Annotated in this window: 84 protein-coding genes, 3 tRNA genes, 1 pseudogene and 1 riboswitch; of the genes and pseudogenes, 40 read left to right on the top strand and 48 right to left on the bottom strand. The window is 37.1% G+C overall.

Features of this window, described 5'->3' with window-relative positions; translation table 11 throughout:
• Positions 1-250: 250 nt before the first annotated feature.
• Entirely contained in the window at positions 251-559 is a 309-nt protein-coding gene (locus HX129_RS00005) for a hypothetical protein (protein WP_130072973.1), read from the bottom strand.
• 12 nt (positions 560-571) lie between these two features.
• The gene (gene pnuC / locus HX129_RS00010) at positions 572-1,150 is read right to left on the bottom strand and encodes a nicotinamide riboside transporter PnuC (protein WP_130072974.1); all 579 of its coding nucleotides are present in this window, start codon (positions 1,148-1,150) and stop codon (positions 572-574) included.
• Between the two features lie 287 nt (positions 1,151-1,437).
• Between pnuC and HX129_RS00015 the strand changes: the two genes are divergently transcribed.
• On the top strand, positions 1,438-2,223 hold the full coding sequence (locus tag HX129_RS00015) for a crotonase/enoyl-CoA hydratase family protein (protein WP_372404172.1): 786 nt from the start codon (positions 1,438-1,440) through the stop codon (positions 2,221-2,223).
• Positions 2,224-2,355: 132 nt separating this feature from the next.
• On the opposite strand, the gene rnk is transcribed toward HX129_RS00015, so the two are convergent.
• The 3 genes from rnk to HX129_RS00030 form a co-directional block, all read right to left on the bottom strand.
• The gene (rnk, locus tag HX129_RS00020) at positions 2,356-2,760 is read right to left on the bottom strand and encodes a nucleoside diphosphate kinase regulator (RefSeq protein WP_130072976.1); all 405 of its coding nucleotides are present in this window, start codon (positions 2,758-2,760) and stop codon (positions 2,356-2,358) included.
• A 160-nt stretch (positions 2,761-2,920) separates the two neighbouring features.
• Positions 2,921-4,174: a serine hydroxymethyltransferase gene (gene glyA, locus HX129_RS00025; protein WP_130072977.1), complete on the bottom strand. Its 1,254-nt coding sequence runs from the start codon at positions 4,172-4,174 to the stop codon at positions 2,921-2,923.
• A 258-nt stretch (positions 4,175-4,432) separates the two neighbouring features.
• Positions 4,433-5,326 carry a DMT family transporter gene (locus tag HX129_RS00030; RefSeq protein WP_286435831.1) on the bottom strand — a complete coding sequence of 298 codons (894 nt, stop codon included), beginning with the start codon at positions 5,324-5,326 and terminating at the stop codon, positions 4,433-4,435.
• A 193-nt stretch (positions 5,327-5,519) separates the two neighbouring features.
• Here HX129_RS00030 and HX129_RS00035 point away from each other — a divergent pair, with 193 nt between their 5' ends.
• The 3 genes from HX129_RS00035 (at position 5,520) to argG (ending at position 8,376) form a co-directional block, all read left to right on the top strand.
• Positions 5,520-6,371 carry a LysR family transcriptional regulator gene (locus tag HX129_RS00035; protein ID WP_130072979.1) on the top strand — a complete coding sequence of 284 codons (852 nt, stop codon included), beginning with the start codon at positions 5,520-5,522 and terminating at the stop codon, positions 6,369-6,371.
• 13 nt (positions 6,372-6,384) lie between these two features.
• Positions 6,385-6,843, top strand: coding sequence for a hypothetical protein (locus tag HX129_RS00040; RefSeq protein WP_286433099.1), 459 nt, complete (start codon positions 6,385-6,387; stop codon positions 6,841-6,843).
• A gap of 189 nt (positions 6,844-7,032) precedes the next feature.
• On the top strand, positions 7,033-8,376 hold the full coding sequence (gene argG, locus HX129_RS00045) for an argininosuccinate synthase (protein ID WP_286433100.1): 1,344 nt from the start codon (positions 7,033-7,035) through the stop codon (positions 8,374-8,376).
• Positions 8,377-8,439: 63 nt separating this feature from the next.
• On the opposite strand, the gene HX129_RS00050 is transcribed toward argG, so the two are convergent.
• On the bottom strand, positions 8,440-8,682 hold the full coding sequence (locus HX129_RS00050) for a hypothetical protein (protein ID WP_286435833.1): 243 nt from the start codon (positions 8,680-8,682) through the stop codon (positions 8,440-8,442).
• 212 nt (positions 8,683-8,894) lie between these two features.
• Between HX129_RS00050 and HX129_RS00055 the strand changes: the two genes are divergently transcribed.
• From HX129_RS00055 to HX129_RS00065, 3 genes are read left to right on the top strand one after another with little or no spacing between them, the layout of a single operon-like run.
• The gene (locus HX129_RS00055; RefSeq protein ID WP_286433101.1) at positions 8,895-9,143 is read left to right on the top strand and encodes a hypothetical protein; all 249 of its coding nucleotides are present in this window, start codon (positions 8,895-8,897) and stop codon (positions 9,141-9,143) included.
• 5 nt (positions 9,144-9,148) lie between these two features.
• The gene (locus tag HX129_RS00060) at positions 9,149-9,439 is read left to right on the top strand and encodes a hypothetical protein (RefSeq protein WP_174493093.1); all 291 of its coding nucleotides are present in this window, start codon (positions 9,149-9,151) and stop codon (positions 9,437-9,439) included.
• Between the two features lies 1 nt (position 9,440).
• Positions 9,441-11,057 carry a PepSY-associated TM helix domain-containing protein gene (locus HX129_RS00065; protein WP_286435835.1) on the top strand — a complete coding sequence of 539 codons (1,617 nt, stop codon included), beginning with the start codon at positions 9,441-9,443 and terminating at the stop codon, positions 11,055-11,057.
• A gap of 75 nt (positions 11,058-11,132) precedes the next feature.
• Here HX129_RS00065 and sbmA read toward each other — a convergent pair whose 3' ends face one another.
• Positions 11,133-12,332 (bottom strand): peptide antibiotic transporter SbmA, encoded by a 1,200-nt coding sequence (gene sbmA / locus HX129_RS00070; protein ID WP_286435837.1) that lies wholly within the window; start codon positions 12,330-12,332, stop codon positions 11,133-11,135.
• Between the two features lie 251 nt (positions 12,333-12,583).
• Between sbmA and HX129_RS00075 the strand changes: the two genes are divergently transcribed.
• From HX129_RS00075 to HX129_RS00085, 4 genes are all read left to right on the top strand, one after another.
• The gene (locus tag HX129_RS00075; RefSeq protein WP_130072986.1) at positions 12,584-13,162 is read left to right on the top strand and encodes a DJ-1/PfpI family protein; all 579 of its coding nucleotides are present in this window, start codon (positions 12,584-12,586) and stop codon (positions 13,160-13,162) included.
• Positions 13,163-13,286: 124 nt separating this feature from the next.
• Positions 13,287-13,454 (top strand): hypothetical protein, encoded by a 168-nt coding sequence (locus HX129_RS17760; protein ID WP_165353036.1) that lies wholly within the window; start codon positions 13,287-13,289, stop codon positions 13,452-13,454.
• On the top strand, positions 13,396-13,554 hold the full coding sequence (locus HX129_RS00080) for a hypothetical protein (protein WP_194088751.1): 159 nt from the start codon (positions 13,396-13,398) through the stop codon (positions 13,552-13,554). Before HX129_RS17760 ends, HX129_RS00080 begins: the two co-directional genes overlap by 59 nt.
• Before the next feature lie 60 nt (positions 13,555-13,614).
• The gene (locus tag HX129_RS00085) at positions 13,615-15,165 is read left to right on the top strand and encodes a hypothetical protein (protein ID WP_286435839.1); all 1,551 of its coding nucleotides are present in this window, start codon (positions 13,615-13,617) and stop codon (positions 15,163-15,165) included.
• A 57-nt stretch (positions 15,166-15,222) separates the two neighbouring features.
• On the opposite strand, the gene HX129_RS00090 is transcribed toward HX129_RS00085, so the two are convergent.
• Positions 15,223-16,845: an inorganic phosphate transporter gene (locus tag HX129_RS00090; RefSeq protein WP_130072988.1), complete on the bottom strand. Its 1,623-nt coding sequence runs from the start codon at positions 16,843-16,845 to the stop codon at positions 15,223-15,225.
• A 446-nt stretch (positions 16,846-17,291) separates the two neighbouring features.
• On the opposite strand from HX129_RS00090, the gene metH reads away from it, so the two are divergent.
• Positions 17,292-20,981, top strand: a complete 3,690-nt coding sequence (metH, locus tag HX129_RS00095; RefSeq protein WP_286435841.1) for a methionine synthase — start codon at positions 17,292-17,294, stop codon at positions 20,979-20,981.
• A gap of 405 nt (positions 20,982-21,386) precedes the next feature.
• Here metH and HX129_RS00100 read toward each other — a convergent pair whose 3' ends face one another.
• A complete protein-coding gene (locus HX129_RS00100; protein ID WP_286435843.1) occupies positions 21,387-22,430 on the bottom strand; it encodes a molecular chaperone DnaJ in 1,044 nt (347 codons plus the stop codon).
• 303 nt (positions 22,431-22,733) lie between these two features.
• Positions 22,734-23,468 (bottom strand): carbonic anhydrase, encoded by a 735-nt coding sequence (locus HX129_RS00105; protein WP_502872665.1) that lies wholly within the window; start codon positions 23,466-23,468, stop codon positions 22,734-22,736.
• Positions 23,469-23,801: 333 nt separating this feature from the next.
• A riboswitch (FMN riboswitch) is annotated at positions 23,802-23,962 on the top strand.
• Positions 23,963-24,066: 104 nt separating this feature from the next.
• Here HX129_RS00105 and ribB point away from each other — a divergent pair.
• Positions 24,067-24,726: a 3,4-dihydroxy-2-butanone-4-phosphate synthase gene (gene ribB / locus HX129_RS00110; protein ID WP_130072991.1), complete on the top strand. Its 660-nt coding sequence runs from the start codon at positions 24,067-24,069 to the stop codon at positions 24,724-24,726.
• Positions 24,727-24,954: 228 nt separating this feature from the next.
• A complete protein-coding gene (locus HX129_RS00115) occupies positions 24,955-25,590 on the top strand; it encodes a Bax inhibitor-1/YccA family protein (protein WP_286435845.1) in 636 nt (211 codons plus the stop codon).
• A gap of 26 nt (positions 25,591-25,616) precedes the next feature.
• On the opposite strand, the pseudogene HX129_RS00120 reads toward HX129_RS00115, so the two are convergent.
• Positions 25,617-26,180 (bottom strand): annotated as a pseudogene (locus HX129_RS00120) (LysE family translocator).
• 79 nt (positions 26,181-26,259) lie between these two features.
• Positions 26,260-26,763: a DUF1289 domain-containing protein gene (locus tag HX129_RS00125; protein WP_174493102.1), complete on the bottom strand. Its 504-nt coding sequence runs from the start codon at positions 26,761-26,763 to the stop codon at positions 26,260-26,262.
• Between the two features lie 115 nt (positions 26,764-26,878).
• Here HX129_RS00125 and trhO point away from each other — a divergent pair, with 115 nt between their 5' ends.
• From trhO to HX129_RS00140, 3 genes are all read left to right on the top strand, one after another.
• Positions 26,879-27,811, top strand: a complete 933-nt coding sequence (gene trhO / locus HX129_RS00130; RefSeq protein WP_130072995.1) for an oxygen-dependent tRNA uridine(34) hydroxylase TrhO — start codon at positions 26,879-26,881, stop codon at positions 27,809-27,811.
• 612 nt (positions 27,812-28,423) lie between these two features.
• Positions 28,424-29,044: a DedA family protein gene (locus HX129_RS00135; protein ID WP_227554774.1), complete on the top strand. Its 621-nt coding sequence runs from the start codon at positions 28,424-28,426 to the stop codon at positions 29,042-29,044.
• A 59-nt stretch (positions 29,045-29,103) separates the two neighbouring features.
• Entirely contained in the window at positions 29,104-29,517 is a 414-nt protein-coding gene (locus tag HX129_RS00140; protein ID WP_174493104.1) for an ABZJ_00895 family protein, read from the top strand.
• Between the two features lie 132 nt (positions 29,518-29,649).
• Here the strand turns inward: HX129_RS00140 and HX129_RS00145 are convergent, their stop codons facing one another.
• A complete protein-coding gene (locus HX129_RS00145; RefSeq protein WP_130072997.1) occupies positions 29,650-30,174 on the bottom strand; it encodes a YecA/YgfB family protein in 525 nt (174 codons plus the stop codon).
• A gap of 66 nt (positions 30,175-30,240) precedes the next feature.
• A complete protein-coding gene (locus HX129_RS00150) occupies positions 30,241-30,450 on the bottom strand; it encodes a PA3496 family putative envelope integrity protein (protein ID WP_130072998.1) in 210 nt (69 codons plus the stop codon).
• A 339-nt stretch (positions 30,451-30,789) separates the two neighbouring features.
• Here HX129_RS00150 and rpoD point away from each other — a divergent pair, with 339 nt between their 5' ends.
• The 6 genes from rpoD (at position 30,790) to HX129_RS00180 (ending at position 37,632) form a co-directional block, all read left to right on the top strand.
• Entirely contained in the window at positions 30,790-32,727 is a 1,938-nt protein-coding gene (gene rpoD, locus HX129_RS00155; RefSeq protein WP_257222238.1) for an RNA polymerase sigma factor RpoD, read from the top strand.
• Between the two features lie 116 nt (positions 32,728-32,843).
• Positions 32,844-33,131, top strand: a complete 288-nt coding sequence (locus tag HX129_RS00160; protein ID WP_130073053.1) for a YbeD family protein — start codon at positions 32,844-32,846, stop codon at positions 33,129-33,131.
• A 388-nt stretch (positions 33,132-33,519) separates the two neighbouring features.
• A complete protein-coding gene (gene lipB / locus HX129_RS00165) occupies positions 33,520-34,179 on the top strand; it encodes a lipoyl(octanoyl) transferase LipB (RefSeq protein ID WP_174493105.1) in 660 nt (219 codons plus the stop codon).
• 79 nt (positions 34,180-34,258) lie between these two features.
• Positions 34,259-34,792: a hypothetical protein gene (locus HX129_RS00170; RefSeq protein WP_130073001.1), complete on the top strand. Its 534-nt coding sequence runs from the start codon at positions 34,259-34,261 to the stop codon at positions 34,790-34,792.
• A gap of 3 nt (positions 34,793-34,795) precedes the next feature.
• Entirely contained in the window at positions 34,796-35,983 is a 1,188-nt protein-coding gene (locus HX129_RS00175; protein ID WP_130073002.1) for an iron-containing alcohol dehydrogenase, read from the top strand.
• Positions 35,984-36,246: 263 nt separating this feature from the next.
• A complete protein-coding gene (locus tag HX129_RS00180) occupies positions 36,247-37,632 on the top strand; it encodes an APC family permease (protein WP_180046001.1) in 1,386 nt (461 codons plus the stop codon).
• A gap of 71 nt (positions 37,633-37,703) precedes the next feature.
• On the opposite strand, the gene HX129_RS00185 is transcribed toward HX129_RS00180, so the two are convergent.
• Positions 37,704-38,258, bottom strand: a complete 555-nt coding sequence (locus HX129_RS00185; protein WP_130073004.1) for a flavodoxin family protein — start codon at positions 38,256-38,258, stop codon at positions 37,704-37,706.
• 225 nt (positions 38,259-38,483) lie between these two features.
• Here HX129_RS00185 and HX129_RS00190 point away from each other — a divergent pair, with 225 nt between their 5' ends.
• The gene (locus HX129_RS00190; protein ID WP_130073005.1) at positions 38,484-38,858 is read left to right on the top strand and encodes a winged helix-turn-helix transcriptional regulator; all 375 of its coding nucleotides are present in this window, start codon (positions 38,484-38,486) and stop codon (positions 38,856-38,858) included.
• Positions 38,859-39,013: 155 nt separating this feature from the next.
• Here HX129_RS00190 and HX129_RS00195 read toward each other — a convergent pair whose 3' ends face one another.
• Positions 39,014-40,189 (bottom strand): S1C family serine protease, encoded by a 1,176-nt coding sequence (locus tag HX129_RS00195; protein ID WP_130073006.1) that lies wholly within the window; start codon positions 40,187-40,189, stop codon positions 39,014-39,016.
• A gap of 294 nt (positions 40,190-40,483) precedes the next feature.
• Here HX129_RS00195 and HX129_RS00200 point away from each other — a divergent pair, with 294 nt between their 5' ends.
• The gene (locus HX129_RS00200; protein WP_180046005.1) at positions 40,484-41,242 is read left to right on the top strand and encodes a Nif3-like dinuclear metal center hexameric protein; all 759 of its coding nucleotides are present in this window, start codon (positions 40,484-40,486) and stop codon (positions 41,240-41,242) included.
• Between the two features lie 216 nt (positions 41,243-41,458).
• Positions 41,459-42,085 carry a superoxide dismutase SodB gene (sodB, locus tag HX129_RS00205; protein ID WP_107007056.1) on the top strand — a complete coding sequence of 209 codons (627 nt, stop codon included), beginning with the start codon at positions 41,459-41,461 and terminating at the stop codon, positions 42,083-42,085.
• A 117-nt stretch (positions 42,086-42,202) separates the two neighbouring features.
• Here the strand turns inward: sodB and HX129_RS00210 are convergent, their stop codons facing one another.
• The 4 genes from HX129_RS00210 to def form a co-directional block, all read right to left on the bottom strand.
• On the bottom strand, positions 42,203-43,099 hold the full coding sequence (locus HX129_RS00210) for a metal-dependent hydrolase (protein WP_286435849.1): 897 nt from the start codon (positions 43,097-43,099) through the stop codon (positions 42,203-42,205).
• A 541-nt stretch (positions 43,100-43,640) separates the two neighbouring features.
• A complete protein-coding gene (locus HX129_RS00215; RefSeq protein WP_286435851.1) occupies positions 43,641-45,755 on the bottom strand; it encodes a 3'-5' exonuclease in 2,115 nt (704 codons plus the stop codon).
• A gap of 258 nt (positions 45,756-46,013) precedes the next feature.
• Entirely contained in the window at positions 46,014-46,307 is a 294-nt protein-coding gene (locus tag HX129_RS00220; protein ID WP_286435853.1) for a cold shock domain-containing protein, read from the bottom strand.
• Between the two features lie 116 nt (positions 46,308-46,423).
• Complete coding sequence (def, locus tag HX129_RS00225; protein ID WP_286435856.1) at positions 46,424-46,903, bottom strand: peptide deformylase; 480 nt, start codon at positions 46,901-46,903, stop codon at positions 46,424-46,426.
• A 117-nt stretch (positions 46,904-47,020) separates the two neighbouring features.
• Between def and HX129_RS00230 the strand changes: the two genes are divergently transcribed.
• Positions 47,021-47,224: a hypothetical protein gene (locus HX129_RS00230; RefSeq protein ID WP_130073012.1), complete on the top strand. Its 204-nt coding sequence runs from the start codon at positions 47,021-47,023 to the stop codon at positions 47,222-47,224.
• 254 nt (positions 47,225-47,478) lie between these two features.
• Here the strand turns inward: HX129_RS00230 and HX129_RS00235 are convergent, their stop codons facing one another.
• Together HX129_RS00235 and prpF are read right to left on the bottom strand one after the other, a co-directional pair.
• Complete coding sequence (locus HX129_RS00235) at positions 47,479-48,420, bottom strand: GGDEF domain-containing protein (protein WP_165353037.1); 942 nt, start codon at positions 48,418-48,420, stop codon at positions 47,479-47,481.
• 310 nt (positions 48,421-48,730) lie between these two features.
• The gene (gene prpF, locus HX129_RS00240; RefSeq protein WP_130073014.1) at positions 48,731-49,918 is read right to left on the bottom strand and encodes a 2-methylaconitate cis-trans isomerase PrpF; all 1,188 of its coding nucleotides are present in this window, start codon (positions 49,916-49,918) and stop codon (positions 48,731-48,733) included.
• Positions 49,919-50,251: 333 nt separating this feature from the next.
• Between prpF and HX129_RS00245 the strand changes: the two genes are divergently transcribed.
• Both HX129_RS00245 and HX129_RS00250 read left to right on the top strand, forming a co-directional pair.
• Positions 50,252-51,610: an amino acid permease gene (locus tag HX129_RS00245; RefSeq protein WP_130073015.1), complete on the top strand. Its 1,359-nt coding sequence runs from the start codon at positions 50,252-50,254 to the stop codon at positions 51,608-51,610.
• A 355-nt stretch (positions 51,611-51,965) separates the two neighbouring features.
• Positions 51,966-52,041 (top strand) — tRNA-Arg (locus tag HX129_RS00250).
• 29 nt (positions 52,042-52,070) lie between these two features.
• Here the strand turns inward: HX129_RS00250 and HX129_RS00255 are convergent.
• The gene (locus HX129_RS00255) at positions 52,071-52,463 is read right to left on the bottom strand and encodes a hypothetical protein (RefSeq protein ID WP_286435860.1); all 393 of its coding nucleotides are present in this window, start codon (positions 52,461-52,463) and stop codon (positions 52,071-52,073) included.
• A 634-nt stretch (positions 52,464-53,097) separates the two neighbouring features.
• Here HX129_RS00255 and HX129_RS00260 point away from each other — a divergent pair.
• A complete protein-coding gene (locus HX129_RS00260) occupies positions 53,098-54,474 on the top strand; it encodes a long-chain fatty acid transporter (RefSeq protein ID WP_502872667.1) in 1,377 nt (458 codons plus the stop codon).
• An 82-nt stretch (positions 54,475-54,556) separates the two neighbouring features.
• Here the strand turns inward: HX129_RS00260 and HX129_RS00265 are convergent, their stop codons facing one another.
• Positions 54,557-55,171, bottom strand: a complete 615-nt coding sequence (locus tag HX129_RS00265; protein ID WP_130073018.1) for a carbonic anhydrase — start codon at positions 55,169-55,171, stop codon at positions 54,557-54,559.
• 326 nt (positions 55,172-55,497) lie between these two features.
• Between HX129_RS00265 and HX129_RS00270 the strand changes: the two genes are divergently transcribed.
• Both HX129_RS00270 and HX129_RS00275 read left to right on the top strand, forming a co-directional pair.
• A complete protein-coding gene (locus HX129_RS00270; protein ID WP_286435864.1) occupies positions 55,498-56,529 on the top strand; it encodes an alpha/beta fold hydrolase in 1,032 nt (343 codons plus the stop codon).
• 13 nt (positions 56,530-56,542) lie between these two features.
• Positions 56,543-57,553 carry a hypothetical protein gene (locus HX129_RS00275; protein ID WP_286435866.1) on the top strand — a complete coding sequence of 337 codons (1,011 nt, stop codon included), beginning with the start codon at positions 56,543-56,545 and terminating at the stop codon, positions 57,551-57,553.
• A gap of 25 nt (positions 57,554-57,578) precedes the next feature.
• Here HX129_RS00275 and HX129_RS00280 read toward each other — a convergent pair whose 3' ends face one another.
• Positions 57,579-59,651 carry a TonB-dependent receptor domain-containing protein gene (locus HX129_RS00280; RefSeq protein WP_286435868.1) on the bottom strand — a complete coding sequence of 691 codons (2,073 nt, stop codon included), beginning with the start codon at positions 59,649-59,651 and terminating at the stop codon, positions 57,579-57,581.
• A 287-nt stretch (positions 59,652-59,938) separates the two neighbouring features.
• Positions 59,939-60,577 carry a Fe-S biogenesis protein NfuA gene (gene nfuA, locus HX129_RS00285; RefSeq protein ID WP_130073022.1) on the bottom strand — a complete coding sequence of 213 codons (639 nt, stop codon included), beginning with the start codon at positions 60,575-60,577 and terminating at the stop codon, positions 59,939-59,941.
• Between the two features lie 163 nt (positions 60,578-60,740).
• On the opposite strand from nfuA, the gene HX129_RS00290 reads away from it, so the two are divergent.
• Positions 60,741-61,361 carry a rhomboid family intramembrane serine protease gene (locus HX129_RS00290; RefSeq protein ID WP_180046023.1) on the top strand — a complete coding sequence of 207 codons (621 nt, stop codon included), beginning with the start codon at positions 60,741-60,743 and terminating at the stop codon, positions 61,359-61,361.
• Between the two features lie 137 nt (positions 61,362-61,498).
• On the opposite strand, the gene HX129_RS00295 is transcribed toward HX129_RS00290, so the two are convergent.
• The 10 genes from HX129_RS00295 to HX129_RS00340 form a co-directional block, all read right to left on the bottom strand.
• Entirely contained in the window at positions 61,499-61,666 is a 168-nt protein-coding gene (locus HX129_RS00295; RefSeq protein WP_286435870.1) for a hypothetical protein, read from the bottom strand.
• Between the two features lie 54 nt (positions 61,667-61,720).
• Entirely contained in the window at positions 61,721-61,945 is a 225-nt protein-coding gene (locus HX129_RS00300; RefSeq protein ID WP_286435872.1) for a hypothetical protein, read from the bottom strand.
• Positions 61,946-62,012: 67 nt separating this feature from the next.
• Entirely contained in the window at positions 62,013-62,648 is a 636-nt protein-coding gene (locus HX129_RS00305) for a hypothetical protein (protein WP_286435874.1), read from the bottom strand.
• A gap of 262 nt (positions 62,649-62,910) precedes the next feature.
• Positions 62,911-64,035, bottom strand: a complete 1,125-nt coding sequence (locus HX129_RS00310) for an acyltransferase family protein (protein ID WP_286435876.1) — start codon at positions 64,033-64,035, stop codon at positions 62,911-62,913.
• A 97-nt stretch (positions 64,036-64,132) separates the two neighbouring features.
• A complete protein-coding gene (pgaD, locus tag HX129_RS00315; RefSeq protein WP_286433120.1) occupies positions 64,133-64,543 on the bottom strand; it encodes a poly-beta-1,6-N-acetyl-D-glucosamine biosynthesis protein PgaD in 411 nt (136 codons plus the stop codon).
• Between the two features lie 24 nt (positions 64,544-64,567).
• Entirely contained in the window at positions 64,568-65,830 is a 1,263-nt protein-coding gene (gene pgaC, locus HX129_RS00320) for a poly-beta-1,6-N-acetyl-D-glucosamine synthase (protein ID WP_130073028.1), read from the bottom strand.
• A 10-nt stretch (positions 65,831-65,840) separates the two neighbouring features.
• Positions 65,841-67,829: a poly-beta-1,6-N-acetyl-D-glucosamine N-deacetylase PgaB gene (gene pgaB / locus HX129_RS00325; RefSeq protein ID WP_286435879.1), complete on the bottom strand. Its 1,989-nt coding sequence runs from the start codon at positions 67,827-67,829 to the stop codon at positions 65,841-65,843.
• A 359-nt stretch (positions 67,830-68,188) separates the two neighbouring features.
• The gene (locus HX129_RS00330; protein WP_130073866.1) at positions 68,189-68,527 is read right to left on the bottom strand and encodes an FKBP-type peptidyl-prolyl cis-trans isomerase; all 339 of its coding nucleotides are present in this window, start codon (positions 68,525-68,527) and stop codon (positions 68,189-68,191) included.
• Between the two features lie 60 nt (positions 68,528-68,587).
• Entirely contained in the window at positions 68,588-69,118 is a 531-nt protein-coding gene (locus HX129_RS00335) for a YaeQ family protein (protein ID WP_130073867.1), read from the bottom strand.
• Positions 69,119-69,178: 60 nt separating this feature from the next.
• Complete coding sequence (locus tag HX129_RS00340; RefSeq protein ID WP_286435952.1) at positions 69,179-70,192, bottom strand: CobW family GTP-binding protein; 1,014 nt, start codon at positions 70,190-70,192, stop codon at positions 69,179-69,181.
• 541 nt (positions 70,193-70,733) lie between these two features.
• Between HX129_RS00340 and HX129_RS00345 the strand changes: the two genes are divergently transcribed.
• The 3 genes from HX129_RS00345 to HX129_RS00355 all read left to right on the top strand — a co-directional run bounded on the left by HX129_RS00345 (position 70,734) and on the right by HX129_RS00355 (position 74,010).
• Complete coding sequence (locus tag HX129_RS00345; protein WP_286435881.1) at positions 70,734-70,964, top strand: hypothetical protein; 231 nt, start codon at positions 70,734-70,736, stop codon at positions 70,962-70,964.
• A gap of 391 nt (positions 70,965-71,355) precedes the next feature.
• Positions 71,356-72,963 carry a bifunctional 3-(3-hydroxy-phenyl)propionate/3-hydroxycinnamic acid hydroxylase gene (locus HX129_RS00350; RefSeq protein WP_286435883.1) on the top strand — a complete coding sequence of 536 codons (1,608 nt, stop codon included), beginning with the start codon at positions 71,356-71,358 and terminating at the stop codon, positions 72,961-72,963.
• Positions 72,964-73,173: 210 nt separating this feature from the next.
• Entirely contained in the window at positions 73,174-74,010 is an 837-nt protein-coding gene (locus HX129_RS00355) for a hypothetical protein (protein ID WP_180046035.1), read from the top strand.
• A gap of 165 nt (positions 74,011-74,175) precedes the next feature.
• Here HX129_RS00355 and HX129_RS00360 read toward each other — a convergent pair whose 3' ends face one another.
• The 9 genes from HX129_RS00360 to HX129_RS00400 form a co-directional block, all read right to left on the bottom strand.
• Positions 74,176-75,069 (bottom strand): LysR substrate-binding domain-containing protein, encoded by an 894-nt coding sequence (locus HX129_RS00360; protein ID WP_180046037.1) that lies wholly within the window; start codon positions 75,067-75,069, stop codon positions 74,176-74,178.
• A gap of 12 nt (positions 75,070-75,081) precedes the next feature.
• On the bottom strand, positions 75,082-76,272 hold the full coding sequence (locus HX129_RS00365) for an MFS transporter (protein ID WP_416332287.1): 1,191 nt from the start codon (positions 76,270-76,272) through the stop codon (positions 75,082-75,084).
• Positions 76,273-76,277: 5 nt separating this feature from the next.
• Positions 76,278-76,856, bottom strand: coding sequence for a TetR/AcrR family transcriptional regulator (locus tag HX129_RS00370; protein WP_130073873.1), 579 nt, complete (start codon positions 76,854-76,856; stop codon positions 76,278-76,280).
• 225 nt (positions 76,857-77,081) lie between these two features.
• A complete protein-coding gene (locus tag HX129_RS00375) occupies positions 77,082-77,603 on the bottom strand; it encodes an acyl-CoA thioesterase (protein WP_130073874.1) in 522 nt (173 codons plus the stop codon).
• 140 nt (positions 77,604-77,743) lie between these two features.
• Entirely contained in the window at positions 77,744-77,938 is a 195-nt protein-coding gene (locus HX129_RS00380; RefSeq protein ID WP_130073875.1) for a hypothetical protein, read from the bottom strand.
• 169 nt (positions 77,939-78,107) lie between these two features.
• Positions 78,108-79,079: a patatin-like phospholipase family protein gene (locus HX129_RS00385; protein ID WP_130073876.1), complete on the bottom strand. Its 972-nt coding sequence runs from the start codon at positions 79,077-79,079 to the stop codon at positions 78,108-78,110.
• A 259-nt stretch (positions 79,080-79,338) separates the two neighbouring features.
• Positions 79,339-80,574, bottom strand: coding sequence for a sodium/glutamate symporter (gene gltS / locus HX129_RS00390; protein ID WP_130073877.1), 1,236 nt, complete (start codon positions 80,572-80,574; stop codon positions 79,339-79,341).
• Between the two features lie 592 nt (positions 80,575-81,166).
• Positions 81,167-82,417: a DcaP family trimeric outer membrane transporter gene (locus tag HX129_RS00395; protein WP_130073878.1), complete on the bottom strand. Its 1,251-nt coding sequence runs from the start codon at positions 82,415-82,417 to the stop codon at positions 81,167-81,169.
• Positions 82,418-82,911: 494 nt separating this feature from the next.
• Entirely contained in the window at positions 82,912-84,120 is a 1,209-nt protein-coding gene (locus tag HX129_RS00400) for a multidrug effflux MFS transporter (protein ID WP_286435953.1), read from the bottom strand.
• A 143-nt stretch (positions 84,121-84,263) separates the two neighbouring features.
• Here HX129_RS00400 and yccS point away from each other — a divergent pair, with 143 nt between their 5' ends.
• The 4 genes from yccS (at position 84,264) to HX129_RS00420 (ending at position 90,831) form a co-directional block, all read left to right on the top strand.
• Positions 84,264-86,438, top strand: a complete 2,175-nt coding sequence (yccS, locus tag HX129_RS00405) for a YccS family putative transporter (RefSeq protein ID WP_286435887.1) — start codon at positions 84,264-84,266, stop codon at positions 86,436-86,438.
• A 103-nt stretch (positions 86,439-86,541) separates the two neighbouring features.
• A complete protein-coding gene (locus HX129_RS00410) occupies positions 86,542-87,102 on the top strand; it encodes an SdpI family protein (RefSeq protein WP_130073880.1) in 561 nt (186 codons plus the stop codon).
• Positions 87,103-87,256: 154 nt separating this feature from the next.
• The gene (locus HX129_RS00415) at positions 87,257-89,878 is read left to right on the top strand and encodes a PepSY domain-containing protein (protein ID WP_286435889.1); all 2,622 of its coding nucleotides are present in this window, start codon (positions 87,257-87,259) and stop codon (positions 89,876-89,878) included.
• A gap of 164 nt (positions 89,879-90,042) precedes the next feature.
• Positions 90,043-90,831 (top strand): YdcF family protein, encoded by a 789-nt coding sequence (locus HX129_RS00420; protein ID WP_286435891.1) that lies wholly within the window; start codon positions 90,043-90,045, stop codon positions 90,829-90,831.
• 47 nt (positions 90,832-90,878) lie between these two features.
• Here HX129_RS00420 and HX129_RS00425 read toward each other — a convergent pair whose 3' ends face one another.
• From HX129_RS00425 to HX129_RS00435, 3 genes are all read right to left on the bottom strand, one after another.
• Positions 90,879-91,346: a DUF2750 domain-containing protein gene (locus HX129_RS00425; RefSeq protein WP_286435893.1), complete on the bottom strand. Its 468-nt coding sequence runs from the start codon at positions 91,344-91,346 to the stop codon at positions 90,879-90,881.
• An 84-nt stretch (positions 91,347-91,430) separates the two neighbouring features.
• Positions 91,431-91,506 (bottom strand) — tRNA-Val (locus tag HX129_RS00430).
• Between the two features lie 96 nt (positions 91,507-91,602).
• A tRNA-Asp gene (locus HX129_RS00435) sits at positions 91,603-91,679 on the bottom strand.

Below are 91,679 nucleotides of genomic sequence, written 5' to 3' on the forward strand. Positions count from 1 at the left end.
CCACTTACCCAAGTTACGCCTTAAATTTGGATCAATTAGGGGCGCTTTGCATTTCAAATCTTTGTGCAACAAAGCCTCACACATATAAAAAAATAATATGAATTATTTTGCATAATAAAATGATCACGATGATCAGTGTTTAAAGCATGCATCAATAATAAATAATATGTACTGTATTTCTGAATAAAAAGATAGACTTTATAAATAAAATCATAAATTTAATTATTCAACTCAGCAGCGCTTTTGTGATTTAGTCTTCCTTGGAATCACTCAAAATCTTCTCAAATCTGTTATTTTTGCCAGTATAAATCTTATATTGTGATGAATATTCAATGATTAAATATATATCCCGATATTCAATACGAATATCAAACTCATCAGCACCATCGTCTAAGCCCGTGACTGTCCATGTCGTCCCCTTTGGAAAATCATTTAGCCATGCTGCATGATAAAAATCTGCCAATGAGTCAAAATTTAAATAACATTCAGGTTGAGCCTTAATTTTGTCTGCAAGTTGTTGAAACTTTTGCTTTTGCATCGCAATCAAATCAATCAACATAGCCTGTGACCTTTAAGTACTCAGCTTGAGCTGTTGCTTTTGTTTGACCTGTGTCCATTGCCACCATCCAAAGGCTGCCATTGCCACAAATGCCGCATATAAACCTGCAGTGAGAAATAAATCTTTGTGAATAAACATACCCACATAAATAATATCAACGAAAACCCATAAAACCCAAGTTGCAATATGTTTACGGCTAGTCCAATAAGTCGCTAACAAACTAAATGCGGCCAACTGTGAGTCCAACCAAGGCAAAGCGGCATCTGTAAAATGATGTAATGACCAGCCAAAAACAAAACCACCCACAGCAGCTAAAATCATTTGCCCTACAACCAACTTTATAGCGATGGGCTCAATACGAATCTCATGATCTTGTTGTTTACCTTTAAGCCATTGATAAAAACCGTAAAAATTCACCATAATAAACAAAAACTGTAAAATGGTTTCACCATACAGTTTATATTCGTAGAATAAATAGGCATATAAAATAAAGGCAAGAAAGTTAAACAGCCAACACCACATACTTCGTTTTATGGTCAATGCCACCCCGATGACACTAATGATCACGGAAAATATTTCTAATGGGGACATACGTGGGCTACCCTAAGGAAGAAGTGCTTATTATGAAAAAATACACTGTGAATGCAAGTCTAATTCGCAGGATTATGCATATTTATGCCGTAATTTATCTCCACATCCTTTGATGTCTATACACTTTTCTCAATTACGCTCGCCAACACATCTCACGCTACTATTTTCAATAACATCAACAGGCACTATAAGCGTAATCGTCACATTTTTGAATTTGACAGTTTTCTCATAACCCATTAAAACTTAAATCACACACCACACTCAACACTATAAAAGAGAGAATAATAATGTCAGTACAAGGAAAAGTGAGCCGTGAAATCCGTGGTCATATTTTTTTAATTGGACTCGACCGTACCACTAAACGCAATGCTTTCGACAGTTACATGATTGAAGATTTATCATTAGCATTGACGGAATATGAAAATAATCCTGAACTACGCTGTGCTGTGATTTTCGCACATGGTGACCATTTCACTGCTGGCTTAGATTTAGTCGAGTTACAACCTAAACTTGCTGACGGTGTATTCAATTTTCATCATGATATTGTCAATCCTTGGGGTACAGTCGGTCGGCAACGCAGTAAACCGTTAGTCACAGCGGTACAAGGTTACTGCTATACTGCAGGTATTGAACTTATGTTGAACTCGGACATTGTGGTTGCCAATGAAAATACCCGATTTACTCAAATTGAAGTACAACGTGGCATTTTACCCTTTGGAGGTGCAACAGTGCGTTTTGTACAGGCTGCAGGTTGGGCAAAAGCCATGAAATATATCCTGACAGGTGATTTATTCTATGCACAAACCGCTTATGAAATGAACTTAGTCACAGAAGTAGTCGAAGGCAATAACCAATTAATCCGTGCGATTGAACTGGCTGAACGGATCGCTCAAGCTGCCCCACTTGCAGTACAAGCAACGCTCAAATCGGCGCATCAAGCATTTCTACAAAGTCCCGAAGCAGCTTTTGCCAATCTACAAGAATTGCTCAGCCCATTACTTGGTTCACAAGACGCACAAGAAGGTGTGATGGCAATGTTACAACGTCGTGCTCCACAATTTAAAGGCAGATAATGTAAAGCTTTCATCTATGGATTTAATTAATTGTGTTTAAAAATAAAAATGCTTTCAAGATAGTGAAGTGCCTACTGTTGTAGCAAATGATGATTCTCATAATAAAGCCATCATGATGATGGCTTTAAATACTTAAATAAATTTCCCTTCACGTTCAGGTTGATACAGAACTTTTTCAATTTTGACTTTCATGGTGTGACCATCGGGTTGTGGCCATTCAATTTCCTGACCTTCAGCTAAGCCAATAATCGCAGCACCAATTGGGGCAAGAATATTGACTTGACCTTTATCCCCTTTAAAGTCATGTGGATACACCAAAGTAATTTCTGTTGCTTCTGTTGCAGGCGCAATTGTAATCAACACTTTGGCATTCATCGTCACAATATTGGCAGGAATATCCTGTGGTGCAACCACATCTGCACGTGCCAACTCATCTTCTAAATGTTCCATTGTGGGTGTTAATTTAGTTTGATGTTCAAGCATCGTTTCTAAACGATGTAAATCTTGTTCTGTAATTACAATCTTCGGTTGAGCCATGTACTTCACTTCCTTTAATTTATATGATGAACGAGCAACAGCAATAAAAATTTAATGTCTAACTTCCACTTATAACAGAAATTATGACAATTGAATAATCCACTCACTTTTTTAAAGCTATAAAAAAAGCCCCCTTGAGGGGGCTTTCTCAAGTCAATGCTTATTTTGCATAAACAGGGAATTTAGCGCATACAGCTTCAACTTTCGCTTTCACTGCATTAATTACTGCTTCATCACCTTTCGCATCTAAAATATCTGCGATCCAACCTGCAAGGTCACGTACTTCAGCTTCACCGAAACCACGAGTTGTGACAGCAGGAGTACCAATACGAATACCTGAAGTCACAAATGGAGAACGTGGGTCATTTGGTACAGAGTTTTTGTTCACTGTAATGTGAGCAGCACCCAACCATGCATCAGCATCTTTACCTGTAATGTCTTGTTTAATTAAAGACAATAGGAACAAGTGGTTTTTAGTACCACCAGATACAACGTCATAACCACGCTCAATTAGCACTTCAGCCATTGCTTGTGCGTTTTTCACAACTTGTTGTTGGTAAGCTTTGTACTCAGGAGCCATTGCTTCTTTAAAACAAATTGCTTTCGCAGCAACTGCATGAACTAAAGGACCACCTTGGTTACCAGGGAATACAGCAGATTGAAGTTTTTTCTCAATTTCTTCATTTGCTTTAGCAAGGATTAAACCTGAACGTGGACCACGTAAAGTTTTATGTGTCGTCGTTGTTGTGACATCAGCAATTTGCACTGGGCTTGGGTAAACACCCGCAGCAACAAGACCTGCAACGTGAGCCATATCTACGAATAAGTAAGCGCCAACTTTGTCCGCGATTTCACGGAAACGTTGCCAATCTACGATTTGGCTATAAGCAGAGAAACCAGCCACGATCATACGTGGTTTATGTTCTACAGCTAAACGTTCAACTTCTTCATAATCGATTTCACCAGTTTCTGGATTTAAACCGTATTGAATCGCATTATATGTTTTACCTGAGAAACTTACTTTTGCACCGTGCGTCAAGTGACCACCGTGAGCAAGACTCATCCCAAGAACTGTATCGCCTGGGTTAAGAAGTGCAAGGTAAACTGCTGAGTTTGCTTGAGAACCTGCATGCGGTTGAACGTTTGCATAGTCAGCACCAAAAAGCTCTTTAGCACGATCAATCGCCAATTGTTCGATCACGTCTACATATTCACAACCGCCATAATAGCGTTTGCCTGGGTAGCCTTCTGCATATTTGTTAGTGAGTTTTGAGCCTTGTGCTTCCATTACTGCTGGTGAGCAATAGTTTTCAGAAGCGATTAACTCAATATGCGCTTCTTGGCGAGCATCTTCATTCGAGATTGCTTGCGCTAATTCAGGGTCAAATTCAGCAATAGAGATATTGGCAAACATTAGCGAGGTCCTATGAAATGTAGGGCTTTTAAGCCGTGCTAAGATTGGCGCATATTGTAGCATGAAGTTTTTAAAGATTGAGAATGAACTTTACTCAGTTTTTCATAAAAACTTCTTTATATTGCAACAAAACTGTTTTATGAGGTCAAATTAATGCTTTGGATTTAAAGCTAAGTGCTTTCAAAGTTAAAAAATAAATGGAACTTATCTGTTGAACATTTAATCTAAGCTTTGAATATCAATATTTAAAAATACGCATTACTTAGTAGTGAACAGAATTTTGGGTTTTAAAGCACTAAATAAAATCCCCACAGCAATCAAAATCGCCCCTGTCCAAATATAAAATGTTAATGGCTCGTGCCACAACACATAGCCGAAAAATAAACTGAGAATTGGGATACTCATTACGGAAATGGATGCCACAAAAGTATCAACTTGACTCACAATCCAATTCCACAATGCAAATGCAGCACCTGTACCAACCACGGCAATATAAAGCAAGAGTGAATCATTCAATGGATTCAGCCATACTTTCGGATCAACAGTTTCAAATGTTAGAGATCCGATAAGCAACACCACCCCACCGAGCAACATTTGCCAAATCGTCAATTTGATTTTGTCATAATTCGCAAAATTCTTTTTAATATAAACAGTCGTCATTGCCCAGAAAAAGCCTGATAGAATCAAACACACTTGACCAAGCAATGCCATATTCAAATGTAAATGTTGCAACTGTGGCCAAAGAATTGCTGTTAATCCTAAAAAGCCGAAAAGCAAGCCGAGCATTTTTTGTGAGTTCAACCGTTCTTTTAAAATAAAGTGTGCCAATATTCCGACAAAAATAGGCATCGTAAATACCAAGACTGCTGACAGACCCGAATCAACGAATTGCATGGCAAAAGTTTGAGTTGCATAAAAACCAAAACACATCAAAAAACTTGAAATAATAAGTTTTTTCCACTCATTACGTTTAGGTAAGATGGATTTCTGTATCAGTTTCTGCGCGAGCATTAAAGTCAATGCCGCCAAAAGCAAACGAACTGAAATAAATAAAAATGGCGGGAAGATTTGCAAAACATGTTTAACAACGCCCCATAATGAGCCCCAAATCAAGCACAATACAGCAATTGCACTCACAACTTTGATATTCATTTGTCGCACTCATTAGATGGAAATTAGATGCAGTTTAAATAATAAATGACATCATGAATAATGTTATGTTTTAATGTATACATCATTTTTTTTGATGTGTGGTTTTTCTACTGTGCGTTCATGCAATAATCAAACTTAAGTGAGAAAGCATTGTTTGATGAATCAAGCGAAAATAAATAATTGAGGTATTACAATGAATATTGACATGGGTGATATTAAGTCCTTTGTGACTGTTGCAGAACTGAAAAGCATTTCTGCAGCTGCCAATAAGCTCAATTATTTACAGTCAAATATGACCGCTAAAATTAAAAAAATTGAAAATCACTATAAACGTCAGCTATTTATACGTAAACCTAAAGGCGTAGAATTAACTGAATCAGGTATTGATTTGTATCAGCAATATAAAAAAATGATGTTCACTTGGGAAGAAACTGAAAATAAGATTTACCAACAAGAAAAAAAATTGCGTTTTGGTACCAATACGAGTTTGGGTGGTATGCGTTTCTACCCTTCTTTTAAGCAACTTTGTGAAACTTATTTAGACATTTCAATCACAATGAAAACAGGCTCAACGGGTTTCATTGAAGACGAAGTTTTGTATGGAAATATCGATATTGCCTATGTTTTGGGGCACCCAAATCATAAAAGTCTGCATTATATTCATAAAGCTGAAGATGAACTCGTAGTCATTGGTAAAGATTTACATCGCTATCAAAACATCAATGATGCCTTACATAAGAAGAATATTTTATATACTTCATTAGATTGTTGTTATTGGTCAATGCTCGATAAATTATTTCAAGATTTTCAAATCGAACGCGGCGAACAAACCCATATCAATGATTATGAATCTCTTGTTAATTTTACGCAATTGGGTCTAGGGATTGCGATGGTGACCAAAACAGTTGCAAAGAAATATCACATTGAGCATTATCTTGAAATTCCTAAACCATATCGTGACATAGGCTTATACCTCATTGCACGCAATGATCATGTATTTACACCCATTGAGAAACAGTTTATTGGTTTGAATGATCAATTGTAAATAAGGAAATATCATGCACATCACAGGTTATGACTATATTTTTTATTCACCAGTAAGCTACAAAAAGTTTTTCAAACGTTTTCGCAAAAAAATTAAACAGCACCTTTGGTCAACCAATCTAGAAAGTTTTGATTATGATAAAAAAGAAGACAACATCATTGCTTATTTTCAAAAAGATTCGCTCATGGATCAATTCAGTGATGAACATGGCTATGCACTTAATACTGAAGGAGAAGGTCCATTTGCCATTTTCACCTCTAAACATCGAACACATGAAGTCCAAAGTTTTGTACGTGATTTAAAATCCACAGTGGATGGAGAAGAATTTAATGATGAATCTCGTATAACAACTGTATATATCTGTAGCAAAATTTATCGTTATACCCTCGTGCTACCAGCCGATATTGATACAGATCCATTCTCAAAGCTGATCCATGCATGTGCTTTCACATCTCTCAAGAAAAATAAGTAAGCATTTAATCGCAAAGCTAAATCATCCCTAGTAAGCAAAACAAATTTTCCATTTAAAAAATGAATATATTTTTAAATTGCCGTTTTGATAAGGAAAACAAGTGCATTAAAAAGTGCTATCATATCGCCCATATAATTTTTTTCGGTACACCCATGCGTGTACCAATATTCGTAAAAGTTAGGAATAGCAATGACTGATAATGCAACGATCTTGCAGCATGTACCAGTAGGCAAAAAAGTAGGTATCGCTTTCTCTGGTGGTCTAGATACTTCAGCTGCTTTATTGTGGATGAAACAAAAAGGCGCTGAACCTTATGCATATACTGCAAACTTAGGTCAACCTGATGAAGATGACTATGATGCAATCCCACGTAAAGCAGAAGCTTACGGTGCGGTAAAAGCTCGCTTGGTCGATTGCCGTTTACAACTTGCATTGGAAGGTATTGCTGCAATTCAATGTGGCGCATTCCATATCAGCACTGGTGGCGTTCCTTACTTCAACACAACTCCGCTTGGTCGTGCAGTCACAGGTACAATGCTTGTCACTGCCATGAAAGAAGATGACGTGAACATCTGGGGTGATGGTTCAACTTATAAAGGTAACGATATTGAACGTTTCTATCGTTATGGTTTATTGACTAATCCAGCACTTAAAATTTACAAACCATGGTTAGACCAACAGTTCATCGATGAGCTTGGTGGTCGTGCAGAAATGTCACAATTCTTGATCGACAATGGTTTTGATTACAAAATGTCAAAAGAAAAAGCATATTCAACTGACTCGAATATGTTAGGTGCAACACACGAAGCAAAAGATCTTGAATACTTAAATGCGGGTATCAAAATCGTTGATCCAATCATGGGCGTTGCATTCTGGAAAGAAGACGTAAAAATTGATGCTGAAGAAGTATCCATTACTTTTGAAGAAGGCTTCCCTGTTGCTTTAAATGGCAAACGTATCGAAGATCCTGTTGAATTGATCCTTGAAGCAAATCGCATTGGTGGTCGTCATGGTCTAGGTATGTCGGATCAAATCGAAAACCGCATCATCGAAGCGAAATCTCGTGGTATTTATGAAGCTCCAGGTATGGCACTGCTTCACATCGCTTATGAACGCCTTGTAACTGGTATTCACAACGAAGACACCATCGAACAATACCGCATTAACGGTTTACGTTTAGGTCGTTTATTGTACCAAGGTCGTTGGTTCGATTCTCAAGCGTTGATGCTTCGTGAAACTGCACAACGTTGGGTGGCTAAAGCAATTACAGGTACTGTAACTTTAGAACTTCGTCGCGGTAATGACTATACCATCATGAACACTGAATCTGAAAACTTGACCTATGAAGCTGAACGCTTAACTATGGAAAAAGGCGATTCAATGTTCACGCCTATGGATCGTATTGGTCAATTAACGATGCGTAACCTTGACATCACAGATACACGTGCAAAATTGGGTATCTATACAGGTGCAGGTTTATTGGCTGTCGGTACAGGTTCTGCTGTTCCTCAATTAAAAGACAAAAACAAATAATTTTGAATTTGTTTCGTGTCAAAAAACCGCTCAATGTTGAGCGGTTTTTTTATCAATCTTTATTTAAGATTCACTGACAGTTTGTTTTGTGTCTATGACTTGCTGAATTTTTTGTTGCTGTTTTTGAAATTCAATTTTTTCAGCTTGCTGTTGGCGGATACGATCATATTCCTTTTGATTTTCAGCATCATTTTTTGCAGCAAAAAATACCAGAGCAATCAGTGTGACTAGAATCAGAATACCTAAACTGAGAATAAATAAAAGTTTTGTATGACTTTTTTTAGCTGTGGGCACAGTTGAATTCATGCGTTCTCATTCCTCAAGCAAAAATCAGCATCATTTTGGTGATGCACTATAACAAAAATACTGTTCAATAGCAGGTTAAATCCGTTTCTCTGATGATTTGACCTTCTGTATAAGCGACAAACAAAACATAAATAATTCTTTTTACTATTTAATAATGATTATCATTTATGTATACTATATTGTAAATATACATATCTCCGTGTTGATTCAACATGAAAATTTTAGGCATTTGCTTTGTCTTTTTAGGTGCTTTTAGCATCTATAGCAGCCACTACAATCAAAACCTATTCGCTAAACCGCTACCTCCATTATTCAAATGGCTAGGTATGAGTGCATTAATGATCAGCTTAGTCTTACTGATCATTAGCTTACCGAAACTTGTTGCCTGTCTAATTTGGGTCATGTTGTTAATTACTGTTTGGTCTTTTGCTCCATTTTTAAGCTTATTTAAACGGAAATGATTGCCATGAAAACAAAAATACAACGCCCTATGCAGCCCGATTGGTGGACAAAAACGCTTGTTGGCGCATTTTTGGGGCTGAGTCTATCGATTGCCTTGGCAAGTTTGGTGCTAGTGATCGGACTTCATTTTTTAGCACAAGCCACAATTGCACAAATTGCAATGTGGTGTATCGCATGGTTTTGGTTACCGTTATTTTTTCTGAGTTACTTATGTCGAACAGGCAAACAGGCTCTACTATTTTTCAGTATCGCCAATGTAATTGCCTTTAGTTTACTTTTTGGATTAAGGGCTTAGTATGAAAATTCGTTCAGACCTTATGAAAATTGCCAAAAACTTGCATACATGGGTTGGTGTCAGTGCTGGCATTTTGCTGTTCATCTGCTTTTTTGCAGGGGGGCTAAGTATGTTTCAGCATCAAATTAGCCAATGGGCAACGCCTGAAAAACAGCAGCTTCCACACATTCAAGTGCATCAATATGGGCAGCTTATTCAACAGGTACAAGAAAAATACCCTGCAACAGCAAACAGTTTTACCCTCAACTTTAATTCGAATGAATATCATTTTGCTCCATTGTCATGGAGTGAAAAAAGTCGAGGTGAGGGTTTTAATACCGCACAAAACACGTGGCTTGCGAGTTTAAGTGAACAAGGAGAATTGATCGTACAACAAGAAAATCTTGCCAAAGCAGGTTGGTTAATTGAACAGTTACATGAAACAGCCGGTATCCCTGGCATGCTTGGACATCATGCTTTTGGGGTCTATGTCATGGGTATTGTTGCTGTTTTATACTTTTTGGCACTCATGTCAGGGTTAATCATTTTATTACCGACATTAATCAAAGATTATTTTGTCATTCGTCCTGGTAAAAACAAAAAGCGTTTTTGGTTAGACACACATAATGTTGTAGGCATTACCAGTTTACCCTTTCATATTCTCATCAGTGCATCTGTGATTGTATTTGCATTTCATGATTTATTCTATGATGCTTTGGGCGCGTTGGCACTCAAAGGCAAACCTGTTTTTAGCCCACCAGCCAAAGAAGTGATCCATATCTCTCATCATAAAATTGATATTCAGCAGATTTTGAACAAGATTCATCAAACTGCACCTGAGTATCGAGTGGATTACATTCAATTTAGCAATTTAGATCAACCACAAAAAGCGGCTGCACGTATTGCATTATATAGCCCCGATCAAATGTTACGCGGTGCATCACAAGACTTTATGCGCATGAATCCCTATGCAGTAGAAAAATTGGATGCTAGCGGCATCAATACCCAAAACGGCACCAGTGAAAAACTCGTTAATGCCATGTTTAGTTTACATTTCGGTAGTTTTGGTGGCTTTACAGTGCGTTGGCTGTACTTAATCTTAGGTATTGGTGGTGCATTTTTGTTTTATTCAGGAAATATGTTGTGGGTCGAAACGCGTGCACGCAAACAAAAACGTGCGCAAGACCCTATTCCAACTCAGCGTAAAGATGTGGTATTTCTCGCAAATTTAACTATCGGAACATGCTTAGGCTGTATTTTAGCCATTGTTGCAACGCTGATGCTCAGTCGTATCATTTTCCAATATGTTGTGTTAAATAGCAGCAATCACTTTTTTATGTATGGTTATTATCTGATTTTTTTGGCTTGTATTGTATTTACATTTATCAAAGGGTATGCCAAAGCATTACCCATCTTGTTGATGACGATTGCAATGTGTTTAATGTTGATGCCATTGACCAGTTTAATCGGGACCTATATCCCGAGTAGTGGGATTTCTGTCTACGGCGGTACAACGTTTTGGATTGATTTTGTTGCATTGGTGGCAGCATGGGCATTTTTCAGATTTTATCAACAAGCAAAAGATCGCCAACAGAATACCGAACAAGGTTCTTTATGGGCTGTAACGAGTCAAAAGTGACATTATAATAATGTCATTGAAGGATAAATAAAAAAGAGAGCATGTTCCTATGCTCTCTTTTTTGTCATGGAACACTTATTTTTCCTCTAGAACAGATTCAAAAGCTTTTAAACGTTTATGAATCGACAATAGCTCAATGATGGTTTTCCATGAACTAATCAAATATTGAAATGATTCTCGTACCTTATCAAATACATTACCAATTTGATTTAATAAACCTAAAGTCATGGTTCCCGCTGCAATTGATGGAAATAACACCACCAAACTAAACAAAATATCAAGCTGCGCATACCACGTGCTCACCATATTAAAATAAGCATAATGAAAATATAAACGAAAATAGTTTTTACGCACGTTTTGGAACAATTCCTTTAAAGTCGCAGGTTGTGCACGGTCTGCATAGTCTTCACCATAGACCAATTCTTTACGATAGGCTGCCTCTACTTTTTGATTATTAAACTCTAAGCCAGGTAATTTCACCCCAACTACCATTAATAAAAATGTACCGAAAACTGCCCAACCGATTGCGGCCCAAACGAGCGAATATTTAATTTCACCAATCACAGGCAATACAGGAACATGTTTAGAAAGTTCAATTAATACAGGTAAAAATGCAATTAAAATCATAATTGCTTTAATAAAACTTACGCCTAACGACTCTAAAGTTGTGGCAAAACGCATGGTATCTTCTTGTACACGCTGTGATGCACCTTCTACATGACGCAACTTCTCCCAATGTGCTGTGTAATATTCATTCATTGCTGTACGCCAACGAAAAATATAATGACTGACAAAAAACGAATTCATCACAGCAACAGTAACAGCGACCATGGCAATCATTAAGAAGGTTAATGTCCCCATATATAAGTCTTGAATATTGCCCCCGCCACTACTGAGCATCTTTTGAATCAAATCCCAAAATGGGCCATACCAAGCATTGATCGCAACAGAAACTTGCACTCCAAACCAAACATTAAACAAGATAAACGCAGAACCCCATACTGACCACGCTTGCCATTGATTATTCGACTTCCATTTCCAAAACCCTGCAAATAGCGCAGTTGAAACAAAGAACCAAAGATAAAACCAAAGGAACTGTGCTGACCAAAAACGTGTCACACTAATGGGTAATTCTGTAGTCGCATACGCTTGCGGAAAACCAATCAACTCCCCCCAAGATTTACCACCGCTATACCACAACACTAAATTAATGATGAACCAAATGAGCAATGAATTAAAAAACCATTTGGGATTTGGAAAAAAAGATTTAAACATTGATACTTGATATCCTTAATATTTTTTCTAAGTGACCTGATATTAATCCTAAAAACTTAATTAAGAATAAGAAATCAAAATAATTTTTATGTATTTTAGTAACTTGCCATGTAGTTTAAAGATCAAAAAGATATTTTTAAAAAGACTTTCTCGTTGTGCAACACATTTTATCCATTGGTCTGATTAAAAGTGTCAGCTCAATCTGCTATGTTCAATGTATAACAATGATCGAGTGAAAAGAGGGAAATTACATGTCAAAACAAATTTTAATGTTGGTCGGTGACTATGTCGAAGATTATGAAACTATGGTGCCTTTCCAATTTTTGACTGGCTTAGGCTATACCGTGCATACTGTTTGTCCTGAAAAAAAATCAGGTGATACTGTCGCAACAGCCATTCATGATTTTGAAGGCGAACAAACCTATAGTGAAAAGCGTGGGCACAATTTTGCACTCAATTTTGATTTTTCAGCAGTCAATACTGCTCACTATGTCGGTTTAGTGATTCCGGGTGGTCGAGCACCTGAGTACTTACGCATGAATGCACGTATCCTTGAAATCGTTCGTGAGTTTGATACAGCACAAAAACCTATTGCTGCAGTTTGTCATGGCGCTCAGATCTTAGCTGCTGCGGATGTACTAAAAGGTCGTTTGTGCTCTGCTTATCCTGCCTGTGCAGCAGAAGTTAAACTTGCAGGTGGTCAATATGCGGAGATAGCTGTAACTGAAGCGGTGACTGATGGACATTTAATCACTGCACCTGCATGGCCTGCACATCCTGCATGGATGGCACAGTTTATTAAAGCATTGGGCGCAACTATACAACTTTAATATTACACCAATACTATATTTTGAGTCATCGCTAGACTTACAATTTCATGCCAAAAATCCGCTATTATTTTTTTAAATTTACGGTATTTATATAAGAATAAATAATAGCAAAAGGAAAAAATACATGAAGAAAATACTGAGCTTATGTACCGCTGCTTTTTTAATTTCATTAAGCGCATGCGCCGTACATACACCTGCAGGCAGCGTTGTTGTTGACCCAGATGGACATTATCATGACCGCGATCATGGCGATTTTTGCCCGCCTGGACAAGCAAAAAAAGGACGTTGCTAAATCTAAAGCCTCTATACATAGAGGCTTTTTTATTATATTTATGCAAATTATTTTATTGCCAACGGGGCGATTTTGGCAGAAATTGCCACCGTATATTTAAACTTGGCGTGGATAATGTATACATCTGTATATTAATGATGAAAAAATAGAGATTTTTTGCATGTCCACTTCACTTGACGGTTTACACTTCCCACTTGATCCTGAATCTCAAAAAGCCAGTACCTCTTCACTCGGAAAAGAAATTATTGCCGAAGCTTTGTCATTGATCGATCAAGAGAGTGCTCAAAAAGTTTTAAACGAAAAAAATTGGCGTAAAAATTATCCTCGCCATTTTAAAGCATTGGTGACACAAGGTATTGCTTCAATCAATGCACCGATTACCATTGCCAAACAAGGTTTAGCCAAAGCACATCATCGTTTTGAATTTTATCGTGATGGGCAGTCTTATGCACTCAAAGATTTCATGGCTGTGCCCAAAATCCAGCCTTTGCATACTGTGCGTTTACAAGGACAAAGTACTGCCGCACCTGAATGGTATGTGCCTTATCGTGGGAAAAAATTACAGGGACAAGCACTGCTTGAGCAAATTCAAACTTGGGAAAATAATGGTATTGTTGAACCAAGCCATGCCAAGGCTTTGCGTAATGTTATTGCTCATCCTGAATGGTTTGATTTATCTGATCGTACCATGGTGTTGTTTGGTGCTGCATCTGAAGCAGGACCACTCACTTGGTTGGCAAAATGGAAAACTAATATCATTGCAATTGATTTACCCAATGCTAAGGTTTGGCAAAAAATTCTCAACACCATCCAACAAGGGAATGCCACTTTATATGCACCAAGCACTGAGTCATTGGCTGAAAATTTATCCATAGATGAACTTAAAAATAAGCTCGGTGTAAACTTATTGACGCAAACACCTGAAATCGCGCAATGGTTAGCACAAAATCCCAATACTTTAGATTTGGCTGCTATCGCCTATCTTGATGGTGAAAAGCATGTCCGTGTTTCCATGGCAATGGACAGCATTATGAGCTATGTCAGTGCACAAAAACCTGACAGTTCATTGATGTATATGTGTACGCCTACAGATGTCTACGCTGTACCCAAAGAAGTGATTCAAGCAGCGACTGAAAAATATCAGTCACGCTCTTCAGCTGAAAAATGGCTGAGTAAAGGGATTGCCGCAGTATCCATGAAGCAATTATTTAAAGCGAATCATCAACAATTAATCAACTCTGACAATGGTCAATCTTATGGCGTCGCAGACTGTTTAGTGGTAGAACAAGGCCCAAACTATGCCTTGGCAAAACGTATTCAACAATGGCGAGCAACACTCGCACGTCATCACGGACAACGCGTTAGTATTAATATTGCCCCCTCAACCACAACAGCTTCAGTCACCAAGAATCCCTTGCTCAAAGCGGCATTTAACGGGGCAAGTTTATTTGATGTAGAAGCATTTTCACCCGAAACAACCAATGCCATCATGGCAGCATTGTGGATTCATGATTTAAAAAATCCTGAAGCAGTCGCAAATCCTGACACATTCATTGCTCACCCTTTAGAATTGATTATGGATGGTGCAAATCATGGTGGTTTATGGCGAGTTGCCTATTTAGCACGTACTGCCCTGCCATTTGCAGCGATTTATGGTTTTGCCCATGATAAGTTGCCGTTCAAAAAGCACTTTGGCAAGGAAAACAAATAATTCATAAGACACAAAAAACGCTGCAATTGCAGCGTTTTTTTATTTTTAATTTAAAGATCAAAAAACTTTTAATAACAACCAATACAATGCACCAGATAAACAAATCGTTGCAGGTAATGTAAAAATCCACGCTGACAAAATTGTTTTCACTGTATTAAAGTTCAAACCTGATTTATTTGCCACCATTGTACCTGCAACCGCAGAGTTCAAGACGTGTGTAGTTGATACAGGCATACCAAAACCATCTGCAGCAGCAATCGTTGACATTGCAACAAGTTCAGCAGACATCCCTTGACCATAGGTCATATGGTGTTTACCAATACGCTCACCTACAGTCACGACAATACGCTTCCAACCCACCATTGTGCCTAGACCTAAGGCAAGCGCAACAGCAACTTTCACCCAAGTTGGAATATATTGTAAGAACGAATCTAAGTTACTACGATATTCTTTAACAGTTTTTGCTTGGGCTGCATCCATTTTTGGCAATTGTTCAGCTTTATCCAAACGTTTAAATGCAGTTGTACTCAAGTACATGTCATTACGTAAAGATGAAACTTCAGCTTCAGGAATATCTTTTAAATCACCAAACTTGCCAACACGCTCACCTAAATGATCGGTCAAACTTGCCAAAGCAGGTACGACTTCAGGCGTAATTTCTTTGGTTTGAATATATTTGGTAATGGTATTACGCGCTTGCTCATCTGGAATATCTGAATGCTGTGCATAAATTGCAGTCGCAGTTTGTTCAGACAACTGTGAGAAAGATTGTAAATGTTGCTGATCTAAATTTTTATTCAAAGAATAAGCCAATGGCACCAAACCGATCAAAATCAACATGATCAAGCCCATACCTTTTTGCCCATCATTTGAACCATGTGCAAAACTCACACCTGTACAAGTGAAAATCAAAATCGCACGAATTAATGGTGGTGGTGGTTTATTACCTTCAGGTGGTTGAAATAACTCAAGTTGTTTCTTAAAAATCTTTTTAACGATCAAGAAAACAACTGCTGCAAAAGCAAAACCAATCAATGGAGAGAATAAAAGTGCTTTACCGACTTTCATGACTTGATCCATGTCTACACCGCTTGCACCACTAGAAGAATGCAAAATGTAGTTCATGATCCCCACACCGAGAATAGAACCAATCAAAGTGTGTGAACTTGATGCAGGAATGCCTAAGAACCATGTTCCTAAATTCCACATGATTGCAGCAATCAGCATCGCAAAGACCATGGCAAAACCTGCGCCACTGCCAACATTCATAATCAATTCAACAGGCAATAATGCAATGATCCCATAGGCTACGGCACCACTTGCTACCATTACCCCAAGGAAATTACAGAAACCCGCCCACATCACTGCCACAGGTGCAGGAAGTGCGTTGGTATAAATCACTGTTGCAACGGCATTGGCTGTGTCATGAAAACCATTGACAAACTCAAACCCCAATGCAATGAACAAAGCTGTTGCAAGCAGTACAACAGAATATAAGCTCAAAGGTGGCACATGTGCCAAATCAGCAGAAAGCTGAACACCGATATAAATAAGTGTTGAAATAATAAGCGTTAAAAACACCGGCATAAAAAACTTGGGTGTCGGAACATGAACATTCGTCGATTTACTTGAATGCGACGATTGTGATGAATCTGAAACGGGAGGTAAATTAGAATTCATGCAGACGTTTTAAGCGGATGATAGAATGCGCTTATTGTTCAATTAAATTGTGACAATTATATGACAAATAGCTGTCATATAAAGCAACATTTCTGCCTAATTATCAGATAATAAATGGGCTAAGAATATCTGTATTTGATACTTAATCATAAAAAATCAAACAATTACCATGCTTTAAACCTGCAATTTATATTCATTTAAATATTTCAACAATTTGAAATATTTGTAATATTTGCCATAAAAAATGTCATAATTTTATTTTTGCAAACTAAGCATAGCGACCTATCATGACATTTCGATGAAATTTCAAACAAAAAAGCGTCCCAATTCTCCACAAAATCAATAAAAAATATTTTCCATCGCCAAGTGGCATGAATAGCAATAAAACTGATGTGAATTCTGCTAACATATATGCCGATTTTATATTCCATCGGATTGGGTTATTTATGTCCACGCTTACCACCTTAAAAGAGCTACTTGCTCAACGGATTCTGATTATTGATGGTGCAATGGGTACCATGATTCAGCGTCATAAACTTGAAGAAGCCGACTATCGTGGTGAGCGTTTTGCCGACTGGGCATCGGATTTAAAAGGCAACAATGACCTTTTGGTCTTAACTCAACCACAAATCATTCAAGGCATTCATGAAGCCTATTTGGATGCTGGCGCAGACATCATTGAAACCAACAGTTTCAATGGCACACGTGTTTCGATGTCTGACTATCATATGGAAGATTTGGTTACAGAGATCAACCGTGAAGCAGCACGCATTGCAAAAGCCGCTTGTGAAAAATACTCAACCCCTGAAAAGCCGCGTTTTGTTGCAGGGGTGCTTGGGCCGACTTCACGCACTTGCTCTATTTCACCGAATGTAAACGACCCTGCGTTTCGTAATATTACCTTTGATGAATTAAAAATAAATTATATTGAAGCTGCACATGCCCTCATTGAAGGCGGTGCGGACATTCTGCTGATTGAGACTGTATTCGATACCTTAAACTGTAAAGCAGCAATTTTTGCAGTCAAAGAAGTCTTTAAACAAATCGGCTATGAATTGCCATTGATGATTTCAGGTACGATTACCGATGCCTCTGGCCGTACATTGACAGGTCAAACCGCTGAAGCATTCTGGAACTCTGTACGTCACGGCGACTTGTTATCTATTGGTTTCAACTGTGCCTTAGGTGCAGATGCCATGCGTCCACACGTCAAAACCATTGCAGATGTTGCCGATACCTTTGTTTCTGCACATCCAAACGCTGGCTTACCGAATGCCTTTGGTGGTTATGATGAAACGCCTGAACAAACCGCTGCCTTTATTAAAGAGTTTGCTGAAAGTGGTTTAATTAATATTACAGGCGGCTGTTGTGGCACCACGCCCGATCATATTCGTGCCATTGCCAATGCAGTCAAAGACATTGCACCACGCAGCGTGCCTGAAACTAAACCTGCTTGCCGTTTAAGTGGTTTAGAAGCTTTCAACATTACCGAAGATTCGCTGTTTGTGAATGTCGGTGAACGTACCAACGTCACAGGATCTAAAAAATTCTTACGCCTAATCCGTGAAGAAAACTTTGCCGAAGCTTTAGATGTTGCACAGCAACAAGTTGAAGCTGGCGCGCAGATTATCGACATCAACATGGATGAAGGGATGCTCGACTCGCAAGGTGCGATGGTACATTTCTTAAATCTAGTAGCGTCTGAGCCTGAAATTTCACGTGTGCCAATCATGATCGACTCATCTAAATGGGACATCATTGAAGCAGGTTTGAAATGCGTACAAGGTAAAGCGGTTGTTAACTCGATCTCACTCAAAGAGGGTTATGACGAGTTTGTGCATAAAGCACGCCTATGCCGTCAGTATGGCGCTGCCGTGATTGTCATGGCCTTTGATGAACAAGGTCAGGCAGATACTGCCGCACGTAAAAAAGAAATCTGCAAGCGTTCTTATGATGTGTTGGTTAATGAAGTGGGCTTCCCTGCTGAAGACATCATTTTTGACCCGAACGTGTTTGCTGTTGCAACAGGGATTGAAGAACACAACAACTATGCTGTGGACTTTATTGAAGCGACAGGTTGGATCAAGCAAAACTTGCCGCATGCGATGATTTCAGGTGGTGTGTCGAACGTATCCTTCTCATTCCGAGGCAACGAGCCAGTCCGTGAAGCGATTCACTCGGTCTTCCTCTACCATGCCATTAAGCAAGGCATGACCATGGGGATCGTAAACGCAGGTCAAATGGCGATTTATGATGATATTGACGCTGAACTAAAAGCAGCAGTTGAAGATGTGATCTTGAACCAAAACCAAGGTGAAAGCCATCAAGAAGCAACAGAAAAGCTGCTTGAAGTGGCTGAGAAATACCGCGGTCAAGGCGCAGCGCAAAAACAAGTTGAAAACTTGGAATGGCGTGAACTTCCAGTTGAGAAACGTCTTGAACATGCCCTCGTTAAAGGCATCACCACTTTCATTGATGAAGATACTGAAGAAGCACGCCTGAAAGCTAAACGTCCACTCGATGTGATTGAAGGTCCGCTGATGGACGGCATGAACGTGGTTGGTGACTTGTTCGGTTCAGGCAAAATGTTCCTGCCGCAAGTGGTGAAATCTGCACGTGTCATGAAACAGGCTGTAGCTTGGCTGAACCCGTTCATTGAAGCGGAAAAAACAGCTGGCCAATCTAAGGGTAAAGTCCTGATGGCAACCGTGAAAGGTGACGTACATGACATCGGTAAAAATATTGTAGGCGTAGTTCTTGGTTGTAATGGTTATGACATTGTCGACCTTGGCGTGATGGTGCCTGCGGAGAAAATTCTGCAAACTGCGATTGATGAGAAAGTTGATATCATCGGCTTGTCCGGTCTGATCACACCGTCTTTGGATGAAATGGTCTTTGTTGCCAAAGAGATGCAACGTAAAGGCTTTAATGTTCCACTCATGATTGGTGGTGCAACGACTTCTAAAGCACATACAGCTGTAAAAATTGACCCGCAATATTCAAATGATGCAGTGATTTATGTTGCTGATGCTTCTCGTGCCGTAGGTGTAGCAACCACACTACTTTCTAAAGAAATGAAGCCGAAGTTTGTAGCAGAAACCCGTGCTGAATATGAAAAAGTGCGTGAACGTATTGCCAACAAACAGCCGAAAGCCGCTAAGCTGTCTTATGCAGAATCGATTGAAAATGGTTTGAAAATTGACTTTGCAGCGAATAAACCTGCGAAGCCAAACTTTATTGGTACGCAAACGCTGACCAATTATCCATTGGAAACTTTGGTGGAATACTTTGACTGGACACCGTTCTTTATCTCTTGGAGCTTGGCGGGTAAATTCCCTGCAATTCTAAAAGATGAAGTGGTCGGTGAAGCAGCAACTGACTTGTACAACCAAGCACAAGACATGTTAAAAGACATCATCGATAACAAACGTTTTGATGCACGTGCTGTCTTTGGTATTTACCCTGCCAACCGTTCTGCTGCAGATTCTGTTGAAGTTTATACAGAAGATGGGCAAGCCGTGACGCATACTTTCCATCATTTGCGTCAACAATCAGATAAGGTTACAGGTAAACCAAACTTGTCATTGGCTGACTTTGTTGCGCCTAAAGGTGTTGCGGAAGATTACTTGGGCGGTTTCACGGTATCCATCTTTGGCGCAGAAGAAATGGCGAATGAGTACAAAGCCAAAGGCGATGACTACTCTGCAATTTTGGCGCAATCATTAGGTGACCGTTTTGCCGAAGCATTTGCGGAGCATTTGCATGAGCGCATCCGTAAAGAGTTCTGGGGCAACCAAGCATCTGAAACTTTAAGCAATGAAGAATTGATTAAAGAGAAGTATGTGGGAATCCGTCCTGCACCGGGCTACCCTGCTTGCCCTGAGCATTCTGAAAAAGCGCCATTGTTTGACTGGCTCGGTTCGACTGACAAGATTGGTACGCAATTGACCACTAGCTTTGCAATGTGGCCACCTTCATCTGTCAGCGGTTTCTACTATGCACACCCTGAAAGCCAGTACTTTAACGTGGGCAAAATTGCAGGCGATCAGCTAGAAGATTATGCAAAGCGTAAAGGTTGGACGTTGGATGAGGCGAAACGTTGGTTAGCGCCGAATTTGGATGATTCGGTTTCTTGAGTTTTTTAAATCTCCCCTAACCCTTCTTTGAAAAAGAGGGAAATGTCATGTGATTTAATGAATTACGTGACAGCTCCTCCCTTTTTAAAGGGAGGTTGGGAGGGATTAAATTGATTTAATAATACGCCTTGAATTCTCTGATAAAACAATCATATAGATATGAAATATAGTCTAGTAGAAATTAACTTATGCTTATATACAAATACCGTGGTGGAGCTTTTGAAAGAGATTTAAACTCTCCGTTTTTATTAGCACACATCACTGCCCCTTCACCACAAAGAAAGGGAACATCATTGGATTTAATGTCTGTATGAGTTTCGCAATGAAGTCCCTCTCCTGAGCAAATTTTAAAGCAGTGCTTTAAAATTTGCTCAGGAGAGGGAAACGTACTTTTAATAAAAAACATCAAAGTACCCCATTCCCCAACAACACTTCCAACCCTTTTACTTTCCCCATATATTTCAAACGTTCCTTTTCCCACTTTATTTGTTCTTTTAACGCCACCACATCCGCATCAATCACCTTATACACATCTTTCACCTGTATATTTTTTGGCTTCGGCTTTTCACTCCAGTGAAAACGATCGGTAATATCATCGATCTGACTCGCTAAACGCTGACTTTGTGCATCCAATGCCATTTTATAAAACTTCAAATGCTCATCCGTCAAAGCCTTTGGACTTTTCCCTTGATTGATTTCAAGCTGTAATTGTAGCTTTAATAAATAGAACAAATCTTGTTGTTCATAAGCTTGATTCACCACTTGCTGAAGCTCTGTCTTTTCTAACTTCTTAACTTCATCAGGTTCACGGTCAGGATGAATCATCGCCGTAATTTTTAAATACACCGTTTTTAAAGATTGCTCCGCCAACTTCTCAGCTTGCTCACGTTTTTGTTGTAAGCGCTTCCGTTGATGCTCTTCACGTTCACGCTGAAACTTTTCATTGTCCCAATCTTCAAATTGATTAAAGTCATATTCTACATTTTCAAAGTTTGAATACTGATTTTCGTTTTCTACGACTTGTTCATTTTCAAAAATTGACTTTTTCTTTGCTTTCTTCGACTTATTATATAAGTGATCTTGCTGATAAAATATGTGAACTTCTACAACTTTTTGCAGTTGTGCTGTATTTAAATACGATGATTTTTTTAGTCGCTTGGCAAGTTGAGTAAGTTTGTGATCGAGTTGTTCTAAATCAGCTTTTGAAAAGTCTTGCTGTTGTAAATGTGCCCACAATTGCTCAAGTTGCTTGAATAAAATCGTATGTAAATCACGATAAATCGGGACTAATTTTTGCTGCAAATAACTCTGGATTTCACTTTGTGCATTTTGCCAAAGCTTTAAATCTTGCTTTTGTTGTTCAATCCGTTCAATCAATTGATTTAGTTTTTTGTGCTGCGGATGAAATTCAGCTTGAGGCTGTTGAGTCACTTTAATATCAAAAGACATGGCTAATCAGGTCGCAACAATCAAAAAATATAGCCATGATAAAATAAAATTCCAATAAAGATCATTCTTTTCTAGCTTGATCTTAATTACAGCTACACATCCTCTTTATTTTTCTAAATATCCAGATGGATATAAGCCATGTTTCAGCCAATAGAAAAGCCATCGTAATGAATGCAACATAGATTTTATTATTCATACCAATGCGGTCACATCAACATCTTAATTTTATTTAAATTTTAATTACTTCCACTCAACTTTATGTCTACTGTCAGGCATAAAGTATGAGCGGAAATATTACATAAATTATTCTAAAACAACGCGTGCATTCACAGGCTGTATAGGACGATTGTTTGGATGGCTTAACAGTTTATTAAATTCGTCAAACTGTGCCTCAGATGCAGATTGAATATCTTTTAATACAATCCAACGCACCCCTTCTGTACATGGTGGTGTCGTTAAAGAGCCATTAAAACGGTAATAATCTAGTTTTTTAGGCAAAAAACTTGCGGCTGTTTCAGTTCCTTCTAAGTTAAGCATTTGCCCTGCTTGCTTCGGTAAATTTTTCCACGTGTGCGCTAAACTTGCATTCTCTTGCCCTTTTTGATACATCACTGCAACCACTGCTAGCTCACCCTGTGCACTGGCATGAACCAAATGCATTTCCATTGGATAACTCACACCATTGATTTTATTTTCACTAGGACTATGTAAATGGAATTGTTTTAAAACAAATTCTTGACCATCTAAAGTCAAACTATTTCCTGCATTAAAATCGACCTGAACAGTATGTCCATTATTTACGATCGATTTTGCACTTGTCGTGTAGTTAAAAGTTAAAGGTTCAAGTTTAGCTGATGTGGTATTTTTAATATCAATTGGCGACTGATTTAAACCTGAACAAGCATGATACTTTTCACTTAAACTCGCCCATTTTTCAGGTGCATTGTTTGTATCATATCCCCAGTCATTTCCTTGACCTGCATAGAGCATCGTTGTCGACAAAGAAAAAATACATAGACCAAATAATACTTTTTTCACAGAAACCTCTTATTTTAAAGTTATAAAGAATATCGATCTTAATCAGTTGCTAAGACACATATTTATTTTTAATAATATTCAATACTTAACCTTCTAAATCGATAGCATCATTGATTTAAAATTTCAAAATAAAATATAAAAACATTAAATAATGAAGAGTTAATTGTATCAATGGTTAAAATTATCATTTTCCAGCCTTTTATGAGCATACAATTACTAAGATATTCACATAATATTTTTTTAAAAAGTTAAGCTATTTTTATCATAAATATAGTACGCATCGTTCTATAGAAAATCCGTTTTTTCTTATAAAAATGCACTATAATCAGTACACATCGCTTCAGGGCGGGGTGCAATTCCCCACCGGTGGTAATTTAAATATGTTCTTTAGAACGTATTTATTCAGCCCACGAGCCTATTATTTCTCATAAAATGATAGGCAGATTTGGTCAAAGCCAAAGCCGACGGTATAGTCCGGATGAAAGAAGACGACGTCACTTTTGAACAGATTCGATTCACTCAGATCTGTTTTGTAACGCCACTATTTTCACATGTCCTGAAATGTTCAACCGTATTTTATTTTTACGAGAGCGTTTCAATGTCTAGTTTAATCCAACCCGAAATTTTCTTTTCAGCACTTTCTCCTGCTGAGCAACGTATAGAACAAGCTTTAGAAGATATGCGTCAAGGCAAACCTGTCTTGGTCATGGACGATTTTGATCGTGAAAATGAAGCAGATTTGATTGTTGCAGCCGAAACATTAAATGTTGAAACCATGGCACGTATGATCCGTGATGGTTCTGGGATTGTCTGTCTGACACTCACTTCTGAACTTGCCGACCATTTAGCATTAGCCCCTATGGTTCAGGACAATTCAAGTCATTTTAAAACTGCATTTACAGTCACCATTGAGGCAGCTGAAGGCGTGACTACAGGCGTTTCAGCCAAAGATCGCGTAACAACCATTCAAGCCGCTATCAAAGATGGTGCTGTAGCCAGTGATTTAAATCGTCCCGGACATGTGTTTCCTTTACGTGGTCGTGATGGTGGTGTGCTTACACGTCGTGGACATACAGAAGGTTCTATTGATTTAGCACGTATGGCAGGCTTAAAACCTGCGGGCGTATTGTGTGAAGTCACCAATCCTGATGGTACGATGGCTTCAGGTATCCAAGTTTTAGCATATGCACAAACCCATCATTTAACACTCATTACCATTGATGAAATTGCACAATATCGTTTAGCGCATGGTGTTTAATTTAGACCATAAAATCTAAAATTCATATTAAGCCAGTTTAAGCATGAGAATTTGATTAGCATTCTCATGCTTTTTTAATTCAGTATATAAAATAAGAAAATTAAATAAAAAATCAATAAGCCATTATTTTTTATACTCTTTTTTAGTTAGTATAATTGTTAAAATTTAAGCATAATTCTAAAAAAATATTAAGCTTATTTAAACAATATAAATAATAGGATAATAAATATGTTAAGTAGCCTTTCTGAATTGGATCAAAATCAACTTGTCTTCATACAACGTACCTATACGATTTTATTTGGCTCATTACTCATCATGACCATCATTGGCATTTTTTCATATCATGTTTTACCGCCGATGCTTCAGTTTCCTGTCATGATACTCGACTTTTTAATTTGGGTTGCATGCGGCTGGTTTGGTTGGCGAAATCCAATCAAAGCAGTATTTCCCATATTTCTAGTCATTACAGGTTTAGCAATGGGACAAATTGCCCATTTATATAGCCCAAATTTATTTTTAAGTGCTGCGTTAACGACATTAGCAATTTTTGCAGGTGTCAGTACTTATGTATTTTTTAGCAAACGTGATTTCTCATTTTTGGCAGCGAGTCTGAATATTGGTTTTTGGATTTTACTGGTTGGGGGAATCTTAACGTTATTTTTCCATATCAGCATCTTATCTTTATTTTTAGGATTCTTTGGCTCAGCAGTCTTTATTGGATGGATCTTATATGACACCAGTCAAATTCTAATTCGCGCTGAACAATTTGGTTATGATGCACGTTTCGGAGCATTTGATTTATTTATGGATATCATTGGCTTATTCAGCTATATACGCAGCCTATTTAGCTATTTTGATGATTAATTTTTAATGCTTTTTATTTATTTACTTCAAAACCAAATTGAATAAATGCCATATAACGCAACTGCAATCAAAATTGCACCACAGCCCAGTAAAATTTTAGAGTAAAGCTTAGACTTAGATAATGCATTAAAACCTAAATAAACCACCGATAAAGTCGCAAAATCTAAGATAATCCACGTTAAAGTCAACACAACTAAGCTCTGATCTAAGGTGGATGTCACATGCGTAAATTGAGGGAAAAAAGATGCAAAGAAAATAATATCTTTAGGATTGGAAATTCCCACAAGAAAACCTTGTTGAAAACCCCCTTGTACTTGGCGCGAAATCTCTTGGTCTTGCTGGCTTTGGCTTAATACCTCTCGTACGATTTGTATGCCCAAATAAGCAATATATAAGCAACCCAAAATTTTGATCAAATTAAACCAATGACTGGCAATATTAAAAAAGCCTTTTAAAATCAAAACAGAAATTGCGATAAGTAACAAAGAAGCTGAATTTGTTCCCACAATCGTATGTAATGCTTTTTAATACCCACCTTTTAAACCTGCACTTGCCACCAAAAGCATCACAGGTCCAGGCGTTGCAATCATGATCACCACAGCGATACAATACAAAATATAGGCTGAAAAATCCAAGACTTATCCAAATAATAACTGATGATTCATTAAATTATAAAGAATGTAATTCTTCATCCTCTTCCATGATTTTCAATAAATTATGGCGAATACCATCTGCACGCAACCATGCCAAATCATAACTCGCCGTTGCCAATGCCAAAACACGGCGTTCAAACTCATCCCATAAAGGTTTGACTTGTTTAGCCCCAATACCTAAGCCACTTTCATCTGCAAGTGAACGATTTTTTTCACAAATTTTTAATGCATGGTAAAGTTTACGCCCTTTTGAAGCTCCATCTAACACACGGACACGTTTACTTAAAATAAAACCTTCAACATGTTGTAGCTGAGCAAAAGGCAACATCGGGACTAAAATTTGATCAAGTTGTGCATCCAAACGCTTCCAAACAGCCAAACGCTGTTCTGCGGTATAGGTATTCCATTGGATCACTTCATGATTAAAACGGCGACAACCACGACAAACCGAATCACCAAAAACCGTTGAACAGCGTCCTGCACACGGGGTTAATGTTGGGATTCGACTTTTATTACTCAAAATATTTTCCTCATTTAAAACCATATTTTTGCTATGGCTTTCTCGCAAATTTTCAAAATTCAGGCTAGAATACGCACCTAAATTTTTTCATATCTTAATACATTTGGAGTATTCCATGAACGCTACTGTAGAACAGCTTGCACCTGTAGAACAGCAAGCGACCACTGGTTGGGTTGTTGCAGCACTTTATCAATTCAAAGAAGTTCAAGATCCTGCCGATCTTCAACAACGTCTTTTAGACTTGGTAAAAACCATCAACTTATGCGGTACTCTAATTGTTGCAGGTGAAGGAATCAACGGTACTGTTGCAGGTGATCGTCAAGCAATTGATGTTATTCATCAATTTCTTTTAGACAATGGTTTTAATGCTATGGAATACAAAGAATCTCATAGTGATGATAAACCATTCCGTAAAATGAAAATTAAACTCAAAAAAGAAATCGTAACTTTGGGCGTAGAAGTGAAACCACGTGACTTGGTTGGACATTATCTCGATCCAAAAGAGTGGAATGAACTCATTGCACGTGATGATGTGATCTTAGTTGATACACGTAATGACTATGAATATAAGGCAGGCACATTCAAAGGTGCAGTTGATCCTAAAACTGAAACTTTCCGTGAATTTCCTGACTACGTTAAAAAAGAATTAGCGCAACACAAAGATAAAAAAATTGCCATGTTCTGTACAGGTGGTATTCGCTGTGAAAAATCAACTTCTCTATTGCTTCAAGAAGGTTTCAACGAGGTTTATCATCTTAAAGGTGGTATTTTAAAATACCTAGAAGAAACCCCTGCTGAAGAAAGTATGTGGGAAGGTGAATGCTTCGTTTTTGATGGTCGTACTGCAGTTACACATGGCGTTGAAGAAGGCACCAATATTAAATGTCATGCTTGCGGTTGGCCGTTAACCCCAGAAGAAGTTGCTTTACCAAGTTATGAACACGGCGTATCTTGTGTGTACTGTATTGACAAAACTTCTGAAAAACAAAAAGAAGGTTTCCGTATGCGCCAATCACAAATCGTGGCAGCAAAACGTAAACGCTTATAATCTAAGATTTTTATCCAATTTGTAAAAAAACCGCATATTTAATGCGGTTTTTTTACATTTACATGACACATTTTATAGAACGCATAAAGTATTCATACATGAAATATGTGCTTCAGGAGAGCAGATTACAAAATTGATTGCTAATATCAAATTTATTCAATCCATTGTTTAAAAGTGATTAAGTAGATACTGAAAAGCTGTATTACAAATGATAAGGAAATTCATATGATGAATAAAAACGCTTACCTTCCATCTCATCGCATACATTACCCTTATTCACAGACTGTTCCCATAATTACGAGCCAAAACATAAAAACTGAACTTGAACAAGAGTCACATCTATTTATTATTTGCTTAGGTATGATGATCGGAGCAATACTGTCATTGTTTATCGGCTATCATCTAAATACAACTTGGATAAATCTCTTTTTATTAATGAGTTTTCCTGTTGCACTCACCTACTGTTTACGTAAAATTTATATTCACACACTGATTCATTACCAAGACTAATTTTTAAGATATAACACTTTACAAAGATATACGCCGCATCACTTTACGAAGTGAATTACACGCAATACTATAAAATATCCACTTCGTTAGTGATGCGATAAAATGACTGAATGGATTATTTCCATCATGGAGCAATTGAGCTATTTCGGCATTGCTCTACTTATGTTTTTAGACAATGTTTTCCCACCTATTCCATCTGAAATTATTATGCCTTCTGCAGGACTCGCTGCCTCTCAAGGCAAACTGATTCTGACAGGCGTAATCATTGCAGGAAGTCTTGGCTCTTTACTTGCTGCTGCATTGCTGTACTGGCTCGGACACAAAATCTCACAACAAACCTTATTTAAATGGGTCGATCGTTACGGCAAATATCTTTTTATTAAGTCAACCGATGTGGAAAAATCTTTGGATTGGTTTGAACAATATGGACATCGTATTGTATTTTTTGGTCGTATGATTCCTGCGGTACGTTCACTGATCAGCATCCCTGCGGGTATGAGTGGCATGCCATTTTGGAAATTTATGCTGTATAGCGGATTAGGAACCGTGATTTGGACAACCTTTTTAGCTTGTGTCGGTTTTTATTTCGGTGAAAATCAAGCCTTGATGCAGCAAATCTTTCATCAAGTGAGCTATTTTATTATGGCAATCGTGATTGTCGTCATCCTTTGGATCCTCTATCGTAGACATCAACGTAAGACTCGACATCAATCTCAAAGATAAATCCAATTTAAAACTGTTACACTGTAAGCTATTGCTTTGATTTATATTTAGGAATAAGAATGCAGCATTATTATCTTCATTTTGCCAAAGTCTATGCTGTTGCATTAATTGTATTAATGTTGATTCTTATTTTTATTTTCCCACTCGGCTATATTTCTCTCTTTCCAACCTTGGTCATAGCAGCATTCATCAATGCACATTATTATTTTAAACGTGAACAACGCTTAGCTTCATCTGATGAAAAAATCCAACTGATTTGGGGACTTAGTGCGGTTGCAATTGTCATTGGTAGTTTTTTCACGTTCTTTTTAGTCTTAATGAACCCTCAAGCAGAACAAATTTTAAAATCTGCAGATCAAGCAGGTCTAGCACTCTCTGCTGTTATTATGCTCTGTATGGTGGCAGTACATGCTGCGGTATTTTTTACAGTGTATACCATTTCGGCAAAATTATTTTTAAAGACGACTCACTAAAAGTTATTTGCAATCAAAAAAGAATAAAAAACTTATTCTCATAACATATATTTCAATTAACCCTTAAAACTAAACAATACACCAAACAATAAAAAAGCACCGATTAAAGGTGCTTTCTCATCAAACTTAAACTTATTGATCTGAATGGAACATCAAATAAATTTCATTTAAATTATCAGGAATTTCTTCTGCAATTTCATCCATGAGCTGACCATTGCGACGGAAAGATTCCATTTGCGGGTCTTCATCATCCACACCACTAAAGACCATCATCGGCAGGGTTAAATCAACCACTTGCTCTTCATACTCAGGGCTAAACCATGCTTCTTCATTGAGGAACATTGCATCGACAAAACCCACAGACCAATCACCTAAGCTTGACTCAACATCTGCTTCTTCAATTTCAAAAGGAAATTCCACTCCTTCTTCATTAGATAATTTTTGACGAATATCATCTAACCATGTCTTAATTTGCGCAATGATTTCTTTTGGTGCTTTGCTTTGGTTTCCTTCAAACAGCTCGTCTAACCAACGATCAAATTGTGGACCAACCGCAATTGCACATAAAAAACCATGAGTCGCTGCGAAATCTAGACCGTACTCGTTTTGGTCGCCATCTAAATAGTCACTTAACAGGTCTAAATCTAAAGCACTCATCTTGTTTCCAATTGATTTGAATCAGTGTAAAAGCATAGCATTTTTTAGCGCTATGCCCAATCTGTTTTAAGCATCGTCATCATCAAAATCGTCGTCGTCATCAAAATCATAATCAAAATCTTTTAATTCGCGATCTAAACGGCGTTGAGCAAGTAAATCATCGATTAAACGACGTTTTTCTAATGATTCTTTGGCGCTAATTTTGCTTGATGACTCATCAAAACTAACATCATCATCACCGTAGTTATCATCTAGTTCAAAATCTGTAGAAGACACTAAAACTACCTCATAATGAAAAAATGTGAATGGGTCTAGGCGCTATTTATCTTTGTTATGAAATCTTGTCAAGTTTTATTTATTTTTTTTACATTTTTAGGCCAATTTGGGCTTTTTTTGTGCCGAAATTTATGGCATGGTATAATCCACCCTACGTCCTTCTATTTGATGACTCATTTTGAGCACTTGTAGATAGAAGATACGTTGTAGGGTTGAACTTGAAAACAACAAATTCATCCCCATTTTAAGTCACAGAAACCAATTTTACTGATTTTATCAGAGCCTATTTATTCTGATGAAATACCCAAATTATTGCCATAAAAATGGTTATGGACTGTGCTGAATACAGTTTTCACTACCACAGATTTCAACGAGAAGAGAGTAAAGATGAGCGACATGCATTCCCCTACTTCACAAGTAGCGGCTCTGATTAGCCGAGGCAAAGAACAAGGTTACTTAACCTATGCTGAGGTTAACGATCATCTCCCAGACTCAATTACCGAAAGCGAACAGATTGAAGACATTATCCAAATGCTTCAAGACGTCGGTATCCCTGTGCATGAACGTGCACCTGAAACTGACGATGCCATGTTCGAAGGCAACAGCGAAGCAGCAGATGAAGTGGCTGAAGAAGAAGCAGCCGCTGTTCTTGCTTCTGTAGAAAATGAACCTGGTCGTACCACTGACCCTGTCCGTATGTATATGCGTGAAATGGGTACCGTTGAACTTTTGACCCGTGAAGGCGAAATCAGCATTGCAAAACGTATCGAAGAAGGCATCCGTGATGTTCTACATTCAATTGCGTATTGGCCAAATGCTGTGGAAGTGGTTTTACAAGAATACAAAGATTATGAAGCGGGTGAACGCCGTTTAGCGGACATTTTATCAGGTTATCTTGACCCTGAAACTGACGAAGAAATTCCTGAAGTTTTGGAAGATGAAGCTGAAGATCTTGATGACGAAGAAGAATCTTCTAGCAAACCAACCAAAGATGTAAAGTTGGATGACGACGACGAGGAAGAAGAAGCCGAAGGTGATGACGATTCTGAAGGCGAATCTGGCCCTGACCCTGAAATTGCCAAAGCGCGTTTTGAAGAATTACAAGCTGTCTGGAATACTGCAAAAGAATCTATTGCAAAATCAGGACGTAACAGTGCTGAAAGTAAAGAAGCAATGGAAGCTCTTGCAACTGTATTTATGATGTTTAAATTTACACCACGTTTATTTGACATCATTTCTGAAATGATTCGTGGTACACATGAACAAATTCGTACCTCTGAACGTGAAATTATGCGTTATGCAGTACGTCGTGGTCGTATGGATCGTACGCAATTCCGTACCTCTTTCCCAGGTCAAGAGTCAAACTTTGCTTGGTTAGATGAGCAAATTGCTAAAGCACCTGCTGAACTTAAAAATTATTTAGAAAAAGTTCGTCCTGATGTATTGGCATTCCAACAAAAGATTGCAGACATCGAAAACGACTTAGGTTTAGATGTTAAAGGCATCAAAGACATTTCTAAACGTATGGCAATTGGTGAAGCCAAAGCGCGTCGTGCGAAAAAAGAAATGGTTGAAGCCAACTTACGTTTGGTTATTTCAATTGCGAAAAAATACACCAACCGTGGCTTACAATTCCTTGACTTGATTCAAGAAGGTAACATTGGCTTGATGAAAGCGGTAGACAAGTTTGAATATCGCCGTGGTTATAAATTTTCGACTTATGCAACTTGGTGGATTCGTCAAGCGATTACCCGTTCGATTGCCGATCAAGCACGTACGATCCGTATTCCTGTGCATATGATTGAAACCATTAACAAGATCAACCGTGTATCTCGTCAATTACTGCAAGAAATGGGACGTGAACCAACACCTGAAGAATTGGGCGAACGTCTAGAAATGGACGAAGTTAAAGTTCGTAAAGTGTTGAAAATTGCGAAAGAACCAATTTCAATGGAAACCCCAATCGGTGATGATGAAGATTCGCATTTGGGTGATTTTATTGAAGATGGCAACATCACCTCACCTGTTGATGCCGCAACTTCAGAAGGTCTGAAAGAAGCGACTCGTGAAGTACTTGAAAACTTAACTGAACGTGAAGCGAAAGTCTTGAAAATGCGTTTTGGTATCGACATGCCAACTGACCATACCTTGGAAGAAGTGGGTAAACAGTTTGACGTTACACGTGAGCGTATTCGTCAGATTGAAGCGAAAGCGTTACGTAAATTACGTCACCCTTCTCGTTCGGAACATTTACGTTCATTCCTTGAAAATGACTAAAATCTACTACTCTTTATGGAGACTTGAAAATTTATTATTCACCTCCATTAAGTAGTTAATTGCAACACAACGCCTGCTCTCTTGCAGGCGTTTGAAATTAGGGGACACTCATGTCAATGTTAGACCGTACACCTTCTCGCGAACTTCGTGAAGATCTTTGGGTATTTCCAATGGATTATCCAATCAAATTGATTGGTGATGCTGGCGAAGAATTGCGTGGTGCTGTTGTTGAAATTTTAGTTAAACATTTCCCTGAATTTGATGAAGCCACTTTAAAAGTACAACCATCACGTACAGGTAAATATCATTCAATTACCGCACAATTACGCTTTGATGAACTCGAACAAGTCCATCAACTCTATGCAGATTTAGCAGCTTGCTCATTAATTAAAACTGCACTGTAAGCATTCAATTAGAAACGGAAAAATCAGAGTCTGAGTACTCTGATTTTTTTCATCATATTTTTAAACAACTGACTGTACCTATCCTGTTAAGATACTGTTATTTTAATTTTTCTTAGTCAATTTTAAATTAACGTTTTAAAATGAGCCTTTACGGCTTATCCCGTGATATTGCCTTCTTGCATAAAAAATTCAAGTCTACATACTTTAGAATAGAATGTTTACTTTAAAAATGCTGGATCATACTGTCTTCATCTTACGAATCATGAAAATCAAATAATTATTTTGAATATTTATGTACCATCAATGATTAATTTGTAATAAATAATACTTAAAGCCTGCGAAACATTCTAATATAAGAGAAAATTAAAGTTTCTTATCGACACGTGTTATGAATCTATCTGATGGTTTACCAAATTTAATCATTCGTGAATTTAAACAACTCACAGACTATGCAACACGCTTTCAGGAAATGAAAGCCCTCACCGAACAACGTGATGAAAATACACCTGATGAATTGTGGATTTTACAGCATCCTGATGTTTTAACTCAGGGACAAGCTGGAAAACCAGAACATATTCTTGTGCATACAGATATTCCTGTAGTGCAATCAGATCGTGGCGGTCAAGTCACTTGGCATGGTCCAGGTCAAATGGTGATCTATTTTATGTTTGATCTAAATCGCTTAAAATGGAATGTTCGCACTTTGGTAAGCTATGCAGAAAATTTGATGATTGATCTGCTCAAAAAATACAATATCGAAGCCTATGCAAAACCCGATGCACCCGGTGTATATGTGAATGAGCGAAAAATTGGCTCTTTAGGCTTTAAAATACGTAAAGGTCGCAGTTATCATGGTTTAGCACTCAATATCGACTGCAATCTTGATGGTTTTCATACCATTAACCCTTGCGGTTATGCTGGTTTAGAAATGGTTCGCATCTGTGACCTTGTAGAAAATTATCCAAAATTCAAACAACTAGCAGAAGATGTTAGTACTTATTTAAAAGAAAGTGGCTTTTTTAATGACGTTAAAGTCATTTCACAATAAAGCACTTCCCTTTTCACTTAAAACAAATTAGAGTAATTACTCTAAAATATAATACTAACTCAAATGAAGGGATAAGCGAGTGATTTCAAGTAAATCTGTAAAACCCGCTTTAGAACAAGCCTATGTCAAGCTCATGATGGATGTGATTGGCAGAGGTTTGGTCATGGCGAGTCAAGTCGATGATGAAATTAGACATGAAGTATCTAAGTTCCCTGTCGATTTTGTACTTTCAATGAAAGTGTTCCCTAATGGAGCTGCTTTTATTGCCAAAGTCAATGCACAGCATAATTTAGAACTCGTTACGTCTTTGCAAGGTAAACCTGATCTAACCATTACGTTTAAACATCTGCATCATGCATTTTTGGTATTTTCATTTCAGGAAAGTACTGCCCAGGCTTTTGCTAATGACCGTATGATTGCAGATGGTGATTTGTCATATGCAATTCGTTTAGTCCGTTGTTTAAATAAAATGGAAGCCTTAATTTTACCAAAATTGGTGGCAGAACTTGCAGTCAAAGAATACCCACATGAATTAAGCTTAAAAGAAAAATTATCTGGCGCAGCAAATATTTACCTTAAAGTTGCCCAATCTTATTTAAAAAGGAGTGCATAACACATGGCTGCTAAACCGTATTACGAATTTTTTTGTCCTGTAAAAGTCATTGCTGGTCATGCTGCACTTGAACATATTCCTTATGAATTATCATCACTTGGCGCAAAACGTCCAATGATCATTACAGATAAAGGGGTACGTACCAATAAGCTACTTGAACCAATTGAAGCAGCATTTATCTCTACAGATGTCGAAATTGGCTTTATTTTTGATGATGTCCCACCAGATTCAAGCTTAGAAACGGTGCGTGCAGTTGCACAAGCATATCGTACGCACAATTGTGATGCGATTATTGCTGTGGGTGGCGGTTCAGTGATTGACACGGCTAAAGCATCTAATATTTTGGTGACTGAAGGTGGTGATGACCTGACTAAATATTCAGGTGCGCATAATCTACCACGACCACTGAAACCTTTTTTTGTGATTCCAACCACCTCAGGTACGGGTTCTGAAGTCACGATGGTTGCTGTCGTTTCTGACAATCAAAAACATGTCAAAATGGCATTTGCATCAAACTATTTAATGCCACATGCTGCAATTTTAGACCCCCGCATGACTCAGACCTTGCCACCGCATTTAACAGCGATGACCGCAATGGATGCCATGACGCATGCTGTTGAAGCATATACCTGTATGGCAGCAAATCCGATTTCAGATGCATATGCGACTGCTGCAATTAAAAAAGTCAGTGCAAACTTATTTAATGTCTTAGACAACCCAAGTGATGCAGAAGGTCGTTTAGAACTTGCACAGGCATCAACGATGGCAGGCATTGCATTTTCAAACTCAATGGTTGGCTTAGTGCATTCATTAGGTCATGCGCTTGGTGCGGTTGCACATCTGCCGCATGGTTTATGCATGAACCTGTTTTTACCTTATGTACTTGAATATAATAAAGAAGTAAATGGCGATAAAATCGCTGATTTATTATTACCGCTTGCAGGTGCAGATATTTATGCACAAACCCCTGCTAATCAACGTGCTGAAAAAGCGATTGCTGTGTTAAATACGATGCGTGATCGTATCTATACTTTGACCAAATTACCACGCACTTTGAGTGAAACAGGTAAAGTCTCCAAAGAGCAATTGGATGAAGTAGCAGATAAAGCACTTAATGATGGTTCTATCATTTACAACCCGAAAGAAGCAACATTTAAAGATTTGAAATCTATTTTAGAAAAAGCTTGGTAATTGTTGAAAAATAAGCCAATATACCATTGAAATAAGCCTAATGTTTTCGAACATTGGGCTTTTCATTTGTCGTGCATAAATTTAGCTTATTTTTCATACAAATTGGCATATTTTCTGCTAAAAACATGCTTAAAGTTACTGACAAAAGTTTGCAATTGGAGTAGATTGGCGCACTTTTGTTTTATTTGTAGGGGGGATCGTTCGTCTCAAACGATCCTTAGATATATGACTGATCCTTGATCAACGATAAGAGGATAACGCCGTTGACAATTAACTCTGGGACTCAATCGGCAGCTAAACTGCAAAAAACGCTGGGCTTCTGGCACATCATTATTATTGGTTTGGCTTACATTCAACCAATGACACTTTTTGATACATTTGGTTTAGTATCAGAAGAAAGTCACTTTCATGTTCCCACTTCATATATCATTGCTTTAATTGCAATTTTATTTACTTCCATTAGTTATGGTCACATGATCCGTCGATATCCATCTTCGGGTTCTGCTTATACCTATGCGCAAAAATCGATTCATCCAAACGTCGGCTTTATGGTCGGTTGGTCATCTTGGTTAGATTATTTACTCTCGCCAATGGTGAACATCATTCTTGCCGTGATTTATTTGGAAGCGTTATTTCCTGAAGTGAATCACTGGGTGTGGGTTATCGGATTAACTGCTGCGATGACTGCCGTCAATTTACGTGGTGCTAAATTTGTTGCTAACTTCAACAGTTTGATTGTATTTGTACAATTAGGCGTGATTGCGTACTTTACGTGGATGGTTTATCAACTACTTGAAAGTGGTGTCAATGCGGATGGTACATTGGTCAATGCAAAATATCAGTTGTGGAGCTTAGAACCATTTTGGAATGAGTTAACTAGTCTTGGTGCACTCATTACGGGCGCAACTTTACTGTGCTTCTCTTTTACAGGTTTTGACTCTCTCAGTTCACTTGCAGAAGAAACCAAAGATACTGAAAAAACTTTGCCACGTGCGATCTTTATGACTGCACTATTTGCTGGAGTTATTTTCATTATCAGTACGTACTTTATGCAAATTTATTTCCCGAACGACCCGAAAACATACTTCGAAGATGTTGCCGCAACTCAGCCTGATATTTTACAAGCTGTTGGTGGCGTCGCGTTTAAAACAGTCGTTCTGTATTTTGCAATTGTCACGGTTATGGCTTCAGGGATCTCAGCACATGCGGGTGTATCACGTTTAATGTATGTGATGGGCCGTGATGGCGTGATTAACAAAAAAATCTTTGGTCATATCAGTCCAAAAAATTTTACACCGTCATACAATATTTTAATTGTTGGTGCTGTTGCATTAACTGCAGGCTTCATGGATCTTGATATTGTCATTTCAATGATCAGCTTCGGTGCTTTAACTGCATTTACCTTCGTGAACTTATCTGTCATTTCTCGTTATGCACTACGTGACGGTCGTACCAAATCATTCAAAGATATTCTTAGTTTTGTGATTATTCCACTTTTAGGTTTTATCAGTATCTTTGCAATGTGGCTCGAAATCGAAGAAACTGCATTAAAATTTGGTTTATGGTGGGCAATGTTCGGTATCTTGTATTTAGGTTATAAAACCAAAGGTTTCCGCTACCCTGCACCACAACATAATGAACACGAATAATTTTAAATTGACTGTTCATCCATAACAAAAGGCGCATGATGCGCCTTTTGTTTTGTCAAAAATCAAAGTGATCAAGCTACAAATTTATCTGTAATCTGTTGAATACGTTTTGCATATACTTTAGCAGTCTCTAAATCACCACTTGGAATTTCATCCACGCTTGCATCTGCAGGTGATTGCACCAATAAGCCGACTGAACCACCTAAATTATTTACGTCTTGTCGAGTCGCTGCTTTGGTATTTGCAGGTAATAATCCTAAACTTACCCAGATTCCACCATGTTGAGAAGCGAGTGTTTGTAAATAAATCAAAGTGACTTGCTTGTCCCCATTAAAACTTGCACTGTTGGTAAAACCGCCAAAAACTTTATCTTTCCAAACGCTTGTAAACCAACGTTTAGATGATGCATCCGCAAATTTTTTAAATTGCCAAGGTACGCCACCCATGTAAGTCGGTGCACCAAATACAATTGCATCTGCTGCATCTAGCACTGCCCAATCAGCTTCAGTAACATCCCCTTCCTGATTAACAGCAACTAAGGTTGCATCAACTTCTTTCGCAAAAGTTTCAGCAATCACTTTGGTATGACCATAACCAGAATAATAAACCACAGCTATTCTAGACATAAAAAACCTCTTATTAATGTTTTGAAAGTTTCGTGTTATTCAACATTGACCTTTAATCTAACTAAAAATTTAATTTGTTAAATCTTATTGTCTTCATTGAACACATATTCATGTGATGGATTTATGATATACTTTTGAAATCTAGTATCAATTAGTTACCACTAGGTAACTGGTCATTTTAAGCAAAATTATTTGTCAATAATTGTGAATAAAAGGCGATTTAACATGACAAATCATTGTAATTTCGATGTTTTTCAACCGCTTTGCCCTGCTCGTGCTTTTTTTGAAAAATTTGCAGATAAATGGGTATTGCTCATTATTTATCGTTTATATCAAAACGCTCTACACTTCAATGAATTAAAAAAGAGTCTTGAAGGTATTTCTCCTAAAGTACTTTCTCAAAAGTTAAAAATTTTGGAAAGAGATGGTTTTATTTCAAGAACTATTCACGAAAACAATATCATCCGTGTTGAATATGCACTGACAAACTTAGGGATTGAATTTACTCAAACTGCTCTTTCATTTAAAACTTGGGCAGAAGAAAATGTGCAACATGTTCTTATTGCACAACAACAGTTTGATATTACACAATCTAAATAAACGCGACATGTTTATTGCCATTTGAAATAAAAAATAATGCGAAAGTACAGTTAAATTTATGAACTCAATATGTCCTGATCGGTTAATCACTTTTTAACAGTACCAATTAAATGCAGTAAAAAGCCCTGAACTTTCAGGGCTTTAATATTTTTGAACTAACGTTTTGGTAAAGGGATAAACTGGGAATCATTTTGTTGGAATTGACGCTCGCCTACTTTTACATTCAGGTCTAATGTTTCTTGTCCACGAATCACTTCAACTTTAATTTCAGAATTAGGTGCTTGCAAAGCTACATAATTAATTAAATGTGATGTTGATGTAATTTCCTCATCATTGACTTTAACAATACGGTCACCAATTTTTAAACCTGCATTTGCAGCAGGACCATTCTTCAACACATCAGCCACTACAACGCCTGTTTGACGTGGCGCTAATACATCAGCCTGTGTTGGTGGAACTAAGCTAATTCCCAACCACCCACGAATGACACGACCATCTTTCAAAATTGAGTTTAAAATCTGTTGGCAAATTTTTGCAGGGATAGCAAAACCAATTCCCAATGAACCACCCGACTGTGAAAAAATAGCGGTATTCACCCCGATTAAATTACCTGAAACATCAATTAATGCTCCACCAGAATTACCGGGATTAATTGCAGCATCTGTTTGAATAAAGTCTTCGTAAGTATTAATCCCTAAGTCAGAACGACCTGTCGCCGAGATAATGCCTTGTGTAACAGTTTGCCCAACGCCAAAAGGATTACCTATCGCAAGAACAACATCACCGACTTCATTACCACTGAGTTTAAATGGCAATACTGGCAAATTTTCTAATTCGATTTTAATCACAGCCAAATCAGTATCTGGATCTGTACCAATGACTTTGGCTTCTGCACGGCGTCCATCTTGTAATGCAACCACAATTTGGTCAGCCTGTTCGATCACATGATTGTTCGTCAAAATATAACCATCAGGGCGAACGATCACACCTGAACCTAGGCTATTTTCATTTTGTCCTTGATTTTGTTCAGGAATTTGATTACCAAAAAACTCACGGAATGCTGGATCATTCAATAATGGATGATTCTGTTTTACTTTTTGCGTTGTAAAAATATTGACCACAGCTGGCGCTGCAACTTTGACCGCAGCATTATAAGAAACCACACCACCTGTACGTGACGTATTGACTAATGGCTCAACCTTTTCAGCTGGCATTTTTACACCATCTGCTGCAATGGGTGCTTTTGGTTGTTGTAATTTTTGCCATACGACAAAACTAATAATTACGAGGATGAGTAACACCCAAGGTAGCCATGTAAAGGTGCGGCGCACTTTTTCGCTCCTCTTCAAAATTTTTTAATTCATTGATGTGAAAGTATTTTCAATATTGTAATGCAATTCAACAAATAAACCTAAAAAACGCCAGGAGTTTTGTTCAGCTTTAGTTACAATTTAACAGATTAGTACCATATTACATATATTTAGTCTCTGTTGGTATTTCATATAATAAGCATTGTTATCGTAAACACAAAATAAATTCCTAGATCTTGCTGAATGCGATATGTTTAATATCATGTTAACACTGATTTTTTAAATACTTTCTTGATGTAAATAGATGAGAGCATTATGGTAAAATTATCTGACCTGATTCAGTGGTGTGACCGCACCTTAAAAACAGCTGAATTTAAAGACTATGCGCCCAACGGTTTACAGATCGAAGGCAAAGCCGAAGTTAAAAAGATTCTCTGTGCAGTGACCGCATCACAAGATGCAATTGATGCTGCAATTCACCAACAAGCTGACTTGTTATTGGTGCATCATGGCTATTTTTGGAAAGGTGAACCTTACCCGATTACAGGCATGCGTGGTAAACGAATCAAATCTTTGATCCAACATGATATTTCTCTTGTAGGTTATCATTTACCTCTAGACTCACATCCTATTTTAGGTAATAACGCTGCCATTGCTGATATTTTAGCATTAGAAAATATTGAAGCGCTTGACCCTAATGAACGCAATCCTATTGGTAATATTGGTTATTTAAAACAACCGATGTCTGCTGAAGCATTCAAAGCGGTATTAACTGAAAAACTGGGTTTCAATACCATTCATTTACCTGCAGCAAAAACCCAAATTCAAAAAGTTGGTTTTTGTACAGGGGGTGCACAAGACTATATTGAAAAAGCAGCAGCGCAAGCATGTGATGCTTATATTTCAGGTGAAGTTAGTGAGCGAACTTTCTATCAAGCACAAGAGTTAAATGTACATTATTTTGCCTGTGGACATCATGCCACTGAGCGTTATGGTGTGCAACGACTAGGCAAAGCTATTTCAGAACACTTCAATATTGAGTATAGTTATTTCGAATTAAATAATCCGATTTAATGGCGGTCGAAAAGTTAAATTTGCATGTTCATAAAAACATTCAAATGAAAAGCTTTTTTGCCAAAAATAATGGCTGTTTTTTAACATTTTCTTTATACGTATTAAATCGAAATAAATTGTGTATTGTTATTTAACATCCTGCACAATTATTCGTAGAATCTATTACAATAAAGCCACTTAATGTTAAAACCCAGCAAAATGCAAGGAATTTAAAACATGACAACCATTACTTTACCTGCGCTTCCATACGGTTATGATGACCTCGCTCCGCACATCAGCAAAGAAACTTTAGAGTTTCACCATGACAAACACCACAATACTTATGTTGTTAACTTAAACAACCTTATTGCTGGTACAGATCTTGAAGGTAAATCTTTAGAAGAAATCATCACTGCTGTTGCAGGCGATGCATCTAAAGCTGGTGTTTTCAATAACGCTGCTCAAGTTTGGAACCACACGTTCTACTGGAACTGTATGGCTAAAAATGGTGGCGGTAAAGCAACTGGTGCTTTAGCTGCTAAAATTGATGAAGCTTTCGGTTCTTATGAAAAATTTGCTGAAGAATTTGCTGCTGCTGCAACAACTCAATTTGGTTCAGGTTGGGCTTGGTTAGTTGCTGACAAAGTAAATGGCGACCTTTCTATCCTTAAAACTTCAAACGCTGATACTCCACTTGCTCATGGTAAAGTTGCTGTACTCACAATTGACGTTTGGGAACATGCTTATTACATCGACTTCCGTAATGCACGTCCTAAATATATCTCTACTTTCTTAGAAAGCTTAGTGAACTGGGACTATGCAAATGCTAAATATGCTGGTCAAGAAGCTGGTGTAGAAAAATAATTTACTTTTTATAACGTAAATAAAAAGCCAGTCAGTGCAAACCGACTGGCTTTTTTAATGCGTTTTATATTTAAATACAACTCACGCAAAACCTACAAAATGTTTTCTATCGGTTTTTTAACTTATTGCTACTTTTTTATTTTTTACGGATTCATCTGCTAGTTTATAAATCAGATCTTGCATTGCCAACATTTTGTCACGATTTGCATTATCCCATGGATGGAAATTTGGACGGAAATAATCAATATAATTGCCCAATTGTTTTCTTAAAGCACCCACTTCTCCAAACGTATATTTGTACGCCTTACGCCAACTTGAAAGATCTGTCAGCTTTTTCTCATCTATCACAATCTTCGTAAAAACTGGGAGTACAAGTCCCCAAAATACAATCGTTGCAAGTACTAAACCTAAACTACGAACTGCGTAGGCATAAGGTCCATGCCCCATTGCAGTATTCCATACATCGAAAGCAACGGCTTTATGTTCAGTTTCTTCAAAAGCATGCCAACGCCAAATATTGGCATAATTTTCTTCAGCTCCATCAAATAGTTCAGGAATTTGCAGCACAGAATCTGCCAATAGTGCAGTAAAATGTTCTAGTGCAATGGTAGAACTCAACCAAAAATACTCAGGGGTATGTTTTTTAATTAAACCAAACAGATCTAAAACAAAAGCTTCAAATTTTGGTGCAATACTATTTCGCTCGAACAGCGCACTATTATATTCTTCATGCTCACGACCATGCATGGCTTCTTGACCAATAAAAGCCGTCACCGCTTTTTGTAAATCAGGGTCTTGCACGAGATCTCGATGTGCACGTACCGCATCAATAAAGAACCGCTCACCTATCGGTAAAACAATTGAAAATGTATTTAACAATGCGGTAAAAATAGGCCCCGCAGATGTATGCCAGTCTGCAATACGGTTAGCAGGTAAAGCAAAATGAATATCACGGCGAATAGGTAAAGGTTCGTGATAAACAGTCGATTTAATCAATTTCTGTAAAATGCCCATAGCTTCATCCTATCTGTACTTATTTGAATTAACATGATGTCCTTAACAAAATTGTCCCCTTATGGATACTATTCGCTATGTCATTTCAACTCATTTCCATATCATCGCAGCCCTAATGCAGGACGATTAAGCAAGAAAATTTAATCTAATCAAGCAAACATGCTCATCAGCAATTCACCATGTACATGTATAAGTAGAAAAAAGTTTATATAGTAAAATTTAGAGCTAAAAATAATTTAAACCATCAAAAAAATATAACGCATATTTCAGAGATAGAAAAAACAATAAAATTTGACATTTCTATACCTCTATATGATTTTAATTCAGCATGACAGCCTATCTGCCATTCCATCAATCAACGAGAAATTAAGCATAGGTCGGTTTAAATTAGCTTGATGAAACTGTGCAATTTTTGATGGCGGATTAAAAAGCAAAGAGAACGACCGTGCTTTTACCATCCTGCAAAAACACGTCAATCTCTTTTTTGAGTGATTTCTTTTTATTTTATTGAAAATTATAGGAATTTTATAAAAAATCAAAATCACTCTATTAACCTTAATTTTTTTAGCCTCGCCCGAATTCCACCTTGTTTACGGTTGTGTCGTTGGGCAATTTCTTTAATCGACAAATTTTCATCCATAAAAGCATCAATCAATCGAACTTCTTCATCTTCGGTCCACTTCTGCCCAATCATTGAATCATCCATTTTTTCTGTTTTAGGCTCAGAATTCACTTCCTCAACTTGACCAATGCTGACTTCAATTGAGCACTCTCGAATCTCAAGCAAATGCGTAGTTTGTTCATAAATCTCTTTTACATCGGCTAGAAAACCTTTATTTTCACAGCCAAGTAGAAACAATTTATTCTGTGCGCGTGTCATGCCCACATAAGCCAATTTACGTTCTGAGTCCAAATCACGGTTTTCACCGATACGAGGCATATAATCTAAACCCACAAAGAATACATGGGTAAACTCCAAACCTTTTGATGATTCCACATTCATCACTTTCAGTGAGTTTTTATGTAAATCTAAAGCTTTTTTATCAGCGCTGCTAAAAATAAAATCTACCGCTACATCTGAAATATAAGCACTTAACTTTAACTTTAATTCACCCACAAACCCATCATATTCAGCAGATTTCGCCTGTAATATTGCAATATCTCGTGGCTCAACTCCTGATTTCAATAACTGACGAATTTTTCGCGCAATCAAATCTGCCAAATGACGTACATCATTTTCATGATAAATACTTGGATAATCTCCTGTTTTGCACTCACCTGTATCAGGGTCTAACACACGGTCATATTCATCATTATTTTGTAAACTATCCAATGCCTTAGGATTTAAAAATGCTTTGGCTATATCTAGAATTTCTTTGGTATTGCGGTAGCATTTGTACAATTCAACTGGTTTTTTACCTTGTACCTGTAAACCGACAGAACGCCAACTCGGTTTTTTACGATTAAAAATATTTTGCGCAGGATCATAGCAAAACAAAATATTATTGGTTTCAGTTTTAACGAGTTGAGATAAACCAATTATCCATTCCTGCGCAAAATCCTGCCCTTCATCAATTAAGATCGCATCATATAAGTCTTGTTGAGCTAATTTTTTTTGCTCCAAATAATCTAATAAAATCTGTCCAACACGACTATTATAATCCGCTTGCTTTTCATTCACTAACATTGACAAATTGGCATGGGTTATTGTCTTAACAAGGCTATGAAAATTGAATACATGAATCTTTTCATTGAATTCATCACCAAACATTTGTCTTAAATGATTGCAAAGTGAATTGTTATAACAAACCACTAAAATTTTATATTCAGGATAAATCGTTTTTAAATATTTTGCTCTACAAGCTAAAACCAGTGTTTTACCACTTCCCGCGACACCTTTTAAAATACGATGTCCATCACCGATATTTTTAGCAATGGATTCTTGTGATAAATCAAGTGCTTTTGCATCTTGCGGTTCAACTGAAAATAACTCCTCCTGGGTAAATTCATTTACACGAATTTCAGGAAAAATCATATAACGTAAAAATTTTTCTTCAGCATAACTCAATGCTTTAAATGAAAATGACACCCCTTTAAATGCATCAATTAATTTATTTTTAAAGGTTTTATTTTCAGCAACCAAACGTAAATCATCTTTAAAAATGGTTTTATGTGCTGTTGAAATCGAAGCTAAAGTCAAACCAATGGCATCTGCATCCTCTTGTTTTAACTCGGTATAAATAACACAACTGCTGATTGGAAATTTTAAATTACCTTGATAATGTCCCTCTTGTTGTAGAAAAATTGCTGCTTTCTTAAACTCATGCAAAATATTCAACATGCACTTACGTACTTGGCTTTCAGGGTTTTTCACTGCAACAATTTTTTGTTGATTATGATGATAAAAACGCCCTGTAAAAGTATCAGGATTCAAGGTTTCAAAACGCTCTTTTGACCAATCTTTGACTTCAATGACCAATAAACCATGTTCAGGTAACCAAACAATAAAATCGGTATAGCGATTTAATGCTTTAGGTTCATACCAAATGATGGCATTTTCATTCTGAAAAACATGTTCAAGCAACTGATAAACCTTGCGTTCCCCACTCGTTGCAGATTTTAATTGTTGTATACTCGGAGGAATCAGTTCAGCCACGTGGATCTTTACTCTTGGTTAAAATTTCATTTATAAATTATATTCATTTCTATCAAATATATCAAAATTTAAACAAAAAATTCAATCGCTTATATAAACCCAATCATTTATTCGGTTTCAATTCAAAAATAATAAAAAATCATCATATCGATCAATCATTCAAAAAGTGAATCAATCTCTATTTTTCTACTTTCAACATACTTTAAGATTACTCCCAAATACTTTTACAGCAAAGCATTGGGAGTCATCTATCTCAGATCACTTTCTAAAATTAGACAGCAAAGTATTGGTAATCGCTTCATTATGCTTCACTACTTTGGTTTTTTTCGCTTTTGCTGATTGATCTTCTAGACGTTCAATTTTGATTGCACGTGGCTTACCACCATTATCCACAACAATAAACTTCACACGTTCATTACGCTTCGGTTCACCATCTGCCAATGGAAAATCGGAAATATGAAAGAAAATATCCTGACCCATTCCACCAATAAAACCAAAACCTTTATCGGCATGGTATTGCTTAATTTTGCCTTGTTGAAATTCAGCTTTCATCTAGATTCTCATCATCTCTTACAATTACACCATTATACGCATCTTGAAAAATGATCAGAGAAAATAATGCAAATACTCATCCCAATCAGGCATTTTTTAGCAACAAAGCATATTTTTTAAAGTCGATCGACAAATAAAATGCCATTTAAATGATCAATTTCATGTTGCACAATGCGTGCTGGAAAACCAGAAAATGTTGTTTCAACCACTTCGCCCTGCAAACTCATATAACGTACTCGAATATGTTCTGCACGTGCGACTTGTCCACGTTCATCGGGCACACTCAAACAGCCTTCCTCCCCCAAAGTCTTTTCATCAGACATAGATAAAATCTCTGGGTTCACCATCACCACAGCAGCCATTTCAGGCGCATCAGGATAACGTGGATTTGGACGAGATGCCACAATGATGATTCTTTTGGATATATATACTTGTGGTGCTGCAATGCCCACACCATTTCTATGTAACATCGTCATATGTAACGCCGCAGCCAACTGTTGCAACCATTCACTGCCAAATTCAGTTTGAGCCACAGGCACAGCAACAAACGTTAAAACCGCTTCTCCACGTTGTGCTACAGGTAAAATCACCGACATAAATTTTCTCTTGTTTTAAATTGCAATCTTCTTGATGGGATACTTTTTTAACATCGATTAAGTATAGCTTCAGTTAACCACGTCATACTGATTTTTTCAGCAAAGCATAGCAAGAACATGAATGTCAGCGCTTTATTATTAGGCACGCTATTTGGCTCAATAGGCTTAGGCTATTTTATTTATGGTAAAAAACAGCATCACACAATCGCCTTAATATGTGGTCTTGCATTGATGATTTATCCCTATTTTTTTGAAAATACAACGTCACTGATTGTGATTGGCATACTACTCATGGCACTGCCCAAATGGGTGAAAATCTAGCACTTAACTCAGCTTAACTATGGTTTTGCTGGATCAATACCTCGTGCTGTTCAAAGTCACTGCTGATGCTTTTCATTTTCTGCTACAACATCAAATAAGACACACTTTAAAAACCAATACAGCTCTATTTTGATTAAAAAAATAGAGTTGGCTTTTGCTTTATACTTTTAATTATTGTGGCTAAGATCATATTTACCTGTCATAGAATACAAAATATATTTCCTAAGCTCTCTCAAACTTACGAAATCCATGACCTAACCCTGTAAAACATAAATTGAGTTTTTACCTTGAGATTTTGCCTGCTGCACAGCGAAATCTAACTGCTGTAAAATATCATGCTGCTGAAAAGGTGTTGCTAAATGATAAATTCCCACTGAAGCAGTCAATAGATCCTGATCCTGAAGTATGATTTTTTCCTGAGAAATTTTCATTTTCAAACGTTCAGCCAAAGTAAATACAGCCCATTGTGTCATTTCCTTAATCACAACCACAAAACTGGCTGAATTTAACCGAAAAATACGGCTATAATCAGGATTAAGCTCATCATTCAAGATTGTGCCAATTTGCATTAAAACCTGATCACCTTGTGTATAGCTATGAATTTGATTAAATTTTTTAAATTGATCTAAATCTATTTTCAAAAATGCATATGTATATTGAACGTTATTCACAATGTTTTCTTGAATAAACTGATCCAATGCCATTTTATTGGGTAAACCCGTAATTTGATCAATAAATAGATGATCATGCAATTTTTGATTATTTAAAATCAAAACTTTCTCACGGCGTTTTAAACGAGTCACATCGGCACAAATTAAAATTATCGCCTGTACGGCATGCTCAGCGTCATAAATGGCTTTGAAATAAGACAAATAAAAACGCCCTTGTGAATAGAACTCAAAGTCTGCTTGCGTTTCTATATCTTGAATTTTTTCAATTGCCAACAAAAAATGTGCATGTACAACGGTTGAGCAAGTGCTTAAAAATTTTCCATTTAAAAATAATGCATCACTTTGAAAAATATCGGCAAAAAGTTGGTTTACTCCAATTAAACGCGAGTCAGGTTCTAAAATCGCTACAGGTAATGGAAGTTTTGAAATCAAGGAGACTAAATCTAATTTTTCAACATTTTTTAACGTCTGGATCAAGTCCTCATCTGAAAGTATTGTGCTCAAATGAGACTGTTCACTTTCCATACCGTACCCCATGATAGTCGTATATATCACTATTTATTTGTTGATTTTGCTGAAATTAATATCATCAACATTATATCCGATGTGTTGCTTTAAACATCTATATATAAAAATAAAGGTTTAAATGTTAATACAATGATGAGATTAAAATATATAAGAGCTTGAATGCGGCATATTATAATTTTTTATGATTTAAAAATATATGTAATTTTTAAAAAGATTAAAAAATAATCAAAAAATTAGATAGTCATCGAAAAAAATCCCCAATTACTCATTGGTAATTAGGGACAGTTCAGTGTTTAATTTACAGAAATTAGAAGCTATCTGCAGGAATACGTACCCAACCTTCCATTAATACACGTGCGCTGCGACTCATAATGGCTTTTTTTACTACCCATTGTCCATTTTCTAGCAATGCCTGTGCGCCTACACGTAAAGTCCCAGACGGATGACCAAAACGTACTGCTTCACGCTCACCACCACCTGCTGCCAAATTCACCAAAGTGTCAGGAATCGCTGCAGCCGTACCAATTGCAACAGCAGCCGTCCCCATCATGGCATGGTGAAGTTTCCCCATCGATAATGCACGAACGAGTAAATCTGTATCTGCCTCAGTTACCTGTTTACCACTTGATGCTGTATAGGCTTTCGGTTTTGAGACAAATGCAACTTTAGGTGTATGTTGACGATTGGCAGCTTCACTAACATCTTGAATGAGCCCCATTTTCAATGCCCCATAAGCACGAATTTTTTCAAAACGTGCCAATGCTGCGGCATCACCATTGATCGCTTCTTGTAGCTCTGTACCTTGATAACCAATATCTTCAGCATTTAAGAAAATCGTTGGAATCCCTGCATTGATCAATGTTGCTTGGAAAGTGCCGACTTCAGGTACATCCAATGTATCAACGACATTGCCTGTAGGGAACATTGCACCACCATCCTCACCATCATCAGCAGGATCTAAAAATTCAATTTGCACTTCCGCTGCAGGAAAAGTCACCCCATCTAACTCAAAGTCACCAGTCTCTTGTACTTGTCCATCAGTTATTGGCACATGGGCAATAATGGTTTTTTGAATATTTACCTGCCAAATACGTACAGTACACATACCATTTTCAGGAATACGTTCCGCACTGACCAAACCATTAGAAATCGCAAATGATCCTACAGCTGCTGTTAGGTTACCGCAGTTACCGCTCCAATCTACAAAGGCTTTATCAATCGAGACTTGCCCAAATAAATAATCCACATCATGTTCAGGTTGTGTACTTTTAGACAGAATGACGGTTTTACTCGTACTTGATGTTGCACCACCCATACCATCAATTTGTTTACCATATGGGTCTGGACTACCAATAACACGAAGCAACATTTGATCACGTGCTTCGCCTGCACTTTGCGCACGTTCAGGCAAATCATCTAATTTAAAGAATACGCCTTTACTGGTACCACCACGCATATATGTTGCAGGTATTTTGATCTGGGGTGCAGAGCTCATTTATCGCTTTCCTTTTCGTTTATCTTTTATTGTCGCATAATCATGATTTCAAATAGTGAATCATAATTCAGTTTAATTTTACCCATTTTTTATAAAAATGCACAGAAGCATTGACTTAAGTCTTAAAGCCAAATGCAAATTATGCTGAAATATTAAACAAAACCAAAAGCATTCATTTGTGTTTAATATTTTTTATTTATATGAAATATAAATAAATTTATTTGCTACATTCCATTTTTAATCTTAAGCGTCAGCATATTCATTCAACACATACTAGGCTTAAAGTTACCAATCATTTACAATCAATTTAATCTATATACCGAGTTGTAAACATTGAGCAACGAGTCTACCCATTTAAAACGTGGACTTAAAAATAGACATATCCAATTGATTGCCATGGGTGGTGCAATTGGTACGGGACTATTTTTAGGTTCTGCAGATGTCATCAAGTCTGCTGGTCCATCCATTATTCTCGGTTATGCCATTGGCGGTTTAATTGCATTTCTGATTATGCGCCAACTCGGTGAAATGATCGTAGAAGAACCTGTCGCTGGCTCATTCAGTCATTTTGCTTATAAATATTGGGGCAAATTTCCAGGCTTTTTAGCAGGCTGGAACTATTGGATCTTGTATATTTTAGTTGCTATGTCTGAACTGACAGCTGCTGCAAAATATGTCAATTTTTGGTGGCCCCATATACCAGCATGGACCACGGTTTTGGTCTTTTTTGTTGCGATTACTGCGATCAATTTGGCCAACGTCAAATTTTACGGTGAATCTGAGTTTTGGTTATCCATTATTAAAGTCACCGCCATTATTGCGATGATTATCTTTGGTTTATACCTCATTTTTACCGCAGATCCGAGCGCAGGTTTTGGCTTTAGTAATCTTTGGTCACATGGCGGTTTCTTCCCACATGGCTTTGAAGGTTTATTTTTAATGCTTGCCTTCTTGATGTTTGCCTTTGGTGGTATTGAACTGATTGGTATGGCAGCTGCCGAAGCTAAAGATCCTGAAAAAACCATTCCAAAAGCAATTAATCAGATTATTCCTCGTATTTTGATTTTCTATATTGGTTCGATTGCAATTTTGCTTTCTCTTGTGCCTTGGGATCAATTCACAGGTGGTAGTTTAGACAAAAGCCCATTTGTGATGGTCTTTAGTTTAATTGGTATTGCTTGGGCTGCGAATTTGGTGAATTTTATTATTCTTACTGCTGCACTCTCTGTTTATAACAGTGGGATGTATGCCAACAGTCGTATGCTGTATGGCTTAGCGGAACAAGGCAATGCACCCAAAGTATTTAAACAAGTCAACAAACAAGGCGTGCCAATTCCTGCAGTACTCTTCTCAGCTTTACTGATTTTTGGCTGTGTCTTATTGAACTACTTCGTTCCTGAAGATGCACTAGGACATTTGATTTACATTGTGGTCGGTGCTTTGGTACTGAACTGGGCAATGATCAGCTTGACACATTTAAAATTCAAACAAGCTATGAAGAAAACAGGTCAAGTCTCTAAATTTCCTGCGTTATGGTCGCCTGTCAGCAATATTCTTGTTTTAGTTTTTATTGCTATGGTGCTTGGCATTATGTGGAAAGTTGGCTTTAAAGAGTCAGTGTTAATGATTCCAATTTGGATTGTATTGATGTTTGGTCTTTATAAAATGTTGAATAAAAACATGCCGCAATAAAGCAGTTAAAATTTTGTTTTAATGGATTTTATTTCAAATACAATTCAATTAAAACAGCGAAAATCAAGTTCCGTAAGAGATATGTGTAGCTCACACATATCTCTTTTTTATTAAATGAAAGATTAAACAGCTAACCATCGCCGCTCTTGGCGCTTAGCAAAATGTCATATTCAAACTGCACAATGATAAATCAGATCAATATCTTCACTTTCGATGATTTAAAATTCATTGCTTCAAGCTATTCATCTTAAAGCTATTTTTTATACAAATCATACTAAACTTGTCCAATTATTCATCACCCACCTACTCAGCACTTTATGTTTAAATATTTTTCTATTACATTAGTGCCCACTATGCGCCCTTAGCTTAACTGGATAGAGCAGTTGCCTCCTAAGCGACCGACGTGGGTTCGAGTCCCGCAGAGCGCACCACCAAGCAATACATATAACTTCAAATCTATTTAATTTTTCAAACTAAAGGTTTTACGGTAAGCATTTTTTATTCTTTTATTATGCTGATCTAAAAGAGAATACTCTACTTCAACATCTGCTACTGTCTCATACAAGGTTACCGTTGAATTCAGTGGAATAAATGCATCAGGCACAATCAATAATGGAGCAAATTGTTCCGATGTTTTATTCACCATATTTATAACTTCTGCTTCTGTTAAAATATGCTTGACTATGTCAGAGGGACGAATAAACACCTGAATATTTCGATCTAACTTTTGACCATCTTTTACCGTCACCATAATATGTTCAGGCTTCAAATTTTCCGCACTTTGTCGTAACTTTCTTTCGTTCATTTGGCTTTGGTCTTGAGTATTATTATGACATGCTGTAATCAAAAGCATGCAAATCCTCATTCCAACTTTATGCATTGTTATATCCTAAAAATTTTTCTGTTATTTTTATAGCAAGTTTATATGCACATCCTGATCAAAATCAGTCAGTACAACATCATGAAATTGTTAACAGGATCAACAATCTATCATTTTGGTCAATTATAGCTTTTATTAATATCAGTATAAAATCCAAAAATAGACTTGATTTTTATTCCAATAATTTTACAGTTCACCGATATTCAAAATTGAGTTGATTTTTTAAAAGTCCGATTTTTCATCATTAAAACATTCAACTTTACATTCATCGCAAAGCCAAATAACAAGTATAAGAAATTGATATATATTAAATTATTTTTTTAAAGCACAAATAATAAACTATACCGTTTACACTTTTTTCACTTTTTCAATTCCTAGAGTATTTACTCTTATTTTTTATATGTTATTTTGTAAAAAGAAGTAAATTTCAAACACTATTTGTAAATTACAAATATTCTAAGTTTTGTTTACAAATGCTTCAAACCATTCATTTTATGGCTAGGGAAAAACTAAAATGAAATTAAAAACGTTAACAACTGCAATTTTATTTGCAACAGTACCTGCAACAAGTGTTTTTGCTGCAGCATTAGATCGATCTGGTCAATCGATGTCTGCTTTTTTACAGCCTAATAACTATTTTGAAGCTGGTATTTCTGTTTTAGACCCAACGGTTGAGGGACGTGAGGCTGGAACAAGTGAAACACGCCGTGATATTGAAGATATGGGTGAGGATTATTATTTTCCATCTGCAGCGTTGAAACTTCAACTTACAGACAATATTTCTTTTGGTCTTTTATATGATCAACCTTTTGGTGCAGATGCGAAATATCATGGAAGTAATATTTTCGTTTCAAATCCAGGAGTAGATACTGTACTACCTCAAAATAAATTAGATGCTTTGGCTGCTGCAGGAAAAGCAAAAGTACAAGCCTATATGCAATCTGATGCAGCGAAACAAGCAATTGGTGGTTTAATGCAACAAGGCTTAAGCCAAGCTGATGCAACACAAGCTGTATTAGCAGAAGCAAGTAAACCTCTTGTTGCTTTGGCAAAAGGTTTAGCTGATGCAAATGCAAATCTAGGTACAGGTAGTACTCAAGTTGAAGTTGATACTCAAAACTTATCCTTAGTTTTTGGTTTCCAACCTACTAAAAATATCAACCTTTATGGTGGTGCTGCTTACCAAACCATTAAAGGTAATGTAAGCCTACGTGGTACAGCATATAGTCTTTATAATGGTTATGATGCATCTATCAAGCAAACAAGCGGTGTAGGTTGGTTAGCGGGTGCTGCATATCAAATTCCTGAAATTGCCTTAAAAGCTTCGGTTACCTATCGTTCAGAAATCGACCATGATGTAAATGCTGTTGAAACACTTTCAGTGGAAAGTGCTTTTGATCGTAATCCTGCAGTTTTAGCAGGTTTAGGAGTAACAAAAGAACAAATCGCTGCCATGAAATCTGATGGTAAGACTAAAATTACCACACCACAATCAGTCAATTTAGATTTACAAACAGGCATCATGGCAGATACCGTTGCTTTTGCTAATATTCGTTGGGTGAATTGGAAAGATTTCTCTATTCAACCTTATAAGTTTGGTAAAGTTTCTGAAGCAATTGGTAGTTTAGTCAATCGTCCAAATGGCTTTAACCTTGTTGAATATTCTGATGATCAATGGTCTGTTAACGCAGGTGTAGGTCGTAAACTCAATGACAAATGGGCAGGTAATGTCTCTGTAGGTTGGGACTCAGGTGCAGGAGACCCTGTCTCTACACTTGGTCCAACAGAAGGCTATTGGAATGTGGGTCTAGGTGTTCAATATAGTCCTACACCTGCAACCTTTATCGCTGGTGGTGTAAAATATTTCTGGTTAGGCGATGCTAAAGCGCAAACAGGTGCTCAAGCAGGCGGTAGCGATTATGTTGCTGAATTCTCAGATAACAATGCCATCGCTTATGGTTTAAAATTAGGTTATAAATTCTAAGAACTTAACTCTATAGAAAATCCCACATCATTGTGGGATTTTTTATTTCGACGCTCAGAATAGACTTAAAGAATTTCTAAACTCAAAAGTCATAAAATAAAACTTCACCTGTTTCAAGTGAATATTCTGCGCCAACAACTTTTAACTTCCCTTTTGCGATCAGACTTTCAAGCACTGCTGAACCATGTCTTAACTGATTTACAGAAGCAAATACATTTGATTTCACGGCATGCATAGATAACTTTTCAAGGTCATCTTTTAATTCAGTTTGCATCAAAATTTCAACAGAAGGACGTACACGATTCACAATCGACATGAGGTTTGCAGAAGGTGGTGTATTCGGATTTTTAAGTGCTTCTATCGTTGAATGAATTGCACCACAATGGCTATGTCCAAGCACAATGACCAAAGGACAACCAAAACTTTCTGCAGCAAACTCCACACTACCTACTTGTGATGGTGCAACAATATTTCCTGCAACACGAATTACAAATAAATCACCAAAACCTTGGTCAAAAACCATCTCCGCAGGAACACGTGAATCTGAACATCCTAAAATAATGGCAAAAGGTTCCTGACTACCTACCATCTCTGTGCGCTGTTGATGTGTTAAAAACTTATTATGGTTTGTTTCACCGTGTGCAAAGCGTTCATTACCCTGTTTCAATCTTTCTAAAGCTTCTTGAGCAGTTAGCATGTGTCATCAGTTCCATTGGGTGAAGATAAAGTTAATTTTAATACTGTCAATTTTGATTGTCACTGACTAAAAATAAACTCTGTTACAATTTAAGTTAAATGTTATTTTTTCATTCAAATTTCTCTTTATTGTTTAATTAATCTACACAATATAGAGATAATATGAATAAGTAGACATTTTCAAACTCAAAAAAGTTTATTTAATAAACAAAAACCAATAATAACCAACGTTTTATGCAAAATATACCTACATTTTAAGAAAACTAGGTCATCAAAAAATTGCATTTGCTTTATATAATGGTGAATTGTTTAGAAGGAATCCTATACATGCCACAAACGCCCTCAAAAAAAGTTTTCAAATTTTTTAGTGTAGCACTCATTGCAAGTAGTATGAATTTTGCTTTATCTAGTGTAGGACTCAGTACAAGTTATGCAGCAGCGCATGAAGCAATAGATTACCAAAAAGTATTACAAGAAGAGCGAGCTTGGGCAGGTGTATCGAGTAAAACTTTACGTGTAGGTGATGTGGTTTGGTCATATAGTGAGGGCGGTGACCGTAGCAAACCGACAATTTTACTGATTCATGGTTTGGGTAATAGTCGCGATACTTGGAATGATGTCGCACACGAGTTAACTCGTCATTATCATGTGATAATGCCGGACTTACCTTTTGCAGGCAGCACTCAAGTTCCAACAAATTTTGATATTTCTGTTCCAAATGTTACAGAACAACTGCGCCGTTTTATTGAAGCAGCTCGTATTCAAAATAATTTAAATGTCGTTGGACACTCTCTAGGTGGCTCAATTGCAATGTTCTATGCATCACAATACCCTTTTGATACTCAAAGTTTGTTTTTACTCAGCTCGGGTGGTGTATTTAAAAGCAACAATACCAATTATTTAAAAAATCCGATTTATCTAAAACAATTATTAGTCACACAAGCAGGTGATCTAAATTTTGTCATGAAAAAAGTGATGTATAACCCACCTTTTACACCAAGCATGATCAATAATGAACGTGAAAAAATGCTGATTTCAAAAGCACAAGATACCAGAAAGGTGATCGATCAAATTGATGCTTTAAACAAGCTCTATACGACAAGTTCATTTGCCACGATGGTGAGAAATATTGAAGCACCTACCTTAATCATGTGGGGCAAACAAGACCAAATTGTCAACGTTGAAGTTGCTCAAGAACTCAAATCTATGATTAAACATAGCCAAACGCCGATCATTTTAGATCGCGTGGGTCATATGCCCTTATTAGAAGCACCTGATAAAGTAGTTGATGCTTATCTGTCTTTTTTAGATAAAGTTCAAGGACAAAAGAGTGCTTTGAATGATCCGAAAATTTTATAAATAAGGCAGTGCTATGAGTCACCCTATGATTGAACAATTGATCGATGCTCAATTGGCATTTTTAGATCAAGAATTTGCACAAGTAGATCGTATTCAAATTGAATTTAAAGAATTTTATCTTTGGTTTCGCAAGCAACCATTACAAAACATTTGGCGTTTTGAACAAATTAATCAATTGTTGCAAAAGCAAATTTTAGCAACTCCAGCCAGTGATTTTTTGATTGAGCAAATTGCTGAACATATTCGTTTTGCACTGATCCACCCAAGCAATGATCAAACCTGTATCGAAGATATTATTCCTGTCACAACGATTGATAAAATCGCCCAGTATGTGGCAAGTAAGTCCTCACATCGTAAAGCATTGATTCATAAAGTTGTCAATAATCCTGCATTTTCAATGATGCTCACCCAACTGATTCATCATTCAATCCAAGACTATATGGATAATTCTGTGATGACCAAAAAAGTCCCTGGGGTTGGGCGCTTTATGAAAATGGGCAAATCTGTTTTGGAATCTGTGACTGATACCAATTTAGATGATACCGTAAAGCATTATTTACAAAAAAATATTATTAAGATTAGTCAGTTAAGCGAACAAGTGATTAATCAGCATTTTGATGATGATACGCTCTATCATTTCCAAGCAAATTTATGGCATAAGATCAAGAAGCAGCCTTTAAATGTCATGCGTCATTATGTAGAAGTGAATGATTTACCCAATACAGTCGGTATGGGACATGAAATTTGGGAGCATCTGCGCCAGACTGAATATTTACAACAACAAGTTCATGATGGTGTTTTTGCTTGGTATGTGCGTAATGCAGAGCGCCCTGTTGATTTATTGCTACGTGATTTAAATATTGATGAAGCCTTGATTGAGAATCAACTTCAAGCATTACTCGAACCTGTCATTCAAAAAATGATTTCTTCTGAACATTTAAAAACTCGTGCGCGTCTTTATTTAGAAAAATTTTATTATGCAGATGAAACTTTGGCGATTTTAAATATTGAAAAAGGCGCTTAAGCGCCTTTCTCTTGTTATCATGTTGTTAGAATTTTGCTAAAAAGCTAATTCCATAACGACGACCATCAAGCACTTGATCACCATCAGCATCTTCGGCTTTTTCATCTAAAATATTATAAATACCAAATTTACCTTTTAAGTTTGCTGTAAATTGATAATTAAAACCAACATCTAAAAATTGATATGCAGGTGTCGGTGCTGACATAGAAGCTCGACCTAAATATGACGATGTTTCACTACGATGATGTAAACGTGTCCAAATGTCTAAAGCATCATTAATGGTATAATCAACTGTTGCATTAAACATATGCTTAGGCACTTGATTTAAAGGCTGCCCTTTTAAATCGCCAGACTTTTGCTCTGTTTCAGTATAAGTATAGTTTGTACTTAAATTCACACCATCAGCCAGTTCAGTGTCAAATGTCGCTTCCACACCTTGCATGGTTGCTTCATCAACATTGATACGTGAACTAATAAAGTTCCATAAACGAACATCACCTGTTGCAGCGTCTAAACGACCAAATGGGTCTTTACATGCCCAAGTCGCTGCATTTGTATTACTGCCATTTGGCGAAGAACAGTCTCGAATTTCGGTAATTTTATCTTTAAATTCAGTATAAAATGCCGTCACAGAAGCTTTAGACTGATCACCTTGCCATGCTGTACCAAACTCATAACTGACTGATTTTTCTGGTTTTAAATGATCATTTCCCATAATAAAGGCACTGCCTTTACCTGTGACAGAATGCACATCACTCGAAGACTGTTTTAGGTCAGGTTGTTTATACCCTGTTGACACTCCACCTTTAAATGTCCAAGCCTCTGTAGGGGTGTAAACACCATATAAGCGTGGCGAAAAATTACCATCATAATTTTCATCATGATCATAACGTAATCCAGTCGTCAAATTAAATGTGTCAGTCAACGCCCAAGTATCTTCAGCAAATACGGCGAATGCCCAACGCTCTAACTCTGTTACAGGCATATTTGCATTTTGATTGGTCGCTTTATCGACTAAAGATTCATTTTTAAAATATAAGCCACCAATGAGGTTATGGTCGTTTAATTTCCAATGCCACTGACTATTTGCCAACCAAGTTTCCAGTTCAATCCCACTTAAACCAGTTGAACTGTTACTACGATCTGGATTTTTTGAATTTTCATATTGAATATAAGAATGACTACTTAAATTATCGCCATAATGACCATTATGAGTTAAGCCATAGACTTGGCGATAATTACGTCCATAAGAATCTGCACCTGTACTTACAATGGTTTTACCCGCAGTTGACTCAGACTCTTGTTTCATGAAATTTGCTTCAAATTCAAGATCATGATTGTCATTGAGTAAATATGTAAATCTTGAATTTAAGCTTTCAACATCAGTACTTCTAAAGCCGCCAACATAACGATCTTCATCACGTTTCGACTTACTTAAGCCTAATTGCATGCCTAATTTATTGGCAATAAGCGGACCTGATATATATGCAGAACCATTTTTAATGTCGCCCGATTGGTGATGATCTTGTAGCACAGCACCTAATTCTGCTGTTCCTGACCAATCTGTACTGACCTTTTTGGTAATGATATTTACCACACCACCCATAGCGTCTGTACCATATAAAGTAGATGCAGGACCACGAATGACTTCAATACGTTCAATTTCAGCAATTGGCGGTAAAATGTTTTTTTCAAAACCATAATCATCGCCATTTGGGTTCACATCTTTAGAAAATTGGCGCTTTCCGTTGACCAAAAATAAAGTATAACTTGAGCCCATACCACGAATACTGACCGTTTGTGCTGAACCTGCACCTGAAATTACAACCCCTGGGGTATTTCTGAGTACATCTGTAATATCACTATATTGTCGATTTTCTAATTCTTTACGTGTAATCACCGTCATAGAGGCTGGTGCTTTTGTTTTATCTTGTTTATAGCCAGAAGCCGTTAAAACCACCGTTTCTAATTGCACAGGTTCTGAATTTTTAGCCTGAACTTCACTGGAATTTTCTTGTGAACTATTTGCATAGACTTGCCCTGTCATCAGCGAGAGTACCGATATAGAGAGCGCAGATTGGATAATACGGTTTGACATAAAAGGTATTCCAGAATGGTTCAAATACAAAAAAGAGAATAAAAAGTGCAGTTTTCGTGAAGAAGTGTAACAATAATAACTCAAATTACAATAATAATGATAACAATTCTTATTAACTTTATTAAAATCTTGTTTATATGTTTTAAATTTAAACAATATCTTCTATTTTTTAATATTCATTTAAGTTTTTTAATGTCCAAAATAAAAAACTCATTCATATAAAAATAATCACGTATAAAAAAAGCTTCTCGATTTGAGAAGCTTTTTTAAAATATTTTCAAACAAAATTATTTGAAATATGCACCATCTGCTTGGCTATGGTCAGTTTGATCCACGACACGTGCCAATTCAGGAATATGCTCTTTCAGTGTAGTTTCCACACCTTGTTTTAAAGTCACATCAATTGCTGAACATCCTTGGCAACCACCACCAAACTTCAATACAGCCGTTAAACCGTGTTCTTCATCTTCAACCACTTCAACCAAAGCACAGTTACCACCATGCCCTGCTAAGCCTGGATTAATTTCAGCTTGTAGTACATAAGTAATGCGCTCTTCAATAGAAGCATCTGGTCCAACACGTGGCACTTTAGAGTTTGGTGCACGGAATGTCAGTTGTCCACCAAAGCGGTCTTTATTGTAGTCAATGACAGCATCTTTTAAATAAGGAATCGATGGTGTATCAATAAATGCAGGAAATTCCGCATATTCTTGACGATAATCGGTTGGAATCACTTCTTCAGGTGCGCTATATGCCATACAACATTCAGCACGTGGCGTGCCTGCATTTTCTACAAATACACGAACGCCAATTCCTGGAGTATTTTGTTTTTCCAATAATTCTTTCAAATACTCTTGTGCAGTTGGCGTAATCAATAAATTTGGAAGTTCTTCTGCAACTGCAGTATTGGTGTTCTCAGTCGACATAACTCTATCCTCAAGCTGAAGTCGGTATTTTAACTGAAGATGAGGACGAATAAATAAAAATCAACTAAAATTGTCGGAATTGATGAAAAACAACATGATTTTTTATCATTTAATGTCATGATTGTTGTTAAATTAATCCTCTAACTTTGTTTAGTGAATACTTATGCTGCATTTACCTTTTAATCATACGATTACCATCATTTTGATTACCGTTATGATTTCCCTGATTGCTTTTTCACAACGTGCTGTGATGGATCGTCTTATTTTTTGGCCGCCTGCGATTCAGCAAAAAGCGCAATATGACCGCTTTATTACGCATGGTTTTATCCATGCCGATGGTATGCATTTATTATTTAACATGTTTACCTTATTCTTTTTTGGCAGCATTATTGAAAGTTTTTATCGACAATATCTTTATGATTTAGGCTTTGTATTATTTTATTTGGGTGCATTGATCTTTGCGATTTTACCGAGTTATTTAAAACATAAAAATGATAGTCGATGGGCAAGTCTTGGTGCTTCAGGTGCTGTGTCTGCGGTGCTGTTTGCTTATATTTTATTTCAACCGTGGAAGCTGATCTTCGTCTTTTTTATTCCTGTACCCGCGATTATTTTTGCAGTGCTGTATGTGGCTTATAGTATTTGGTCAGGTAAAAAAGGCAATTCGAATATCAATCACAGTGCCCATCTATGGGGAGCAGCGTACGGTGTGATTATGACCATCATGATTGAGCCTAAAGTTATTCCTCATTTTTTCAATCAGTTGATGCAATTTCCTTTTTAATTGTGATGTCAATATAAACTTAGCAGAAGAAAATTGATCTAAAAAACAGGCATTTTCCGTCAAATTTGAGCATGATAAAAATAAAGACTGCAAATGCCGAACCAGATACTCACAAAATATAGGCTCAGATGTTTACTTTAGATCTTCATTTCATTGCGATGCTCAATACCAAAACGATCAACATGGGTATAAAAAATGCCATATTTACCCACATAATATTCTAAGGACTGCTGTCGATAATTCCAATAAATACACCATTCGCCTAAATCAAACTCACCAATTTGACTGTTGGTTTTAGCGGGCATTTTATTTAAATATTGCTGCTGAATATTTTCTGCTTGTTCAAGGCATACGACGTGTCATTGCTGTTCAAAAAATAATTTTGCCACATCATCAAATAACAATTGCTCTTCATCATTATATGCCATGGGTTCAACTTTAATTTGGTCTAGCTTCGGTTGCACAGCATCTTTAAAAGGTTTAAATGTTGCGGGTTTGAATTTTGAAATATGCTGTGCAGCAATCATACGATACAGCCAAAAGATCACCACACAGACAATGATCAAAATCAACAGCAATTTCATGTTTAAGTACCTCTAAATTATTTTTATGTCATTTCAATATAAAGTACATGCACATTTATTTATAATTTTATTTAAATGTATCGTACTGAAAGCTTTTCATATTACCTGATTGATAGATAAATCCTTTCTTATTTTCTTTTTTAATTACAATACTTTGACCGATATTTTTATATTTCGGGAGACCTTTTTGATCATCACCAAGGTATATTTTCTTTTGTAAAATAATATTTTGACCTTGTGCAGTCACGGTGACACTGCCCTCATCTGAAGTCATATAAGGAATTTTAGCCGAATAGAGATGTTGTGCATCTGTAAACCACAGTAAGACTAAATCACCGCCCCGTTCATACATATTGTCAAAAACAATGGTCGAAGCATCAACTTGTTGTGCTGTGATGCCAACATAGCCGATCGCATCCACAGCTTGATCATTCAAAAAAAACTGTTTGCCTGAATCGAGCTTTAGCCCATAACTTGAATAATATTGTGAATGATGCGCTTTTTCTATATGGCAAGAATATGTTTTTAATGTGACTTTTCCAACATTTAAATGATATGTTTTAGGCTCAAATACCTCGCTGTCATCTTGTGTACATTCGTGATTAAGTTGAGAACTATATGGCAATGCAGCAAATGTATGATTTGAATCTGCCTGTGTAGCGCTACAGATGAACAAGATACAACTGAGAATATAATTTTTCATTTTAGGTCTTTGATTTAATATTTATAGCATTCACTGAATTATAAAATAGTTTTCTCCCTTTTCTAAAGCCAAATATCAACGTTTAAGACATAACATTACATTCCTCCGAACAAATGAATATAACAGCGCTAATTGGTACATTTATCTAGTGAGTTGACGTTATCAGGTGAAAGTTATGCGTGAACAATCCATCAACTCTAAACCCATTCAGCAGCAAACTTAAATGTTGTAAATAAAAACATCCTAAGCCTAGAAAACCGTTCTATTTTAAAATGAATTGAGCGAGCTTTTGGCTACTCTGCATTGCCAATTGGTCAACATAGCGGCTATAAAATTCAGCCATCCATAAGGTCACGGCGATGTACAATACGGATGCACACATCACTGCATTTAAATAACTCCAATGCCAATTTAAAAATAGATTGAACAACGGAATACACACCAAATACATCAACACCAAATGCAGTAAATACACAGAAAATGAAACTTTACCGAGCCAAATCAGTATAGGTTGATCTAAAACTTTCGATAATTTAGGATTCATTAAAATACTATAAACAATCAAGATACCCGCAAAGAAATTGCTATATTCATAGGTTCTTTCGCCGATTTGCTGATAGATCCATGCATAAGAAGCACTCGTATTATGCGCACCTGCCAAATATAGCCCCAAAATCAATAAAATACTCGCAATGAACAGCGGAATTTGACGACCATAAAAATAAAAATACATACCAATAATAAAACTGGCAATGCCCATACAAAAACCTTCACCTCGCCACCAATATGCTAAAGCTGCCAAAACAACAGAAGCGATGATAAAAAGAGATGTATGTAGCTGTTTAATATAAATTAAAAAAAATAAGGCAAATGAGCCAAATAGCTCAATGGTCATTGTCCACAGCACCCAATTAATGCTACTTTCTGCAAATAGAAAAGAACCTATTGTTCCTTCATAGATTGCTGTTTTAAGTGAAAAATCTTGTGTGACATAGGCTTGTAACCACCCACCGACATGGTGACTATCAATTTTAATACTATTAAATACCGCCCAAATGATTACACAGGAAATCAATGCGGGAATCATTAAACGTGGATAACGTTTAATACACATATTTTTAAGTTTAGTTAAAATCAGTTCAGGCGATTTACATAGTGCATAACTCAATACATAACCACTGAGCACAAAAAAGATAAACACAGCCGCTGTACCTGAATACCAAAAGGCAAAAGGTGAATGATGAATGGCATAGATGAATGAATTATTCGCAATATCATTGACATCAAACCGATGTAAATAAGGAATAAAACTCAAACTTAAATGCGAAAAAACCACCGCCAAACACGCCAAGCCACGAATACTTTCAGCCGAATTTATTTTTTGCACGTGGTCATACTCATAACTATTAGCTTTGCATTCATTGCACTACATCGTCCTTGCATCATAAAAAATCCCACTGGATGTGGGATTTTTTCTTTGAATATTAGTGAATAGAAATAATATTTCCATTTACGTCATGATGCACTGTCGTAACTTTTTGTTGTCGACCGACCTCAATGTCTTGCCCTTTTAGCGCAAAATGTTCAGCATAATCAGACAACGATTTTTGTTTCGCTTGCTGCGGTGTTTTTGCAGGAATAAAACGATTCCAAAGTAATAAACTGAGTGCACAGACCATCAGCGCAATCAGACCATGCTGCAAGATCACTGAAAAAGCAGCCATAATATTATGCACAAAATGTGGTTTCTGAATCCCAATCACACCCAGCAGCAACAATAATGGACGCCATAAAAATAACCATACCGCCCAAAGCATCGCTGTTGACGTGTTGGACAAATAGCGTTTATGCCAAGGTAACTGTTGACGTAAGTCAATAATCAAATCTGATTTCATTTTATCAATACTCTACCAAGACCATTAAGAACGCATCCCACGATCTGGACTGATCCAACGTGCACGCTTGCCACTACCACGGAGCAAAACTTTCGGAAATGCGATAATGCTTGCTGTTAATGTAATTAACCAAAAAACAAAGGGATACCAAATCATCCAATAATAATTTTTGAGCAAATTTGGTTCATACCTACTATCCATCCATTTGCTTAAAGCAAACTGAAGTAAACAGCTTAAACCTAAAAGAATTCCACTGCCATAAGGTAAAAATGGTGAGCTTGCTGTCTGACTCAGACCTGAGATTGGGAAAATAAAATGCAGTAACCAAATCACAGCAACAGCAAGCATGAGATACGACCAAACTAAGGTTAATACCAACTCTAAAATCAGTGGCCACAAATAATTCAGTTTAGGCTTAAAAACAACATCGATATTTTTAATCAATACCTGTGCACCACCCATTGCCCAACGCAAACGTTGTTTCCATAAGCCTGTTAGAGTTTCAGGCATTAAGATCCAAACCAAAGCATTGGGTTCAAAATGGATATTCCACCCTGCACGTTGCAATTTCCATGTAATATCGATATCTTCGGTTAAAGCATTTGGTGACCAATAACCCACATCATGCACCGCACTTTTACGAAAAGCAGTGATTACGCCTGAGACCGTAAACAAGCGTCCAAAGCTACGCTGCGCGCGTTTAATCAAACCCACAATCGAAGAAAACTCACCGACTTGGATACGCCCAAGTAAAGTGGAACGGGTACGAATTCTTGGATTACCTGTAACAGCAGCAACAGAGTTGTCTGCTAAGAAATGACGTACCATCCACATCGCAGCATGGGGGTCTAATAACGCATCGCCATCAATCCCAATCAAATATTCTGCATCTGTGAGCAAGCTACCCGCTTGCAATGCCATCGCTTTGCCTTGATTTTGTGCCAAATGTACCACACGTAACTTTTCATATTTGGCTGCCAAAGCATCCAAGACTTGTGCAGTATTGTCTGAACTTCCATCATTAATGGCAATCACCTCAAAATGTGGGTAATTTAACTGAAGCGCATGACTTAAAGTTTCTTCTGCATTGTCACCTTCATTAAAGCAAGGGACAAGCACTGCCACTTTAGGATAAGTGGGCAGAGGATTTGGTTGATCATAAGCAGGTTCTTTCTTCTCTTTACGGAAGAAAATCACAGCGCCAATCATCCAAAGATACGACATGAATAATGGATAGAAAAACACAAAATCCAAAGCCATATGCCAAAAATGCTGTAAAAATTTCATATAAATACTATCAAGGAACAAGACGATTGGTTTTTAAACCAAAGGTATCTCGCATAATTTTTGGGTCTGGATGATTTTTGAAAGGATCATCAGGATAATAGGCAATGTGCATTGCACCCTGTTGATAAAGTGATTTTATCGTATCTGCCATCTCTTGTGTTGGAACTGGCTGATTATTTCTCCAATTCGTCGCTTGTAACTCAAAGACAGTTTTCTTCAAACCCTGTGGATAAGACTTCACCCGTTTGACAAGGTCGTTAAAAAATTTCTCTTTATCTTCAGCCTGCTCCATATAAGGCATTGCCATAATGGCGGTAAAATCATAACGTTTAAGTGACTGTTCTAAAGACTGCGCATACCAATTTTCTGAGTATGCATTTAAAGCCACTTGAGCATAAAGATTACGTGCTGTCACTAAATAAGGATGGTAATAACGGATTTCATCTGCCAACTGCATAGCAAAATCATCAATCGTTTTGGTCTTAAATGCTGTCCATTTTTGCAATTGTGCTTCATCTTGACGTATAGCCTCTAGGTCAGTTGAAATCCCCGCAGCTTTATATGCACTCAGCGCATAATCACTGCTGTCTTCATAATCTGACAGTGTGGTATCGTCATGGAACAAGATACCATTAAAATTGGACGACTTCGCCAAATCTTCATAAATTCCACGAATCACTTCACGCGCTTGAGGTGAATATGGCGACAAACGATGGTAGCCCATATTTAAATGATCAGATGTTTTCGCTTGTTGCGTCACCACCAAATGCTTAGATACCGGATTATTTTCAGGTAATTGCCACGCCAAAAGCGGCATCCATGCATATAAACGGTTCACTTGAGTACGGGACTGAATTTGCCATGCGACCCGATTAAACAAATCTGCACGCATCGGTAAATAGCGATTCGGGAAATATACCATATCTGCTGAACCATCTGCATCTGGATCAGAAAAAGCTTGTAAGTACACTGTGTTGACTTTCATGGCTTGAATACGATCAAGCAAGAGTCCGATATTTTTTTCTTCTTGTGCTGGATCAGGATCGTACAAATAGTCTAAATCGACATGCATAATTTTTTGTGCGCGATTATTATCATTTAAACCCATTTCACGGGTTTTAATATCTGCTAATAAATCTGCACGAGTGGTATCACTTTCGACCAAAATCCGATTCAAATGGCTGAGGGACTGCTTCACATTATTCCCCCCATCATCCAACGTAATGGTGATTGGCATACCCAATTGCTTCGCAATTTCGACTGTTTTCATGTTGTACTGTCCATAAGGCCACACCATCACCCGAGGACTACGAATACCATGTTTTTGTAAAACTTCATTGTTTTTCTTTAGATCGGTATAAATTCGTGTTGCATAAGCTTGATCAGACTCATAACTTTTGCTTTCTGGAGAATACAACCGTGTCGTTGCAGCAGGTTCAGAATTTCCTTGAGGATTGCCCAATATGCCACGGTGCAAATCATAACTGTGGTTACCAATCTCAACATAACCACTGTCTTGCATTTCTTTTAACTCAGCCCACGTCAAAATATCACTGCGTGGAATTTTTTGATCACCAAAACTGACTTGTTGACCTTGCGTTTCGATCCACGAGCCTACAACAGACAATACCACAGGAACCCGTTTTTCTTTTACAATCGGATAAGCATATTTATAAAAGCTTTGGTAACCATCATCGACGGTCAGTAATAACGGCTTTTTCGGTAATTTATATGAACCTTGATTGGCTTTAATCAATTGGTCTACGCTGATAAAGTGGAAGCCATCTTTCTTTAATGACTGAATCTGCTCGGCAAATTGTGTAGATTTAATCGCATATTGTGGAATCAATGCACGTTCATGATCGGTAATTTCATGATAACCAATGATCGTCAGTAAATTTCGATCAGGTGTATGCATGCCCGCATGGGTAATAGCACTCATAGAAGCAGCCAACAGGGTCAAACATGCAACGATGGGTTTAGAAAAACGATTCAACATAAATTTCCAGCTCATTGATTTTATAGATATTTACTTGAAAATAATTATATTCAACATTTAAAATCTTGAGATATCATTACTTTTCTACTTTATTCGTATAGCAACAACATTTAAGCGATTGAAGCAGAGGTCAAGCAAACATTCTTCATGGGATGTTTTATAAAATATAATTCTGAAATGAATATTAAAATGAAAGTTTTGTTTTATTTGCAGATTATGTCCTACACTTAACCACTATAAAGCTCACAATTTTTACGATTTGCTTACTTGTTTTCAACATGCTCAATTTTCTTCGCACCTAATAAAAAAACTCCAAGCGATGCTTAGAGTTTTTATGAACTGCAATACCAATCACACGTTTAGTCACGTGTTTTGACATCATATAATTCAATTTCAAAAATCAAGTTTGAGTTTGCAGGAATGATATTACCCATTTTACGTTCGCCATATGCCAAATGTGACGGCACGATCAATTTACGCTTACCGCCCACTTTCATTCCCATGATTCCTTGATCCCACCCCTTGATCACACGCCCAGTACCGATCACAGTTTCAAAATAGTTACCACGATCAAGTGAAGAGTCAAACTTGGTTCCATCTTCTAACCAGCCCGTATAATGTGTGGTAATTAAAGCACCTTTTACCGCTTCTTTACCTTCACCCACCACTAAATCGATAATCTCTAACTCAGCTGTCATTACTTTGCTCCGCATTTAAATGTTTGATTCAATCTCTATATTCGTTTGATATAACGAAGATTACTGCAACTGTGTCCACTCAATCACAGCTTGGGCAGTGTCACCAATTAAGGTCCATTCACCATCCATTACATTGAGCTGTAATTGCATGGTACGTTGGCAAAGGTGTTGAATTGCCTCAGTGGTTGCTTCAGACAACTGCCAAACATGTACATTAGACAATGTTTTTAATTTTGAACTGCGTTTGTACCATTCGGCAACAGCTGAACCATACGCCACTACAGCCACATTTTTACAACGTGCAGCCGCTTTTTTGACTTTATCTTCATCAGGCAACCCCACTTCGATCCATTGTACCAACTGCCCTGTCAGGTCTTTTTCCCACAGTGCCGGCTCATCCGTTTCAAATAAATCTTTGGTAAATTCTAAACCTTCATCGGCAAAACGCGCATATGCCAACACACGCACCATGAGACGTTCAATGGTTTCTGAAGGATGCAAAGCCATGGTCAGTTGATAATCACCATATTGATGTACATCCATATTGGCAATATTCAAATCTGCCTTATAAATCGTTGCTTTTAACGCCATGAAAAATCCAAAAATTCAAGTTCTCAAATATGGCGCTAGTCTATAAGATTTTAATAACCTTTACTGCGTTTTTTCGGCTGAATCTATGCGACAGTGCAAAATCGCACTTTCCAAACTTGCCCAATCTCGATCATGTTGCGTAATGACTTCTATTCGATTATCAATATTTTCTGCACCTGACTTATAGTTGAGTTGCTCAGGATTAAAATTAAAGGTCATCCAACCTTGATTGGTATTAAAAACACCCTTAATCCGTAACCAATTTTCTTGCTCACACAGTACATCTAATAGATCATAAAAATCGAATTGCCAACGTTTGGAAAATTTCCAACCTGCAACAGTATAGCCATTGGAAGATTCAACATAGTGATATGGAAATTGTTTGATTTCAGGCAAAGCTTCATCTGCTGAAAATTGTTTTTGTATATGAATCAATGGCATAATTTTACGTTGAATGCATCGGTGGGGTATATCTATTTGTTCAATTTGAATATTGCCCTGCTCTGCCATGATCCACGTTTGGATGCCAGTCAAATATTCATCTTTTAGATCGCTCAATACACGCTGATCAACCTCAGACATACTGTTTGTATGGGACACCAACACAATTTGCGCTGCTTTGAGCTGATCTTGATACAAATCCTGTGAAATCCAATCGGTATCGTGTAAACGTGAGCCATCAATCACGGTAAGCAAAGCCCGCATATTCACTTGTGACTGCCAATGGGGTTCAGTCAACTGTTCAATAAGCTGCGCAGGATGCCCCAAGCCTGTAGGTTCAATAAATAAACGGTCAGGCTTTTTTTCTTGAATCAACCGTGATAATGCAATTTGCATGGGTAATTGACTCGTACAACACAAACAGCCACCAAGGAGTTCTTTGACTTCATAGCCTTGTGCATTGGGTAATAATTGTTGATCAATCCCAATTTCCCCAAATTCATTCATCAGAATTGCCCATGTTTCATGTTCAGGCTTTTGTACCAATAATGCCTGTAACAAAGTGGTTTTTCCTGCACCCAAAAAACCAGAAATAATGTGGGTTTTGACTGTGACAGTCGTCATAATTTTCACAGAAGCATACTCAATCATGCATAAAATTTCATTTTCAAGCTTAGTGTAGAGTGTATCGTGTATAGATTCATCGCTGAATATTTTAAAAACCATCTCTTCGTGCTAAGTCAATCTTTTTCATCATAAAATAATTGTTTGAATCTTATATATCATGCGCTAAATGCTTTATTTTTATATCTTTTAAATACATATCAACAGCTTATTTTGTGTTATTAGTTTTCCTAAAACCTATTGAATATGGCAGAAATCAGGGACATTTTGTTAAAGCTAAGTAATTTTTTAGACGATATTTTAAGCAACTTGTCATATTTACATACATTTTAAGGGCAAAAAATGCATTATTTTTCACATGAAGTACACAAAAGTTAGCGATTTATGTCTGCTTCGTAACCCAAACTGTTTTCCTTTGTTTAGAAGGTTGCCTAAATTTCATTCAGCACTTAGCATAATTTTCGTTCCCAATGATTGTTGTCACTTACTCAATCTACTCGACAATGTAAAAATCTTGGGAGTTATTTTTAAATGAATAAGGATGCCGAAAATGAAACTCGTTAAAACATTACTTGCAACAACTTTTGCTCTCACTGCTGCAACTGCTTCTTTTGCTGCTACCGAAAAAGCGGCTGATGAAGCTGAAAAAGTCATTGTATCAACACAAGAAGGTACAACAACTGAAGATGCGTCTGCTGCTGCACAACCATCATCTGAACAGCCAGCAACTGAAAGTGCTGTTGAAGGTTCAGTACCTGCTGCTCCACAAGCAAACCAATAAAATGTGTTGACCTCCCTCAAGATAACAATTTAAGTTAAGTCCGCTTAGCTTTAAAAAAACCAGATCAAGCTGCGATCTGGTTTTTTTGTACTTAAGTATTTTAGTATTGTTCTCACTCATCATTTTCTGCCAATATTTTAATCGATGTACCTTGATCAATGCTTATGATTTAAAATGATCCACATGCTTCATCATAGATATTTATAATGATTAGATTTAATAAACCTATACTAAATTTATAATTTTATTTATCATTTTCAAAAACTTAAATAAAAATAAAGATTATCTACTGCACTTTATTCGACTAGCTTTCCACTATGGCATAGCTAGGCTTAGACCTATATTTCAGTCATTAATAGCCCCATATTGTGATTTGAATGGAACCATCGCTATGCGTTCAAAGATTGACTACAGTACTGAAGTGGCTATTTTAGGTGCAGGTCCTGTGGGTTTAACCATTGCTAACTACTTAAGTAAACAGGGCGTAAAAGTCACTGTGGTTGAACAGCTCGACAGTCTGATTGATTACCCTCGTGCCATTGGGATCGATGATGAATCTTTGCGTACCATTCAATCACTGGGTTTGGTAGATCAAGTATTACCTCATACTACACCGAACCATGCGATGCGCTTTCTTACACCGAAAGGTCGCTGTTTTGCGGATATTCAACCATTGACCCGTGAGTTTGGTTTCTCTCGTCGTAATGCATTTATTCAACCGCAAGTCGACAGCGTTTTACTGCAAGGTTTAAAACAGTACCAAGGGGCGCAAGTTTTATTCTCTCGTCAGTTGAATGAGTTTAGCCAAGATGCCAACGGTGTAACCTTAAACATCCAAAATAAAGATGGCGACAAAGAAGTTATTCATGCGCAATACTTGATTGCATGTGATGGCGGTAACTCAATTGTACGTCGTACTCTAAATATTGGTTTTGATGGTAAAACAGCACCAAATCAATGGATTGTCATTGACATTGAAAATGACCCATTGGCAACACCACACATCTATTTGTGTTGTGACCCTGTACGTCCTTATGTGTCTGCAGCATTACCTCATGGTATCCGCCGTTTTGAATTTATGGTCATGCCGGGTGAAACTCAAGAAGAACTGAGCAAGCCTGAAAATATTGCCAAATTATTGTCTAAAGTATTACCTACGACCGATGGGATCGAAGTGATTCGTCAGCGTGTCTATACCCATAATGCACGTATCGCAGATAAATTCCGTGTAGACCGTATTTTACTTGCTGGTGATGCTGCACACATCATGCCAGTATGGCAAGGTCAGGGTTATAATAGCGGTATGCGTGATGCCTTTAACTTAGCGTGGAAAATGGTTTTAGTTGTGCAAGGTAAAGCAACGCCTGATTTATTAGACTCTTACCAAGTCGAACGTAAAGACCATGCCAAAGCCATGATCGACCTTTCTGTGATGGCAGGTCATGTACTTGCTCCACCAAAGAAATGGCAAGGTTTTGTTCGTGATGGTATTGCCTACGCATTGAACTACATCAAACCAATTAAACAATACCTATTGGAAATGCGTTTTAAACCAATGCCTAAGTATCATGACGGTGCTTTACTTGCAGATGGTCATAAAGACTCACCTGTAGGCAAAATGTTTATCCAACCACAGGTTCAACTTGAAAATGGTCAAACCGTTTTACTTGATGAAGTGATTGGCAATGACTTTGCCGTAATCGCTTGGGGTGTAGATCCGAAATGGGGCATCAACGAAGCCAATATGAAAAAATGGCAAGCGTTAGGGGTTAAATTCATCCAAGTATTGCCTGCCGTTCAGTTAGACAATGAAAAACGTAAAATCCATGATGGTGTGATTACCATTGGTGATATCGGTACCGAGATTCGTTCGTGGTTCGGCAAGACAGATCAAGCAATCGTCATTTTACGTCCTGACCGCTTTGTTGCAGCTTTAGCAATTCCACAAACCATGAATACGGTCAGTCAGCAATTATTTAGCAAACTCCATGCGAAATAACACAGCAATATTTTGATCATGTGCAAGAATCACCATGTTTCAAACATGGTGATTCTTTTAATGTAATTCATCCCTTCCTCTGTATTTCATTTTTGTTTTACACATTGACGTTATTCATTTTTCACCTCAACAGACTTCTGTAAATAAAAAGCTGTATTGAATACTAAATTTAAGCATAATATCATCATTCAAATTAAGCCTTTTATTCTTATGAAAAAAATTATTTTAATTGCATTTATTTCCACACTCATAGCCTGTTCAAAAGCCATACCCGAACAAAATGCCTCATCAAACCAAACGGAAGCAAGTATTTCACTACAACCTTCAAAAAATACTTTCGATAGCACACGCTTTATGCGTAGTGATGAGGCAGGACCTTTATGTCCTCAAGACTCCCTACAATGTTATGCTTATGCACAAGAGCAACTTCGTTCTAAATATCCTGATTTAATCCAAAAAATTGGCGATGGTATTAGTATTCAATTTTTTGATGGCACAATTAAAAAATATATGCCAAGTCGAGGCAAAGAAGATCATCCTGACTACTGTGAAGTCTGTGCTTATACTGTGGTCAATGAATATCCGGCGATTGATTCTTTACTTCTACATATTCAATATTATGAAGGCTCAAGTTATAGCGTGCTCAATTTAAAAACAGGTCGTGAAACCAGTCTGTCAGGTCTACCCACATTTAGTCCAGATTATAAATACATGCTGAGCATTAATAGTGACTTAGAAGCGGGTTATACTGACAATGAGCTCAATATTTACCAGCTTGATGACCAGCATAATCCTCAACTCATTTTTGAAGCAGTTAAAACCATTCCACAGTTTCAGAGTGAAAATAATATTGGCTTCTCTGCTGCAACATGGCTAGAAAACACAAAATTTATTGTGCAGTCAGACTATCTTTCAAATACCGAAAACTATTCCAATGACTATCCACATAAATTTTATCAATTTAGTTTAATGAATAATGATGCAACACCGCATTGGTCTGTCGAAACATTGTCAGAAGAAAGCTATCAGAAATTAAAAGATCAATAAGCAAATTTTCAGGTTTCACTTGGCGGCTATTAAATCGCCAAGTGCTGCCTAATGACTGATACAGCTTGCAAGCAAGCTACATTTGACTGAGTTAGGTTTAACATCCGTTTTGAACATGGTTTGAACTCATTTCCATCATTAAAACTAAACTCACCATGGCACCCGTCAAAACATCTCCATATAAAATTGCTCTTTTAAAATTTTTAAAATTAAATCAATGGCTTCATTCTTTTGATCTTTACGATAACTTGCATATAAACCAATCATCGGCAACGGCTCAAGCGTATTTTTCACCACGATCTTATCACCCAATAAGGGAATCACATAGGCAGGAACCAAACTCCACCCCACGCCCATCCCCACCAGATTGACATTGAGTAGAATATTGGTCGACTTCTGTACCACATTGACATTTAATTTTGATTGCTTGAAAAAATCCTGAATAATTTTATGTAGTTGTGGCGATGCATCTTCATCACTAATGACAAAATCTTGCTGATTAAATGACTTAATCCCGACATGCTTTTGTTGTGCAAAAGGTGAATCTTTAGGAATAATCAGAGTCAAAGGCTCTTGAAAAACCTGCATACTTTCAAACTCCTCGTCATCTCCAAGATAACGTGTGAAAGCAATGTCAATTTCCCCTTTACGCAATGCTTTAAACTGATCAGAATCAGTCAAACTATGAAAATCAATTTTAATATCAGGAAAATGTGCCCGAATATTGGGCATGATATACGGAAAAACTTTCATTTCAGCCACAGGAACGAAGCCAATATTCAGTTGATCTTTATGAATTTTAGCAATCTGACGTGCATCAAAAATTGCCTTTTCCGCATGTTCCAAACTGAGCAATGCTTCTTTTAGAAATGCCCGCCCTTCCTCAGTGAGCTCCACTTTTCGGTTGGAACGAATCAACAGTTGCACACCAACCTCTTGCTCTAAGTCTTTGATTTGTTGACTTAAAGAAGGCTGAACTGTAAACATCCTTTGTGCAGCTTTCGTAAAATTTAATTCCTCTGCCACTGCTACAAAATAGCGTAAATGACGTAATTCCATAGGTTTAGCCTTCTATTTTGCCGAAATTAGTTTTGGTGCAACGCTCATTTTGTATAACAACATGGTCATGAGTACAATCACTGCACAAAAAAGATATGTGAATTGATAACCCAAGTAAGCAATGATCAAGCCCATAACCACTGAACCAACTGCCATACCAAAATCAAACAAAGTGAAAAAAGTTGAAATCGAATACCCCATTCGCTCTTTGGGTACAGCTTGAATGGCAACGGTTTGAAAACATGGAAATAATGAACCATAACCGATACCAATAAAAACTGCTGCTAGCCACAAAATCCATTGTGAATGTACAAAACTGACAATCACTAAACCGATTGCAAAAAATACAAAAGATGGATAAATCACAGCACTCGCCCCTTTACGATCGTAAATTTTCCCAACCCAAGGGCGTACAATAATCATCGCCAACGCAAAAATAATAAAAAATAAGCTGACATATTGCAGTAAATTTTGCATTTCCGCATAGGCAGTAATAAAACTCATAATACTTGAATAAGAAAATGCAACCAGTAACGCCACACAACCGATAGGTACAGCACGTTGCTCAATAATATCTGAAAACTGCACACGCGTTTGAAGCGTTGTTTTTTGGTTTTTAACAGCAGAGTTTGATGCTAAAGGAATCATTAAACAAAAAATAAAACCAACACAAATAATTGCAGTCAAGACTTGAAAAACCGTTATAAAATCAGCATATTGCAAAACAGTTAAAGCAATCAATGGACCAAATACCACAGCCAAATTGGTTGACATCACATAATAGCCCATGCCCTCACCTTTACGTTGTTCAGGAATAAATTCATTGGCAATGGGCACGGCAACTGTCGTGAGAACACTAAACCAAATCCCATGAATAAAGCGAACAACCAATAAGATCCATAAATTATCTGCAAACAAATACGTAAAAGCACAAAGCACGAATAATAATTCAGAACCTCGAAAGGCGATTTTTTCCCCTATTTTTTCAATGATTAAGCCTGAAAATGGACGAATCGCAATAGAAGACACTAAAAATAATGTCAGGGCTAAACCAGCTTGCTGAACAGAGCCCCCCAAAGACTTTAAAATATAAACAGGTAAAATGGTTAAAAATGCAAAATAGTAAGTGAACAAGAATAAATTATTAAAAATGCATAAAATAAAGTTTCTATTCCACAGTTTTTCAGGCTGTATTGCAACCATGCGATTCATACTTGCACCTGTGTTTTTATTGTTTGAATAGGTGCTAAAGCCAATGCGACCAAATCATGAATATAGGCAGCATCAGGCATTTTATTAAAGAAAATAATTTGATAATGAATCGGAGCATAAATACTATCAAGCATCAATTCAAATGGATAATGTTCACAAATTTCACCCCGTTGAATTGCCAACTGAATCAGCTTTCGTGTTTCTTCTCGTCTAGGCAATAAATACTGCTGAAAAAACTCACCTGCTGCTTCTCGATTTTCCGCCATGACCACCAATAAAGCACGTCCGACTTGATGATCTAAGGCTTTGGCTAATTTTAATAATTGTTGCTCTAAATTGAATTGTAGACTTTGTGAGAAATCCATGTCAAAAATCGAAGCGGTATAGGCTTTAAAGGCTTCAAAAACTAAATCGGACTTGTGTTTCCACCAACGATAAATCGTTGACTTAGCAACACCTGAACGCAAAGCCACATCCTCAATCGTGAATTTACGATAATCATGCTCTTCTAAAGCTTCCACCACTGCATCCAAAATACATTGTTTACGGCGGGCGGTTTTTTCAATTTCCATCATCCCTGCACCAAACGATACGCTACGTTTCGTTTGATTTTAAGAAATCGTGTCTGTCTTGCTAAATAGTTTTTTCCTTTCAGATCATCACTAAAAACAATCAATCGATTGCATTGTTTTTTATTTTTATAAAATTTTAAAAGCATGTTTTGAATAAACTGATGTTTAGAAAATCACTTTCAATGGCATTGTTCACCCATAAAAAAACCTCCTAACAGGAGGTTTTTGTCAGCTATTTGAGCTTTTCTTATAAATACTACATGATGGATGATGGTTTTCTTGCAAACGAGCAACTTTACGATGCTCCGCAGCTTCAAAACGGCAACGCTTCCAATCATTGTCTAAATTTAAAGGCGGAATTTGTTTTGGCTTACCATTTTCATCCACAGCAACCATCGTAAAATAACAACTATTAGTATGACGAATCGAGCGCTTTTGAATATTTTGTGCCTCTACACGAATGCCGATTTCCATAGAAGTACGACCAACGTGATTCACACTCGCTAAGAATGTCACCAACTCACCGACATGAATCGGCTCTTTAAAGTTCACTTTATCCACTGACAAAGTGACAACATAACTGCCCGAATAACGGCTTGCACATGCATAAGCAACTTGGTCGAGCAGCTTTAAAATTGTACCCCCATGTACATTACCTGAAAAGTTTGCCATGTCAGGGGTCATCAAAATAGACATCGTTAATTCAGATTGGTCTTCTGTTGTAGGGATCATTTGATCGAGTGGTGACATTATTTTCTTGACTCAGTGTTAAGACAGGAGATAGAGAACTATTATTATATATCTTTTCAAGCAAAAAAAATGTTTAATTCGGCAATTGACCATTATCTGACATGATATTGTTTGATTGAATCATTTATAAAATATATGGTTCATCCCTTTTCATCATGATTTTTTTCAATGAGACGTAACATTTCCATGGGAATATTGTCATAGCTAAGATCGTGTTTACTCATACTACACAATTGGATTTCATAAGATTGATCCAAATTTATTTTTGTAACCACAAAGATCACTTCAGGCTGTGTTGCGAGTTTTACTTGTTGACCGACTGCAATTTTCGTCATTTTAATTTCATAATCCTAATCATTAATATTTGTTCAATATTAAATTTTTTGGATTATAAATTTTTCATTAAAGATAGTAAATTTAAATTAATGATTTTTAAACCCATAATATAACCAAATCACATTATTTATTTAAAAATTGACTCATGCCATAGTTCAAAACGATCAATCAATTATGCACGGTCAATTCAGAAAACTGCCCATTTTGTTGATCTTGTTTCTTAATATTTAACACAGTTTTAATATCGTTCAGTCGCTCATTGGCAGCATCTCGTCCAACTTGCATGGTGTATTCGCGAGTTTTTACATCAAAAATATGTGCTTTTTCACGCAGATCAGGCTGTATGACAATATCAGCACTTTTTAGTTCTTCCGCTGCCAAATGACTTTGCATAATATTAATATTTTGGTTAAACAATCCCCACATGTTGGTGGTTTCAGTATAAACAGGTTGCGCTAAGATATTGACTGCAATGACAATATCAGCACCAAGCTCTCGTGCAACTTCTACAGGTACAGGACTAACTAAGCCACCATCAACATATTCATGCCCTTCGATTTGAGTCGGAATAAACATACTTGGAATAGACACTGAAGCACGTACAGCCTGCCCAGTATTCCCATAATTAAAAACAACTTTTTTACCATTTCTCAGTTCAGTTGCGACCACATACATCGGTATTTTCATGTGTTCAAGTGGCTGCTGTCCGACTTGAGCATTGATATAATCTTCAACTTTTTGACCATCAAAAAAGCCTTTCATGCCTATTTTAAATTCACGAACATCTTTAACTTTCAAATTTAAAGCGATTTCACGTAATTCTTGCGCAGATTTACCACTCGCATACAGTGAACCGACAATACTTCCTGCACTCGTTCCGACGATAAAATCAGGCTTAATTCCTTGTTGTTCTAATACTTCAATGACACCAATATGTGCATAACCTCGTGCACCACCACTGCCTAAAACCAATGCAATTACTGGTTTTTTTTGAGAATCTTTAAATTTATAAAAACTTTTGTCGAGCTGAGAGCGTGCTACAGCATGGGCTTGCACAGCTGCTGTACTCTCTAAAGGCACACTTTGACAGCCAATCAGCATAAAACTACAACTGACCAACGATAAGATAATTTTTTTCATAAAAATATGATTCTCACTTTTACATATATCACAGCACAAATGCAGCCAAAAAACTGTTAAATTTTTTTGTCATATTTAAAACATATAATCAGAAAATTGTTGTATAGCCTCATCACGAGACAAATGACTCAATAAAAATATATAAACGGTTTAATTTGTAGTTCAGTCGTTTCATTTTTAAATAATACTTTTTTGCTCACATCTATTTTGAAATAATAAAGAGAAGCCAAAATCTTTAGCTTCTCTTTGCTGCGATTAGTTAAACAAAAAACTTCAAGATCAACTGAATCACTGTGGCATTAATCAAGTCGACAAAGAATGCACCGCATAAAGGTACAATCAGGAATGCTTTATGTGAAGGACCATACATATTGGTGATGGCTTGCATATTTGCAACCGCTGTTGGTGTTGCGCCCATCCCAAAACCACAATGACCCGCAGCTAATACTGCTGCATCGTAGTTTTTACCCATAACACGGAAAGTCACAAATCCAGCATAAAGCGCCATCGTTAAGGTTTGTGCTGTTAAAATCACCACCAATGGACCTGCTAAATCTGCTAATTGCCAAAGTTTCAATGATAACAATGCCATCGCCAAATATAGTGATAATGCAGCATTACCAAATACATCAATCGCACGATCAAACATATTAATACGTAATACACTTTCTAAGATATTACGTAAAATAACACCACCACCTAATGCCCAAACAAAAGTGGGTAATTCAAACCACTGCCCTTTACTAAAGCCTGTCATAAATTCAGCAAAAGCCAAACACGCTGCAAATAAACCTAGAGTCGTGATTGCATTATCAGCAGTAATCAAGCGGACTTGTTGTGGATATTCAAAAGGAACATATTCACCTAAACCACTCAATGGCTCACTGTTAGCATCGTCTACTTCACTGCGCGTTCTCGGGCTAGCAAGTTGATAACGGTTAATTAATAGTTTTGCCAACGGCCCGCCAATGATCCCACCAATAATCAAACCAAAGGTCGCGCTCGCCATACCTAAAGCCAATGCACCTTGGATGCCGTGTTCAGATTCTAAGATTCCACCCCAAGCACCCGCTGTACCATGACCACCTGTGAGGGTAATTGAACCTGCGATAAGACCAATTAATGGATCTAGACCTAAAGCAGATGCCAAACTCATTCCCACAATATCTTGCACAATAATAAATGACGCGACGCAGACAAGGAAAATAACCAAGCCAATGCCACCTTCTTTAAGTTTGGCAAAGTTTGCACTCAAACCAATAGAAGCAAAGAAAACAAGCATAAAACTTGTTTGTAATTCACTACTTGTGGTAATACTATAGCCAAATAAATTATGTACAATCAAAGAAATAACCGCTGCAACCAAACCGCCTGCAACGGGTTCAGGAATATTATATTTACGTAAAAATTCAATTTTTTGAACAAGGAAACGCCCTAATAACAGCACGATGACGGCTGCTATCAGCGTATAAAAGGCATTAAAAGTAAATTCCATCATTATTTCCATTTAATTGAGGTGATACTTTTTGTTCTACAGTCTTATTTATACTTAAATATTTACTTCAAGTATAAGCGGATAAAACTGCACAACGAAAAGACAGATAGAACAATTAAAGTTCTGAGTTAAATTACCCCATGAGTGGCTATATTTTTTGATGGATAAAAATATGATAAACATATTAAATCTATTTGAGAAATCATCATTATTCCTTCTATCATTGATAAAATGGATAGTTTCATCAAAAAACATCAGAATTTACAGCCTATCCCAAGGGATCACATCGTGAATAAACTGAAGCAACAACATTCAAGTGTAAAAATGCTGTCTTAACTATTATCGCTTTTCAAAACATGGTTTTTAGCGACTTTAAAAAGATCGAACATTATGCTTAATTTCAAAAAAATATCAGCTTTTTTTACAAATTTATGCCTTTTTCCATCCTATTATTAGACTAAAGTTATAGATAGCGCTTTTATAGTGATAAATTTTAGCGTGAAGATAAAGTATAAATTTTTAGCAATATGTAAATAAAAACAGGAACTCATAGAGTTCCTGTTATTTTCATCTTCTGGTCACTTAAATGTGATTAGAAGTCATATTTCGCCATCAAACCTAAACGACTATCACGACCTTTTGCACCGCCTACAGTTTCACGCTCACCATAGACATATTCAGTACCGAATGTAATTGGTTTCACAGGGCTATACATCACGTTTAACCAACCTTGTTGTAACTTTTCATTCGCATCAGCGCCTAAAGTACTATCATCATAAAATGCTGCACCATAACCAATAGTACTGCGTAATTTAGGTGTAATCTTATAGGTTGCCCCTACAGTTACTGCATCAATATCAGTTAAGTCGATATCTGTTTTATTTGTTTCAACTTGGTATGGGTTTTCTGTATACAATAAGAAGAAGTTATCACCTTTTACATGAGAATAATCACCAAATACGGTTAATTGTTCAGCAAGATTCAGTTTAGCACCCAAACCTACCCCCCAACCAAACTCAGTTGCGTCATCAGCAGCACGTGCACGTACTTCTTGAATCAAAGCACGACCTGTTAACAAAGCAGTATCACCCAATTTATGGCTAATTTTTGCAGTTGCCGCAGGTAAACGGTTTTCGTCACGACCTTTTTCTAAACCAACAAAGTATTGAGTATTTGCGTCTAGTTTATCGCTATAACGAACCATTGGAGTACGTTTTGTTCCAATCCCTAATGGTGAGTTGAAATCTAACATTTCTGGCTGAGTTTCAGTTGATAAGAACGATGATGTCGTTTGACCAAATAACCAATTATTATAGTTTAAGTAAGCATGACGAATACGTACTGTGTCACTTGAACCACGGAAATCGATTTCGATTTTACCGCCAACATCCGCACCTTGAACTGGCGCTTTAAAGTCTAAACCAATACGTGATGTTGCTGCTGTACTATAAAGGCGATCATCATTTTTTTCATCGCCTGCTTTATTAAGATCAACCTCATTGATACGGTTAAAAATACCGTCACCACCTTTTGCTTGATAAGAAGCATCTGCACGAACAAAACCATAAAGATTTACATCAGCACCCGTTTTAGATTTTAAAGAGGCTAAAGGTGACTGTGGTGCAGCAGGTTGAGCTGCGACTTCTTGTAATGTAACTTGTTGTTGCTGTTGTACTTGTTGTTGCTGTTGTACCAATGCTTTTAAAGCTTCAACCTCTTGACGAAGTTGTTTAATTTCCTCTTGATCAGATGTTGCTGCGTTTGCTGTCGTAACCATCAATGCTGTTACGGTTAGGGCTAAGCTCTTCAAAACAAATGTTTTACTGCTGAGGAATTGACTCATGAAAAACTCCTAGTTTTTAATCCTGTTGTGCGTCCGTGCAAGCATTGGTTGAATCCCCCCTATATCATGTTGAAACAACCAATATTTTTTGTGATCAGCAATCATTTCTTAATCTGCTAAATCAACAGATGCACTTCTGCTTTTTTGTTAAATTATGAAAGCGTTAAACTTAAGTTAAAACATAAAAGTAACATTATGTGTAAAATAATAACACACTTGTAATTTATCTTAACTCAACAGCTTTATTAAAATCAGTTTTAACGAATAACATTGTATTTTCAATTCTTATTTCAGATTAACTTTGCATTTTTTGTTATATATTCTTACATTTATGCTGCAAAATAGCAGATCATTATTTTATGACTAAGACTAATGTCTAGGCATATTTCTATGACTTTGCACAAAAATATGAAAATTTGATGAAGTATCTTCCTCAATTCCTCCCCCACCGAGCGCCATAAGTATCACTTCAACGTTAAATCAACGATGATTTTTTACTGCTGTAATTGCAACTCTTTTTTAACAAACAAAATGGCAATCCCCCCTGCGGCAGTAAATCCCAGCATTAAAATCCCCATATTTAACACATGATTAAACATTAGAAAATTCAGTAAAATCCCACCCACTAAACCACATGTAAATTGAGCACTGCCCATAATTGCACTGGCCGTCCCTGCGCGTTCACCTTGTTTAGACATTGCCAAAGCCATTGCATTGGGGCCTGTAAAACCAATTCCTGAAACAGTGAAAAACAGTCCCACCATCACTACCCAAAGCGGTGTATCAAGAAATAATCCTGAAATAACGATCAGCATAGAACCCAAAATTTGACTCAATCCACCCAATTGCAAACGCTGCACGACAGAGAATTTTTTTGCCAATTTTTTATTTAAAAATGAAATACACATAATACCTAAGGCATTAAAACCAAAGGCATAAGCAAACTGTTGTTCATTCAGATGGTATTGATCCATCAATACTGCAGCGGCAGAACCAATATAAGCAAAAAGTGCAGCCCCTGTTAAACAACCTGCAAGCATAGGTAAATAAAAACTACGATCTTTGCAAATCTCTACATACAGTTGTAAGACTTGTCTCATATTGAGTTGTAAACGGCGTTCTACAGGCAATGTTTCTTTAAAGAAAAAATGCACACATGCCAAACAAAAAAAGCCAATCAACATTAAGACAATAAAAACAGCATGCCACTCAAAAAAGTATAAAATCCAAGCACCCAAAGTTGGTGCGAGCACAGGTGCAATCCCCATAACAATCATCATACTGGCAAAAGCCTGTGCTGAACCTTGCACATCGAGTTGATCTCGAATGGCTGCACGTGCCATCACTACGCCTACGCAACCTCCAAGCGCTTGCAACACACGTGCCGCAATCAACGACCATTGATCATTGGCTAAAACGCACAGCAAACTCGCACAAGCAAATAAGGTCATCCCAAAGTACAATGGTTTTTTACGTCCAATGCGGTCACTGATTGGACCATAAATCAATTGCCCTACAGCCAAACCAAAGAAATATGCGGGCAATGAATTGGCAACTTGTTGTGTCGAGATATTAAAGTCTTGCGCCATTTGTGGTAAAGCAGGTAAATACATGTCGATCGACAAGGGTCCAAGCGATGTAAAGAGTGCGAGTAGCAAAATCCAACCCATTGAATATTGCGCTTTGACCTGTTGTTGAGACATAGAAAGTATGAATTTAATCGGAGGAAATGCAGACAAGTGTAACGCTTGCATTGTATTATTTCTATTGCTGATTAATTGAAGTTTCACATGTTACGCTTTGATTATTTTTAGACTTATTAAAAAGTGCTACACAAGGAATCGTTTTGAACACATGGCTCAATCGACTTAAAAAAGCAACCTACAATACCAGTATTATGTATAACATTCGCATGATTATTGCTTTTGCAGGGACGGCTTTTGTACCGTATTTCTTAGACCAGCAGTTGATGACCATTCCTTTAACTTTAGGTGTCGTAGCGGCAGGTTTAAGTGATATTGATGATCGTTTTTCTGTGCGCATCATGAACTTGGTCTATACCTATATTGGTTTTTTTGTGACTGCTGCCTCTGTGACCTTGCTCTTTCCTTATCCGATATTGTTTGCATTAGGGCTAATCATCTCCTGTATTGGCTGGATTTTATTAGGCTCCTTAGGTCGACGTTACGCCACCATCTCTTACGGTTGCTTAGTCATTTCAGTTTATTCGATGCTCGGTGTGCACTTGTTTGAACCTTGGTATATGCAACCCAGTTTATTGGTCATTGGGGCTGCATGGTATGGACTGATTTCAACCATCAGTTTCTTATTATTTCCTGTACGCCAAGTACAAGACAAACTTGCACAATGTTATTCGGCTTTAGGCGATTTTTTATTTTCAAAATCCAATCTGTTTGATGTTGATATGACTTCTGAAAGCTATCAACAGAGTATGATCAGTCTATCTATGGAAAATGGTCAATTGATTGGCATTTTCAACGATATGAAAACTGCCCTATTGACACGTTTAAAAGGTGACCGTGGTCAACGTGATACGCGCCGCAGTTTGCAATACTACTTTGTCGCACAAGATATTCATGAACGTGCAGATTCAGCTCACATTGATTATCAAAAATTAGCTAAAATATTTGAACATAGTGACATTTTATTTCGCTTCCAACGGATTTTATCCTTACAAGGCAAAGCATGTAAGGATTTGAGTGACAGCATTCTAAACCGTACTACTTATCAACATAATGCGCGTTTTAGTCATGCTTTTAAAAATTTGAGACATTCTTTAGAACGACTGCGCACAGAACAAAATTATGATCAAATTTGGGTCAATGCGTTATTTTCCTTATATCAAAATTTAAAGTCGATCGATGCCCAACTCAAAAATGTCGAAACTGAACGCCATATTAAATATGATCAAAGTAAACACATCGAAAACCAACTCAAAGATGATGACTTAAAAGGTTTGGATGATATTTTCAGTCGGATTAAACAACATTTAACCCCTGAATCAGTCCTATTCCGTCATGCGATTCGGGTATCTGTGGTGCTGTTTATTGGTTACATCTTTGTACAAATCACTAAAATTGAATATGGCTATTGGGTCTTACTCACTGCGCTTTTCGTCAGCCAACCCAACTTTAATGCCACCAAGCGTCGTTTACGCCTAAGAATTATCGGGACTTTGGCTGGGATTATTGCTGGTTATGCGATTCTCTATTTTGTGCCGACTGTAGAAGGACAACTCTTATTACTCATTCTAAGCGGGGTTTTATTCTTCGATTTACGCAGTAAACAATATGCTCAAGCAACTGCTTTCATTACGATTTTAGCGCTCATTAATTTTAATTTAGATGGTTTAGGTTTTGAAGCCGCATTGCCCCGTCTAATTGACACCATCATCGGTTGTGCTTTTGCATGGTTTGGTGTGAGCTTTATTTTCCCAGATTGGAAATTCCGCCGCTTACCACGCACCATCAATCGTTCTTTAGAATCACAATGTCAGTATTTGGCTGAAGTTGTTGATCAATATCATCATGGTCGTAACAATGCGCTGAATTATCGTATTGTCCGCCGAGCTGCACATAATACCGATGCCGATGTTGCATCATTAATTTCTACTTTAGCCACTGAACCCGATTTTGACCCTACACAAAAAACCTTGGCATTTGAGTTTTTATGTTTAAATCATACTTTTATTAGCTATATTGCAGCATTAGGTGCACATCGTGAAAAAATTCATGATCCAGAGATTTTAGGTTTACTCGATCAAGCACTTGATGATATTAAAGGTGCGTTATTAAGAGACGAAATGCCTGATTTAACTGCACATAATATGTTGCAAACCATTCGTTTACGTTTAAATCAGTCTGATGAAGACTCAGCAAAAGCTTTGATTATTTTACAACAACTGTCTTTAATGTTTAGCATTTTAAAACAACTCAGTACGCTCAAACAAAGTTTAAGCCACGAACGAGATGACCAGTCAACTGAACTTGCTTCACTGTAAACTCAATGCATTTTGCAGGTATTTTGGTAGAATATACTGACGATTTGAATGTAAATAATGCTAAACTCTGCTTAGCTCTATATATTTTTTTAATACTGACATTATGACTGCCAAAAATCTTTACGCTTATACCCTACAACCTGTGCCGTATGAAGTTACTGAGGCGGAACAACGCAATGCTCAATTAATGATTTGGCGCAGTACCAATAAAATTGGTACCAAAGCGTGGGCAATCATGGGTGTGATTACCGCATTATCTCTACTTGGTCTTATTTTTATTAAAAATTATTCCACTGTCATTTTTTGGGTCTTGCTTGCCTGTGTTGCAATTTACCTCCTTGTACGTAAATTTGGCTTGGAATGGTATGTTAAACGTAAGATGAACGAATTCCCAGTGCAAGAAATCAAAGGCATTAAACTCGGCGTCCAACCCCACGGCATCGTAATGCGTCAGCAAATGGGCATGCAAGAAGGTGTTGGAACGATTGGTTGGAAAGATATTTATGAATGGTATAATACCCCAGATTTTTTATTGGTGAACTTTAAAGTCAAAGGTCAACAAGGTGCTTACATCCTTCCAAGTCGTATGAACAGCAAGAACTTTTCTTTTGAAACCGTACGCAAACATTTAAAAGAAACTGTAGGCGAACCAAAAACGCTTTAATTTCATATCAATATTAAGCCTCCTGTTAAGGAGGCTTTTTTAATGCATAAAACATAATGATAATGAGAATAAATATTATCTTTAAATCCATTCTCTCTACAATTTATTCAGTTATAATTGCCACATTCAAATTCTGCCTTTTACCTGAACACACATGTTTAAAAAAATACTTTTCCAACTTCATTGGTTTTTCGGGATTACTGCTGGCTTGATTCTCTCCATTATGGGGGTCACTGGTGCGATTTATTCTTATGAACAGCCGATTCAAAAATTACTCAATCCAGACAGTTATACGGTACAAGTCGAAAATCGAGCAAAACTTAGCCCTGCTGAAATTTATCAACATTTTCAGACCACACAGCCTGAAATCAAGATTAATAGCATCACCATAGACCAAGCGCCAAATGCCAGTTCAAGTATCAATATTGAGAAAGAAGGTGCACGTAAAGGCTTCAATATGATGATCAACCCGTACACAGCAGCAGTACTTCCTGATATTAAAGGAAGAGAATTTTTTCAATTTGTTCAACAATTACATCGTAATTTAACCGTTGGACCCGTCGGTAAACAAATTACAGGTGCATGTACCCTCATTCTGATTTATTTCATTCTCAGTGGTTTGTACTTACGTTGGCCTAAAAAACATTCATTGAAACAATGGTTCAGCATTAAACCTCAACTCAAAGGCCGTAACTTCCTCTGGGATTTACATGCGGTTGTTGGCACTTGGGTGGTCATCTTCTATCTTTTATTAGCTGTAACAGGCTTATATTGGTCGTATGATTGGTGGCGTAATGGCATGTACACAGTTTTAGGCGTGGATCGTCCACAACCTGAAATGCAAGCAGGTGCAGGTAAAGCAAAACCAAATGAACATGCAGTAACTGAAGCTCAGGCAAAAAATGAACGCCGTGGTTCAGCAGAAGGTGAAAGACAAGGTAAAGGTCGAGATAAAGCCAAAATTGATCCAAGTCAAATTGTCATCGCTTATACACAAACATGGACGGGCTTTCATGCACAATATAAACAAGCGTATTCATCAATCACCCTCTCTACTCCGAAAAAAGCAGATGGTGTCATGGACGTTTCTTTTGTAGATGCGATTCCACAACATGAACGCGCTCGTAACAAAGCAACGTTTAATTATCAAAACAATCAAATTGAAAAAATTGAGCTTTATGAAGATAAAAAGCTCAATGAAAAAATTATGAGCAGTATGTTACCTGTGCATCGTGGTAGCTTCTTTGGTCCAATTTATCAATTCTTGGTCATGTTGGCTGCACTCTGTATGCCATTATTCTTTGTGACAGGTTGGATGCTGTATCTGAAACGCCGTAAACAAAAGAAATTAACATTAGCTGCACGCAACCAAACTGCAATTGTTGATATTGATCCAAATGCTACCCCTTGGCTGATCAGTTATGCGTCGCAAACAGGCGTATCTGAACAATTGGCTTGGCGTACAGCCACCAACTTACAAGCAGCTCGTCAACCTGTGACAGTCAAAGCAATACAAGACTTAACCTTAGCAGACTTGCAAAACTCCCCACAAATCTTATTTGTAGTCAGTACTTATGGCACAGGCGAAGCACCTGATTTAGCCATCACATTTGTCAAAAAATTAATGACACAATCTTTAGACTTAAAACATCTAAAATATGCAGTTTTAGCTTTAGGTTCACAAGAATATCCAGAGACTTATTGCAGCTTTGGTCATCAACTCGATGCTTGGTTACAACGTAATCACGCACAAGCCTTGTTTAAAACCGTTGAAGTCGATAATGGCAATGCCACTGATATTGCGAAATGGACATCTGCCCTTGCACAAATCACGCAACTTAAACTCAGCAATATGAGTATTGAAAAAGTCTTTGATCAATGGACATTAAAGAAACAACAATTACTTAATCCACATAGCTTAGGTGCACCAGCATTCAATCTAGAATTACAAGCAACACATGAAGTTACTTGGCAAGCAGGTGATATTGCGGAAATTCAAACAGGAAATAGTCCTGAGCGTATCCAAGCATTTATGCAAAAATATCAAATTTCAGCTCAAACACCTGTAGATGGACAAGATCAAAAGATTCAACATGCGCTGTGGAATCGTCAACTCAATGTCGATGTTGAACCTTTTGCCAACATGCAGCATTTACTTGAACAATTACCTATATTACCTACTCGAGAATATTCAATTGCCAGTATTCCATCACAGCAGATTTTACGTTTGGTAGTACGCCAACAAAGCGATGAAAATGGTGAGCTTGGTTTAGGTTCAGGTTGGTTAACACAACATTGCCAAGTGAATGATCAAATTGCGATGCGTATCCGTACCAATCCGTCATTCCATTTAATCGATGACAATCGCCCAATTATTTGTATTGGTAATGGAACAGGCATTGCAGGATTGATGAGTTTGATCCATAGTCGTGTGCGCTCAAGTTATACAGATAATTGGCTGATCTTTGGTGAGCGCCAACAAGCACATGACTTCTTCTTTAAAGAAACCTTAGAAGCATGGCAAACCACAGGAATGCTTAAACATTTAGATCTGGCATTTTCACGTGACCAAGTCGAGAAAGTCTATGTGCATCATAAACTCCGTGAACAAGAACAACGATTAAAGGCTTGGATCACACAAGGTGCTGTCATCTATGTTTGTGGTAGCATTCAAGGCATGGCAAGTGATGTTGACCAAGCATTGGTAGATATCTTAGGTGAACAACAAGTCAATCAGTTACGTGAAAATGGTCGCTATAAACGTGATGTGTACTGATTTATTTTTAAATTTTCCAAAAAATTAAAATCAAACCGAGCCACATGGCTCGGTTTTTTTTATTTTGCTCACTATCAACTGACTTTACAATTTCAACGCTCAATAAAGCTAAGGCTTTGTTAAAATAATAAATAATCTTGTTTAAAATGATGATAATAGCGCGAATGAAGTTCTCTATTTTACTGCGTAGTAGCTTATTTATTCTAGGTCTCGTCCTATTTGGAGATGGTCTTATTCTTATTTTGCAAAATAAAATCCATCTAGGCACAATTCTGCCCTTTTGTATTGGACTATGCTTTCTCATCTACGTGATTTTTTATCAAAAAATTCAAAATATGCTACAAAAAAACCTAAAACTAAAAATATTTTGGCAAGTGGGATGGGGTTTCTTTAGTCTATGGGCTATCAGTGTCTTGGCTTTTTTTATCTACTTACATGAACAAACCCAAGCAAACACCCCAATAATACAAGTCGATGCCATTATTATTTTGGGTAGCGGTATCATCCAAGGTCGTCCCTCACCTACGCTCGCCTCACGCCTTGATACAGCAGCAGCGCTTGCATACCAACAGCACCCACAGGCATGGATCATTGTCAGTGGTGGGCTAGATTATGGAGAAAACATTACTGAAGCAGAAGTCATGTCAGCCTATTTACAAGAAAAATATCACTTAAATGCTGCCAAAATTTTAGAAGAAGATCAAAGTACAAGCACAGCACTCAATCTAAAAAATAGTCAGAAAATTTTACAAGCACATCAGCTAGATCTGAATGCAAAAATCACCATAGTGACCAGTGATTTTCATACCTTACGTGCAGCAGCAATTGCAAGGAAACAAGGCTACCAAAACTTTATAACATACAGTGCCAAAACACCATTAGCAACACGCTACAACGCTTGGTTACGTGAATACTTTGCTTACCTGAGTGGTTGGTTACTTCATGAATATTAAAAATAAATCACACATAAGGTGATATTCTCACCTTATATTAAACCAACTTAAGTATGATGAATTCTAATTTTGCGGGGTAAAGGTAATTGATTATTTTGAAATAATCCAGGTTGTTCAAGATATAAAGCATATAAAGCCTTTTTCATATCGATCAAAAACTTACTACCAGATACTAAAATATTCTGTCCCTCAGGAGTTAAATTGACTGACAGTAAAGTGTTATTTTCTATAATAAATGGAATTACTTGCTCAATAAAAGCGACCAAATCAATCTCTTGAATAGAGTAACGAGCCCAATTATCTTTAATCAATAATTGCGTTAAACTTCGACTTTGCCAAACTGCAAATGCCTGCTGACCTGTAGGTGTTGCACACAACGCCCAACCTTCATCATATAAAGCATAGACTTTGGCTTGAGCAATAATGGTTTCAATAAAATGTCGATATTGATCTTCGGCAGATAATGCAGTTTTTTGAGTATTCGACGCAGACTTACGCTGATAAGGATTTCGCATATTTTCGTAATATAATTAAATTTTTTATCCCTATATATTACAGGAATTTTAAAAAATATGAAAAGAAAATAAAGAGATAAAATATGGTGGGCGCTGACGGGATCGAACCGCCGACATTCTGCTTGTAAGGCAGACGCTCTACCAACTGAGCTAAGCGCCCTGAGTCATAAAAATAGCATTGCTATCTTTATCGTGCAAGATCAACACATGGTATCAACTTGCTTTATTACAATTCCAAGATCAGGTATCAAGGAAATGGCGCAGCGGACGGGACTCGAACCCGCGACCCCCGGCGTGACAGGCCGGTATTCTAACCAACTGAACTACCGCTGC

It is taken from the genome of Acinetobacter sp. 251-1, assembly GCF_030329305.1.
Classification (GTDB): domain Bacteria; phylum Pseudomonadota; class Gammaproteobacteria; order Pseudomonadales; family Moraxellaceae; genus Acinetobacter; species Acinetobacter piscicola_A.

Excerpts from the sequence above, each read along its gene's own strand:
- HX129_RS00005 (WP_130072973.1), bottom strand. The coding sequence starts at position 559 with ATGTTGATTGATTTGATTGCGATGCAAAAGCAAAAGTTTCAACAACTT.
- pnuC (WP_130072974.1), bottom strand. The coding sequence starts at position 1,150 with ATGTCCCCATTAGAAATATTTTCCGTGATCATTAGTGTCATCGGGGTG.
- HX129_RS00015 (WP_372404172.1), top strand. The coding sequence starts at position 1,438 with ATGTCAGTACAAGGAAAAGTGAGCCGTGAAATCCGTGGTCATATTTTT.
- rnk (WP_130072976.1), bottom strand. The coding sequence starts at position 2,760 with ATGGCTCAACCGAAGATTGTAATTACAGAACAAGATTTACATCGTTTA.
- glyA (WP_130072977.1), bottom strand. The coding sequence starts at position 4,174 with ATGTTTGCCAATATCTCTATTGCTGAATTTGACCCTGAATTAGCGCAA.
- HX129_RS00030 (WP_286435831.1), bottom strand. The coding sequence starts at position 5,326 with ATGAATATCAAAGTTGTGAGTGCAATTGCTGTATTGTGCTTGATTTGG.
- HX129_RS00035 (WP_130072979.1), top strand. The coding sequence starts at position 5,520 with ATGAATATTGACATGGGTGATATTAAGTCCTTTGTGACTGTTGCAGAA.
- HX129_RS00040 (WP_286433099.1), top strand. The coding sequence starts at position 6,385 with ATGCACATCACAGGTTATGACTATATTTTTTATTCACCAGTAAGCTAC.
- argG (WP_286433100.1), top strand. The coding sequence starts at position 7,033 with ATGACTGATAATGCAACGATCTTGCAGCATGTACCAGTAGGCAAAAAA.
- HX129_RS00050 (WP_286435833.1), bottom strand. The coding sequence starts at position 8,682 with ATGAATTCAACTGTGCCCACAGCTAAAAAAAGTCATACAAAACTTTTA.
- HX129_RS00055 (WP_286433101.1), top strand. The coding sequence starts at position 8,895 with ATGAAAATTTTAGGCATTTGCTTTGTCTTTTTAGGTGCTTTTAGCATC.
- HX129_RS00060 (WP_174493093.1), top strand. The coding sequence starts at position 9,149 with ATGAAAACAAAAATACAACGCCCTATGCAGCCCGATTGGTGGACAAAA.
- HX129_RS00065 (WP_286435835.1), top strand. The coding sequence starts at position 9,441 with ATGAAAATTCGTTCAGACCTTATGAAAATTGCCAAAAACTTGCATACA.
- sbmA (WP_286435837.1), bottom strand. The coding sequence starts at position 12,332 with ATGTTTAAATCTTTTTTTCCAAATCCCAAATGGTTTTTTAATTCATTG.
- HX129_RS00075 (WP_130072986.1), top strand. The coding sequence starts at position 12,584 with ATGTCAAAACAAATTTTAATGTTGGTCGGTGACTATGTCGAAGATTAT.
- HX129_RS17760 (WP_165353036.1), top strand. The coding sequence starts at position 13,287 with ATGAAGAAAATACTGAGCTTATGTACCGCTGCTTTTTTAATTTCATTA.
- HX129_RS00080 (WP_194088751.1), top strand. The coding sequence starts at position 13,396 with ATGACCGCGATCATGGCGATTTTTGCCCGCCTGGACAAGCAAAAAAAG.
- HX129_RS00085 (WP_286435839.1), top strand. The coding sequence starts at position 13,615 with ATGTCCACTTCACTTGACGGTTTACACTTCCCACTTGATCCTGAATCT.
- HX129_RS00090 (WP_130072988.1), bottom strand. The coding sequence starts at position 16,845 with ATGAATTCTAATTTACCTCCCGTTTCAGATTCATCACAATCGTCGCAT.
- metH (WP_286435841.1), top strand. The coding sequence starts at position 17,292 with ATGTCCACGCTTACCACCTTAAAAGAGCTACTTGCTCAACGGATTCTG.
- HX129_RS00100 (WP_286435843.1), bottom strand. The coding sequence starts at position 22,430 with ATGTCTTTTGATATTAAAGTGACTCAACAGCCTCAAGCTGAATTTCAT.
- ribB (WP_130072991.1), top strand. The coding sequence starts at position 24,067 with ATGTCTAGTTTAATCCAACCCGAAATTTTCTTTTCAGCACTTTCTCCT.
- HX129_RS00115 (WP_286435845.1), top strand. The coding sequence starts at position 24,955 with ATGTTAAGTAGCCTTTCTGAATTGGATCAAAATCAACTTGTCTTCATA.
- trhO (WP_130072995.1), top strand. The coding sequence starts at position 26,879 with ATGAACGCTACTGTAGAACAGCTTGCACCTGTAGAACAGCAAGCGACC.
- HX129_RS00135 (WP_227554774.1), top strand. The coding sequence starts at position 28,424 with ATGACTGAATGGATTATTTCCATCATGGAGCAATTGAGCTATTTCGGC.
- HX129_RS00140 (WP_174493104.1), top strand. The coding sequence starts at position 29,104 with ATGCAGCATTATTATCTTCATTTTGCCAAAGTCTATGCTGTTGCATTA.
- HX129_RS00145 (WP_130072997.1), bottom strand. The coding sequence starts at position 30,174 with ATGAGTGCTTTAGATTTAGACCTGTTAAGTGACTATTTAGATGGCGAC.
- HX129_RS00160 (WP_130073053.1), top strand. The coding sequence starts at position 32,844 with ATGTTAGACCGTACACCTTCTCGCGAACTTCGTGAAGATCTTTGGGTA.
- lipB (WP_174493105.1), top strand. The coding sequence starts at position 33,520 with ATGAATCTATCTGATGGTTTACCAAATTTAATCATTCGTGAATTTAAA.
- HX129_RS00175 (WP_130073002.1), top strand. The coding sequence starts at position 34,796 with ATGGCTGCTAAACCGTATTACGAATTTTTTTGTCCTGTAAAAGTCATT.
- HX129_RS00185 (WP_130073004.1), bottom strand. The coding sequence starts at position 38,258 with ATGTCTAGAATAGCTGTGGTTTATTATTCTGGTTATGGTCATACCAAA.
- HX129_RS00190 (WP_130073005.1), top strand. The coding sequence starts at position 38,484 with ATGACAAATCATTGTAATTTCGATGTTTTTCAACCGCTTTGCCCTGCT.
- HX129_RS00200 (WP_180046005.1), top strand. The coding sequence starts at position 40,484 with ATGGTAAAATTATCTGACCTGATTCAGTGGTGTGACCGCACCTTAAAA.
- sodB (WP_107007056.1), top strand. The coding sequence starts at position 41,459 with ATGACAACCATTACTTTACCTGCGCTTCCATACGGTTATGATGACCTC.
- HX129_RS00210 (WP_286435849.1), bottom strand. The coding sequence starts at position 43,099 with ATGGGCATTTTACAGAAATTGATTAAATCGACTGTTTATCACGAACCT.
- HX129_RS00220 (WP_286435853.1), bottom strand. The coding sequence starts at position 46,307 with ATGAAAGCTGAATTTCAACAAGGCAAAATTAAGCAATACCATGCCGAT.
- def (WP_286435856.1), bottom strand. The coding sequence starts at position 46,903 with ATGTCGGTGATTTTACCTGTAGCACAACGTGGAGAAGCGGTTTTAACG.
- HX129_RS00230 (WP_130073012.1), top strand. The coding sequence starts at position 47,021 with ATGAATGTCAGCGCTTTATTATTAGGCACGCTATTTGGCTCAATAGGC.
- HX129_RS00235 (WP_165353037.1), bottom strand. The coding sequence starts at position 48,420 with ATGGAAAGTGAACAGTCTCATTTGAGCACAATACTTTCAGATGAGGAC.
- prpF (WP_130073014.1), bottom strand. The coding sequence starts at position 49,918 with ATGAGCTCTGCACCCCAGATCAAAATACCTGCAACATATATGCGTGGT.
- HX129_RS00255 (WP_286435860.1), bottom strand. The coding sequence starts at position 52,463 with ATGCTTTTGATTACAGCATGTCATAATAATACTCAAGACCAAAGCCAA.
- HX129_RS00260 (WP_502872667.1), top strand. The coding sequence starts at position 53,098 with ATGTCTGCTTTTTTACAGCCTAATAACTATTTTGAAGCTGGTATTTCT.
- HX129_RS00265 (WP_130073018.1), bottom strand. The coding sequence starts at position 55,171 with ATGCTAACTGCTCAAGAAGCTTTAGAAAGATTGAAACAGGGTAATGAA.
- HX129_RS00270 (WP_286435864.1), top strand. The coding sequence starts at position 55,498 with ATGCCACAAACGCCCTCAAAAAAAGTTTTCAAATTTTTTAGTGTAGCA.
- HX129_RS00275 (WP_286435866.1), top strand. The coding sequence starts at position 56,543 with ATGAGTCACCCTATGATTGAACAATTGATCGATGCTCAATTGGCATTT.
- HX129_RS00280 (WP_286435868.1), bottom strand. The coding sequence starts at position 59,651 with ATGTCAAACCGTATTATCCAATCTGCGCTCTCTATATCGGTACTCTCG.
- nfuA (WP_130073022.1), bottom strand. The coding sequence starts at position 60,577 with ATGTCGACTGAGAACACCAATACTGCAGTTGCAGAAGAACTTCCAAAT.
- HX129_RS00290 (WP_180046023.1), top strand. The coding sequence starts at position 60,741 with ATGCTGCATTTACCTTTTAATCATACGATTACCATCATTTTGATTACC.
- HX129_RS00295 (WP_286435870.1), bottom strand. The coding sequence starts at position 61,666 with ATGCCCGCTAAAACCAACAGTCAAATTGGTGAGTTTGATTTAGGCGAA.
- HX129_RS00300 (WP_286435872.1), bottom strand. The coding sequence starts at position 61,945 with ATGAAATTGCTGTTGATTTTGATCATTGTCTGTGTGGTGATCTTTTGG.
- HX129_RS00305 (WP_286435874.1), bottom strand. The coding sequence starts at position 62,648 with ATGAAAAATTATATTCTCAGTTGTATCTTGTTCATCTGTAGCGCTACA.
- pgaD (WP_286433120.1), bottom strand. The coding sequence starts at position 64,543 with ATGAAATCAGATTTGATTATTGACTTACGTCAACAGTTACCTTGGCAT.
- pgaC (WP_130073028.1), bottom strand. The coding sequence starts at position 65,830 with ATGAAATTTTTACAGCATTTTTGGCATATGGCTTTGGATTTTGTGTTT.
- pgaB (WP_286435879.1), bottom strand. The coding sequence starts at position 67,829 with ATGTTGAATCGTTTTTCTAAACCCATCGTTGCATGTTTGACCCTGTTG.
- HX129_RS00330 (WP_130073866.1), bottom strand. The coding sequence starts at position 68,527 with ATGACAGCTGAGTTAGAGATTATCGATTTAGTGGTGGGTGAAGGTAAA.
- HX129_RS00335 (WP_130073867.1), bottom strand. The coding sequence starts at position 69,118 with ATGGCGTTAAAAGCAACGATTTATAAGGCAGATTTGAATATTGCCAAT.
- HX129_RS00345 (WP_286435881.1), top strand. The coding sequence starts at position 70,734 with ATGAAACTCGTTAAAACATTACTTGCAACAACTTTTGCTCTCACTGCT.
- HX129_RS00350 (WP_286435883.1), top strand. The coding sequence starts at position 71,356 with ATGCGTTCAAAGATTGACTACAGTACTGAAGTGGCTATTTTAGGTGCA.
- HX129_RS00355 (WP_180046035.1), top strand. The coding sequence starts at position 73,174 with ATGAAAAAAATTATTTTAATTGCATTTATTTCCACACTCATAGCCTGT.
- HX129_RS00360 (WP_180046037.1), bottom strand. The coding sequence starts at position 75,069 with ATGGAATTACGTCATTTACGCTATTTTGTAGCAGTGGCAGAGGAATTA.
- HX129_RS00365 (WP_416332287.1), bottom strand. The coding sequence starts at position 76,272 with ATGGTTGCAATACAGCCTGAAAAACTGTGGAATAGAAACTTTATTTTA.
- HX129_RS00370 (WP_130073873.1), bottom strand. The coding sequence starts at position 76,856 with ATGATGGAAATTGAAAAAACCGCCCGCCGTAAACAATGTATTTTGGAT.
- HX129_RS00375 (WP_130073874.1), bottom strand. The coding sequence starts at position 77,603 with ATGTCACCACTCGATCAAATGATCCCTACAACAGAAGACCAATCTGAA.
- HX129_RS00380 (WP_130073875.1), bottom strand. The coding sequence starts at position 77,938 with ATGACGAAAATTGCAGTCGGTCAACAAGTAAAACTCGCAACACAGCCT.
- HX129_RS00385 (WP_130073876.1), bottom strand. The coding sequence starts at position 79,079 with ATGAAAAAAATTATCTTATCGTTGGTCAGTTGTAGTTTTATGCTGATT.
- gltS (WP_130073877.1), bottom strand. The coding sequence starts at position 80,574 with ATGGAATTTACTTTTAATGCCTTTTATACGCTGATAGCAGCCGTCATC.
- HX129_RS00395 (WP_130073878.1), bottom strand. The coding sequence starts at position 82,417 with ATGAGTCAATTCCTCAGCAGTAAAACATTTGTTTTGAAGAGCTTAGCC.
- HX129_RS00400 (WP_286435953.1), bottom strand. The coding sequence starts at position 84,120 with ATGTCTCAACAACAGGTCAAAGCGCAATATTCAATGGGTTGGATTTTG.
- HX129_RS00410 (WP_130073880.1), top strand. The coding sequence starts at position 86,542 with ATGACTGCCAAAAATCTTTACGCTTATACCCTACAACCTGTGCCGTAT.
- HX129_RS00415 (WP_286435889.1), top strand. The coding sequence starts at position 87,257 with ATGTTTAAAAAAATACTTTTCCAACTTCATTGGTTTTTCGGGATTACT.
- HX129_RS00420 (WP_286435891.1), top strand. The coding sequence starts at position 90,043 with ATGAAGTTCTCTATTTTACTGCGTAGTAGCTTATTTATTCTAGGTCTC.
- HX129_RS00425 (WP_286435893.1), bottom strand. The coding sequence starts at position 91,346 with ATGCGAAATCCTTATCAGCGTAAGTCTGCGTCGAATACTCAAAAAACT.